Below are 115,343 nucleotides of genomic sequence, written 5' to 3' on the forward strand. Positions count from 1 at the left end.
GCACGGGCATTACGTCAAATACCTCGAAGTGGCGCGCTGTGCGCTGCTTGACCATATCGGTCACAACTACACGCAGATGCTCGAAGCGGGTTATGCGTGGCCTGTGATCGACATGCAGTTGCGTTATGTCCGCGGCGCCACGTTCGGCCAGCGGATCAACGTGCGCGCCAGCCTGGTGGAATGGGAGAACCGCCTGAAGATTAATTATCTGATTAGCGATGCGGTCACGGGTGAGCGTTTGACTAGGGCAGTTACAGTGCAGGTGGCGGTTGAAATTGAGAGCCGGGAGATGCAATTGGCCTCGCCTGGGTGTTTTGTGCGGGCTGTAGAGCGGGTGCTGTCATGAATGGATCAAAAGCCCCTCACCCAAGCCCTCTCCCAAAGGGAGAGGGGATTGACCGCGGCGCACTCAAGAACTCAGCCATTCTGCCCCCTCTCCCTCTGGGAGAGGGCAAAGGCCGCACCCGTATCTCATTGCTGTTCGCCGCCTTGCTGTTCACCCCACTGGCCCACGCCTTCGACCTGCAACAACTGAGCGAACAACTGGCCAAGCCCCAGGTGATCCACGGTGATTTCATCCAGGAAAAACACCTGCGCGCGCTGCCCAAGCCACTCACCAGCACCGGCACATTTGTCCTGGCCAAGGACCACGGCCTGCTCTGGCAACTGAAAACCCCGCTGCAACAGGATTACCGCATCAACGCCCAGGGCATCGCCCGACGCGACGGCACGCAATGGCAGATGCTCCCGGGCAAAAGCGCGGGCGCCGAGCAGAACCGTTTGTTCCTCGCTGTTTTGCAAGGCGACAGCAGCGGCCTGCAACGTGATTTCGACCTGCAATTACAAGGCGAACCCAGCCGCTGGACGCTGACGCTGACACCACGTTCACTGCTGCTCAAGCAAGTGTTCACCCGGATCAATATTGAAGGCGGCGAGCTGGTGCAACGTATCGAACTGCAAGAAGCCCAAGGTGACAGCACGCTGCTAAAAATGCCAAACAGCGTCGGCAATCAACCCTTGAGCGACGCGGAGCAAAACGACTTTGCGCAGTGAGCGCTGGCTGCCACGGGCCTTTCTGGTTCTGTTGCTGGCCGTGATGGCACTGGCTGGCTGGCAGTGGCGCCACGGTGCGCCGCTGTCGGCCAACCTGATGGAGCTGGTGCCGGGCGACACACCGGATGCGCTGGAGCTCAGCGCCGAACAGCGCATGCAAGAGCCCCTGAACCGCGAAATGCTGGTGCTGGTCGCCAGTGCAGACCGTCAGCAGGCGATCGCCAGCGCTCAACAATTGGGCGAGCAATGGCAAGCCAGCGGCCTGTTTGAAAAGGTCCAGTGGGACCTGCAAGCCGACCTCCCGGCCCTGCGTGAGCAACTGCTGCGCGGGCGTCTGGCGATGCTCTCGAACGCCGACCGTACCCAGTTGATCGAACACCCCGAGGCCTTTATCCAGCAGCGGGTGCAGGCGTTGTTCGACCCCTTTACCGGCTTTAGTCTGGTGCCCAGCCAGGATGACTGGCTGGGCCTGACCGGTCGCATTCAAAACAGCCAGCCGCAACGCGGTGCGGTGCAACTGGACATTGGCAGCGGCGCCCTGATTGCCGATGCCGACGGCAAAAGCTGGGTGCTGTTGCGCGCCCGTACGCAAGGCAATGCATTCGATATGAAGCTGCCTCTGCGGGTCGCCGAACTGCTCGAACAGAGCCGTGAGCAGGTCGCTAAAAACGATGTGCAATTACTCGCCGCCAGCGGCCTGCTGTATGCCGCCAGCGGGCAACAACAAGCCAGCCGGGAAATCACCTGGGTCGGCGGTGGTGCAACGGTGGGTATTCTGCTGCTGTTGCTGCTGGCCTTCCGGCGCTGGCGCGTGCTGCTGGCCTTCGTTCCAGTGCTGGTGGGCATGCTGTTTGGCGCCGTGGCCTGTGTCGCGTGGTTTGGCAGCATGCACGTGATGACACTGGTGCTGGGCTCCAGCCTGATCGGCGTGGCGGTGGATTACCCCCTGCATTACCTGTCCAAAAGCTGGAGCCTGAGACCCTGGCGCAGCTGGCCCGCCTTGCGCCTGACCTTGCCCGGTCTGAGCCTGAGCCTGGCCACCAGTTGCATCGGTTATCTGGCGCTGGCTTTCACACCCTTCCCGGCGTTGACACAAATCGCCCTTTTTTCCGCGGCCGGTTTGATCGGCGCTTACTTGAGTGCGGTGTGCCTGCTGCCGGCGCTGCTCAAAGGCGTCGAGTTGCGTCCTGCGCAATGGCCACTGAGCATTGCGCAAAGTCTGCTTGATGCACGCGCAGCACTGCTGAAAAAAGTCCCGACAGCTGCGCTGCTGGCACTGCTGCTAACCTTTTGTGCCGCCGGCTTGTGGCAGCTCACCAGCAAAAACGACATCCGCCAATGGGTCGGCGCCCCGCCACAGTTGATGAACGAAGCCCAGGCCATTGCGCGCATCACCGGCTATCAGCCAACCAGCCAGTTCTTTCTGGTACGCGCCGACAACGAACAGCAATTACTGGAGCGCCAGAGCAGCCTGAGCCAGCGCCTGGAACAGTTGATCGGCAGCGGCAAGTTGCAAGGCTTTCTGGCCCTCAACCAACTGGTCAGCCAGCCCGGCGAGCAACAACGATTGCGCGCCGCCCTCAGCGCGCTGCCTCAACACTGGCAGCCGCTGCTGGCGCTGGGCGTACCCGAAAGCGCCTTGCAAACCGAGCTGGCGCAGTTGCAAGCCTTGCCCGATCAGTCAATCGACGATGCGCTGGCAGGCCCGTTGGCCGAACCATGGCGAGCACTATGGCTGGGCAAAAATACCGACGGCGTCGCCGCGATGGTCAGCCTGCAAGGTTTAAATGATGCCAGCCTGTTGCGTGCGCAAACGCAGGACTTGCCCGGTGTGAAACTGGTGGATCGCCTGGGGGACTTGAACAAAGTGTTTGCGGCCACACAAATCAGCGCTGCTGAATTGAAGCTGTTGTCATGCGCGCTGATCGTCGTGCTATTGATCGCTCCGTTCGGCTTTGGCGGAGCATTGCGCATCGTTGCGCTGCCGCTCCTCGCCGCCCTGTGCAGCCTCGCCAGCCTTGGCTGGCTGGGCCAGCCGCTGACCTTGTTCAGCTTGTTCGGCTTATTGCTGGTCACCGCCATCAGCGTCGACTACGCGATCCTGATGCGCGAGCAAATCGGTGGTGCGGCCGTCAGCTTGCTGGGCACCTTGCTGGCCGCCCTGACCACATGGCTGTCGTTTGGCTTGCTGGCGGTGTCGAGTACACCGGCGGTGAGCAATTTCGGCTTGTCGGTGAGCCTGGGGCTGGCGTTCAGCTTTATCCTCGCCCCCTGGGCGGGCAAGCAGGAGCATAAGCCGTGTTGACGGGTCTGTTCTGGCTGCTGGCGTTAGTCCTGTTTGCGCTGGCCACTCACGTGGGTCGGCGCTTTCGCATGATCCCGATTGTCAGCCAGTTGTTGCTGGCGTCCATCGGTTTGCCGTTGCTGATGCTGTTCTGGATCGAGCCGCACTGGCAGCTCAACGGTGCGCAACTGGTGGCGCCGGTCTGGCTCAAAAGCCTTTACAGCCTGAGCTTCGCCCTGTTGCTGGGGACCATTTTGAGCGACGTGATTGATCTGCGACTGGACCGCCAGAGCCTGAAAATCGCCCTGCCCAGCTTTGCCGTGCCCTTCGTCAGCGGGCTCGCCTGCGCCGTCTGGCTGTTGCCCGAGCAACCCTGGCTGAATTCGCTGGCCGTGGGGCTGGTGTTTGCCATCACTGCCATCCCGGTGCTGTACCTGTACCTGCGCCATATCGACTACCCGCCTGCTGCCTCCCGTCGCCTGGTGCAAAGCGCAATTGTGATCGACCTGACCTGTTGGAGCCTGTTCGGCCTGGCCCAGGGCAGCCTGAACCTGAGCAGTGTATTACTGCCGCTGGCCGGGGCTTTATTGCCGCTGCTGATGCGCGGCCTGCGCATTCGTCAGCCGCTGTGCTACAGCCTGAGTTTTTTCGCACTGTTGGTGGTGGCCGAACATTACCGCCTCAATGCGTTGATATTTGGCGTCGGCTATCTGGTCTGCATGGCATGGCTCAAGGTACCGCTGGTGATGCCGTTAAAGGCCGTGTGGCTTGAGCGCATGCAGACCACGCTGGCGATCCCGCTGATTCTGACGTTCGGCATTGTGCAGATTGATGTACACAGCGCCCTGGGCCAGATAAGCCCGCTGCAACTGGCGGCCCTGTTGCTTCTGCCGATGGCCAGCAAACTGCTGGGCAACTGGCTCGGACTGAGCTGGGCCACGCCCTCGTTTGCAGGCGCCAGCCGATGGCGTGAGAGCCTGCTGCTGAACATTCGCGGGTTGAGTGAGATCGTATTCCTCAACTTGCTGCTGCAACAACAGCTGATCAGTCCCGCGTTGTACTTCGCGTTGATACTGATGAGCCTCATCGCCACGCTGCTGCCGGCGCTGGCGGGTATGAGCACCCCCCCCTTGAAGTCTGCCGTGGTACCCGGCAAGGAGCGCCTGTGTCAGGAATAGAAATGGAACGTCGTCAGGTTGTAGTCATCGGTGCAGGACCGTCCGGCGCCATTGCCTCGGCCCTACTTAAACGCAAGGGCCACGATGTGCTGGTTATCGAGCGCCAGCACTTCCCGCGCTTTTCGATTGGCGAAAGCCTGCTTTCGCACTGCATCGACTTCATCGAAGAAGCGGGCATGCTGGACGCGGTGCAGGCCGCCGGCTTCCAGCTGAAAAACGGTGCTGCCTTCGCCTGGGGCGAGCAATACAGCGCCTTCGATTTTGGTGACACATTCAGTAACGGCAAACCCACCACCTTTCAGGTGCAACGCGCGGACTTCGACAAACTGCTGGCCGATCAAGCCGCGCTGCAAGGTGTCGAAATCCGTTATGGCGAAACCGTGATCAGCACGGATATCGAGCGTGCCAAACCGCTCCTGCACATTGAGCGCGAAGACACCAGCCGCTATCAGGTTGAAGCTGACTTCATTCTCGACGCCAGCGGCTACGGCCGCGTAATGCCGCGCTTGCTCGACCTTGAAGCACCGTCGAACTTTCCGCTGCGTCAGGCGGTGTTTACCCACGTGGAAGACCGCATCGATTACGCAGGTTTTGATCGCAACAAAATCCTTATTACCACCCACCCGACCCAGCGCGACATCTGGTTCTGGAGCATCCCGTTCAGCAATGGCCGCACGTCGGTGGGCGTGGTGGCGGCAGCCGGGCATTTCGAAGGCCGCAGTGAAAACCTCGACACCTGCCTGCGCAGTTTTATCGATGAAACCCCCAGCCTGCAACGGGTGCTGGCCAATGCCGTATGGGACACTCCGGCCCGTACCCTGGGCGGTTACTCGGCCAACGTCAAAACCCTGCACGGCCCTGGTTTTGCACTATTGGGCAACGCTGCCGAGTTCCTCGACCCGGTGTTCTCCTCGGGCGTAACCATCGCCATGCGTTCAGCGAGCATGGCGGCGGGCGTGCTGCACCGTCAGTTGCAAGGCGAGGCGGTGGACTGGCAAAGCGAGTTTGCCGAACCGCTCAAGCGCGGGGTCGACACCTTCCGTTGCTATGTTGAAGGCTGGTACGCCGGCACCTTCCAGGACGTGATCTACCACCCCGGTAGCCAGCCGCATATTCGCCGCATGATCAGCTCGATCCTGGCCGGTTATGCCTGGGACGAAAGCAACCCCTTTGTCAGCGAGTCCAGGCGCCGTTTGCGCATGCTGTCGGATATCTGCGCCACGGAGCCCGCATGAAACCTCTGAGCGATACCTACGTTGAAGAAACCCGCCTGGGGTTCTGGTTCTTGCGCAGCCACACCTGGCAGCACCATGTACTGCGGGTGGCCATCAATGACCTGCGCAGCCTGTTCAGTGATGAACTGCCAACCGCGCCGGTGATCCTCGATGCCGGTTGCGGCCAGGGCAAATCGTTCCAATACCTGGACAAAACCTTCGCACCGAAGCGCCTGATCGGCCTCGATGCTGATCCCCTGAGCCTGCACTTGAGCGCCGAAGAAGCCCGGCGTCAGGGCATCGACATTGAGCTGATCGGCAGCGATTGCGCTGAGCTGAAGGTGGCCGATGACAGCATCGACATCCTGTTCTGTCACCAGACTTTTCATCACCTGGTGCAACAGGACCGGGCACTGGCCGAGTTCTACCGGGTGCTCAAGCCCGGTGGTTACTTGCTGTTTGCCGAGTCCACCGAAGCCTATATCGATACCTGGGTGATCCGCTGGCTGTTCCGTCACCCCATGCATGTGCAAAAAAGCGCAGCGCAATACCTGGAAATGATCCGTGACCAGGGCTTTGAATTTGAGCCACAGAATATCTCCTATCCTTACCTGTGGTGGAGTCGCTCCAAGGACTTCGGCCTGTTGGAGCGGGTTGGCTTGCTAAAGCCAAAACCGGTGGGCCAGCGTGATGAAACCCTGGTCAACGTGGTGGCGCGCAAACCCCAATCCCCTGTGGGAGCGGGTTTACTCGCGACAGGATCGCTGCTGTGAATCAGATGAACCGAGTTGCCTGCATCGCGAGCAAGCCCGCTCCCACACGGATAATGTTTGTGTGGTTAGTGATGTGCATGCTGCTCAGTAGCTGCACCAGCTTGCCGCTGCCCAGGAAAACGCCAACCCTGGCCCTGCCCATGCAATTGCATATCCAGCGCGAACAGGCCGAACAACGGCAAGACTGGTTGCTGGTGATCCAGCAGCAAGGACCTGCCCTACGCTGGTCGCTGATGGACCCCCTGGGTATTCCGCTGGCGCGCCAATTACTGCAAGACGGCACCTGGCAGGCTGACGGTCTGTTGCCGCCCAACCCCGAGGCCCGCGAACTCTTCGCCTCGCTATTGTTTGCACTGACACCGGCAACTGAGCTGGCGGACAATTATCCACAAGCAAAAACTGCGGCTGACTTGCGAGTTATTGAACAGCGCTGGCAAGTGCACTACCAGCAACCCGAGGCATTTCGCATCGATATGAAGGGCGATCTGCATTACACCATCAGCCCGCTGGAGGCCGCCCCATGACTGCTTACCTCAACGCACTGGGCGTGGTCTGCTCTCTGGGCCGAGGCCCCGCCGAAGTGGCGAGCAAACTGTTTGCCGGTGACTGCTCGGGCATGCAGCGGCAAAGCGGCTGGGTGCCTGAACGCTCGCCGACCATCGGCGCGGTAAGCGGCGAACTGGTAGCGATCCCCGCTGGGCTCGAACAGCAAAACAGCCGCAACAACCGACTGTTGCTCGAAGCCGCATTGCAAATACAGGGCGATATTGAGCAAGCAATCGCTACCTTCGGCCGCGATCGTATTGCCATCGTGCTGGGCACCAGTACCTCGGGCATTGATGAAGCCAGTCAGGGCATTGCCCATTACCTGCAGCATCAGCAGTTCCCCGCTGATTACAGCTATCAGCAACAAGAGCTGAGTGCACCGGCCACGTTCCTGGCCGACTGGCTGAACATCAGCGGGCCGGCCTATGTGATCTCCACCGCCTGTACCTCCAGCGCCCGGGCGCTGATGAGCGCCCAGCGGTTGCTGGACATGAACCTGTGCGACGTAGTGCTGTGCGGCGGTGTCGACACGCTATGCAAATTGACGCTCAACGGTTTTTCGGCGCTGGAGGCGGTGGCGGATGAGCGCTGCAACCCGTTTTCGGTCAACCGTCGAGGCATCAATATCGGCGAAGCGGCAGCGCTGTTCTTGATGAGCAGGCACCCCGCCAACGGCCACACCATCGCTCTGCTCGGCGCAGGCGCCAGCAGTGACGCGCACCATATTTCCGCCCCGGAGCCCAGCGGCCGCGGCGCCGTACAAGCCATGCACAAAGCCTTGGGCCGCGCGGGTTTACAGCCCGCTCAGATCGGTTACCTGAACCTGCATGGCACCGCCACCCAGCACAACGATGCGATGGAAAGCCACGCCGTGTCGCAGGTGTTCGCCAACGGTGTGCCGTGTTCGTCGACCAAACCCATGACCGGCCATACCCTGGGTGCGGCTGGCGCGCTGGAAGCTGCCTTCTGCTGGCTGAGCCTGAGCCACGGTGGTGCTTTGGCGCCCCATGTCTGGGACGGCCAAGGCGACCCGGCGCTGCCGGCGCTAAACTGGGTTACCCCCGGCCAGACCCTCGCACCCGCCCCACAGCGCTGCCTGATGAGCAATTCGTTTGCCTTCGGCGGCAATAACGTCAGCCTGATTATCGGAGAGGCCCCATGATTGACTGGCCACTCGCCGAACTGCTGCCCCACGCTGGCGACATGATCCTGATCGATCAGGTCCTGGCGTTTGATGAAGAGCAGATTGAAACCCGCCTGATCGTAAAAGCCGGCGGCCTGTTCAACCGCGAAGACGGTAGCCTGCCCGCCTGGACAGGCATTGAATTGATGGCGCAAAGCGTCGCGGCCTACGCCGGTTGTCGCGCCCGCTTGCAGGGCCGCCCCGTGGCGCTGGGCTTTTTGTTGGGCACACGTAAATTTGAATGTAACGTCGACCATTTCCCGCTCGGCGCCCCGCTGCATATCCACGCCCTGCGCTCACTGGAAGACGACAACGGCATGGGCGTATTCGAGTGTCACCTCACCGGCCCCGGTATCCATGCCAGCGCCCGCCTGAACGTGTTCCGTCCGCCCCAGGCTGACACCTACCTTGCTCAAACACCCCGGGAGACCCGCCATGACTGAATCCATTCTGGTCACAGGTTCCAGCCGTGGCATTGGCCGCGCCATCGCCTTGCGCCTGGCCCAGGCCGGCTTCGATCTGGTCCTGCATTGCCGTAGCGGCCGCAGCGAAGCCGATGCCGTCATGGCCGAAGTACACGCCTTGGGTCGCAGTGCCCGGGTGTTGCAATTCGACGTATCGGATCGCACCCAATGCAAAGCCATCCTGGAAGCCGACGTTGAAACCCACGGCGCCTACTACGGCGTAGTGCTCAATGCCGGCCTGACTCGCGACGGCGCCTTTCCAGCGCTGAGCGAAGACGATTGGGACGTGGTGATGCGCACCAACCTCGACGGCTTTTACAACGTGCTGCACCCGGTGATGATTCCGATGATCCGCCGCCGCGCAGCCGGGCGTATCGTCTGCATTACTTCGGTCTCGGGCCTGATCGGCAACCGCGGGCAGGTCAACTACAGCGCTTCCAAGGCCGGTTTGATCGGCGCCGCCAAGGCTCTGGCCATCGAGCTGGGCAAACGCAAAATCACCGTCAACTGCGTCGCGCCGGGGCTGATCGACACCGCCATGCTTGACGAAAACGTACCGGTAGACGAACTGATGAAAATGATCCCCGCCCAACGCATGGGCACCCCCGAAGAAGTCGCGGGGGCGGTCAACTTTTTGATGTCGGCCGAAGCGGGCTATATCACCCGCCAGGTGCTGGCCGTCAACGGAGGGTTGTGCTGATGAAACGCGTCGTTGTCACCGGCATGGCCGGTATCACCTCGCTGGGCAGTGACTGGGCCAGTATCGAAGCCAACTTTGTGGTCGGGCGCAGCGGTATCCGGCGCATGGAAGAGTGGGACCGGTTCGCTGAACTTAACACCCGACTGGCCGGCCCCATTGATGACTTTGTGGTGCCCGCCCACTGGACCCGCAAGCAACTGCGCAGCATGGGCCGCGTGTCGCGGCTGGCCGTCGGCGCTGCAGAGCAGGCCCTGCAGGACGCCGGCCTGCTCGGCAACCCGATCATTCGCGACGGGCGCATGGGCGTAGCCTGCGGCTCGTCCACCGGCAGCACCGACGAGATCATGGCGTTCGGCAATATGCTGCTCAACTCGGTGGCAGACGGCCTGAATGCCAACAGCTACGTACGGATGATGCCGCACACCACAGCGGCCAATATCAGCATCTTCTTTGGCCTGACCGGGCGCCTGATCCCGACCTCCAGTGCCTGCACCAGCGGCAGCCAGGGGATCGGCTATGCCTACGAGGCCATCAAGTTCGGCCGCCTGCCGCTGATGCTCGCCGGCGGCGCCGAAGAACTGTGCCCCACCGAAGCGATGGTGTTTGACGCACTGTACGCCACCAGTCTGAAAAACGACGCCCCGCACACCAGCCCACGCCCCTACGACAGTGGTCGTGACGGCCTGGTGATCGGCGAAGGCAGCGGCATGCTGGTACTCGAAGAGCTGGAACACGCACTGGCCCGTGGCGCCCATATCCACGCAGAAATCGTCGGCTTTGGCAGCAATGCCGACGGCCAGCACACCACCCGCCCGGAAGTCGGCACCATGCGCCGGGCGATGGAACTGGCACTGGAAGACGCCGGTATTGGCGCGGATGCCATCGGCTATGTAAACGGCCACGGCACCGCCACCGAACAGGGTGATATTGCCGAGACACTGGCCACCAGCGAGCTGTTCGGCAAACACATGCCCATCAGTTCGCAGAAGAGCTTTTTTGGCCATACCCTGGGCGCCTGTGGGGCGCTGGAATCCTGGTTCAGCATCGAAATGATGAACCGCGACCGCTACGTTCCCACGCTTAACCTCGATAAAGTCGACCCGCGCTGCGGCGAACTGGATTACCTGCGTGACGAGTTCCGGGTGATGCACAACGACTACGTGATGAACAACAACTTTGCCTTTGGCGGAGTCAACACATCGTTGATCTTCCGTCGCTGGGCCTGATACCTGTGGAACCCATGCAATGACTTACCTGCTGCGCATTACCTTGATTGCCCTGGCCCTGCTGACCACCGTGTCCTGCACCAGCAAACCCGTGTTCACCCCCGACCGCACATTACATGCCTCGATCAACAGCGACCGTGCGCAAATGCAACAGGCCATCGTCAAGGCCCTGGTCGGGCGCGGCTGGACAGTGCAAAAAATCACCCCGCAACTGGTGCAGGCGCAGATCACCGTGCGCGGGCAATACCACGCTGAAATCGACATTCCGTACAGCGCCGATCACTACCGGATCCAGTACCGCGACAGCAGTGGCCTGGACTACAAGGACGGCAAGATTCACAAGAATTACATTCGCTGGGTGCGCCTGCTGGATCGCGATATCGTGCGCGACCTCAAGGACAATCAGAACGAACGCACGGCCAAACAGCTGTCTGAAGCGGCGCGGGTAAAACCGTTGTAACCATCAGAAACGACAAAGGCGCCTTTCGGCGCCTTATTCACAAACAGACTGGCTTGTCATAGCACTGTGTCTGTCCGGCTCTGTAATGGCTGGTTTCCCAGGATTCTCAGCGTCTCACAAGCCCCTTGCGGGTACGAATGGACTATTACTCGCGCTAAGCGTTTAGGCAACCAGCATGACGCCCGCTTATCGTTTCTGGCCGCTCTTTTACAAGCTCAAAGCGCAGCGGACAGCCGATGTTTACGAATAACCACGATGGCCCTGACCTTGATCATTCCGGCACTTCATAGCCTCTGAAATCACAAATAAGTACGCTGCCTTCTTTCGGTTGATATTGAAGTGACATTGACTGGACCCGTGCTTAAAGAAGCGATTTTGCGCAGCATTACTTTCAAGTTTCCAAGCGTGTTTTATAACTGCGCGTTTCGCAATTCTCGGCCAAACCGCAGCCCCTGCGGGCCATATCTCTTTCATTCGCAGGACATAACCTGCAAAGCCTGAACCGCGATGTAGCGCTGGCGATGGTGCATCTGATCCATCAGGCTAAAACGTCTGTGGATAAGTGACTGGCCCGGTAATACACGCGCCCAAAGCTACAACTATCGGGCGAGAGTGATACTTCCTTCGGTGCTTTGGCGATAAATCGTGTAGGGCAGCACCACCGTGTCAGCAATGGCGGAAGGCACGAAATCCAGAAGCCTGAGTGGTAGCAAGGCAGACGCTGCAATATCTTGTGAAACAGTAGGGGATGGCCCGTGCAGAATACACAGGCCGTATGACACGCCACTGTAAACCCGGGGCACGGAATCACAGTAGGTTTTCCACTCTTTAAGATTACGACGCGTTACTTCATCACCACGCAATACCGTATTGGTCGTTCCACAACCGCTGAGTGCCAAGCATAAGCCAGCGAGCACTGCGTAACCTTTATGGGCCATGATCAAATCTCGATGTCAGGGGTTAATAACCTAACGACAAACGTACACAAAAGGCGATCACCTCCCGGCATCGATTTGTTAAGAGACTTTTCGCCAAGAGGAAATCTTGCGCGCCAACATTGACCGGGCAGCGACGTCCGAGGGTCATATCTCTTTCATTCGCAGGACGCTTCCTAGAGAATCCTTGGGTCTTGCGCCTGTCTCTTTCGATCGCTAGCCTCCGGTACGTCATCCCCCATGGTTGACCGGGCGTGCAAGTCCGATTGAGATTTGAGTATCACCGCCAGAAACTCTGTTTTATGGCGGCTGTACGTGGGAGGTCTTCGGATCTGCCGGGTTTTGCTCCTATCTACCGGTCTTGCACACCCGCGTACAGCTGCCACCCTCTTTGTGTGCAAGCAAATGGTGACAGCTTCCAATTCGTATAGATGGAGACTCACCATGACTACACACGATCACGAACAAACCCTCGAACACACCGATGAACTGCTACGCTGCGCCATCGCCACGGCCTATGCGTCGGCCGATAACCTGCAAGGCCTGAACCGCGATGTGGCGCTGGCGGTGGTGCATCTGATCCATCAGATCAAAGCGTCTGTGGATAAGTTGCTGGCTCGCTGATCAGCCCTGCCCTCACCCCAAACCTCTCCCTCCGGGAGAGGGCTAGGGTGAGGGGTGCACCATCTTGCGCGTCAGCAACTGCGCAAACGCGGTCGCCATCGGTGATGAGTGACCCTTGCGCTGCACCAGCCACACCGCCGTATTGGCATCGGTATCCAGCAACGGCCGATAAACCACACCCTTGATACGCATATGCTGGAACGACGCCGGCAGCACCGACACCCCCAACCCCGCCGACACCAGCCCGATAATGGTCATGGCCTCCCCCGCCTCCTGGGAGATATGCGGGCTGAACCCCGCCACCCGCGCCAGGCTGAGCAATTGCGCGTACAAGCCGCTGCCATAGCTGCGCGGGAAGAATACAAAGGGTTCGTCCGCCAATGCCGCCAGTTGCAAACCATCCTCGCTGCCTTCGGCCAGCGGGTGATCGGCGCGAATCACAGCCACCAGCGGCTCGCGAAACAGTTCCACGACATGCAACGAATCCGGCAACGCCAGCGGCCGCATGATCCCGACTTCGATGGACTCATCCACCAGCCCCTCGGCCACCTCGCGGCTGCTCATTTCCTTGAGGTCCAGATGCACCGCCGGGAACGCCTGGCGAAAGGCAAAAATGGCCTGGGGGATACTGGAGTTGAACGGCGCCGACGAGGTAAAGCCAATTTTCAATTCACCCAGCTCACCCAACTGCGCCCGCCGGGCCACGTCGGCGGCTTTGTCGACCTGGGCCAACACCCGCCGCGCCTCCTCAAGAAACAAGCGTCCGGCTTCGCTCAGGGCAACCCGACGATTGGTTCGCTCGAACAGCCGTGCCCCCAATTCCTGCTCAAGCGCCTGAATTTGCTGGCTTAGCGGTGGCTGGGAAATGCCCAGCACCTGCGCCGCCCGACCAAAGTGAAGCTCTTCGGCCACGGCAATGAAGTAGCGCAAATGGCGCAGTTCCATACAACCCCCATTAAGTCGTAAAACCTATTAAACAGGTCGAATTATATATTGGAAAGAATCGTTAGCCGCCTATATTCTTTTGTCATTGCCGTTCGGCTTTACCCCAATTTGAGGTCCCCGTGAAAACTGCTGCTGCACCCCTGGCCCACGAAATCCCGCCGTCCGCGCTGGATGATGTTGTTACCCAACTGAATGATGTATTTATCGAGAAAGGCACGCCGATGTTTATGCGCACGGTGCTGGCCCTGTTCTCGGGTGGGTTCGCAACCTTTGCCCTGTTGTATTGCGTGCAGCCGATGATGCCGGTGCTATCCCATGAGTACGGGATCAATGCCGCTCAAAGCAGTCTGATTCTGTCCGTGGCCACGGCGATGCTAGCCATTGGCCTGCTGATTACCGGGCCCATTTCCGATGCCTTCGGGCGCAAGCCCGTGATGGTGTTTGCGTTGTTTAGTGCCGCGCTGTTTACCCTCCTCAGTGCCCTGATGCCGACCTGGGAAGGTGTACTGATAACACGGGCGCTGGTAGGGCTGTCACTTAGCGGGCTGGCTGCGGTAGCCATGACCTATCTGAGTGAAGAAATCCACCCGCAGCACATCGGCCTGGCCATGGGCCTGTATATTGGTGGCAACGCCATTGGCGGCATGAGCGGTCGTCTGATCAGCGGTGTATTGATCGACTTTGTCAGTTGGCACACCGCGATGTTGGTGATTGGCGCGCTGGCGCTGGTGGCCGCGGTGGTGTTCGTGAAAATCCTCCCCGAGTCGCGCAACTTCCGCCCGCGCTCGATGAATCCGCGCAGCCTGCTCGACGGTTTCACCATGCATTTTCGCGATGCCGGGCTGCCCTGGCTGTTTCTCGAAGCGTTCCTGCTGATGGGGAGTTTTGTCACCCTGTTCAACTACATCGGCTACCGCCTGCTGGCCGAGCCGTACAATATGAATCAGGCGCTGGTAGGCTTGCTGTCGATCGTCTATCTGTCGGGTATCTACAGCTCGGCACAGATTGGCGCACTGGCCGACAAACTGGGCCGTCGTCGCGTACTGTGGGCGGTGATTGTGCTGATGCTGGCCGGGATCGCGCTGACCCTGCTCACGCCCATTGCGTTTGTGATTATCGGCATGCTGATGTTCACCTTCGGCTTCTTCGGCGCGCATTCGGTGGCCAGCAGCTGGATCGGCCGCCGGGCAAGCAAGGCCAAGGGGCAGGCGTCGTCGCTGTACCTGTTCAGTTACTACGCCGGGTCGAGCGTAGCTGGCACCCTGGGGGGTGTGTTCTGGCATCTGGCGGGCTGGAACGGCATCGGCTTGTTTATCTCCAGCATGCTGGTGGTTGCCCTGCTGGTAGCGCTGCATCTGGCCCGGCTGCCAGTGCTGCCGGGAAACGCAAAGAACACGTAACTCCCTGCACCTGCGGCTACAGGCACTACCTCAATTCGGGTTGTTAATCTGTAGCCGTGCCTGGAGGCTGGTACCACGTTTTTCCAGACTCAGGCTTTCGAAGCCTGCACCCTCCAGTTCAATACGATTGAGCCAGCCCAGCACCGCAACCGCATCCCCGTTCAGGGAGATGCGTACAACACCGCCATCCATTTCAAACTGCTCAACGCTCAACCCGGAGTCTGCGGCACTGTCGCTCAAACGCGAGACCAAGGGCTGTTCAGCACCCCTGGCAATAGATCCGGGGCGTGCCTGCCGGACTTCACCTTCGAGTGCCAGCTGCTTGAGGTACAGCGCCCGGGCCGCATCCAGACGTTGTTGAGCCGGTAACCACAGCCCGTAGACGCTGAACACAATCAGTAAAAATACCGCCAGCACACCGCACAACTGGCGGTCTCGAGGCGGCAGGTGCAACCAGCGCTCACGCACAAACGTCTTCATGATTCATCCCTGAGGGTCAGCATGGCCTGCACCCGACTGCCCTGCTGGCTCGCATTGCCCAGCGTAATCGGCAGTGCGCTTTGCACGCCTCGCTCGCGTAATTGCTCAAGCTGGGCAAAGCTGCCGACCGTGAGGTTCAATACCCAACCGATGCTTGCCCGCCACTCCATATGCTGCACTTCGACACTGCTGGCGCCAATCACCTGCTCGGTCAGTTGAAGCAACCGTGCCATATGCCCTCCTTGTGCACCCGTGGCGCGCTGCTGCATTGCCTTGAGTTGTGCGGACAGGTCCACAATACGGGTTTGCGCCGGGTACAGGGTTTTGAACCGCTCCTCGCTCATGACATAAATCCGCGCCGCTTCCCCCTCCAGAAAACTGCTGCGCAGGTGGGTAAACCCCAAGGCCAGCGCGAACATCAGCAGTGCCATTACCCTGAGTCGCCGCCACGGCCAACCCCGCACCTGACGCCGAAACTCACCTTGGAGCAAGTTGATTGCATCTTCCGGAAGTGCGTCCCAGTCAATTTTTCGCGCCGTCAATGCGGTGGGCAAACCGGATTTAACCAACTCCAGCCCCACCAGGGAGACGGCCAGCCGGAATTCAAGCGTCCCGCCAACCAACCAGCGCCCACACCACCATTGCATACATGCTTGATCGCGAGGCAACAGATCCGCATCCACCTGCGCGCTGACGATAGTCAAGCCGCGTTCATGGAGCTGGCACAGCAACGTTCTAAATCGCTGTTTGTGAGTGATCAGCAAGGGATAACGCTGCTGCGTATCCACCGGCCCGACGGCGAAGTGCAGTTCGTCCAGATCATCGGCCAGTTGATCTTCGACGGCAAAAACCAGGGCCTGTGCGGTGGGCCTACGCTTGCCCGGCCAGGGTTCGGTCAGCACCCAGCTGCACATTTCCATGGGCAGGACCAGTGCGACGCTCCGGCCTTTCAGCCCGGCTGCAGCTTCGCTCAATGAGGTTTCTGTCGGCGACTGAGCATCGTGCCAGACGAATACAGGGGCGTTGTCATAATCAATCTCGACACTGTGGGCAAAACCCTTGGCGGTGAGGTAAAGCCAGCTGTTCATACAAAGGGCTCGCGGTGTCGGGGAGCTAAAAGGCGTCGCTGCAACAAGTGCCATTCGCCGGTATGAGGATCGCGGACCACATCGCTTTCAAGCCGCAAGCGACTTTGCCCAAGGCGCACATCGGTGGTGATCCGAAACCAGCGACTGCTGATGCCCAGACCCGCAGCCTGAACACCCAACCCGATCAGCGCCGGGGTGAACGTGAAATCCTGAACACTGGCATAGCCTTGCAGCGGCCGGGTAGTCACCAGCGCGCGCGCCAGCTCAGGCGTCACGCCTTCCAGCGTCGCAAGGAGAGTGGCAGGCGCAGTGTTTATGTTCAGTACGGCATCCTTGCCCAACAGCACGATCCACGGCTGCATACGCATGTACCACTGGCTGTCGACACCGGGCAGCACACGCAACTGGCTGATATCACTCAAACTCTGGCCCTGCAGTACGCTGGCATCCAGCGGGGTCAATTCAAGCAGGGTTTGCAGGCGCATCCAGCGTTGCTCCATCACATCGCTGGCGGGACCTTTGGCCAATAAGGGGCTGATGTTGAATCGCCCGGCGAGGTCTTCAATTACCACGTCGATTTGTCCATCGTCGATGCGCAACTGTGGCTGGCTGCTGGCCCAGGCCTGGCCAGAAGCAACGGCGACCATGGGGTCGCGGATCAGGGTACGCAAGTGTTCACGGGCCCAGGTCTCGCCCGCAAATGCCAGGGTGCGCAGTTGCAACTGATGGATCTGCTGGGCACTGCTGTTCAGAGCCAGACGATGGCTGCGCAACAGGCCGGCGGTGATCAACAACGCCAGGCTCATCACCAGCAACACGGTGATCAGGGCGATCCCTCGCTGGTTGCGGCGCATCACGTGCCCCCCGGCAATAACAGCACACGGCGTACACCGTCGAAGCGACCCACCGACAGGTTTAACTCCAGGGCGTGCTGCGCAGTTTTGGGGGCAGAAGCACCTGCACTGTGCCAACCCGTCTTGCGATTGAACAACCGCCAGCGCACCTCGCGCACATCGCCAAGCAGTTTTTGTTGTTGCAGTTGCGCGCCCTCCTCCAGCCCGCGGCTAAAGCGCCAGAGCACACCGTCCTTGAGCTGGTAACTGACATCCTGCACCTCACTGCGCGGCAGGCCCAACGGGTTGCGCCAGTTGACGCGGCGCACTTCGAGTTTATCGGGGTACAGCACGACACCCGGGCTTTGGGCTGAACTCTGGGCCTGCAAAACATCGCGTTCGATCATCGCCACCGCCCTCTGCAAGCTGCGCAGGGCCTGCTGTTGTGCCGTGCTGCTGCGCTCGGCACGTACAACTGCGTCAAAGAGTCGCCAGCAGCCAAGGCCCAGCAAGGCGAAAATGGCAATGGCAATCACCAGTTCGAGCAGGGTAAAGCCGGCCTGGGGCTTATTCATGGCTGAACGCCAGCCAGTGGGTCACAGACTGTACCGCATGCTCGCTGCCCGCCGGGCTGACACTCAACTCTACCCGCAGCAGGCCTGTACCGGGCTCGGCCGTGATGCGTCGACTCAGGCGCCAGTCACGCCGGGCATAGGTCACATTGAGGGTTTGTAGCCCCAAGGCCGGAGGAGCAGTTTGCAGCTGCATTTCATTGAGGTGGTTGTCCGCCAGCCATGCGCCCAACAACCTTGCCTCGACCCTCGCACTCTGGCCCAGCACATACTGGCAGGCAGACATGACCGCCGCCGCCAGGATGGCAAAGATGGCGAGCGCAATCATGACCTCCAGCAGGGTGAAACCTTTATCAGCCTTCATGGGATGCCTGCGCCACAACAACCAGCGCGTCGCCAAGGCCGTCGCTGACGATACTTCGCCAGCGCCGGGGCGGACTGTCGACGTGCAGACTGAAAGCGGTGTTTTCATCGCTGCTCAACCACATTAACTGCGGTGCTTCTGCCATAGGTATAAGGGGCTGCGAGCGCCCCTCCACAGTCAGGGCAAGGGCCAGTCCGTAAGGCAACTTCACCCGGGCATCAGCCGGCTTCCAGGCATCACGTTCAAAGCGCATCACCTGATAGGCCCCGGGCTCAAGCCGCAGGCCATATTCCCGGCCATCCAGAACCGCTTTCTCGCGTAAACCGTGCATAACGCCCAACAGGACATCGGCTTCCTGTCGAGCGTTGCGGCTGTTGTTGTCACCCAGGCTGATACGCACCATTGAAGCGAGCACACCCACCAGCACAATGACCACCAGCAACTCGATCAGGGTAAAGCCCGACGCCCGCCTGCGCATGGCTCAGTAGCTCCAGTTGCCGATGTCTGCCGCGCTCCCTTCACCGCCGGGTACGCCGTCTGAACCCAAGGAAAACAGATCGTAATCTGTCGAACGGGTACCCGGGCTCAGGTATTGATAAGGCGTGCCCCACGGATCCAGTGGCAGCCGCTTGAGATACCCCTGCGGGTTCCAGTTTTTTACCATCGGGCTGCCGGCCGGGTGCTTGCTCAAAGCCTCCAGGCCCTGCTGGGTCGAGGGGTAGCTGAAGGTGTCGAGGCGATACATTTCAAGGGCTGTGGCAATGGCCTGAATATCAGTGCGCGCAGCGGTCACCTTGGCCTGATCCGGGCGGTTCATAAACTGAGGCACGACAATGGCACCGAGCACACCAATGATGACTACCACAACCATGATTTCAATCAGGGTGAAGCCCCGTTGCTTGGGTTTTGAAGTACTGTTCATAGGTCAATTTACCAGTTGATTGAGGCCAAGAATCGGCAAGAGAATGGCCATGACGATCAGCAGCACCACGCCACCCATCAGCACCAGCATGATCGGTTCAAACAGGCTCACTACCAGGGCGATACGGGCGGCGAGGTTTTTTTCCTGTTGCTCGGCGGCCCGCGCCAGCATGCTGTCCAGCTCGCCGGCACGTTCGCCACTGGCAATCAGATGCAGCATCATGGGCGGGATATCGCCACTGCGCTCCAGCCCTCGAGCCAGAGTGCCGCCTTCGCGGACTGAGCGGGCAACGTCGAGCATGCGTTGGCGTATGGCCAGGTTGCTGATGACCGTGGCCGAAATTTCCAGGGCATCCACCAGTGGTACGGCACTTTTGCCCAGTATCGCCAGGGTGCTGGCGAACCGTGCTGCTTCCATTGCCCTCAGCACCCCGCCCACCAGCACAAGGTTGAGCAACAGCACATGCCAGCGCAGCTTCAGCCGCGGCTGACGCAGTGCCCAACGGGTCGCGCCGCAGGCAACCAGCAGCACGATAAAAAGCAACGCGCCATGACTGCGCAGACCATTGCTGATGGCGATCATGGCTTGTGTCAAAACAGGTAATGGCTGGCCACTGTTGATGAAGATCTTGACCACGTCGGGTACAACGTAGCCGAGCAGGAAACCGACAATCGAGAACGAAGCAACCAGCAAGATCAGGGGATAGACCAACGCCAGCTGGATTTTCTGGCGCGAGGCCTGACGGGCTTCGGTGTAGTCGGCCAATTGCTCCAGGACGAGCCCCAGGTGCCCGCTGCGCTCGCCTGCAGCGACCGTGGCCCGGAACAGTTCGGGGAAAGCGCGAGGGAACACCGCCAACGTGGTGGCCAAGGCATGACCTTCCAGCACCCGGCTGCGCACAGCCGCCAGTAAATGGCTAACCCGACGCTTTTCACTTTGAGCCGTGACGGCGCTCAAGGCTTCTTCGAGGGGCAGGCCGGCATGGATCAGAGTGGCTAATTGACGGGTGAGCAGCGCCAGATCCGTGCCCCCCAGACGGGTGCCGGACTGCGCATGGCTGTCCTTCTGCCGATTTTTTCTGGCCTCACCCAGATGGCTCAGGCGCAGGCCCCGCTCACGTAAAAGCTGGCGAGCATGGCGGGCACTGTCAGCCTCTTGAAGCCCCCGGCAATTGCGCCCGTTGGCGTCCTGCGCGCGATACTCAAAAGCAGGCATGCTCAGTCCTCCTGAGTGACACGCAGCAGTTCGTCGAGGCTGGTCTGACCGTCAAGCACCCGCCGTTGGCCATCTTGAAACAGCCCGCAGGATAACTTTCGCGCTTCGCGGATCAGTTCCGGCTCGCTGGCGCCCTGATGAATCATCCCGGCCAGGGCCGGGGTGATACTGACCAGTTCGTAGATACCGGTACGACCGCGATAACCTTGCCGGCAGTGTGTGCAGCCCCGAGCCCGGAACAGGGTCGGCCTGGCCTCAGGGTCAAGGCCAAGCCGTGCCCTGGCGACCGGGTCGGCGGCGTACGGGGTTTTGCAGTCCACACACAGCGTGCGCAGCAGCCGCTGGGCCAATATGCCCACCAGCGAAGACGACAACAGATAGGCATCCACCCCCATGTCTACCAACCGGGTGACGGCGCCAATGGCGCTGTTGGTGTGCAGGGTCGACAGCACCAGATGCCCGGTCAACGAAGCTTGTACGGCGATTTCGGCGGTTTCATGGTCACGGATCTCACCGACCATGACCACGTCGGGGTCCTGACGCAGAATCGCCCGCAGACCTCGGGCAAACGTCATGTCAGCCTTGGTGTTGACCGGGGTCTGGCCGATGCCGGGAAGGTGATATTCCACCGGATCTTCGACAGTCAGAATATTACGGCTCTGGTGATTCAAATGGCTAAGCGCAGCATACAGGCTAGTGGTTTTGCCCGAGCCGGTCGGGCCCGTGACCAGAAAGATCCCATGGGGGCGCGCAAGAATGTGTTGAAACCGACTCAGGGTCTCGGCGGGCATGCCCAGGCACTGGAGATCCAGGCGCCCGGCCTGTTTATCCAGCAGACGCATGACTACCCGCTCACCGTGTGCAGAAGGCAGGGTAGAAACTCGCACATCGACTTCATGCCCGGCCAGACGCAAACTGATGCGGCCATCCTGGGGCACGCGTTTCTCGGCGATATCCAGGCGCGCCATCACCTTGATCCGTGATACCAGCAGACTAGCCAGTTCGCGTTTGGGCCTGAGCACTTCACGCAGTTGGCCATCAATGCGCATGCGCACGGACAGGTAGTGCTCAAAGGTTTCGAGGTGTACGTCCGAAGCCTTCTCACGCATGGCTTCTCGCAGCAGGGCATTGATCAGGCGAATGATCGGGGCATCGCCCTCCTGCTCCAGCAGATCTGCGGTTTGCGGTACTTGCTCGGCCAGGCTCATCAGGTCGAGTTCGTCGTCCAGCCCTTGGGCTACTTGCTCGGCCGCGCTTTGGCCAGCGCTATAGGTGCTGGCCAGCCGCTCGCTGAATTGTGCATCGGTGAGTGTGCTGACCTTTAATTCAGCCGTTGCCCAGCGCTGTGCTTCGGCCAACGCGGTCAATGGTGTGTCGGCACGAAGCAACAGGGTGGCAGGCGTGGATGAGGTGTCCAGCAGCACCCCGAAACGCCGGGCAAAGCCGAAAGGCAAACGCTCACCTGGCGATGTCATGGTCGACCTGCTTCAGGTGGGCGACGGTTATCTTGCGTAGGGGTATCGAACATTTGATGTGCATTGTCGGGCAACAACCGCGAGCTTTTGCCCTTGGGACCGCTCTCATCGAGCTTGCGCAAAGCGTTGTAACGGCTTTCGCTGATTTCACGCAGATCATTCTTGCTGCGCACAATGGTCGGACGCAAAAAAACCATCAGGTTGGTTTTGGTACGGGTGTCTTTGTTCCAGCGAAACAGGGCGCCCAGGTACGGAATGTCTTTAAGTAAAGGAACGCCACTGACCTGGGTTCGCACGCTGTCCTTGATCAGCCCGCCAATCACGATGATTTCCCCGTCTTCGGCCAGGATGGTGCTTTTCAAGGCGCGTTTATTGGTGATCAGGTCGGTTGACTCGACACCCTGCAGTGAAGGGGCTATCTCGGAGTTTTCCTGTGCAACTTCCAGACGCATCAAGCTGCCTTCATTGATATGCGGCTTGACCTTTAGGCTGATGCCGATGTCCTGACGCGTCACCGTGGTAAAGGGGTTTTTGGCGTTTTCACCAGAGCCTGTATAGGAGCCAGTTTTGAGCGGCACGTTTTGGCCCACCAGGATCTCGGCTTCCTGATTGTCCAGGGTCAGAAGGCTCGGCGTGGACAACACATTGTTGTTGGTATCGCTGGCCAACGCTGAAACCAGGACGTTGAAACGGTCGTTGCCAACCTGCAGCACGGCACCTTCTGGGAGTTTGATATTACTTTGGGACAACGCACCAATTTGAATTCCGGTGCCCGGGAAGGTAATACCGCCTCTGCCTCTGCCTGCGTTGACACCCCATTGCACGCCGAGGGTTTTCGCAATATCCCCGGAAACTTCAACAATAGCGGCATGGATCAACACTTGTGAGCGCGGCTGATCCAGTTCGCGCACGATATTTTCCAGGGTTCGAACCTGCGCAGGCTCAGCCATGATCACCAGTGCGTTCTGGCTTTCATCTGCCGCTACCATCACTTCGCGGGTTGATGCTTTCTGGGTACTGCTCTCCAGGGCCATGTCCTTTTTCAAACCCGGGCTTACTGATTCCAGTACTGCGGCCAATTGCTTGGCATCGCCATAGCGAAGACGCAGCACCCGTGAGTTTTCCTGCTTGATGCTGCCCGGAGCATCGAGAGAGCGGGCCAGTGCACTCAAGCGCTTGCGCACTGTTTCGTTGCCAATGATTACCACGCGATTGGTCGATGTGTCGGCGATCACTCGACTGTTCGAACCCGCATCCTTTTTGTCCAGCGCTTGCTCCATGATCCTGGCAATGTCGCTGGCCAGACCATGTTTGAGCACAACCACCGAATGGCCGGAACGCGCACCTGAATCCAGCTGGCGAACCATTTCGACAAGGCGCTGCGTATTGGCTGCAGTGTCGGTAATGATCAGCGCGTTGGCCGAAGCAGAAGGCCCGACGTAGCCACTGCTAGACACCAGTGGTCGCAACAGGCCAGCCAGATCGGCCGCGACGCTGCCATTCAGTTCGATGACCCGTGTGACAAAGGCCTCTGCCTCAACCGCTTTCGCATCAGCGCTGCCAGCCCGTGCTTTTGCCTCGGCGGCAGGGATGATCAGTAAACGATCACCTTGGTCAATCACCGAGAAGCCGTGGGCATCGAGCACAGAGTAAAACAAGCGACGTACGCCTTCGCGGTCCAGCTCTTTTTCGGAAATAACCGTGACCCGGCCCTGAACCCTGGGATCAAGAACCACGGTGGCGCCGAGTATCGATGATATTTCCTGCACGACGTCGCGCAGTTCGGCCTCTTTCATCGCCAGTTTCCAGTACTGCTTCTGGGCCCACGCCGGAGATTGCAACAGCAACCCTGCGCACAGCACACAACAGGTAAAAAGAGGGCCGAAAACGAAGGCACCGGGCTTGGTCATGGGCATTTTCTAAAGTTTCCCGGTCGATGGCCGCAGGTAAAAAGTGGTCTCCTGCGAGGTCGTAGCTGGAGCAGTGGATAAGGGCAATACATACTGGTTTGGCGGTTTAAGGGTCAGGTACTCTTCACGCCCATTGCGCCATAGCACCACATGGTCCATCTCGATACGGCGCAGGACACTGCCACCCGGCAAAGGCTCACCTTCCGAGTAGAAACGTGCCGACTGTGCATCGGCCAACAAGGCTTGAGAGGAGCCCTGGCTCGCAACAAAGCTCGCACGCAACTGCAATGGCTCAGCACTCGGTACCCGACGGTCTTGAGTGACAAGCCCGAATAACGTGGCGATCGCTTCAGGCTTGAAAAGCCCGGGAGCCGGAGGATCTGAAACATTCAAGGGTGCGAGTTCCGATTGCATATGGATAGAGTGGCGATACCCTTGTTCTTGCCACACCAAATAACTGCCATAGACCAAGATCAATGCCAGCGACGCCCATACAGATGAAAAGCAGTGTTTGAGTACTTGAATCGAACTGTTCATGACTGTCTCATGACTGAATTGCTCTACCCTGATAAAAAACACCGCTGCGTCAGATGGCAAGTGGATAACTATCAACCTGCACACACATCAACACGCAAATCTCCCTCTAAAAAACAGGCTTAAGCTAAACAGTACCGAACAACTTCACTCCAAAACCCGGCGCCCCCTTACTTAAACAGTCAGGAGCTATCATTGCGACTTGTTTCTAGACCAAGGTAACTTTCCAGCAAGAGCCACACCCGGATCACAATGAGTGGTCTACGGAGCGTATTGCAAGCAGCAGTCCGAATGTGGGGCGACTATCACTAATACACCCTCAAACTGCGAGCGCTTGAAAGTGCAACAATCAAGAACTCACCCTGGTACATTTATTATTAAAAAACCCAAAAACAACCTTGCCCTGAATAACAGAACGTTGTGCGCAGAATGCAAGCCCGATAACACTAAGCAGCCTTTTATAATACCAACCTTATTTATACAAAGGCGAAGGCTGATTTTCACTGGCATGAACAATTATTAATGTAAGGCCAGCCCTCTTGAATCTGTAGGCTTTGTCTCTAACTCCCCTACATTTAGTGTCGACAGTCATACTAATGACTACGCAATAAATGAAAATGCCCCGACATGTCGGGGCATTTTTTAATCTGCTGGAGCTTACTGGTGATATTGACCGGAGAACTCATGCACCGCACTGATAAACGCACCGGCGTGCTCGGGTTTTACTTCCGGGGTAATACCATGGCCCAGGTTGAACACATGGCCCGAGCCGTTGCCGTAGCTGGCCAGGATGCGCTTGACTTCGGTGCGGATGGCCTCCGGGTTGGCGTACAGCACGGTCGGGTCCATGTTGCCTTGCAGGGCAACCTTGTTGCCGACACGACGGCGGGCTTCGCCCAGGTCACAGGTCCAGTCCAGGCCCAGTGCATCGGCACCAGCATCGGCGATGCTTTCCAGCCACAGGCCACCGTTTTTGGTGAACAGAATGACCGGCACCTTGCGACCTTCGTGTTCGCGGATCAGGCCGCTGACGATTTTGCGCATATAGGCCAGGGAGAACTCCTGATAGGCCGCAGCCGACAGGTTACCGCCCCAGGTGTCGAAGATCTGCACCGCCTGCGCGCCCGCCAGGATCTGGCCGTTGAGGTAAGACGTGACCGACTGCGCCAGCTTGTCGAGCAGCAAGTGCATGGCTTGCGGGGTGTCGTAGAGCATGGCCTTGGTTTTACGGAAGTCCTTGGAGGAGCCGCCTTCAACCATATAAGTGGCCAGCGTCCACGGGCTGCCGGAGAAGCCAATCAATGGCACACGGCCATTGAGCTCTTTGCGAATGGTGCTGACGGCGTTCATCACGTAGCCGAGGTCTTTTTGCGGATCCGGGATGGGCAGCGCTTCGATGTCGGCCAGGGTGCTGACAACCTTTTTGAAGCGCGGGCCTTCACCCGTTTCAAAGTACAGGCCTTGGCCCATGGCATCGGGGATGGTCAGGATGTCAGAAAACAGGATGGCCGCATCCAGCTGCGGGAAGCGGTCCAGAGGCTGCATGGTGACTTCACAGGCGAATTCGGCGTTCTTGCACAGGCTCATGAAATCGCCGGCCTTGGCGCGGCTGGCGCGGTACTCCGGCAGGTAGCGACCGGCCTGACGCATCATCCAGACAGGCGTTACGTCTACAGGTTGCTTGAGCAAAGCGCGAAGGAAACGGTCATTCTTGAGAACAGTCATGTCAGCATCCGGAAAAAAAGTGGGGGCATTTTCTCAGAGACGGACGCAAAAGGCACGGCAAGTGCCGTGCCTTTTATCTATCGGGTCGATTTGCCGCGGTGGAACGTGCTATTTGGCAACACCGCGAAACAACTGTGGGAGCCGGCTTGCTCGCGATACAGACAACTCGATTGATCAGCAGACCGAGTTGATCCCATCGCGGGCAAGCCCGTTCCCACAGGGAATCGGGTTACACGCCCAGGTAATCCATGATCCCTTCAGCCGCAGTACGGCCTTCGAAGATCGCGGTCACTACCAGGTCGGAACCACGCACCATGTCACCACCGGCAAAAATCTTCGGATGGCTGGTCTGATGCTTGAACTGCGACTGCTCTGGCGCAATCACGCGGCCCTGGCTGTCGGTCTGGATCTCGAACTGCTCGAACCACGAGGCCGGGCTCGGACGGAAACCAAAGGCGATAATCACGGCGTCTGCCGGAATGATCTCTTCAGAACCCGGGATCGGCTCCGGGCTACGACGGCCACGGGCATCCGGCTCGCCGAGACGGGTCTCGACCACCTTCACGCCTTCCACTTTGCCTTCACCGACAATAGCGATCGGCTGACGGTTGTAGAGGAACTTAACGCCTTCTTCCTTGGCGTTCTTCACCTCTTTGCGCGAGCCCGGCATGTTGGCTTCGTCACGACGATAGGCACAGGTTACTGATTTGGCGCCCTGGCGAATCGAAGTCCGGTTGCAGTCCATGGCCGTATCGCCGCCACCGAGCACCACAATCTTTTTGCCTTTCATGTCGACGAAATCTTCCGGCGACTTTTCAAAGCCCAGGTTGCGGTTGACGTTGGCAATCAGGAAGTCCAGCGCATCGTGCACGCCCGGCAGGTCTTCACCGGCAAAACCACCTTTCATATAGGTGTAAGTGCCCATGCCCATAAACACGGCGTCGTACTCGGCCAGCAACTGCTCCATGCTGATGTCCTTGCCGATTTCGGTATTGAGGCGGAACTCGATACCCATACCGGTAAACACTTCGCGGCGATGGCTCAGTACGGTTTTTTCCAGCTTGAACTCGGGGATGCCGAAGGTCAGCAGACCACCGATTTCCGGGTTCTTGTCGAACACCACCGGGGTCACTCCGCCACGCACCAGCACGTCGGCACAGCCCAGGCCTGCAGGCCCGGCACCGATAATGGCGACACGCTTGCCGGTGGGCACGACCTTGGACATGTCCGGGCGCCAGCCCATGGCGAATGCCGTATCGGTGATGTATTTCTCCACCGAACCAATGGTCACCGCGCCAAAACCGTCGTTGAGGGTGCAGGCGCCCTCGCACAGACGGTCTTGCGGGCACACCCGCCCGCATACTTCGGGCAGGGTGTTGGTCTGGTGCGACAACTCGGCGGCGGCGAGGATATTGCCCTCGGCCACCAGCTTGAGCCAGTTGGGAATGAAGTTATGCACAGGGCATTTCCATTCACAGTACGGGTTGCCGCAGCCCAGGCAGCGGTGGGCCTGTTCGGCCGACTGCTGGGGTTTAAAAGGCTCGTAGATTTCCACGAACTCTTTCTTGCGTTGACGTAACAGTTTCTTCTTCGGATCTTTGCGCCCGACATCGATGAACTGGAAGTCGTTACTCAGACGTTCAGCCATTGTTAAAACCTCATCAAACTCTTCAGGCGCATATCACTGCGGATTGGCACGGATGCTGGAAAGCAACGACTTCAAGCTGGCAGCCTTGGGCTTGACCATCCAGAAACGACGCAGGTAATCATCGAGGTTTTCCGAGAGATTGCGACCCCACTCGCTGTTGGTTTCCTCAACGTATTCGTCCAGCACGTGTTGCAGGTGATTACGGTAGGCCTCCATCGCTTCGCCACTGATCCGCTGGATTTCCACCAGCTCGTGGTTAACCTTGTCGACGAAGGTGTTGTCCTGATCCAGCACGTAGGCGAAACCGCCGGTCATGCCCGAGCCGAAGTTGTAACCGGTTTTACCCAGCACACAGACAAAACCGCCAGTCATGTATTCGCAGCAGTGATCGCCTGTGCCTTCCACCACGGTGTGGGCACCGGAGTTGCGCACCGCGAAACGCTCGCCCGCCGTGCCCGCTGCAAACAGCTTGCCGCCGGTGGCGCCGTACAGGCAGGTATTGCCGACAATCGCGCTGTCCTGAGTTTTGTAGACGCTGCCTGCAGGCGGGACTATCACCAGCTTGCCGCCGGTCATGCCTTTACCTACGTAGTCGTTGGCATCGCCTTGCAGGTACATGTGCAAGCCACCGGCGTTCCACACACCAAAGCTCTGACCGGCAGTGCCTTTGAAGCGGAAGGTGATCGGTGCCTTGGCCATGCCCTGGTTGCCGTGGGTACGGGCGATTTCACCCGAGATACGCGCACCGATGGAGCGATCGCAGTTACAGATGTCGAGGTCGAACTCGGCGCCGCTCATGTCGTTGATCGCCGAACGCGCCATGTCGAGCATCTGCTCGGCCAGCAGGCCCTTGTCGAACGGAGGGTTGCGGTCTACCTGGCAGAATTGCGGCTTGTCGGCCGGGATATGGTCACTGCCCAGCAGTGGCGTGAGATCCAGGTTGTGCTGTTTGGCAGTCTCGCCCTGGAGAATTTCCAGCAGGTCGGTACGCCCGATCAGCTCTTCCAGGGTGCGCACACCCAGCTTGGCCAGCCACTCGCGGGTTTCTTCGGCCACATAGGTGAAGAAGTTGACCACCATATCGACGGTGCCGATGTAATGGTTTTTACGCAGCGATTCGTTTTGCGTCGCAACGCCGGTCGCGCAGTTGTTGAGGTGGCAAATACGCAGGTATTTACAGCCCAGGGCGATCATGGGTGCGGTGCCGAAGCCGAAGCTTTCAGCGCCCAGAATTGCTGCCTTGATCACGTCGAGACCGGTTTTCAGGCCACCATCGGTTTGTACCCGCACTTTACCGCGCAGGTCATTGCCGCGCAGGGTCTGGTGGGTTTCGGCCAAACCGAGCTCCCACGGTGCGCCCGCGTACTTGATGGAGGTCAGCGGTGAAGCGCCGGTGCCGCCGTCATAACCGGAGATGGTAATCAAGTCGGCATAGGCCTTGGCCACGCCAGCGGCGATGGTACCTACGCCCGCTTCAGCTACCAGTTTCACCGACACCAGTGCTTTCGGGTTGACTTGTTTCAAGTCAAAGATCAGCTGCGACAAGTCCTCAATGGAGTAGATGTCGTGGTGCGGCGGTGGCGAAATCAGGGTCACACCCGGTACGGCGTAGCGCAGTTTGGCGATCAGGCCGTTGACCTTGCCGCCCGGCAGTTGCCCGCCCTCGCCCGGCTTGGCGCCTTGAGCAACCTTGATTTGCAGCACTTCAGCGTTGACCAGGTATTCCGGTGTCACACCGAAACGACCAGTGGCCACTTGCTTGATCTTCGAACTCTTGATGGTGCCGTAACGCGCCGGGTCTTCGCCGCCTTCACCGGAGTTGGAGCGTGCGCCCAAGCGGTTCATGGCTTCAGCCAGGGCTTCGTGAGCCTCTGGCGACAAGGCGCCCAGGGAAATACCGGCCGAGTCGAAACGCTTGAGGATCGAGTCCAGCGGTTCGATATCGTCGATCGACAGCGGGGTATCGAGGGTCTTGACCTTGAACAGATCGCGGATCATAGACACTGGACGCTGGTCGACCAGTGCGGTGTATTCCTTGAATTTGCTGTAGTCGCCCTGCTGCACGGCGGCTTGCAGGGTGGCCACCACGTCAGGGTTGTAGGCATGGTATTCACCACCATGCACGTACTTGAGCAGGCCGCCTTGCTGGATGGGCTTGCGCGCACTCCAGGCCTCGGCTGCCAGCAGCTTTTGCTCGGCTTCAAGGTCGACGAAACGTGCGCCCTTGATGCGGCTTGGCACGCCACGGAAGCTCAGTTCGCAAATTTCTTCGGACAGGCCGATGGCTTCGAACAGCTGCGCACCACGGTACGAAGCGATGGTCGATATGCCCATTTTCGAGAGGATCTTGAGCAGACCTTTGGTGATGCCTTTGCGGTAGTTCTTGAACACCTCATAGAGGTCGCCCAGTACTTCACCGGTGCGGATCAGGTCGCCCAGCACTTCGTAGGCCAGGAACGGATAGACCGCCGAGGCACCGAAGCCGATCAGCACCGCAAAGTGATGCGGGTCACGGGCAGTAGCGGTTTCAACCAGAATGTTGCTGTCGCAACGCAGGCCTTTTTCGGTCAGGCGGTGATGCACGGCGCCCACAGCCAAAGAGGCGTGAACCGGCAACTTGCCCGGCGCGATATGACGGTCGCTCAGAACGATCTGGGTGCGACCGGCGCGCGCTGCTTCTTCGGCCTGATCGGCGATATTGCGCACAGCCGCTTCAAGACCGACGCTTTCGTCGTAGTTGAGGTCAATGATCTGACGCTCAAAGCCCGGCAGGTCGAGGTTCATCAGCGAGCGCCATTTTGCAGGCGAGATCACGGGCGAACTGAGAATCACACGGGAAGCGTGCTCAGGGGATTCCTGGAAGATGTTGCGCTCGGCACCGAGGCAGATTTCCAGCGACATGACGATGGCTTCACGCAGCGGGTCGATCGGCGGGTTGGTGACCTGCGCAAACTGCTGGCGGAAGTAATCGTAAGGTGTTCGCACACGCTGGGACAGCACGGCCATTGGCGTGTCGTCCCCCATCGAACCTACGGCTTCGTAGCCTTGCTCGCCCAACGGACGCAGCACCTGGTCGCGCTCTTCGAACGTGACCTGATACATCTTCATGTATTGCTTGAGCTGATCGACGTCGTAAAACGCCGAACCGTGGTCGTTGTCTTCCATGGTCGCTTGAATGCGCAGGGCATTCTTGCGCAGCCATTGCTTGTACGGGTGGCGCGACTTGAGGCGGTTGTCGATCGAGTCAGTGTCCAGCACCTGACCGGTTTCGGTGTCCACGGCCAGGATCTGGCCAGGGCCGACACGGCCTTTGGCGATCACGTCCTCAGGCTTGTAGTCCCATACGCCGATTTCCGAGGCAATGGTGATATAGCCGTTGGTGGTGGTCACCCAGCGCGCAGGGCGCAGGCCGTTACGGTCGAGCAGGCAGACCGCGTAACGACCGTCGGTCATTACCACGCCGGCGGGGCCGTCCCACGGTTCCATGTGCATGGAGTTGTACTCATAGAACGCCCGCAGGTCGGGGTCCATGGTTTCAACGTTCTGCCACGCCGGTGGAATCAGCATGCGTACGCCACGGAACAGGTCGATGCCGCCGGTGACCATCAGCTCCAGCATATTGTCCATGCTGGAGGAGTCCGAACCCACGCGGTTGACCAGCGGGCCGAGTTCGTCGAGGTCACCGATCAGATCGTTGGCAAACTTGGTGCGACGGGCCTGGGCCCAGTTGCGGTTACCGGTGATGGTGTTGATTTCGCCGTTGTGGGCGAGAAAGCGGAATGGCTGAGCCAGCGGCCATTTCGGCAGGGTATTGGTGGAGAAGCGCTGATGGAACACGCAGATCGCGGTTTGCAGGCGCTCATCGCTCAGGTCCGGATAGAAGGCGGTGAGGTCCGCCGGCATCATCAGGCCTTTATAAATGATGGTCTTGTGGGAAAAGCTGCAGATGTAGTGATCGCTGTCTGCCGCGTTGGACACCGAGGAACGGCGACGGGCACTGAACAGTTTGATGGCCATGTCCTGATCGCTCAGGCCGTCCCCACCAATAAACACTTGCTCGATCTGCGGCAGACGCTCCAGCGCCAGACGACCCAGAACGCTGGTATCGATGGGCACTTTGCGCCAGCCCACCAGCTGCAGGCCAGCGGCAAGGATCTCGCGATTCATGTTGTCGCGGGCCGCCTCGGCCTTGATCGGATCCTGGTTGAAAAACACCATGCCGACCGCGTATTGCTTGGGCAAATCGGTACCGAACTGCTCCTTGGCGGTTGCACGCAGGAACAGGTCAGGCTTTTGAATCAGCAGGCCACAACCGTCACCGGTCTTGCCGTCTGCGTTGATCCCACCGCGGTGGGTCATGCAGGTCAGGGCTTCAATGGCGGTTTGCAGAAGGGTATGACTGGGTTCGCCCTGCATATGGGCAATCAGGCCGAAACCACAGTTATCCTTGAATTCATCGGGGTGGTACAGACCTGCTTTCATAGACACTTTCTCACCAGGCTGCCCCAAAAAGGGGCAAATTTCTTTTAATTCAACCACTTGCTTCCCGCGCTGAACGTACGCCAGCTTGGCAGGGGCAAAAGGGTGGTCATTCTACACACCGTCACAAAGACCCACAAATTAAGCGGCGTTATACCGTAAATTCATGTCGCATTTATGAAAGGTTTAAAGCGATTGCTCGTGCTAGTCAAAACATTTTTGATGTTGACTGCTACACGGCGCAGACACCACAAGGCACACGGCTGTTAAGGCCGCATGCACAAGCAGGAGTTTTGATGGACTAGAACGGCGACCTGGGTAAGGTCGCCGGATCATCAGCGAGCTGCAGCCAGCTCTTTTTGGACGCTGGCGACAGTGCGAGGCCAAGGTTTACCAGCCTGCGTCTTCGCTGGCAAGTTCTTGATTGCTGCAGTTGCTGCAGCATGGCTTGGGAAGTTGCCATAGGTGACGACGTACAGCGGCTTGCCATTCAAGGTTTTCTTGAAGTAACGAGCATCACCGCCCAGTTCTTTGGCGACATTTTGCGCAGACGCTTCAGAGCTGGTGCCGACGATCTGCACCACATAGTTATTGGCAGGCTGGCTGGCGTACCAGCTACCGCCTGGTGCGGCCTTGGCCAGGCTAACCGGCTTCTCGGCCGGTTTGACCACTGGTTTGGCTGCCGGGGCCGGGGCAGGCTTGGCCACTGGCGCAGGCTTGGCCGTGGCCACGGTAGGTGCCGGTGCCGGTGCTGGTGCCGGGCGTGGCGTGGCTACGGGCGCAGGGCCCGCTGGCACGCCAACCGGTGGCGCGGTGGTGGTGACGGTCGGTGGCGAAGCAACGCCGCCGTCGACCGCAGGCACACCGCCATCGTCGCCCTCGGAGATCCCACCGGCCGCTTCAGCCAGCGGACCACGCATCACCGGCTGAGACTGCCCCACCAACGGCAACGGCATCGGCTGCGAAGAACCGGCGAAATCCACCGACGGCTTGGCCCCGCCATTGGGTGTGGCCTGCCCCAGCTGTGTCTGTTCGGCATCCGGCGCAACAGGCGCCTTGCCACGGCCCGGAATCAAAACGGCAGCAGCGACAGCCACTACCACTACTGCACCAATGGCCAATACGTGTTTCTTCGGCATCTTGAACCCCATACTTGGACGCTTGACCGCTGAGCGGCTGGCAATCATGGCTTCGATCATTGCATCACGGGCGACCTGGTTGATAATCCCGGGCCAGCCTTCAGAGCTCTCGTGTATATCTGAGATCTGCTGAGCGCTAAAGAGTTCGATCCCGCGCCCGGCACCTTCAAGGCGCTGGGCCAGATATTCGCGGGTTTCTTCGAGGTCATAGGGCTGCAGGTCGACCACATGGAAGCGTTCTTCATCAGCGCTCAGTTCCTCAAGACCGGCAATCATCGACGGCTCACCGAACAAGAACACGTGCGGACGCCCCTCTGGCGTACCCGCAGCCAGCGCCAGCAAGGCTTGCAGCGCAGACTCATCGAGCTGTTCGGCATCATCGACCAGCAGGTAGACCTCTTGCCCCGTAAGCGCCAGTTGCACCACTTGCGCCAGAATGGAGCCCACGTCAGGGCGCGCCACATTCAGGGTTTGCGCCACTTGCTGCAGGATACCGGCGGCATTGCCGGCCCCACGCGCCGAGACCACGACACTTTGCACCGACTGCTTGTTGGTACTCGCCACCAACGCCTGGCGCAGCAAGGTTTTGCCGCTGCCCTCAGGCCCGGTGACCACCAGCAGCAACTGGCTGTAGCGGGCAAGGTGATGCAACTGCCCCAGAACCGGCTTGCGCTGGGCCGGGAAAAACTTGAAGCCCGGAACCCGCGGTGCAAAGGGGTCGTGGGTGAGCTGGAAGTGACCGAGGAACGCCTCGTCGGCATGCAAACTAGTCATCGGGATCTTATTAACCTTTAAGCTGAGCCAGCGCGCGGTAATCCGCACCCAGCGTGGCTTGTAGAACCTCTTGTGGATAATCGTCAGTCACTGTGGCTTCGCCCATGCGGCGCAACAGCACCAGACGCATACGACCGTCGATCACTTTTTTATCAACTGCCATGTGTTGCATAAAGTCGGCCGGGGTCATTTCGACGGGCGGCACCACTGGCAAACCGGCACGCTGAAAGATCCGGATACCTCGATCACGCTCGGCATCGGTGATCCAGCCCAGGCGGGCAGACATTTCCAGTGCCATCACGGTGCCCGCAGCGACGGCCTCGCCATGCAGCCACACGCCGTAGCCCATATGGGTTTCGATGGCATGGCCAAAGGTATGCCCCAGGTTGAGCGTTGCACGCACACCCGCTTCGCGCTCATCGGCGCCGACCACTTCAGCCTTGGCCGCGCACGAACGCTGGATCGCGGCAGTCAGGGCCGCCTGGTCCAGGGATCGCAGCGCATCCATGTTGTCTTCAAGCCAGGTCAGGAACGGCTCATCGCATATCAGGCCATATTTGATGACTTCAGCCAGCCCTGCGGACAATTCGCGGGCAGGCAGGGTGTTGAGGGTCTGGGTGTCGATCAGCACAAGGTTGGGCTGATAGAAGGCACCGATCATGTTCTTGCCCAAGGGGTGGTTGATCCCGGTTTTGCCGCCCACGGACGAATCGACCTGGGACAACAAAGTGGTCGGCACCTGGATAAAATCGACTCCGCGCTGGTAACAAGCAGCAGCAAAACCGGCCATGTCACCGACAACACCGCCACCCAACGCTATCACCGTGGTGCGTCGATCATGACGTGCTGTGAGCAGGCCATCGAAAATCAGCTGCAGGGTTTCCCAATTCTTGAACGACTCGCCATCGGGCAGGATGATCGGCAACACCGAGAACTGCGCGAGGCTACGCGTCAAGCGCTCAAGATAGAGTGGCGCGACCGTTGTATTGGTCACAATCGCCACCTGGCGCCCGGCGATATGCGGAGCCAGCAACTGCGGCTGATCCAACAAACCTTCGCCAATATGAATCGGGTAGCTACGCTCGCCTAGATCAACCTTCACTGTCTGCATGAAACCCCGCGTTGAAGCACGGCGCCAGCGCCCTGCTTCGCAATTATCAAGTGATGGCATGCCGTAAAAAGGCATGCTCGGCGCCGAGAATAGCGCATTTCGTATCGCACTTTAATGGTCTGTGCAGCGACTACCGGGGAGGAAGCTGGGCCAGGCGCTCGAGGATATCGAGCACCACCATGCGCGGCGGCCGCTCATCGGTTTCAACCACCAGGTCAGCAATTTCACGATAAAGCGGGTCGCGCACAGCCAGCAGGTCGCGCAGGATTTTTTCCGGGTTGGCATTGCGCAGCAGTGGCCGGTTGCGATCACGGGAGGTGCGCGCCACCTGCTGCTCGATGGAGGCGTGCAAATACACCACGCGCCCACCATTGCGCAGCGCTTGCCGGTTTTCCGGGCGCATGACCGCGCCACCACCGGTGGCCAGCACAATGCCATTTTCATGGCACAGCTCGACAATCATGGCTGTTTCACGATCGCGAAAGCCCGGCTCGCCTTCTTTATCGAAGATCCACGGGATATTGGCACCCGTGCGCACTTCAATTTCCTTATCGGAATCTTTGAACGGCAGGTGCAGCTCTTTGGCCAGCAAACGTCCGATGGTGCTTTTTCCAGCCCCCATTGGCCCAACAAGAATCAAATTTCGCACAGAATCAATGACTCACAGCAATCGCCTGGTTGTTCATGATACGCGGAGTCAGGAACACCAGCAGTTCGGATTTTTTTTCCAGGACAACGTCTCTACGGAAAAGTCGGCCAACATACGGCAGATCGCCTAAAAATGGCACTTTATCTACCACTTTGCTTTGAGTTTTTGAGAACACTCCCCCAATCACGATGGTTTCACCGTCCTTGACCAGCACCTTGGCCCTGACCTCGTTCTTCTTGATGGGCGGTACATCCTGCAGCCTGCTCATGTAATCGGGCTCATCCTTGGTCACTACGACGGCCATGATGACGCTGTTGTCCGGAGTGATTTGCGGCGTCACCTCCAGTGACAATGAGGCTTCCTTGAACGAAACCGATGTAGCCCCGGTTTTGCTGGCCTGCTGGTAAGGAATTTGGGTGCCTTTAAGAATTTTGGCGGTTTCCTTATCCGCAGTAACCACTTTGGGTTGCGAGATAATTTCCCCATTACCGGTTTTTTCCATGGCCGTCAGTTCCAGGTCCAGCAACACATTGTTGGTGATGAAGGCGATGCCCAAGCCCGAGGTATTTCGCGAAACACCCAAATCAACAAAGGGCGCACTAACGTTGCCCGGGGCAGCCCCGGACGCCGCAGGCTGGGTAATACCACCGGCTTTCCAGAGGCCACCATTGTTTAGCGCTCCCCCCCAACGCACACCCAGGCTTTTTTCGAAGTCCACGCCTGCCTCGACAATCCAGGCTTCGATCATCACCTGACGCACTGGCACGTCCAGTTGAGCCACGATGCGCCGCAGCTCCTCCAGCCGTTCACTCGATTCATAAGCAATGATGGTATTGGTGCGTTCATCCACCGTGATCGTGCCCTGCCCCTCGATGCCGGGCTGCCCGCCGGTCACTGACTGGAACAGCATGACGATATCTGCCGCCCTGGCGTAATTGACTTGCACCAACTCCCGACGCAAAGGCGCAGGCTCAGGGCGCTCGCGGGCTGCGATCTCTTCCAGGGGCGCGATCAACAACACATTACCTTCAAGACGCTTGCCCAACCCCTTGCTCTCAAGCACCAGCTCCAGCGCCTGATCCCAAGGCACATCCTGCAAACTGAGGGTTATGCTGCCCTTTACGGTGTCGCTGACCATCAGGTTGAACCCGGTAAAATCCGCCAGCGATTGCAGTACCGTGCGTACATCAAGATTCTGCACGCTCAGGGACATGGGCTCGCCCACATACTGCGAGCGCTTGACGGATGATGGTGCGGCCTGCCCAGCCGCCAGCATTGACTGCGAATTCAGCGCACTCCATAGCGCCAGTACGCAGACCGGTGAAATCCTTTTCATGGTGTTTATCCGTTAAGACTGTTGATTTAAAGGAATCGTCAGGGACCTTTCCAACCAACCGCCCCGACCATCGGAAATCAGTTCAAATACTTCAATCTGGTGCGCCTGGATCGAAGCAATCTGGCCATTGTTGCGCCCCAGGTAATCCCCCACTTTCAAGCGATGAATAACACCATTGGCCCGCAGCAAGGCATTTGCCTGCGATTCACTGGACAGCATGCCAACCATCTCGAACTGCTCCAGATCAAAGCCTTCCAGAAACTGCCGGGGCCGGTCCGCGTCAAGTTCATCGCCGGCAAGGCTGACCTGCCAACTGCCGTCCCCTCCCCCCCCTATAGCCTGAAAAGGATTGCGCAAACCCATCGACCCATAGGCAAACACAGGCCCGACACTGATCACGGGAAGCGGCTCAATGGCGTTGCTCGCATGCCCCTGCGTAGCCTGTAAATAACTGTGCAGGTCTGCGGTAGTCTGCGGGCTGTCACACCCTGCCAGGCTTGCCAGCAATCCGGCGCCAAACACTCGCAAACAAACACCCATGGGATCAGTCCTTGATCGTGGTTCGGTAGGCCTTTGCCAGCAGCGTCATGCGCAGTTGACCGTCACCGGTACCGTTGCTCGGCGCAAGGCTGAGGTCATGCAAGGTGACAATGCGCGGCAGGCTGGCCATGGCGCTGACGAAGAGGCCAAGTTCGTGATAGCCCCCGACGAGGGTCATCTGCAGTGGCAGTTCGGCATAGAACGTTTGCAGGACTTCAGGGAGCCACTGAATGTGCTCGACCAGCAGACCATTGCTCAGACCCAACCGCGAAATCTCATCCAGCAATTCGGGCACTTGTGCCTGAGCGGGGAGTTGTTTGAGCAACGCACTGAACCCGGCTTCCAGCCTGTGAACTTGCATCACATAAGCATCCATATTGGCAACCTGTGCGACCCTGGATTCAAACTCCGCCTTCAGCGTGGTTTGAGTCTCGTACAACTGTTGCAACCGGGAAGAAGGCAGTTGAAGCAGCAGCGCATGACCCGACACCAGCACCAGGCCCAGCCACACCAGAGCCACGGTTGTTTTGCGGGCTGGCGACCAGGCGCCCATGTTACCCGGGTCCAGTTCGCGCAGGTCGAAATTGCGCAGACTAACGAGCCAGTGCGCAGGTATCACAATGCCCCCCCGGAAGGGGTATGTCGGGCCTCACGCACCGTCATCTGAAACAGGCGCTCCTGCCCGCCTGCCTGGGCAGGGTCTGCCTTGACGTCATTGAGTTGCGGCGTATCCAGCCAGTGCGAAGCATCGAGATTTCGCATCAGCTGGGCGACAAGGTTGTTGGACTGGGCAATCCCCGTGATGACAATGGTGCCCTCGGTCATTTTCACGTCGGTGAAATGCACACCTTCCGGCAAGCTGCGCGCCAATTGCTCCAAAATGATCCCGCTGCTCGACCGGCTGCTCTGCAACATGCCTATGGTTTGCATGCGTTCAAGCAATTGCTCCCGGCGCACTTTCAACTGGTCGATCTGCTCCGCACGCCCATCCAGCTGGAACGTGGTACTGCGGATCAGGTCATTGCGCTCCATCTGCTCCTCTACCAAGGTGTTGATAAAGTGGTCAGCAGCAAACAGGCCGGCCACCGCCAGCAAAGACAGGGCCACCAGCACCATCAAAAAACGTTTGCGCCGCTTTTCACGCAACAACGCGCGCCAGGGCAACAAATTGATTCTCGCCATTAATCAAACCCCCTCAAGGCCAGACCGCAGGCAGTCAACAACACAGGGGCATCGCAAAGCAAGGCTTCAGGGGTGAGTGAGGGATCGAGGTCCATCAGCGCAAACGGGTTGGCGATGCGTGTCGGCGTGCCAAGACGGGATTCAACCCGCTGAGCCAGCAGCGGATCCATGGCAGCCTCACCGGCCAATACGATCAGGCCGATCCGCCCATCAACTCCGGAGTCGGCAAACAGCCCAAGCTCTCGCTCCAGCTCTTCGACAATCGTGGTTTTGAATGCTTGCGCCCCTGCAGTGGCCTGCCCGCAAAGCAGCTCACGGACGTAAATGACCTGACCCTGCTGCACGATGCTCAGCAGGATTGTATGGGGTGCAAAATCGACCACTGCCACGGCCCCGTTCAGTGCCTGGCCTGCAGTCATTGCCTCAACGCCCCGCACCAGGGCATGAGCCTGCACGGCAACCACCCGCGGGACCAATCCCGCACCGGTCAAGACCGAACAATGCCACTCCAGCGCTTCCTGGCGGCACGCCACCATCAGCACGCGGGCCGGCCCGGTATGGTTCGACGGGTGATCCTGGAGCTCAAAATCCAGTGCCATGTCATCCAGTGCATAAGGTATGTACTGCTCAGCCTCAAACCGCACATGAAACTCAAGCTCGACTTCGCTCAAGCCTGCCTCCACCTCCAGGCTTTTGCAGATAACCTGACCATCGGGCATCGCGATAATGGCGTCCCTGGCGATTACCTGGGCCTTTTCCAGCGCCCTGAGAAGCACTGGGACGACACTTTTGGCCTCTGCGCCGGTCTGATCATTCACAAGCCCGGCTGGCAGGGGTTCCATGGCATAGGACTGTAGCTTGAACCGGCCCTGTGAACGGCTCAGCTCGACGAGCTTGATCGACTGCTGGCCGATTTGTACGCCGACACAGCGCTGACGTGTTTGAGGAAATAATCCGGGCACCTTTGTTTTCCCTAATGCAATCCGTAACTTACGGAGGGTAAAAAATGAGATCCGTTCAAAACCTGTTCTGACATGCGGCTCATGACGTTCATGAGCGAAAAATGCTTATAATGCCGGGCGTTTTTTCCGTATCGTCGACCCGGCGCAACTGCGCACTACCCTGACGTGCAAACCCATTTCTTGATCTGGAAATCCAAAAGCCTTGATTCGTCTGCTGAAGTTTTTCGGGTGGTCTTTCGTTGCCGTGTTCTGCGGGCTGTTGCTCGTGTTGAGCGGCGCGTTTCTCTATCTTAGTCCTGGCTTGCCGTCTGTAGAGTCGTTGAGAAGCATCCAGTTGCAGATTCCTTTGCGGGTCTACACCAGCGACGGAAAGTTGATCGCAGAGTTTGGCGAAATGCGCCGCTCACCGATCAAGTTCGCCGACATTCCGCCCAATTTCATCAATGCCCTGCTTTCTGCAGAAGATGACAATTTCGCCAATCATTACGGGGTCGACCCCAGCAGCCTGATGCGTGCCGCTACCCAGTTGGTAAAAAGCGGACACATACAATCAGGTGGCAGCACCATCACCATGCAGGTGGCGAAGAACTATTTCCTCTCCAGCGAGCGAAGCTTTTCGCGCAAGACCAACGAAATCCTGCTGGCTCTCGAAATTGAACGCGAGCTGACCAAGGACGAGATCCTTGAGTTGTACGTGAACAAGATTTACCTGGGCAACCGCGCTTACGGTATCGAATCCGCAGCTCAGGTTTACTACGGCAAATCGATCCGCGACCTGAGCCTGGCGCAGATGGCGATGATCGCCGGCCTGCCCAAAGCCCCTTCACGGTTTAACCCGCTGGCCAACCCGGTGCGCAGCAAAGAGCGCCGCGACTGGATCTTGGGGCGTATGTACAAGCTGGGTAAAATCGATCAGGCCAGCTATCAAGCGGCGATCGCCGAGCCGGTCAACGCCAGCTATCACGTGCCAACGCCGGAAGTGAGCGCCCCCTACATCGCCGAAATGGCCCGTGCCGAAATGGTCGGCCGTTATGGCAGCGAGGCGTACACCGAAGGCTTCCGTGTGACTACCACGGTGCCGAGTGACCTTCAGGAACTGGCCAACACCGCCGTTCATGAAGGCCTGATTGCCTACGACCAGCGTCACGGCTACCGTGGCCCCGAGTCACGCCTGCCGGGCAAGACCCTGGCCGTATGGACTCAGGAACTGGCCAAGCAGCGCCCGATCAGCGGTCTTGAACCGGCCATCGTGACCCAGGTCGACAAGGACGGCATTCAAGTACTGACTCGCACCGGTGAGGCGCACGTCGCCTGGAACACCATGAAATGGGCACGCAAGTTCCTCAACACCAACAGCATGGGGCCGATGCCCAAACAGCCTTCGGATGTCGCCCAGGTCGGTGATCTGATTCGCGTACAACCGCAGACCGACGGCAGCTACAAATTCAGCCAGGTGCCCACCGTGCAAGGCGCACTGGTATCCCTGGATCCGGACAACGGCGCCATTCGCGCGCTGGTGGGCGGTTTCGCCTTTGAGCAAAGCAACTACAACCGGGCGATGCAGGCCAAGCGCCAACCGGGCTCCAGTTTCAAACCATTCATCTACAGCGCCGCACTGGATAATGGCTACACCGCCGCCACCCTGGTCAACGACGCACCCATCGTGTTTGTCGATGAATATCTGGACAAGGTCTGGCGCCCGAAGAACGACACCAACACCTTCCTCGGCCCGATCCGCGTGCGTGAAGCACTGTACAAGTCGCGCAACCTGGTCTCCATCCGCTTGCTGCAAAGCCTGGGTGTTGACCGTACCGTCGACTACATCAGCAAGTTCGGTTTCAACAAACAGGACTTGCCGCGCAACCTGTCGCTGGCCCTGGGTACTGCCACCCTGACGCCAATGGAGATTGCCACCGGCTGGAGTACATTCGCCAACGGCGGCTACAAGATCACGCCGTATCTGATCGACAAAATCGAAAGCCGCAATGGCGAAACCCTGTTCGTGGCCAACCCGCCAAGCGTGCCTAAAGCCGACAGCAAGGATGTGCCGCCTGAAGCCGCAGCGCTGACCGTTGACACCATCAATGCCGCACCGGGCCTGCCCACTGTCGAGACGCAAGCAGTAGCCGAGCGGATTGTCGACGGGCGCACCACATACATCCTCACCAGCATGCTGCAGGACGTGATCAAGCTCGGCACCGGCCGCCGCGCCCTGGCGCTGGGCCGCACCGATCTGGCAGGTAAAACCGGTACGACCAACGAATCCAAGGATGCGTGGTTCTCAGGATACAACGCCGACTATGTGACCACTGTTTGGACCGGTTTCGACCAGCCCGAAAGCCTGGGCCGTCGCGAATACGGCGGCACCGTCGCGCTGCCGATCTGGATGACGTACATGGGGGGCGCGCTCAAAGACAAGCCTGCGCATACGCAGCCAGAACCCGAAGGCATCCTCAGCTTGCGGATTGATCCGTCCAGCGGCCGTATCGCGTCTCCAGGCACCCCTGGCGCCTACTTTGAACTGTTCAAGAGCGAAGACACACCGCCCACCAACAGCGAACTGGGCAACAACGTAGCACCGGGCAGCCCGCTGCCGGCAGATGACGGCGCCCCAATAGACCTGTTCTGATCAACAGGGCTGCACGTTGCAGAGCGCCTGGGCGCTTGCAACGTGCAGCCTGGCAGGCTCAAGCAAGCAGGTGATCCACAGGCACACCCCCTGCAAACAGCTCATCGATCGGCGCCATCGCCAGTTGATCGATACGCGTGCTCTCGCTGTGAGACTCCCAGCGCTCCAGACTTTCAGCCAGCACACCGGGCTGTTGCGCATACTGCCCATACACATCTGCCCGGGTCGGCACCCGAAACCTCAGCAGGTACAAGCGCTTGCGGGTTTTATGGACATTGCTCATTTCGCGCATGAGCAGGTTCATGGCTTCTACCTGCTCTTCAAACGTACCGCCCGCACAGGTCATTACCTCACGGTACTTAACCCGCAGTTGCTGCGCGACGTGTTCAAGCGCCTGATCCACGAACAACACCTCACGCTCGGTCACCAGTGAACACCGGGCCTGCAGCGCTTGCTGGCTGCGGCGCAAAACCGCCCAGCAACTGGGAATATAACTGTCGATCATAAACGGCTGGCCTGCATCGACCCGTGGCTTGAGCCCCCCCTCTGATTCGGGTGCTGCACTGTTTTGCTCAAGTACCGCATGGCTGACGGCATGCTGGGTGATCGTCTTGCTAAGCGGATCCCACAGGACATGCGACCTCATCTCCTGAGCAAACTCCAGCGGCATAAAGTGGCGCAAGGTTCCGTGATGCTGATAAGGCTCTGCGAGCAAACGGCTCAGGCCCGCCACAAACACGCCAAAACCTGCGGGTACGTTCACGAAACTGAGTACCGTGCCTGCACAACAGGCCGACAATGGGCGGTTCATCCAGCTGCCGGGCACCCCGGGGACAGGATCGTTATGGTTAACCATGCGCTGATGCACCAGCCCCTGTGCCGCGCGAACAAAGGTTGCGTCCGCTGCGCGAGGGGCTCCGTACGTGTAGAGCTGCACCTCACAGGCCCTCAGCTGGATCAACATTTGGGCAAGGATCAAACCGATAGCCCCGCCCTGGCTGTGTCCGCAAATCAGTACGGCTTGCCCCCAGTGGAACTTGTCCATGTACCTGTCAACAAGCTCGTAAGCCTGCCTGGCGGCGTCGTAAAAACCGCCATGTACCTGGCCCTCACCCTCTTCAAAGGGTACTTGAGGGGCCTCTGCATCCTGTGACAAATCAGACCAGGTACAGGTGCTATGAACGGCAACCAAGACAACTTTATCGTTATGGCTCACAAAAACTTGTGCACCTGCGCCTTGAGCCCCAAAACGGATATCTCCGCGATAATGCACTGAAGACGGAGTTTCCTGAGCCATTCCGCAAAGCGGGTCATTGGCCGGGTACAGCACGGGGTCGAAAGGCACAATTTCCAAACGCGCCGAATACGGCACATCTTCATATAAAGGGTAATAGGACTTTGCCTGTTCCGGGCTGGCCCGCCAGCCCATCATGCTTGCCTCCCCAAAGGGATCTTGCACACGCGACATGCGGGCCGGCCCAGCAAATGAGCAGTTGCCCAGGGTGGCCATCAACGCCAATTGATAGAGATTGAGCGCACAAAACTGCGGGTCCGTGGACAGCAGCGGGCACAAGGCCCGCAAGGGACGCACCTGCAGCACCGTATGACGCCCCTCTGCAATATGCACACCGAGCGGGCCACGCTCGACCGGGAACAGGCTCCCGGCCTCAGGCGGCAAATGAGAAACATGCTCGACCAGATGCCGCACTTCAATCTGGTAATAGTCACTGTCGGGATCAATGCATGGCGGCTTGCTCTGCGGGCGCGCACCGCTCCTGTCGAAGAAGCGGGTGCGCTCCGCCCTGACCTGAAGCTCGGTGATCTTGAGAGGGTAATGCGTTCGACCCATCAACCGCGAATACAGGCCATTGCTGGCGTCATGCAACTGCCTGAACATAAGCGCAAATGGCCCTTCAACGCCCTTGCGCACCCTGCCAACCCCCGAGGCATCCAGACGACCGCCGTGCCGTCTACCTCGCTGATCAACCAGCTCAAAGGCCAGCCCTGCATAGGCGGTACTCACCCCCTGGTCGTCAATCAGTTGAAAGCGGGTCTGACTGTAACGGCTTTGACGAAGGCGAGTGAACATCCGTGATTCCTATAAAACGTCCTATAAAACAGAGGGCACACTTCAGAATTCTTTAGAATTCAGAACAGGCTCCCCTCGGAACAAAGGAATGAAATTAACGGAGGCTCGAAAAAATTAATGTAAGACAATTCCTATTTTGTAGAAGGGTTAGGCTTATTTTGTAGATCCTTTCGTGCCCGTTTCGCAGAAAACAAAAAAGCCCCGACGCTTTACAGCGCCGGGGCTTTTTTATGACGCTACACAGCCTTAGCCGTTGAAGACGTCATCCACGCTTTTGAGCGGGTAGTTTTTCGGGTATGGCAGGGTTGCAACACCGGTCTCGATGGCAGCCTTGGCCACTGCATCGGAGATCAGAGTGATCAGGCGTGCATCCATTGGTTTCGGGATGATGTATTCACGCCCGAATTCCAGCTTGATACCGCCGTAAGCGTCACACACTTCTTGTGGCACTGGCAGTTTGGCCAGTTCACGCAATGCGTTGGCTGCAGCGATTTTCATTTCTTCGTTGATGCGCTTGGCGCGAACGTCCAGGGCACCACGGAAGATGAAAGGGAAGCCCAGCACGTTGTTGACCTGGTTCGGGTAGTCCGAACGGCCAGTGGCCATGATCACGTCGTTACGGGTGGCGTGAGCCAGCTCCGGGGAGATTTCCGGATCTGGGTTCGAGCACGCGAACACGATCGGGTTAGGCGCCATGCGCAGCAAGTCTTCAGCGCTCAGCAGGTTCGGACCCGACAGGCCAACGAACACGTCTGCGCCGTCCATGGCATCAGCCAGGGTGCGCTTCTCGGTAGCATGGGCGAATGCCGACTTGTACTGGTTCAGGTCGTCACGGCCGGAGTGGATCACACCGGTACGGTCGATCATGTAGATGTTTTCGATGGTTGCGCCCATGCTCACCAGCAATTTCATGCAGGAGATGGCAGCAGCACCGGCGCCCAGGCAAACGATCTTGGCTTGCGCCAGGGTTTTGCCAGCGATTTCCAGGGCGTTGATCATGCCGGCCGCGGTCACGATAGCGGTGCCGTGCTGGTCATCATGGAATACAGGGATATCGCACTGCTCGATCAGAGCACGTTCGATCTCAAAGCACTCAGGTGCCTTGATGTCTTCGAGGTTGATGCCGCCGAAGGTGATGGAGATGCGTTTTACGGTGTCGATGAAAGCCTGTGGGCTCTCGGAATCAACTTCGATGTCGAAAACATCGATACCGGCAAAGCGCTTGAACAACACGCCTTTGCCTTCCATAACAGGTTTGGAGGCCAATGGGCCGAGATTACCCAGGCCCAGGATAGCGGTGCCATCAGAGATCACGGCTACCAGGTTGCCCTTGCCGGTGTACTTGTAGGCCAGTTCAGGGTCGCGGGCGATTTCGCGCACTGGTTCGGCTACACCCGGGCTGTATGCCAGCGCTAGATCGCGGGCAGTAGCGGTAGGTTTGGTAAGCTCGACACTCAGTTTGCCTGGACGTGGCTGGGCATGGTATTCGAGAGCGGCAGTTTTCAAATCAGACATGTGGGCATTCCGCTTTTTTTGCTGTTGGACAGACGAATCGCCGAGCATACGCGTGTCGCAAAGTCCCGACAAGACTGACCAGTCAGCAGTGTCAAGGCCTTTACCTTACGACTTTGGCCCAAGAGCCGCGCCCCACAAGGGCTGGAGTGTCCACAATCTGTATTTAAAATTGTCTACAATTTTTAGCGAGCAATGACTTTAAGCATTCCCGGATGAGTTAAAGGCAACATCCAGCGTGCCTGCCCGGCCTTCACGCCTGCACGCTGCGAACGATCCAGAACCCAACCTCTGGCCTCGACTTGCGCACCTTGCAACCTGGCCAGTTGCTTTTGATCGAAAGTGGGCAATTGCCTGAGCGCAATGTTCAACACCAGGCCGCCTTGCAGGTCGATCCAGAGCCCGCCCTGATTGCGCCGGACCTGACTGACCGTGCCACTCACCAGGGCGAAACCCGAGCGACGGATTTGTTGCGGCGCCAGCACCGGCGACTGCCGCCAAAGGCCCAGACGAGCCTTGCGCGCACTGCGCTCGGCGGCTTGCTGACAGTCAAGCAGCGCCACATTCGGCGCGATAGCCACCTGAAATCCCAGGCCGTCAGCCAGCAATCGGGCTTCAAGGTTGCTGCCATCGGCACCAAATACATGGGCCAGGGTGCGACCATAACGATCCCGGGCCTGTTTACCTGCCAGCAACCCGACACGGCCATCGCTTTGCGCCACCAGCGTTTGCAGGCGCTTGCGCGCCGCCTCGGCAAAGGGCTCGGCGGGCCGGCCTTTTTTGCCCGTCTCCGGGGCATTGAGGCCGATCATGCGCACGCTGCGGCCATCCTTGAGACGCAGGGTGTCGCCATCGGTCACCCGCTCCACCGTGGCGTAGGCCACAGCCCCTGGCGCCGGGCACAACGGCGCGGCCGAAACACTGGCCAGCCAAATCGCAGGCACAAAAAAGGCGCCCGCAAGGGACGCCTTTTTCAATAACCTGGCCAGACCCAAAAGCCTGCCCATGGTCATGCGCCTTACTCGGCGGCTTTTTTCGTAGCGCCGAAAGCACCGAAACGAGTTTTGAAGCGATCAACACGACCGCCAACGTCCAGAGTTTTCTGCTTACCGGTGTAGAACGGGTGGCACTCGTTGCATACGTCGGTGCCCAGTGGCTTGCACAGGTTCGAACGAGTTTCGAACTTGTTGCCGCAGCTGCAAGTTACCAGGATTGTTTCGTACGCTGGATGGATATCGGCTTTCATGGGGTATTCCTCTAGCGTGCCGCCACTCAACACCATTGTTGAATACCGCACGTAAAATTAGGGCGCCGATAATACCAGACCTTTGCATTGACGCAAGCGGCAAAGCATGATCCGCCTGCAAGTTTCACAGTTCATTGACCTGCCTTTTAGTCCCGCGCGGCGTTGTCTGCTAGGCTCCGGGCCATCTTTGCCGTTCATCACTTGAGAGCCCCGCGTGCCCGACGCCATTTTGCGCCTTGCCCTGCCTTCCCCCTTGCGCCGCCTGTTTGATTACCGGGCGCCTGCTGGCGTGCTGCGCAGTCAATTACAGCCCGGCATGCGCCTGCGGGTACCGTTCGGACGACGGGAGATGATTGGCATACTGGTCGAGGTGGTCGACCACAGCGAAGTACCAGCCGAAAAGCTCAAGCCCGCCATCGCCCTGCTCGACGCCACGCCGCCGCTGCCCGCCTCTTTATTCAAGCTGTGCCTGTGGACGTCGCAGTACTACCAGCACAGCCTGGGCGACACCCTGAGCTGGGCGTTGCCAGTATTGCTGCGCCAGGGTGAGCTGGCCGAAACGCGCCAGGAACGATTCTGGCAGATTGCCCCGGGCGCCCGGCTTGACGACCCCCGTGTTGCCCGCGCTCCACGCCAGCGTGAAGCACTGGCCACCCTCGCCCAGCACCCCCACGGCGTGGCGCATCAACTGTTAAGCAAGTTGATGCTGAGCAAGGACAGCCTCGACCTGCTGCTGGCCAAGGAGCTGGTCACTGTCGAGATTCGCCGCCATGCACCCAGTGAGCGCCATGAACATTGGCTGGCTCAGCCCGAGTTGCCGCTCAACGACGAGCAACGCGCTGCCTACGAAGCGATTCGCGCAGGTTTCGACCACTTCCATGCCTTCCTGCTGGCCGGGGTCACTGGCAGCGGCAAGACCGAAGTGTATTTGCAATTGATCCGTGAAACCCTCCAGGCCGGCAAGCAGGCGCTGGTGCTGATCCCGGAAATCAACCTGGGTCCGCAAACCCTGGCCCGCTTCGAACAACGCTTCAATGCCCGTATTGCGCTGGTGCATTCTGCGGTCAATGACCGCGAGCGCCTGGAAAGCTGGCTGGCAGCCCGTGATGGCGAAGCCGACATTATTATTGGCACGCGTTCAGCGCTGTTCACCCCGATGAAAAACCCGGGGCTGATCATTATCGACGAAGAGCACGACGGCTCTTATAAACAGCAGGAAGGTTTGCGCTACCACGCCCGCGACCTGGCACTGGTGCGTGCCCGGCAGGAAAACATCCCCATCGTACTCGGCTCCGCAACGCCATCACTGGAAAGCCTGCACAACGCCTACACCGGCCGTTACGGCTTGCTGCGCCTGAACGAACGTGCTGGCGGGGCCAAACAGCCTCGTTTCCTGCGCCTGGATGTGAAAAGCCGTCCCCTGGACAGCGGCATTTCCGGGCCGATGCAACAGGCCATCGGCCAGACCCTCGCTGCAGGCCAGCAAGTACTGGTGTTTTTGAACCGTCGAGGCTTCGCGCCGACATTGCTGTGCCATGACTGTGGCTGGATGTCTGAATGCCAGCGCTGCGATGCGCGCATGACCGTTCATCAGCGCTCTGGCGAGCTACGCTGCCATCACTGCGGCTACGTCGAGCGCGTTCCGCGCAACTGCCCGCAATGCGGCAAAGTCGACCTGCGGCCTGTAGGTGCCGGGACTGAGCGCGCCGAAGAGCGGCTGGGGATTTTGTTCCCCGACTACCCGGTACTGCGGGTAGATCGAGACAGTACCTCGCGCAAGGACGCGATGAACCAACTGTTTGCCACGATCCAGAAGGGCCAGCCGTGCATACTGATCGGCACACAAATGCTCGCCAAAGGCCATCACTTCCCCCGGGTGACGCTGGTATCGATCCTGGATGCCGATGGCGGCCTGTTCTCCGGCGACTTCCGCGCCAGCGAGCGCATGGCCCAGCTGATCGTTCAGGTCGCGGGCCGGGCCGGCCGGGCTGAAGAGCCGGGCAAGGTGATTATCCAGACCCATCTGGCCGACCACCCGCTGCTGATCCAACTGACCGAGCAGGGTTACTTCGCCTTCGCCGAACAGGCCCTGAGCGAACGCCGGGCGGCAGGACTGCCGCCTTTCGCCCATCTGGCGCTGCTGCGCGCAGAAGCCCACAAACCGGGACAAGCCGAAGGTTTTCTGGATGAAGCCTGCAGCGAGGCTGAGCGCCTGCTGGGTGAGCTGAACCTGGGGGGTATCGAGTTGCTCGGCCCCGTGCCTGCGCCAATGGAGCGCAGGGCCGGACGCTATCGTGCTCAACTACTATTACAGGCCAATGCCCGTGCACCGCTGCATCGTTTACTGAGCCAATGGCTGCTGGTCCTTGAGCAAATGCCCAGCGGTCGTCAGGTGCGCTGGTCGCTGGACGTGGACCCGGTAGACCTTTATTGAGTCACCTCATGACCCCCGTGGAAGCGGGCTTGCTCGCGATGCAGACGACGCGGTACAACTTGAAAACCGCAGCGATGCCATCGCGAGCAAGCTCGCGCCCACCGTTTTGACGTAATAACCGAACACCGCAGATCCATAACCCGCCTGCTAAGGTTGGCAAGGCCGACCTTGCAACGGATAATACCCAGTTTTTCCACCTGCGCACTGAAGCGCTACCGCGCTTGCGGTCGAAAGAGAAGACCATGAAAGACACCATTCGCCAGCTTATTCAACAAGCCCTAGCTCAACTCGTCACAGAAGGTGTGTTGCCTGAAGGCCTGACGCCAGCGATTCAGGTGGAAAACGCCCGTGACAAAACCCACGGCGACTTCGCCAGCAACATCGCCATGATGCTGGCCAAGCCTGCGGGTATGAAACCCCGTGATCTGGCTGAAAAAATCATCGCGGCACTGCCCGCCGATGAGCAGATCAGCAAAACCGAAATCGCCGGCCCTGGCTTCCTGAATTTCTTCCAGAACACCCAGGCCCTGGCTTCGCGCCTCGACGCGGCCCTGGCTGACGAGAAAATCGGTGTACGCAAGGCCACCCCGGCCATGCGTACCGTGATCGACATGTCCGCGCCCAACCTGGCCAAAGAGATGCATGTGGGCCACTTGCGCTCCACCATCATTGGCGATGGCGTGGCCCGTGTACTGGAATTCCTCGGCGACGAGGTGATTCGCCAAAACCACGTAGGCGACTGGGGCACCCAGTTCGGCATGCTGATGGCCTATCTGGAAGAAAACCCGATCACCAGCGACGAGCTGTCCGATCTGGAAAACTTCTACCGCGCCGCGAAAAAACGCTTTGACGAGTCCCCGGAGTTCGCCGACCGTGCCCGTAGCCTGGTGGTCAAGCTGCAAGCCGGTGACCCGGACTGCCTGGCGCTGTGGACCAAGTTCAAAGACATCTCACTGTCGCACTGCCAGAAAATCTACGAGCAGTTGAACGTTAAACTGACCATGGCTGACGTAATGGGCGAAAGCGCCTACAACGACGACCTGATCAACGTGGTCAACGACCTCAAGGCCAAGGGCATGCTGGTCGAGAGCAACGGCGCCCAGTGCGTGTTCCTCGACGAGTTCAAGAATGCCGAAGGCGAGCCGCTGCCCGTCATCATCGTCAAGGCCGACGGCGGCTATCTATACGCCACCACTGACTTGGCAGCCATTCGCTATCGCAGCGGCGTATTGAAAGCCGATCGCGCCCTGTACTTCGTCGATCAGCGCCAGGCCCTGCACTTCCAGCAGGTGTTTGCGGTTGCGCGCAAGGCCGGTTTCATCACCCATCCGATGGAAATGGAACACATGGGCTTCGGCACCATGAACGGCGCCGATGGCCGTCCATTCAAGACCCGTGATGGCGGTACGGTTAAACTCATTGACCTGCTCAACGAAGCCAAAGAACGTGCCTACACGTTGGTTAAAGAGAAAAACCCGGAGTTGCCTGAAGACGAACTGCGTGCCATCGCCAAAGTTGTCGGCATTGGCGCGGTGAAATACGCCGACCTGTCCAAGCACCGCACCAGCGACTACAGCTTCAACTTCGACTTGATGCTGAACTTTGAAGGCAATACCGCACCTTACCTGCTGTACGCCTACACCCGCGTTGCGGGCGTGTTCCGCAAACTTGGCAAGGGCTTTGAAGAAGTGCAGGGCCAGATCGTGCTTGATGCCCCGCAAGAACAGGAACTGGCTGCCAAGCTGGCGCAGTTCGGCGAGGTGCTGAACAACGTGGCCGAAAAAGGCACGCCTCATACCCTCTGTACTTACCTGTACGAAGTGGCCGGCCTGTTCTCCAGCTTTTACGAGAACTGCCCGATCCTGAGCGCCGAAGACGAAGCACAGAAACAGAGCCGCTTGCGTCTGGCGGCACTGGCAGGCCGTACCCTCAAGCAAGGCCTGGAACTGCTGGGTCTGGAAACCCTGGAGCGCATGTAAGTTGGCCGCCAAGAAGAAACCAGTACCCAAGCGTGGTGCCAGCCGGTATCAGGCGCCCGCCAAAAAGCCGATCCCGGGCTGGCTATGGATGGCCATCGGCCTGACCGTGGGCGCCTTTATCGTGTTTCTGATGAAGCTCGAACCCGGCCAGGGTGATGACGTCAAACGGGTCAAGCAGGAGCAGCAGAAAGCCACGAAAGTGGCCGAAGCCAACAAGACCGCGCCGAGCCCGACTCAGCCGGCCAAGCCCAAGTACGACTTCTATACCTTGCTGCCCGAGTCTGAAGTGCTCGTGCCGCCAGAAGCCGTGCCCGAGAAGACCCTGCCTACACCACAAACCGCGCCGCTGGCACCGGTAACACCGGCTGAAGCAGCCAAAATCGACACCGCCCGCGCCCAGGCAGCCTTGAGCGGAATCACTCCGCCTCCAGCGCCACCTGTCGTCAAGGCGGCACCGGTTACCAAGTTCTTCCTGCAAGCGGGCTCGTTCCGCAAACAGGCCGATGCCGAAAAAGTACGCGCGCAAATCATCCTGCTGGGCCAGACCGCTACGGTTGAAGCCGGCACGGTGAAAGACGAAACCTGGTACCGGGTGCTGGTTGGCCCGTTCAGCAATCGCGACCAGTTGACGGTGGCCCAAAAGCAATTGGCGGGCGGCGGTTTCAACAACCTGTTGTTGCAACAGCGCCGCTGACAGCAGCCGCTCCCACGGGATTACGCTACACCCTGTGGGAGCGGGCTTGCTCGCGATGGCATCACCGCGATCAGCCTGACACTTCGGGTCGTCTGCATTTCGAGCAAGCCCGCTCCCACAACATCTTCGCCAAATCCTGCCTCCCCGTTCATCCCCATTCCCTCCCCGCTGTTGAAAAATCCGCGACAACCCCCATATGTATTTCCATCAGGCATTTTCGCCCCGCTGCGTGGAGACTCTCCCTTGACCACCATCGTTTCAGTACGCCGCCACGGCAAAGTCGTCATGGCTGGCGACGGCCAGGTTTCTCTTGGCAATACCGTGATGAAAGGCAACGCGAAAAAAGTCCGTCGCCTCTATCACGGCCAGGTCATCGCCGGTTTCGCCGGTGCCACCGCTGATGCATTCACCCTGTTCGAACGCTTTGAAGGCCAGCTTGAAAAGCACCAGGGCCATCTGGTTCGCGCCGCTGTCGAGTTGGCCAAAGAATGGCGTACCGACCGCTCGCTGAGCCGCCTGGAAGCCATGCTGGCCGTAGCCAACAAGGACGCATCCTTGATCATCACCGGTAACGGTGACGTGGTTGAGCCTGAAGACGGCTTGATCGCAATGGGTTCGGGCGGTGCATTCGCCCAGGCAGCGGCCCGTGCCCTGCTGATGAAGACCGAACTGTCGGCCCGCGAAATCGCTGAAACAGCACTCGGTATTGCTGGCGATATCTGCGTATTCACCAACCACAACATCACTATTGAGGAGCAGGACCTCGCTGAATAAGTCACCTGCCGGGCCGCTTCAACGGCCCGTTTGTGAACCTTGATTCTGCTAGAGGAACGCCAATTATTATGTCCATGACTCCCCGCGAAATTGTCCACGAACTCAATCGCCACATCATCGGCCAGGACGACGCCAAGCGCGCCGTTGCCATCGCGCTGCGTAACCGCTGGCGCCGGATGCAACTGCCGGAAGAACTGCGCGTTGAAGTCACACCAAAAAACATCTTGATGATCGGCCCTACCGGCGTCGGTAAAACCGAGATCGCCCGTCGTCTGGCCAAATTGGCCAACGCACCGTTCATCAAGGTTGAAGCGACCAAGTTCACCGAAGTTGGCTATGTAGGCCGCGACGTCGAGTCGATCATCCGTGATCTCGCTGATGCTGCAATCAAGCTGCTGCGCGAACAGGAAATCGTAAAGGTTCGCCACCGTGCCGAAGACGCCGCCGAAGAGCGCATCCTCGACGCCCTGCTGCCTCCTGCCCGCACATTCGGCGAAGAAGCCGCCGTACCGCAGGATTCCAACACTCGCCAGCTGTTCCGCAAGCGTCTGCGTGAAGGCCAGCTGGACGACAAGGAAATCGAAATCGAAGTCGCCGATGCTGTTGGTGTGGACATCTCCGCGCCGCCTGGCATGGAAGAAATGACCAACCAGTTGCAAAGCCTGTTTGCCAACATGGGCAAAGGCAAGCGCAAGAGCCGCAAGCTGAAAGTCAAAGAAGCCCTGAAAATGGTGCGTGACGAAGAAGCCGGTCGCCTGGTTAATGACGAAGAACTCAAGGCCAAGGCCCTGGAAGCGGTCGAACAGCACGGTATCGTGTTTATCGATGAAATCGACAAAGTGGCCAAGCGCGGTAATGTCGGTGGCGCCGATGTGTCCCGCGAAGGTGTGCAGCGCGACCTGCTGCCGCTGATCGAAGGTTGCACCGTCAATACCAAACTGGGCATGGTCAAGACCGACCACATCCTGTTTATCGCTTCCGGTGCGTTCCACCTGAGCAAGCCAAGCGACCTGGTGCCCGAGCTGCAAGGCCGTCTGCCGATCCGCGTTGAACTCAAGGCGCTGTCGCCACAGGATTTCGAACGCATCCTCAGCGAGCCGCACGCTTCGTTGACCGAGCAATACCGCGAGCTGCTGAAAACCGAAGGCCTGAACATCGAGTTCATGCCTGAAGGCATCAAGCGCCTGGCCGAAATTGCCTGGCAGGTGAACGAGAAAACCGAGAATATCGGTGCCCGCCGCCTGCACACGCTGCTTGAACGTTTGCTCGAAGAGGTGTCCTTCAGCGCCGGTGATATCGCCAGTGCGCAGAATGATGAGCCTATCCGCATCGACGCCGAATACGTCAACAGCCACCTGGGCGAACTGGCCGAGAACGAAGACCTCTCGCGCTACATCTTGTAAGCCCTTTGCACCTGTAGCCGCTCTCAGCGGCTACAGCGCTTGTGCAATGACCTAAGGTTATGACCATGATCCCCAGTGCCATCAACCTGCACAAAGCTTCTAAGACCCTCACCCTCAAATACCCGTCCGGCGAAGAGCACCACCTGCCGGCCGAGTTTCTGCGCGTGCACTCGCCGTCTGCCGAGGTCCAGGGCCATGGCAATCCGATTCTGCAATTTGGCAAGATCAATGTCGGCTTGAGCAAGATCGAACCCGCAGGCCAGTACGCGTTGAAACTGACCTTCGATGACGGTCACGACAGCGGGCTGTTTACCTGGGACTACCTCTACCAGCTTGGCGTGCGCCAGCAAGAGCTGTGGGCGGATTACTTGCAGGAACTGAAAAAAGCCGGCAAGTCCCGCGACCCGTCGGTGTCGGTGGTCAAATTGATGCTCTGAGCCGGCTGCAGCTTTTTTGTAGCCGCTGAGGCGCGCGCAGCCTCGCGCGGCTCGTCAGCGGCTACAAAGTGGAAGTCGTTCCCTTGGCATCAACCGCTGGCGCTTTAGGCGCTACTGGTTTCTTGGCCGCAGGTTTTTTGGCGGCCGGTTTGGCGGCTGCTGGCTTGCTCGCGGCCGCAGGAGCTTTAACAGCAGCGGGCTTGGCTGCAGGTTTGGCCGCAGGCTTGGCAGCCGCTTTGGCAACCGCAGGTTTTGCCGCAGCCTTGGCCGGTGCCGCCTTGCTCGCAACCGGCGCCTTGCTGGCCGCAACTTTGGCAGCCGCCGCAGTCAGCTTCTCGATATGCTTGGTCAGGGTCTCGACCTTGGCATGCAGCGCCTTGACCTCATCACGGCTGGGGACACCCAAGCGGGTAATGGCGCTATTAAGGCGCTTGTCGAAAGCCTCTTCGAACTCGCCCCACTTTTCCAGGGCCAGATCCTTGACATCTTCAACCCGCGAGCGCGCGGACGATGTCGACGATTTAACGCCCTCGGCCACTTTGTGCCCGGCATCCTTGGCCAGTTTTTCGGCCTTTTCGCCATCCTTGACCAGGGTGTCGAAGAGCTTGCTGCCATCGGTATCAATTTTCGAGTACACACCCAAACCTGCGAGCCAGATTTTTCGTGAGTACTCTTCCACCTTGCCTACCCAGGTGTTGCTGTCTTTAGCAGTCGGTTTTTTCGCAGCCATCGTGTTCCCCTCAATGTCATGTCGCGACGCCGGTGAGCAGGATCGTCGAATCATCAAGATGAACAAAGGTGCTCACCTGCATCAGGTTTAGACGTTAAACCGCCTTGTATCAAGGGCGCGGCCGCTATTAGACCGGCAACACGACTACGCCAGCGCCTTATCCAGCGAGCGTTCGATTTCCGACTGGATCATGCCGCTCATCGCCGACATCAACAGGCCCAGTTCCACATCGACCTTGACGTTGTTGTCGCTGATTAGCAGGGTGCCATTCACTCCCGAGCGCTTCAGTTTTACCGTGTCGCCCGCCCAGGTAGGGGTCAGGCCATACTGGCTGGCCAGTTTCTCGACCAAAGGACGGGCTTTCTCACGTGCGGCTTCAAGGCCCAGACTGTGGGTACGTTCAACGCTGATACGCGCCATGGCGTGGCTCCTGATAAATAAAGCCGCCACTATACATTCACCCTCGCCAAGACAAAGCCGGCCACCGGGATTAGAATGGCCAGCATTCTCTTTTGGTGACAGCGATATGACTGATCAGCGCAAAGGCAGCGATGCCGAACCCACCACTCACTTCGGCTTCAAAAACGTACCGGAAAGCCAGAAGGCCGAGAAAGTCGCCGAGGTTTTCCACTCTGTAGCCGGCAAATATGACCTGATGAACGACGTTCTGTCAGGCGGCATGCACCGTCTGTGGAAGCGTTTTACCATCGAGCTGTCCGGCGTACGCCCGGGCAACAAGGTGCTGGACATCGCTGGCGGTACCGGCGATCTGGCCCGCAAGTTCTCCCATCTGGTTGGCCCTACCGGCCAGGTCGTGCTGGCTGATATCAACGCGTCCATGCTCAAAGTCGGCCGTGACCGCCTGCTGGACAAGGGCGTAGCCGGCAATATCGAGTTCGTTCAGGCCGACGCTGAAAAGCTGCCGTTCCCGGACAACTATTTCGATTGCGTGACCATCGCTTTCGGCCTGCGCAACGTGACCCACAAGGAAGACGCCCTGCGCTCCATGCTGCGCGTGCTGAAGCCGGGCGGCCGCCTGTTGGTACTGGAGTTCTCCAAGCCGACCAACGCGCTGATGTCCAAGGTCTACGACACCTACTCGTTCGCTTTCATGCCGATGGTGGGCAAGCTGATCCTCAACGACCCGGAAAGCTATCGCTACCTGGCAGAATCGATCCGCATGCACCCGGACCAGGAAACCCTGAAGTCGATGATGGTCGAGGCCGGTTTTGACCGCGTGACCTATCACAACATGACCTCAGGTATCGTCGCCCTGCATCGCGGCATCAAGCCCTGATGTTGCTGCGCGGCCTTCTCGCCAGCGTCGAACACGGCGTCAACCGCGTATTGCGGCTGGACAGCACGGCCCTGGCGCGTTTGCGCCCCTTGACCGGCAAGTTGATTGCCGTCGATTGCGCCAGCCCCTCGCTGCACCTGTTTATTCTGCCCAGCGAAGAAGGCCTGATGCTGGCGAGCCAATGGGCAGCCGAGCCTGACTGCACCCTGCGCGCGCCTGCCTCCAGCCTGTTGCGCCTTGCTCTGAGCAAGGACAAGAGCGCCATCCTGCACAGCCCTGAAGTCGAACTCGAAGGCGACAGCGCTGTGTTGATGGAATTGGCGGCGGTGCTGCAAGACCTGGAACTGGATTGGGAGTATGAACTTTCGAACTGGATCGGGCCTGTGGCAACGGCATTGATCGGTGGCCATGTACGCAGCCGCGCCAACTGGTATCAACAAGGTTTCGCCAGTATCAACCAGAACCTGGCCGAATACCTGAGCGAAGAAGCCCGCACTTTGGTCGGAGAACGTGAGGCGCAAGCGCGCTTTGACGAGCTGGACCAACTCAAACTCGACCTGGATCGCCTTGAAGCGCGCGTTGAGCGCCTTTGCCGATCCCTCAATTCCAGCGATAACGCATGAAGCTGCTTGCCATACGCCGTTTGTTCCGCATCCAGCGCGTCGTCATTCGCTACCGGCTCGATGACCTGCTGTTCGCCCTGCCCTTGCCGTGGTGGATGTTGTCCCTGCGCTATGCACTGCCGTGGCGCTGGTTCCCGCGCAAAAAACTGGAGCTGAGCCGCGGTGCCGCCCTGCGCCTGGCGTTACAGGATCTGGGGCCGATTTTCATCAAGTTCGGCCAGATCCTTTCGACCCGCCGCGACCTGCTGCCCGCCGATATCGCCGATGAGCTGATGCTGCTGCAAGACCGCGTACCGCCGTTTGACCCGCAGTTGGCAGTCAAGCTGATCGAAGAGCAGCTCGGTGCCCGGATCAGTGAAGTGTTCAGCCGTTTTGATATCGAACCACTGGCCTCGGCCTCGGTGGCCCAGGTTCACTCGGCAAAACTCAAGACCGGCGAAGAAGTGGTGGTCAAGGTTGTACGCCCGGGCCTCAAGCCGATCATCGGCTCCGACCTGGCCTGGCTGTTTATCCTCGCCCGCACTGCCGAGCGTTTGAGCGCAGACGCGCGCCTGCTGCATCCGGTGGATGTGGTCAGTGACTACGAAAAAACCATTTACGACGAACTCGATCTGTTGCGTGAAGCGGCCAATGCCAGCCAGCTCAAGCGCAACTTCGAAGGCTCGCCGCTGATGTATGTGCCGCAAGTCTACTGGGACTGGTGCCGCCCGAAAGTGTTGGTGATGGAGCGCATCTACGGGATCCAGGTCACCGACCTTGCGGCCCTGGCCGATCAGCGCACCGACATGAAAATGCTGGCCGAACGTGGCGTGGAGATTTTCTTCACCCAGGTGTTCCGCGACAGCTTCTTTCATGCCGACATGCACCCCGGCAACATTTTTGTCAGCACCGTGAACCCGTGGGCCCCGCAATACATCGCCATCGACTGCGGCATTGTCGGCAGCCTGACCCCCGAGGACCAGGACTATCTGGCGCGCAACCTGTTCGCCTTTTTCAAGCGCGATTACCGGCGCGTGGCGCAGTTGCACATCGACTCAGGCTGGGTACCGGCGCACACCAAGCTCAACGAGTTTGAAGCGGCGATCCGCACCGTGTGTGAGCCGATCTTCGAAAAGCCGCTGAAGGAAATTTCCTTTGGCCAGGTGCTTATGCGCCTTTTCCAAACGGCGCGACGCTTCAATATGGAAGTCCAGCCACAGTTGGTGCTGCTGCAAAAAACCCTGCTCAATATCGAAGGCCTGGGCCGCCAGCTGTACCCCGACCTGGATTTGTGGAGTACCGCCCAGCCGTTCCTTGAGCGCTGGATGCGTGAGCGCGTCAGCCCCAAGACCCTGCTGCGCAACCTGCACAGCCAGGTCGAGCAGATCCCGCATCTGGCCGGCATGACCCGCGACTTGCTCGAACGCATGTCGCAGCCCCATGCCCATAACAAACAATTGGTCGTGCGCGAACCCCGTGACAGCTGGTTCCTGCGCCTGATCGGTGCCGGGCATCTGGCCGCTGGCGCATTACTGGCCAGTATTGGCCCGCTACACACTGCAGGCTATTGGCCTGCCGGCATAATGCTGGCCGTGGGCTTGTATCTGATCGTGCGCCGATAGCCAGCCCCGGTCGAGGCTGGCAAACTGTTAATTCACCAGGCCTCAGCCACAGGGCTGAGGCAGGTTGTCGGAGTCGAACATGAAAGACTGGCTGGACGAGATCAAATGGGACAACGACGGCCTGGTGCCGGCGATTGCCCAGGACCACAACACCGGGCGCGTACTGATGATGGCCTGGATGAACCGCGAGGCACTGAGCCTGACGGCAACCGAGAACCGTGCCATCTACTGGTCACGTTCCCGTGGCAAGCTGTGGCGCAAAGGCGAAGAGTCCGGCCATGTGCAAAAGCTGCATGAAATGCGCCTGGACTGCGACGCCGACGTGATCATCCTGATGGTCGAACAAATCGGTGATATCGCCTGCCATACCGGCCGTCAGAGCTGCTTCTACCGCGTGTACGAAAACGCCGAGTGGAAGATCGTCGACCCGGTACTTAAAGATCCGCACGCCATTTACCAAGCAGGGCACTCCCATGACTGACACTCTGAGCCGCGTAGCCCAAGTGCTCGAAGCGCGCAAAGGCGCAACCCCGGACAGCTCCTATGTGGCCAGTCTGTACCACAAGGGCCTGAACAAGATTCTGGAAAAGGTCGGCGAAGAGTCGATCGAGACCATCATCGCCGCCAAGGACGCTGCCATCAGCGGTGATTGCAGCGATGTCATCTACGAAACAGCCGATCTGTGGTTCCATAGCATGATCATGCTGGCCCAGCTGGGGCAGCATCCTCAGGCCGTACTGGATGAACTGGAACGTCGTATCGGCACCTCCGGCCATGTGGAAAAAGCCTCGCGGCCGTCCACCTAACCCTTATTTGCAAAGGAACAGATCATGGGCATTTTTGACTGGAAACACTGGATCGTCATTCTGGTAGTCGTAGTCCTTGTCTTCGGCACCAAAAAACTGAAAAACCTGGGCACGGATGTCGGCGAATCGATCAAGGGCTTTCGCAAGGCCATGAACGACGACGAAAAGCCTGCCGAGCCCGTGGTTCCACCTGCGCAGCCAACCGCCGCGCCGCAGCCGCACACCACTTCGACCCTGAACGAGCCGCACACCATCGACGTGCAGGCGCAAAAAGTCGAAGAGCCGACCCGCAAAGACGTGTGAGCCAAAACTAATGTTCGGTATCAGCTTCAGTGAACTGCTGCTCGTCGGCCTGGTGGCCCTGCTGGTGCTCGGCCCCGAGCGCTTGCCGGGTGCTGCACGCACGGCGGGCCTGTGGATCGGGCGCCTGAAACGCAGCTTTAATGCGATCAAACAGGAAGTTGAACGGGAAATCGGCGCGGACGAAATACGTCGGCAGCTGCACAACGAACATATCCTGTCGATGGAAGAGGAAGCCAAGAAAATTCTGGCTCCGCTGCAGGACGCTGTGAAGCCGTTAACGCCCACCGAGCCACCTGTCAGTACCGCTCCCGTCGCACACCCAGAGTCTGCGAGCGCTGCGCCCGTGACCCTGAGCAAAACCGCGTCCGCCCCTGCGCCGCAACCGGCAGCGCCACACGACCCCACCCTGCCACCGCGAGCCCCTTAAGCGCATGAGCGATAAGCCTGAACACGACCAGCCAATGCCGCTGGTTTCGCACCTGACCGAGTTGCGTACCCGCCTGTTGCGCTGCATCGCGGCGATTTTCATCATTTTTGCCGGGCTGTTTGCCTTTACCCAGCAGATCTACACCCTGGTCTCCACGCCGCTGCGTGAATACCTGCCGGTGGGTGCAACGATGATCGCCACCGACGTGGCCTCGCCGTTCCTGACCCCCCTCAAGCTGACCATGATGGTCTCGCTGTTTATCGCCATTCCGGTGATCCTGCATCAGATCTGGGGGTTTATTGCACCGGGCCTGTACAAGCATGAAAAACGCATCGCCGTGCCCCTGCTGGTGTCGAGCATTTTCCTGTTTTACGCCGGCATGGCCTTTGCCTACTTCCTGGTATTCCCGCTGGTGTTCAAGTTCTTCGCCGCTGCCACCCCGGAAGGGGTTGCGATGATGACCGATATCAGCAGCTACCTTGATTTCGTCATGACCCTGTTCTTTGCTTTTGGCGTGGCCTTTGAAATCCCCGTAGCCGTAGTGCTGCTGGTGTGGATCGGCATCGTCGATGTGCAATACCTGCGCAAGATCCGCCCCTACGTGATTATCGGCTGCTTCGTGGTCGGCATGATCCTGACCCCGCCCGACATTTTCTCGCAAACCTTGCTGGCGATCCCGATGTGGATGCTGTTTGAAATCGGCATCCTGTTTGGCAGCCTGGTCAGCAAAAACAAGCGTGGCGATGACGCAGACGAGCAACCGGCCGATAACGACGCCCAACCGCCAGCACCACAAGCGTGAACCTGCTGCTCCTCGAAGAGGCTGATTTCATTGCCGCCGACCGCGTGATCCTGCGTGACCGGCGCCTGACGCATATGCAGGAAGTTCACCGTGCTGCAGTGGGCGACAGCCTGCGCGTGGGGCGCATTGGCGGGCTGATGGGCAGCGCCGAACTGGTGCGTCTGGAGGCCAAAGAGGCTGAGCTGGTTATCCACAGTCTGGACCTGCCGCCACCCGCCAAACTGCCACTGACCCTGCTGCTGGCGCTGCCGCGCCCGAAAATGCTGCGCCGGGTGCTGCAAACCGTAGCCTCGATGGGTGTGCCCAAGATCATTCTGGTCAACAGCTACCGGGTTGAAAAAAGCTTCTGGCAGACACCGTTTCTGGAGCCCGAAGCCATCCGCGAACAGTTGATCCTGGGGCTGGAGCAGTCCCGTGACAGCGTGTTGCCCGAGGTCATCATCGAAAAACGCTTCAAGCCGTTTGTCGAAGACCGCCTGCCGGCGCTGGTGGAAGGCACCCTGGGCCTGGTGGGCCACCCGGGGGATTACCCGGCCTGCCCGCGCGGGCTGGATGAGGCCGTAACCCTGGCCATCGGCCCTGAGGGTGGCTGGATCCCCTACGAGATCGACTTGCTGGCCAAGGCGGGCTTGCAGCCAGTGCAACTGGGCGCACGCATCCTGCGGGTCGAAACCGCCGTCACGGCGCTGCTCGCCCGCCTGTTCTAGACCGCTCTGCAGGGCGCTGCGGGCGCATTCCAGGCCCGCAGCAGCCCCTGACATTTGTGTAGCCTCTTTTCCTCCTTAAGATTTGCTCGCTCGAGCCGATGCAGTAGCACTTCAATATCACTCAAGAAGCCATGGACGGCTGTTATCGATGCCAATCGATCAAAAAAAGGAACTCGTCCATGAACCATTGGTTGACTGCCACACTAGGCAATATCAGTGTCAATCGTAAGCTCGGCCTGGGCTTCGGCCTTGTGTTGCTGCTGACCCTGCTCATCACCATCACCGGCTGGAATGGGCTGACCAGCGTGATTGAGCGGGGCGACAAGCTGGCCAATATTTCCCAGGTCATCGCCCTGATCAAGGATTTGCGCATTGCCCGCGTCACCTACGACAAGAACAACGGTGAAAACGGCCCGGGCGAGGTCAATGACCTGCTCAACAAGATCGGTAACCAGCTGGTCGCCGCCAACAAGCTGATGGTCCAGGCCAATGACCTGAGCATGAGCAAGGACGAAATCAGGGCCGTCGAGCAGTACAAGAGCATCTTCGCCACTATCGATGAGGCGACCCGGGCACGCGAAGTCAGCAGGGCCAAGCTCGGTGCAACATCCGTCGCCGCCCTCAGCCAGATTGCCGGGATCGAAAAGGATGTGCTCCAGAGTGAAAACCTGGCCGAGTTCAACAGCGTCAACCAGGTCAACCGGTCGCTGTTGCAGGCCCGCTTCGAGGTGCGCGGCTACACCCACACCGGCGATATCGATGCCGCGGTGCCTGCCGTGGAAGCCATCGATCAAGCGCTGGCAGAACTGGCCAGCCTCAGTAAGCGACTGCCCGCTACCTATGCCCCTCAATTCGAGCAGGCCATCGCTTCGCTGAAGAACTACCGCGCTGCCTTTATCGACTTTCGCGATTCCCAAGTGAACAGCGACAAGCAATTATCACAACTGCAAGTACTGGGCGATGCACTGGTCGACCTGAGCAACAAACTGTCCCTGTCACAACTTGACCAACGGGATATCGATACCCGACACGCCAAAACCGCGCTGCTGGTCTGCGCATCATTGGCACTGGTGCTGGGTATTATCGCGGCCTGGATCATCACCTGGCAGATCGTTACGCCCTTGCGCGACACGCTCAATATTGTCCGGGCCGTGGCAGCCGGTGACCTCAGCCAGAGCCGCCCGACAACCCGCCGTGACGAACCCGGCCAGCTGCAGCAGGCCATTGAAGTCATGCGCGGGGGCTTGCACGAACTGATCTGCGGGATCGGCGAAGGCGTTAGCCAAATTGCCAGCGCAGCGGAGCAGCTGTCTGCCGTTACCGGGCAAACCAGCGCAGGGGTCAACAGCCAGCGCATCGAAACCGATCAGGTCGCCACTGCCATGAATGAAATGGCCGCCACCGTGCATGAAGTCGCGCGCAATGCCCAGGAAGCGTCCAAAGCCGCGATCACCGCCGACCTGCAAGCTCAGGAGGGTGACACCGTGGTGGCCCAGGCCGTTGAGCAGATTGGCCGCCTGGTGGCGGAAGTGCAGCTATCCACTGATGCAATGGCACATCTGAAGCACGAAAGTGACAAGATCGGTAGCGTACTGGATGTTATCAAGGCTGTTTCGCAACAAACCAACTTGCTGGCCCTCAACGCCGCAATTGAAGCCGCCCGTGCCGGAGAGGCAGGTCGTGGTTTTGCCGTGGTGGCCGACGAGGTACGCAGCCTGGCGCAGCGCACGCAGAAGTCCACGGAAGAGATTGAAGTGCTGATCACGGGCCTGCAAAACGGTACGCAACAAGTATCCAGCAGCATGGACAGCAGCCGGTTGCTGACGGACAGCAGTGTAGAGTTGACCCGGCGGGCGGGTGAGTCTTTGAGCACCATTACCCGTACCGTATCGACCATTCAAGGTATGAATCAGCAGATTGCGGCCGCGGCCGAGCAACAAAGCGCGGTGGCCGAAGAGATCAACCGCAGTGTGGTGAATGTGCGCGACGTGTCAGAGCAAACTGCCACCGCCAGCAAGCAGACCGCCGCCTCCAGCATTGAACTCGCACGGCTAGGCACACAGCTGCAAACCCTGGTGGCCCGTTTCAAGGTCTGACCAGGAGCGGTGCGACTTTCGTCACACTAACGGCAACTGTCCTTCAGTTCCGGGCCACGACGCCGATGACCTGATACCCCTCCAAGGAGTATCACCATGTACCGTCAGCTGGCCCAACTGCTGGGCAATATCAGCGTCAACCGCAAACTCTGCCTGGGCTTCGGCCTGGTGCTGGTGCTGACCCTGCTGATTGCCGGCACGGGCTGGAACGGCCTGGTCTCGGTGATCGACCGGGGCGACAAGCTGGCCAACATTTCGAAAATCATCAGCCTGACCAAAGACCTGCGTATTGCACGCCTCGAATATGAACGCCAGCCCGGGGAAAGCGCACTTGCCGGCGTTACCAACCAACTGAGCGAACTGGACAACGCACTGGCGTTGTCGCGCAAACAGCTGACCTCTCCCGACGACCTGGCCCTGGTTGAGCAGCAGCTCAACGCCGTGGCGGAGTACAAACGTGCCTTCGCCGACCTTATCCAGGGCACCCAGGCCAGTGATCAAGCCGTTGAACGCATGCACCAGCAGGGCAATGTCCTGATCGAGCAAAGCCAGAAGCTCTCGACCCTGCAGGCCACCAAACGCAACAACGAAAGCCGCCAGGCTACCAACCTGCTGATCGGCTGCACACTGCTGGCACTGGTACTGGGCATCATTGCTGCCTGGGTTATTACCCGCCAGATAGTCATACCGCTGCAACGCACCCTCAAAACCGTTGAGCGCATTGCAGCAGGCGACCTGACCCACGACTACCCGACCGACCGCCGCGACGAGCTGGGCCAGCTACAGCAAGCCATACAGCGCATGACTGCCGGCCTGCGGGAGTTGATTGGCGGTATCAGCGACGGCATAACGCAAATCGCCAGTGCCGCCGAAGAACTCTCGGCGGTCACCGAGCAAACCAGCGCCGGGGTCAACAACCAGAAGGTCGAGACCGATCAGGTCGCTACCGCCATGCACGAAATGGCGGCAACCGTGCAGGAAGTGGCGCGTAATGCCGAAGAAGCTTCCGAGGCTGCGCTCGCGGCCGACCAGCAGGCGCGTGAAGGCGACACAGTGGTCGCGCAGGCCCTGGCCCAGATTGAGAAGCTGGCCATCGAAGTCGGCCACTCCACCGACGCCATGGGCCATCTCAAGCGCGAAAGCGACAAGATCGGCAGTGTGCTTGACGTGATCAAGTCCGTGGCCCAGCAAACCAACCTGCTGGCGCTCAACGCGGCGATTGAAGCGGCACGGGCGGGCGAAGCCGGTCGCGGCTTTGCCGTGGTGGCCGATGAGGTACGCAGCCTGGCGCAGCGCACGCAAAAATCCACGGAAGAGATCGAAGAGTTGATTGCCGGGCTGCAAAGCGGCACCCAGCAGGTCTCCAGCAGCATGGACAGCAGCCGCGCCCTGACTGACAACAGCGTTGAGCTGACCCGTCGAGCAGGCGAATCACTGGGCAATATTACCCGCACGGTGTCTACGATTCAGGGCATGAACCAGCAGATTGCCGCAGCCGCCGAACAGCAGAGTGCGGTGGCGGAGGAAATCAACCGCAGTGTATTGAATGTGCGTGATGTGTCTGAGCAAACCGCCGCCGCCAGCGAAGAGACAGCAGCCTCCAGCGTTGAACTGGCGCGCCTGGGTACGCATTTGCAGACACTGGTGGGGCGGTTCAAGGTCTAGAAACCTCTGCCCCTGTGGGAGCGGGCAAGCCCGCTCCCACAAAAGCAGGCAGGCCCTGCTCTTAAAGCACCTGACGCAAAAACGCCTGGGCGCGCAGGTCTTTGGGCGAGGTGAAGAAATCTTCCGGGGCGGAATCTTCCAGTAACTTGCCGTGGTCGAAGAACAGCACGCGGTTCGCCACTTCACGGGCAAAGCCCATTTCGTGGGTCACGCAGACCATGGTCATGCCTTCGCGGGCCAGGGTCTTCATCACGTCCAGCACTTCGCCGACCATCTCCGGGTCGAGCGCCGAAGTCGGCTCGTCAAACAACATCACCTTGGGTTCCATCGCCAGCGCACGGGCAATTGCCACACGCTGTTGCTGGCCACCCGAGAGACGTGACGGGTACTCATTGGCTTTTTGCCCGATCCCGACCTTGTCCAGCAATGCCCGGGCCTTGGCTTCGCGCTCGGTCTTGCCACGCTTGCGCACAACCTTCTGCGCCAGGCACAGGTTTTCCAGCACGGTCATGTGCGGAAACAGGTTGAAATGCTGGAACACCATGCCGACTTCACGCCGGTAGGCGTTCACGTCGGTCTTGGGGTTGGCCAGATCCAGGCCGTCGATGCTGACGGAGCCCGAGTCGAAGTCTTCCAGGCCGTTGAGGCAGCGCAGGAAAGTCGACTTGCCGGAACCCGACGGGCCAATCACCACCAGCACTTCGCCCTGGGCGACGGTGGTGCTGACGTTGTCCACGGCGCGCACGATATGGCCGCGGGTGTCGAAGACTTTTACCAGTTCGCGAACTTCAATCACTTTGCGCGAGCCTCCGCTCAAGCCGGCTGGCGAAATGCGACAGCGGCAGGTTGATCAACAGGTACAGGCCCGCTACGCAGAACAGGATTTCGAACGGCGAAAACGAGGTAGTGATGACTTCCCGACCGCTTTTGAGCAGTTCGGTAATGGCAATCACCGACACCAGCGAAGTGTCCTTGACCAGGCTGATAAATTGCCCGGCCAATGGCGGCAGCACCCGCTTGAACGCCTGCGGCAACACCACATAGCGCATCGACTGGCTGCCGTTGAGGCCCAGCGAGCGGGCCGCTTCGTTTTGCCCGCGAGCAATGGACTGCACGCCCGAGCGGATGATTTCAGCCACATACGCACCGGTGAACAGCGACAGCGCGGCAATACCGGCAAATTCGCGGGACAGGTTGAGTACGGTGCCGATAAAGAAGTAGAAGATAAAAATCTGCACCAGCAACGGCGTGCCACGGACCAGTTCGACGTACAGCGTCGAGAGGTCGCGCAGGGTCGGGTTGTTCGACAGCCGGCACAGGCCCGTAACCAGCCCGATAATCAAGCCCAGTACGCCAGACACCAGCGACAGCCAGACGGTCGTCCACAGGCCCCACAGCAGCGGCCCCGCAGCCCAGTGGCGGTTGACGCCGATCACATCGCCTTCGTCGACTTCGTCACCTTCGGCCAGTTGCAGGCTATTGCCGGCAACGCTCACCCGTTGTTCATTGCCATCATCACCGCGCAGCAGCACTTCGGCAGTGTCGCCCTTGCGTACCAGTTCGATGATGGTCGAGTGCTCAGCAGCCCGCTGGGCTTCTTCGGCCTGATAAGCGAAATACTGGGGGACGCGGTTCCAGCGCCATTCGTAAGACATCAGCGAGGTGGCGTAATACAAAGCCCCCGCCAGGCCGATGAGCACCAGCACGGTCAATACGTGCCAGGGCCACTGGGCTTTTTTTTGTTTGATCACTTTCAGGTTCCACGTCTTGTATCGCTAGGGAGGCCGTCATCGCGGGCAAGCCCGCGATGATTCAATCAGCCTTATTCCATGTCCTTGAGCCAGGCGGTGTCTTTGAACCACTTGTCATGGATGCGATCGTAAGTGCCGTCTTCGTGGATCTGGTGCAGGAAGTTGTTGATGAAGTTGATGCTGTCGTAGTCACCCTTCTTCAGACCGAAGGCCAGTGGCTCGTAGGTGAATGGCTGGTCAAGGAACACCAGTTTGCCGTTACCGAACTTGTTGACGGCTACAACGTTGTAAGGCGCGTCGTATACAAAGGCATCAGCCTTACCGTTAACCACGTCCAGCACACCTTCAGGCTCGTTGTCGTAGCCGTGGTACTGGGCTTTGGACATCAGCTTGCGGGCGATCATTTCGCCGGTGGTGCCGATTTTCGAGGTCAGGCGGTATTGCGGGTCGTTGAGGTCTTTGTAGGACTTGATCTTGTCAGCCAGTTCCTTGCGTACCAGCAGGGTTTGGCCCACAACAATGAAGGGTTCGCTGAAGTTCAGGCGCAAGTTGCGCTCCTGGGTCAGGGTCATGCCGCTGCCGATCATGTCGAACTTGTTGGTCATCAGGGCCGGGATGATGCCGTCGTAACCGGTAGACACCAGCTCCAGCTTGACACCCATGGACTTGGCCATCGCTTTGAGCAGGTCAACTTCGAAGCCAATGATCTGGCCACGCTTGTTGGTCATTTCAAAGGGCATGTAGGTAGGGTCCATGCCCACCTTTAAGGTGCCACGCTTGACCGCATCATCAATTGCGCCTGCATGGGCTGCGCTGATCGCCAGCAGTGCAGTGACACCGCACAGCAGTTTCGAGACAAACTTCTTCATCATCAACTCCCCCTCACCTACTCAATTAAGGTGTTGGCCTGCGGCTGGCTTGAAGCACAAAGCCAATAAAGCCGGGCACTCACCCATTCGAAAACGGATGCTAACTCACTGAGGGTTGTGAGACGAGTTTTGAAACAGAAAAGGCCAATGGCCGGGGGATACAGTCACTGTGGGAGCGGGCTTGCTCGCGATACAAGCGACGCGGTGCAACAGGTATTACGAGGTGATGCAATCGCGAGCAAGCCCGCTCCCACTTAAAGCGGAAACGGGTTGCTCACGAAGGATCAAGCAGCAGGCTGCAACGGCAACAGCGGTGCGTGAGGGTCGGCAGCAACCGACTCACGCCAGGCGTTCAGCCAGCCTTCGTGCCCCTCGCTCCACACCAGCGCATGCAGGCGTGCAAGGGCAACCGGGTCGCTCAACAACTGCATGCGCTCGTTGTTGGTAACGCCCTCTGGACCGACTTTGAGTGCATGACGCACACGCTCGGTACGCAACCACTCAATCGGCTCGGCTTCCCGGTGACGCGAGGTCGCCAAAGCACAGGCCAATGCGTTCTGCTGCGGATCAACCACGGCTCGGACAAAACCGTCATTCAGCGCATGGTAGCGATTTTCATGGGTGTATTCGGCGGTAGCCGACAACTCACGGGGCGGCGCATATTCCTCAGGAATCAGGAACAAGCTTTCGTCACGGGTCTTGAGGCCCAGTTTCACCCGACTGGAGATCACGGAAACCGGGATCGACAACATCAGTGAACCGACAATCGGTACCAGCCACCACAAAAAGCTCGGGTTCAACCACAGCACCAATGCAGCCCATGCAGCACCCAGCAGGGTTTGCGGGCCATGACGGCGTACGGCTTCGCTCCACGGCGTGGAGTCGTCGTCACGCTGTGGCGAGTTCCAGGTCGCCGCCCAGCCCAGAAACGCGGCCAGTACAAAGCGGGTGTGGAAGATCATGCGCACCGGTGCCAGCAGCACCGAGAAGAGCATCTCAAGCAGCATCGACAGCGTTACTTTGAACTTGCCACCGAACTCTTTGGCACCCTTGGCCCAGATCAGAATGATGCTCAGCAGCTTGGGCAGGAACAACAAGACGATGGTGGTGGAAAACAGCGCCACGGCTTTTTCCGGGTGCCACTGTGGCCACAACGGGTACAACTGCCGTGGTTCCAGGAAGTACTGTGGCTCCATCAGCGTGTTGACCGCCAGCAGGGCCGTCGACAACAGCAGGAAGAAGAACCACAACGGTGCCGACAGGTACGACATCACCCCCGTCAGAAACACCGCACGGTGCACCGGGTGCATACCCTTGACCAGAAACAGGCGGAAGTTCATCAGGTTACCGTGGCACCAGCGACGGTCACGCTTGAGTTCATCCAGCAGGTTAGGCGGCAACTCTTCATAGCTGCCCGGCAAGTCGTAGGCAATCCACACACCCCAACCGGCACGGCGCATCAACGCGGCTTCCACGAAGTCGTGGGACAGGATCGCGCCCGCAAAAGCGCCTTTACCCGGCAGCGGCGCCAGAGCGCAGTGCTCGATAAACGGCTTCATGCGGATAATTGCGTTGTGACCCCAGTAGTGGGATTCACCCAACTGCCAGAAGTGCAAGCCGGCGGTAAACAGCGGGCCGTACACACGGGTGGCGAACTGCTGCATGCGCGCATACAGCGTGTCCATGCCCGAGGCTCGTGGCGCGGTCTGGATGATACCGGCGTCCGGCGTAGCTTCCATCAGGCGTACCAGGCTGGTCAGGCACTCACCGCTCATCACGCTGTCTGCGTCGAGCACCACCATGTACTTGTAATCACCGCCCCAGCGACGGCAGAAGTCGTCGAGGTTGCCGCTTTTACGTTTTACACGGCGACGGCGACGGCGGTAGAAGATCCGCCCGAAGCCTTCGGTTTCGCGGCATACATCCAGCCAGGCCTGTTGCTCGGCAACGCAGATATCGGGGTCGTTGCTGTCACTGAGGACGAAGAAGTCGAAGCGGTCCAGGTCGCCGGTGGCGGCCACCGACTCGTAAGTCGCGCGCAAACCCGCGAATACACGGGTGACGTCTTCGTTGCAGATCGGCATCACCAGCGCGGTACGCGCTTGTTCCGGGATCGGTTCATTACCGGCGCTGGCGCCGGAAATACGGTATTTGTCGTGCCCGGTCAGCAGTTCCAGAAAGCCCATCAGGGCGGTCCAGAAACCCGCCGACACCCAACAGAACAGAATCCCGAACAGGATCAGGATGCTGGTTTGCAGGGCATAGGGCAGCACTTGCTGGGCCGTTTGCATCAACGGCTGGTGCAATACTTCTTCAAGGTCAACGAACGACCAGCCCTGGTACGGCATGATGCCTTTCATGTACCAGCCCGCAACGATGGTCTGGCCGAGCATCAACACCAGCAGGATGTAGCGGCGGATCGAACCCACCGTACGCCAGCGGGCCTTGGGCAGGACGCGTTCGTCGATTTCCGGCTTGGGCGGGTTGCTGCGCCCGGTCAGGCGCCGCCAGCCACGCACCAGGATATTGGTGCGCCATGGCTCTGGCACTACCTTGGTACGGCGAATCGGCGGCGTAGCCTTGAGCATGACCCGGCCGCTGGCGTCGAGGGCGAGCATTTCTGCTTCCTCAAGTTCAGCCGCCGAAGTCAGGTTCAGACGCGTGCCCACCGAAGCCTGAGCGGCCTCGGCAGCATCCACGTCGCTCTGCGCCGACAAGCGCGCATGCAACTCGGCGAACGAGGAGCAGTTCGCCAGTTCCGCGCGCTGCTCATCGCTCAGTGGTAAATGCGCCAGGTACTCGCTGAGCGAGGCCGGGTGGGGCTGAGCATTACTCATCGGCTGGCAACTGGTAGCTCCAGGTCTCGGTCAGCACTTTTTCAGTCTTGACCGGCTCCGGAGTGGCTGGGGTCGCTTCAGGCGCCTTGGCGTCCTTGGCTGCGTGGTCTTTCTTGTCCTGTGCCTTGGCCGCAGCTTTCTCGGCTTTGGTCTCAGGTGCCTTATCCGCTTTGGCGGCCGCAGCCGGCTCAACGTCCTGGACCAGCGCTGCACGCATTTCCGTGGCCTTGCTCGGGTCTTTGATTTTCAACCGCAGGGTCAAACGCCAGCCCTTGGTTTCAGGGTTGTAACGCACGTTGTTTTCAACCAGTTCGGCGTTGTCACCCACACTGACCTGGCTGCGCACAGCTGCATTTTCCGGCAGAGCCTTGAGGGACGGGCCTTCGAAGTCCACCAGATACGCCACACTGCCGTCTGGTTGGCGGATCAGGTTGGATTGCTTGACGTCACCGGTCGAACGCAGGGTCTGTTGTGCCCAGGCGCTGTCGGCCGGGTGCAGAGCTGCTTCATCCATGGTCCAGTGCAGGCGATAAGCGAAATCAAACGGCTTGAGCGGCTCCGGCAGGGTGTCCGGGCTCCAGAAAGCAACAATGTTGTCGTTGGTTTCATCAGCAGTCGGAATTTCTACCAGATCAACCGAGCCCTTGCCCCAGTCGCCCTGAGGTTCGATCCACGCACTTGGACGCTTATGGTAGTTGTCATCCAGGTCTTCGTAGTGGCTGAAATCCCGGCCACGTTGCAGCAAGCCGAAACCACGCGGGTTTTCAACGGCGAAGTTGCTTACCGACAAGTGTTTCGGATTGTTCAGCGGACGCCAGATCCACTCGCCGTTACCGGCGTGAATGGCCAGGCCCGACGAATCGTGCAGTTCGCGACGGTAGTTGAGGACCTTGGACGGCTGGTTGGCGCCAAACAGGTACATGCTGGTCAGCGGAGCGATGCCCAGCTTGCCGACCTTGTCACGCAGGAACATTTGCGCTTTGACATCCACTACCGTGTCCACGCCCGGGCGCAGGGTAAAGCGGTAAGCACCGGTAGCCCGTGGCGAGTCCAGCAGGGCGAAGATCACCAGATGCTTGTCGTTAGGCTTGGGTTTTTCGATCCAGAATTCGGTGAAGCGCGGGAACTCTTCGCCCGACGGCAATGCCGTGTCGATCGCCATACCACGGGCCGACAGACCATAGATCTGGCCCTTGCCCACAACGCGGAAGTAACTCGCGCCGAGCATGGTCATGATCTCGTCCTGTTTGTCCGCCTTGTTGATCGGATACAGCACGCGGAAACCCGCCCAACCGAGGTTTTCGGTGGCTTTAGGATCGAACTTGACGTCACCGAAGTCGAAACGGCTCGGGTCGTACTTGATCTCTTCAACCGTGGTGGCGGTCACTTCGTTGATTTTCACCGGCGTGTCGAAATGCATGCCCTGGTGATAGAAGGACAGTTTGAACGGGGTTTTGTCACCCGCCCACTGGGCCTTGTCACGGTTGAACTGGATTTTCTGGTAGTCCGCGAACTTCATGTCGCGGAATTCCTTTGGCAAATTGCTGCGCGGCGCTTGGTACTTCTGCTCGGCGAGGGTTTTAGCCTCAGCCGCCACGTCATCCAGACTGAATGCCCACAGTTGACCCGCACCGAACAAGCAAAAGAGCGCAGAGCCCGTCACCAGTGCGTTACGCAACCGCTTGGCAGACATTTTTGGTGCATTTAATGGACTAACAATCACGAGCAAACCTCGCCGAAAACAGATGATGAAACCAACGGCCAGCGATCTAAATGCCAGGTTGGCGAGCACTGTTCCGACCGTCAAAGGAATAAATGATTCCCCGGACGTGTCGGATTAGTCTCTGTGTAGCGCAGGATTATCTAGTAGCCCGCGTTACAACGCATCTACTGTCAGCAAGTATTTCTCGCTAAAACCCCCTGTTTTCAGACGAAAACACGGTTTTTCAGGGTTTTAGGTTTGTAACAAAAATGTCACAGGGCCATCATTGATCAAATGCACCTGCATATCAGCGCCAAAACGCCCCGATTCGACGCTGGGGTGAAGTCGTTTTGCCGCTTCAAGCAGCTGATTGAACAACGCCTCGGCCAATGCCGGTGGTGCTGCCGTGGAAAAGCTCGGACGCAGGCCGCTCTTGGTGTCTGCCGCCAGGGTAAATTGCGAAACCAGCAGCAAACCGCCGCCGATATCGGCCAGTGACAGGTTCATTTTGCCTTCGGCATCGCTGAATACCCGATAGTTGAGCAGCTTATGCAGCAACTTGGCGGCGCTGGCTTCGGTATCCCCGGGCTCGACGGCAACCAGCACCAGCAAGCCCTGATCGATTGAACCGACAATCTCCCCCGCCACCTCTACCCGCGCGCCACTGACGCGCTGCAACAGCCCCTTCATGCTTCGTCAGGCTGCAAGTTGAGCAGACGACGGGCCATTTGCTCGGTGGCGCGCACCAGGGCGTCGGTAATGCCGGGCTCGGAAGCGACGTGCCCGGCTTCACGGATGATTTGCAGCTCACTGCCCGGCCAGGCCTGGTGCAGCTCCCAGGCGTTATCCAGCGGGCAGATCATGTCGTAGCGGCCATGCACGATCACGGCCGGCAGGTGGGCAATCTTGTGCATGTCCCGCAGCAGCTGATTGGGCTCAAGGAACGCGTTGTTCATAAAGTAGTGGCATTCGATACGGGCAATGGACAATGCCCGGTGCGGGTCGCAGAAGCGCTCGACCACCTGCGGGTTGGGCCGCAGGGTGGCGGCGCGGCCTTCCCAGGTCGACCATGCCTTGGCCACATGCATCTGGGCAATCTGGTCGTTGCCCGTGAGGCGCTTGTGAAAGGCACTCATCAGGTCGTCACGCTCTTCCTCAGGGATCGGCGCGATATAGTCCTGCCAGTAGTCGGGGAAAATCCGGCTGGCCCCTGCCTGATAGAACCATTCGATTTCCTGCGGTCGCGCCAGAAAGATCCCACGCAAAATCAGGCCATGTACTTGCGCTGGATGGCTTTGCGCGTACGCCAGTGACAGGGTCGAGCCCCACGAACCGCCGAACAACACCCACTTGTCGATGCCCAGGTACAGGCGAATCCGCTCCATATCGGCGACAAGATCCCACGTGGTGTTGCTGTCCAGGCTGGCGTGCGGTGTCGAGCGACCACAGCCGCGCTGATCAAAGGTGATGATGCGATACAGGCCCGGATCGAAATAGCAGCGGCTGTTGGCATCGCAACCCGACCCCGGCCCGCCGTGGACAAACACCACCGGCAGGCCGTCTGGCGAACCGCTCTCGTCAACGTAGAGCACATGCGGGCCGTCGACCGCCAGTTCATGCCGGGCGTAGGGTTTGATCTGCGGGAACAAGGTCTGCATTACGCACTCCAGGGAGGGGTCGAAAGAGATTGCCGTCAGGCATCATAAACCCGATTGGAGGTATTGAGCATGCCCTTACTAAAAGGATGGGGTTTGGATCGGTTGCGCGCCTCCAACCCTCTCCCGTAGGGAGAGGGGGGCTGATTGTCGGTGTTCTTGAGGCCGCGCGCACTCTGTCCCCTCTCCCTCCGGGAGAGGGCTAGGGTGAGGGGCTTTTGACTTAACGTTCCCGGCCCCACTCAATAATCCGCGCCAACAATTGCTTGAGTACCACCCGGGTCGGTGCCGCAAGGTCTTCGCGATAGTTGAACGGCTCGAACTCTTCCATATAGGTGCACTGGGCCAGTTCCAGTTGCACAGCATGGATGTTGTCCACCGGACTGCCGTAATGACGGGTGATATGGCCACCCTTGAAGCGTCCGTTCAGTACATGACTGTAGGCTGGATGCTCGGCACAAATGGCTTCAAGATCGCGGGCCAGCGTCGGATCGCAACTGGCACCATTGAAGGTGCCCAGATTGAAGTCCGGCAGACGGCCGTCAAACAGATGAGGGATTTGCGAACGAATGGAATGCGCATCAAACAGCAGCGCATAGCCAAACTCGTCTTTCATGCGATTGAGTTCCTGTTGCAGGGTCTGGTGATAGGGTTTCCAGATCTGCTCCAGGTACGTCGCACGGTCCTCTTTCGTAGGCACCAGCCCTTCACGAAACAATGGCACGCCATCAAACAGCGTGGCCGGGAACAAACCTGTGGTGGCGCCCACATACATCGGCGCATCGTCCTGCGGGCGATTGAGGTCAATCACAAACCGCGAATACTCGGCTGCCAGGGTGCTGGCACCCAGCTCGCTGGCAAAGTCGTAAAGCTGCGGGATATGCCAGTCGGTGTCCGGCAGGCTTTGCGCCTCAGGGATCAGCCCGGCCTTGACTGCCGGAGTCAGTTTCAGACCAGCATGGGGCATGCTGATCAGCAACGGCACGCGGCCTTGTTTGAATGTCAGAACCTTGTCCACAAGCTTTCTCCTAAAGCGTTACGTCAACGCCGCTACGCACGACGCGTTTGTCCAGATCACCGCCCAGCCAATAAGCCAGGTCTGCCGGACGATCAATGTTCCAGGCGACAAAGTCGGCCACCTTGCCGGGCTCAAGCGAGCCGTGGGTCTCGCCCATGCCCAATGCCGTTGCCGCGTGCAGGGTGACCCCGGCCAGGGCTTCTTCGGGGGTCATACGGAACAGGGTGCAGGCCATGTTCAGCATCAGGCGCAACGACAGTCCCGGCGAGGTTCCCGGGTTGAGGTCACTGGCAATGGCGATTTTTACCCCGTGCTTGCGCAGGGCCTCCATCGGCGGCAACTGGGTTTCACGCAAGAAGTAAAACGCACCAGGCAAGAGCACGGCCACGGTACCGGAGGCGGCCATGGCAATGGCGTCTTCTTCGGTCATGAATTCCAGATGATCGGCCGACAGCGCCTGATAGCGCGCCGCCAGGCTGGAGCCATGCAATGAAGACAGCTGCTCGGCGTGCAATTTGACCGGCAGGCCCAATTGCTGCGCTACCTTGAACACCCGCTCGACCTGGGCCGGTGAGAACGCCAGGTATTCGCAGAACGCATCCACAGCGTCCACCAGCCCTTCGGCTGCCAGCGCGGGTAGCATCTCGTTGCAGATATGCTCGATATAGTCATCGGCGCGATCCTTGAACTCCGCCGGCAAGGCATGGGCGGCCAGGCAGGTGCTGCGCACCGTGACCGGCAACGCTTCGCCAAGACGGCGGATCACCCGCAAAATTTTGCGTTCACTCTCCAGGCTCAGGCCATAACCGGACTTGATCTCGACACTGGTCACGCCATCGCGCAGCAAACACCGCAAACGCTGACGGGCACTGTCGAACAACTCGTCCTCGCTGGCCGCGCGGGTCGCACGCACAGTGCTGGCAATACCGCCGCCGGCCGCGGCGATTTCGGCATAGCTCACGCCTTGCAAACGCTGCTCGAACTCACCGCTGCGGTTGCCGCCAAACACCGTGTGCGTATGGCAATCGATAAGCCCCGGCGTTACCCACGCGCCTTCAAGGCCGTGGGTTTGCCCATATTCGCCCGTCGGCAACTGCTGACGCGGGCCAAGCCACTCAATGTAGCCGTCACGGGTGACGAGGGCGGCATCCTCGATGATCGAGTACGTGCCGTTGGCCATTGTTGCGACATTGCAGTGCTGCCAAAGGGTTTTCATCGCGTCACTCCGTCAATGATCAAAAACTCAGGAAAGCTCGGGAGCCACTTCAATTGCCCGACCCGCTGCAGGTTTTACCCACAACAGATAAGCCACAACCAGCATGAGAATCCAGACCACACCTACCATTAGCGCGGCTTGTGTCTCAGGGAAGTAACCCAGTACGCCGAAGATAAACACCATGAACACAATGGCGGCAATCGGCGCATACGGCCAGAACGGCACCGGGAACTTGAGTTCGGCCACTTGTTCACGGGTCATGGAACGACGCATGGCCACCTGGGTGACCAGAATCATCAGCCATACCCATACCGTGGCAAAGGTCGCAATCGAGGCGATTACCAAAAAGATGTTTTCCGGGATCAGGTAGTTAAGCACCACACCCACCAGCAAGGTGGCGCCCATTACCAGCACGGTCATCCACGGCACGCCGTGTCTGGAGATTTTGGCAAAGCCCTTGGGCGCCTGCCCTTGCTGGGCCAGCCCGTACATCATGCGGCCTGCACCGAAGATGTCGCTGTTGATCGCCGACACTGCCGCCGAGATCACCACAATATTGAGGATGGTGGCCGCCGAGCTGATACCCAGACTGTCAAAGATCTGCACAAACGGGCTGCCCTGGCTGCCGATCTGAGTCCACGGGTAAATGGCCATCAGTACAAACAGAGTCAGCACATAGAACAGCAGAATGCGCAGCGGCACCGCGTTGATCGCTTTAGGGATCACACGCTGCGGATCCTTGGCTTCGCCGGCGGTAATACCAATGATTTCAATACCGCCAAAGGCAAACATCACCACGGCAAACGAGGCGATCAAACCGCCCACGCCATTGGGCATGAAACCGCCGAACGACCAAAGATTACTGATGCCGGTCGCCACCGCATCGGAGCTGCCCGAGGTGCCAATACCAAACAGCATGATGCCGAAGCCGGCCAGGATCATCGCCACGATGGCGGCAACCTTGAGCAGCGACAGCCAGAACTCCATTTCACCGAAGACTTTAACGCTGCACAGGTTCAGGCCGCCAATCAGCAGCACGATGCCCAGCACCCAGATCCAGCGCGCCACTTCCGGGAACCAGAAGCCCATGTAAATACCGAACGCGGTGACATCGGCCAGACACACGATGATCATCTCGAAGGCATAGGTCCAGCCGAGAATAAAGCCCGACATGGGCCCCAGATAGGTGCTGGCGTAGTGACCGAAGGAACCGGACACCGGATTGTGCACGGCCATTTCGCCCAGTGCGCGCATGACCATGAAGACCGCCGCGCCACCAATCAGGTAAGCCAGCAGCACAGCAGGTCCAGCCATTTGGATGGCAGCGGCTGAACCATAGAAAAGACCCGTCCCGATCGCTGAACCCAGCGCCATGAAACGGATGTGGCGAGCGGAAAGCCCGCGTTTCAAACCTTGAGTCTGGTTTTGCATTTCGCGTCCTTGATTATTTTTGTCGGCGAAAACAGAGACGCAGAGAGCCCGTAGGCCCTCTGCGTTTTTTTGGATTACAGGCTTGGCAGAACGTGTGCAGGCAGCAGTGCGTTCAGGCAACGGGACGCCAGCAGTTGCATGGCGATTTCGATGTCCGGCGCGAAGAAACGGTCTTTTTCATAATGCGCGACTTTGCTGCGCAGGGTGGTGCGGGCGATTTCCAGCTTGGCGGACGTTTTCAGGCCATCACGCAGATCCAGGCCCTGGCACGCGGCCAGCCATTCGATGGCCAGAACACCGCGAACGTTTTCGGCCATTTCCCACAGACGCTTGCCCGCAGAAGGCGCCATCGATACGTGGTCTTCCTGGTTGGCCGATGTAGGAATGCTGTCCACGCTATGCGGGTGGGACAACGCCTTGTTCTCGCTGGCCAGGGCCGCAGCCGTCACCTGGGCGATCATGAAACCGGAGTTGACGCCGCCATTGGCCACCAGGAACGGCGGCAGTTGCGACATGTGCTTGTCCATCATCAACGAGATGCGACGCTCACTCAGCGAACCGATTTCGGCAATGGCCAGGGCCATGTTGTCGGCTGCCATCGCCACTGGTTCGGCGTGGAAGTTACCGCCAGAGATCACGTCGCCCTGTTCGGCAAATACCAGCGGGTTATCCGACACTGCGTTGGCTTCAATGCCCAGCACTTCGGCGGCCTGACGGAACTGGGTCAGGCAGGCGCCCATGACTTGTGGCTGGCAGCGCAAGGAGTACGGGTCTTGTACCTTGTCGCAGTTTTTGTGCGACTCGGACACTGCGCTGCTGGTGCCCAGCAGATCGCGATAAATCGCCGCCGCGTCGATTTGACCGCGTTGGCCGCGGGCAGCATGAATGCGTGGGTCGAACGGCGAGCGCGAACCCAGAACGGCTTCAACGGTCAGGCCGCCACAGGCCATCGCAGCGGCAAACAGGTCTTCGCCTTCAAACAGACCGCGCAGAGCATAGGCCGTCGATACTTGAGTACCGTTAAGCAGGGCCAGGCCTTCCTTGGCAGCCAGGGTCAGCGGCTCAAGACCGGCTTGTTTCAAGGCAGTGACGGCATCCAGCCACTCGCCTTTGTAACGAGCCTTGCCTTCACCCAGCAGCACCAGGGACATATGCGCCAGGGGTGCCAGATCGCCCGATGCGCCCACCGAACCTTTGAGCGGAATATGCGGGTAAACCTCGGCATTGATCAGGGCGATCAATGCATCGATGACCACGCGACGAATCCCGGAGAAACCACGGCTCAGGCTGTTGACCTTGAGCACCATGATCAGGCGCACCAGGTCATCGCTGATCGGTTCGCCGATACCGGCGGCGTGGGACAGCACCAGCGAACGCTGGAGGTTTTCCAGGTCTTCACTGGCGATTTTGGTCGAAGCCAACAAGCCAAAACCTGTATTGATACCGTAGGTGGTGCGGTTTTCGGCAAGGATCTGCTCAACGCACGCCACGCTGGCATCGATCTGCGCCGAGGCGCTCGCGTCCAGGCTGAGGGTAACCGGCTGCTGATAAATGTCACGCAGTTGGGCAAGGCTCAGTTGGCCGGGGATCAGGTTTAACTCAAGCACGTTAATACTCCTTCACGCGTGTTACCGAAATTATAGAAATTGTTCGTAACCTTGTGGGAGCCGGGCTTGCCCGCGATGGCATCACCTCGTACGGCCTGAAGCACCGAGGCGACTGCATCGCGAGCAAGCCCGCTCCCACAAGATTCGTGCCCGTGGGTCAGCCGTTGATCATCGGCAGGTTCAGGCCCTGCTCGTTGGCGCAATCGATGGCGATGTCGTAACCGGCATCGGCGTGACGCATTACACCGGTGGCCGGGTCGTTGTGCAGGACACGGGCGATGCGCTCAGCCGCTTCGTCGGTACCGTCACACACGATCACCATGCCCGAATGCTGGGAGAAGCCCATGCCGACGCCGCCGCCGTGGTGCAGCGACACCCAGGTCGCGCCGCTGGCAGTGTTGAGCAAGGCATTGAGCAGTGGCCAGTCGGACACAGCATCCGAACCGTCCTGCATGGCTTCGGTTTCGCGGTTCGGGCTGGATACCGAGCCGGAGTCCAGGTGGTCGCGGCCGATCACGATCGGGGCCTTCAGCTCGCCGCTGCGCACCATTTCGTTGAACGCCAGGCCCAGCTTGGCACGCTGGCCCAGGCCGACCCAGCAGATACGTGCCGGCAGCCCCTGGAAGCTGATGCGCTCGCGCGCCATGTCCAGCCAGTTGTGCAGGTGAGCGTCGTCGGCGATCAACTCTTTGACCTTGGCATCGGTCTTGTAGATATCTTCGGCATCCCCCGACAGTGCGACCCAGCGGAACGGCCCTACACCACGGCAGAACAGTGGGCGGATATAAGCAGGGACAAAACCCGGGAAGTCGAAGGCGTTTTCTACGCCAACTTCTTTAGCCATCTGACGGATGTTGTTGCCGTAGTCGAAGGTCGGCACGCCAGCTTTCTGGAATGCCAGCATCGCTTCAACGTGCTCACCCATTGACGCTTTGGCAGCTTTGACCACAGCAGCCGGATCGGTCACGGCGCGGTCGCGGTACTGCTCCCAGGTCCAGCCTTTTGGCAGGTAGCCATTCAGCGGGTCGTGGGCGCTGGTCTGGTCGGTGACCATGTCCGGGCGCACACCACGGCGAACCATTTCTGGCAGCAGTTCAGCAGCGTTGCCGCACAGGGCAATGGAAATCGCTTTGCCTTCAGCGGTGTATTTGGCAATACGCGCCAGTGCGTCATCCAGGTCCGCGGCTTGCTCGTCGACATAACGGGTGGCCAGACGGAAATCGATACGGCTTTGCTGGCATTCGATGTTCAGCGAGCAGGCACCGGCCAGAGTTGCTGCCAGTGGTTGGGCGCCGCCCATGCCGCCCAGGCCTGCGGTCAGTACCCACTTGCCGACCAGGCTGCCGTTGTAGTGCTGGCGACCGGCCTCGACGAAGGTTTCGTAGGTGCCCTGGACGATGCCCTGGCTGCCGATGTAGATCCAGCTGCCGGCGGTCATCTGGCCGTACATGGCCAGGCCCTTGGCGTCGAGTTCGTTGAAGTGCTCCCAGGTGGCCCAGTGCGGTACCAGGTTGGAGTTGGCGATCAGTACCCGTGGCGCGTTGCTGTGGGTTTTGAACACGCCGACCGGCTTGCCCGATTGCACCAGCAGGGTTTCGTCATCGTTGAGGTTGGTCAGGCTTTCGACGATTTTGTCGTAGCACTCCCAGTTGCGCGCTGCCCGGCCAATACCGCCATACACCACCAGTTCAGTCGGGTTCTCGGCCACTTGCGGGTCGAGGTTGTTCATCAGCATCCGCAGGGGTGCTTCGGTCATCCAGCTTTTGGCAGTGAGCTGGGTGCCGCGGGCGGCGCGGATCTCACCATCACGGTGACGGGTGAACTCGGCAGGCGATTTTGGGGTAGTTGAAGTCACGGGTAACTCCTCAGCGTTGGGCAGATGCGTCGGGTGTGAGAAGAGGATCGACGCACACTTATGTACTTGTACATACAAGCATATGCAAGTTAGCGGCCAATCTGAAAATTTTCCTGATGAAAAAGCTGCAAGCCACGGAAATAAAGGTGCGCAACCGCAAGAGAAGTTTCTTGGTGGAGAGGGAGAAATTAGCGAGGGGTGTTACTGAAGTAGATGTGTGCGCTGATTTGGGGCGTTTGGTAACGCATGTGTTCTGTGGGAGCGGGCTTGCTCGCGATCGCATCACTGCGACCCGCCAATAAACCGAGTCACCTGCATCGCGAGCAAGCCCGCCCCCACCTGATCAGGACGGTGTCAGACCGCGCTCAACTCAATCACGCAACACAGCCCGGTTAGCGTGATTTCCAGCAACTCGCGATTGCCGCTTAGTTGCAGGCAGTCGTAGCGGCCCAGGTGTTCATGGCAGGTGTTACCCAGGCCAACATGCACCTGCTCGCCCGCACTGAACACCAATACGGTCTGCGCCGAACTGAACAGGCGTTGCGGGACGGTTGCATCCAGCCATTGCAGACGTGCTGCGTAGCGCTGCGGGGCGTAGATCAGGTTGAAGTCACGGATCGGCCCATCAATCAGGGTGCAGGAGACGGTGCTTTCACCCTTGAACGCAAATGCATCAAAGGGTAACAGTGCCCGCGTGCTCGCCCCGTCAACTTGCAAGTTCATGCCCGCGCCTTGCAGCACGCTGATAATCCGCTGATAACCCTCAAAACGCGAAAAGCCGCCTGATTCGCCAATATCGGCAATCGACAGGCGCCAGCCAAAACCGACAAGGCCTTCACCTGCGTCACGGGTGATTTCTTCAGTGCTGCCGCCGCCGTTTTTCCACGGCATGCGTGGATAATCGACGGCACGTAAAACAACGGGCTGGCTCATTTATTGAAGCGTCCTTCAAGACGATGACGGGAACCGGGGTGGATCAGCCGGGCGGCGGTCACAGGCTGACGGCCCGACCAGGTGCGGCGGCGAATCAGCAGGCACGGCTCGCCTGGCTCGATTTGCAGCAACTTGCACTCTTTGGGGTCAGCCAGAATCGCTTCGACCACATGCTCGCCTTCGGTCAGCGGAGCGACCTGAGACAAATAGGCATACGGTGTTTGCAGGGTGAAATCCTGCTTGAGGTAGTCCGGCGCCACCTGTGCATTCACGAAACGGTCCTCGATTTGCACGGCAATCCCGTTTTCGTAATGCACGATCAGGGAATGAAAGACCTTTTGCCCTTCACGCATATCGAGCACGGCGGCGCGTTCCGAGCCGGCCATTTCTTCACCCAGGCTGATGACCTTGCAGGTGTGAGTGTGCCCGCGGGCAGCAATTTCATCAGCGATGTTGTTGACTTCAAACAGCGCGGACTGTGTCTTGGGCTCGGCCACAAAGGTACCGACACCCTGCATGCGCACCAGCAAGCCGTCGGCGGTCATTTCACGCAGCGCACGGTTGATGGTCATGCGGCTGAAACCCAACTGGGTCACCAGTTCGCTTTCAGATGGCACACGGTAATGCGGCGGCCAGTTTCCACTCTGGATCTGTTGAGTGATCATTTGCTTTACGCGGGCGTAAAGCGGGGCCGGGCTGTCGCCCATGTGGGCGGCCAGCGGGGACACGACAGGCGGAGTCGACACAGGCAATCCTTGTTCATGAGTAAAGGGCGTAGCTTGCCGGAGTTTACCGGGCAGGCAAACGTCTGTATATGTATATACAAATAACAAGCTTTGGGGTACCGAACCGATGTCTGTCTTCTTTGCCGAGCGCGCCCTGCTACCGACTGGCTGGTCTGCCAATGTCCGAATCGAGGTGGGTGCCGATGGTCGCCTGACACAAATTACAGCCAATGCCGACGCGCACGGGGCAGAACGTTTGAGCGGCCCGCTGTTGCCGGGCATGCCGAACCTGCACTCTCACGCGTTCCAGCGGGCCATGGCCGGTTTGGCCGAAGTGGCGGGCAACCCCAATGACAGCTTCTGGACGTGGCGCGACTTGATGTATCGGCTCGTCGGAAAAATCAGCCCTGAACAACTCGGCGTCATTGCCCGTCAGTTGTACATCGAGATGCTCAAGGCCGGTTACACCTCGGTGGCGGAATTCCATTATGTCCATCACGATCTGTCAGGGCAGCCCTATACCAACCCGGCTGAGCTGGCACTGCGAATTAGCGAAGCTGCACGCTCCACCGGCATTGGCCTGACGTTGCTGCCGGTACTTTATAGCCACTCGGGTTTTGGCGGTCAGACACCCAACGACGGTCAGCGGCGCTTTATCAACAGCACCGAGCAATACCTCAAATTGCAGCAACAGCTCAAGCCGCTACTGGCGCAACAGCCAGCGCAGACCCTGGGGCTGTGTTTTCACTCGTTACGCGCCGTTACTCCCGGACAAATAAACGCAGTGCTGGGCGCCAGCGACACAACCTGCCCGGTGCATATCCATATTGCCGAGCAACAAAAGGAAGTCGACGACTGCCTGAGCTGGAGCGGCAAGCGTCCGATCCAGTGGCTATATGACAATGTCGAAGTCGATTCGCGCTGGTGCCTGGTGCATGCCACCCACGCCAACGCAGACGAAGTTCAACTGATGGCGCAGAGCAAGGCCGTCGCCGGATTGTGCCTGACCACCGAAGCCAACCTGGGTGACGGTATTTTCCCGGCGGTGGATTACCTCGCTCAAGGCGGGCGCATGGGCATCGGTTCGGACAGCCATGTGTCACTGAGCGTGGTCGAGGAACTGCGCTGGCTGGAGTACGGCCAACGTTTGCGCGACCAACGCCGCAACCGGATGTATCGCAGTGATCAGCCGATGATCGGGCGTACGCTGTACGACGCCGCCCTGGCGGGTGGTGCACAAGCGATGGGGCAACCAGTCGCTGGCTTGGCCGTTGGTCAACGCGCCGACTGGCTGGTGCTTGACGGCAACGACCCGTACCTGGCCACCGCACAGGACGACGCCATTCTAAACCGCTGGTTGTTTGCCGGCGGCGACCGCCAGATACGCAACGTGATGGTTAACGGCCAATGGGTAGTTCGCGACGGGCATCATGCCGATGAAGAGGCCAGCTGCCGCGACTTCACCCGTGTGCTACGCGAGTTGTTGGGGTAGGTGCATAACACCTTGTGGGAGCGGGCTTGCTCGCGATGGCTACGACGTGGTCTGTCTGTCAAACCACGGCGATCCAATCGCGAGCAAGCCCGCTCCCACAACACCCGCAGGTAGTTGGATTACAGACCGTTCAGATGCTTCGCAGCCCAATCGCGAACCTCGGCATAGGGATAATTTTCCAACGCTGCAAACCCCGGAATGGCCCGCGCTTTCATCTTGGTGAACATCGGCACACTGATGCCGCATAAAAACCGGGTCAGGCGTTCTGCCGGGGGATAACTTCCTGCGTATTCCTGATGCCTGTGGATAAAAGCGCCACACAGTGCTTCAACGTTTTTATCCACAAGCGGCGCCAGCGCGGGGGGCTCCGGTAAACGCGCCACCTGCCCTGCGCATACCGAGCAATGCCCGCACTGCCGAGGTGCCTGGTCATCGCCAAAATACCGGGCCAGTCGGTAGCTCAGACAGGTGTCACTGGCAAACAGCGCCAGCATTGCGTGAATCCGCTTGATCTCGCCGCTCTCGTGGGCACAGAAGTAAGCATGCAGCTCCTGGCTTAATGCCTCGGCATCAAAATCGCTCACCAGCAGGCTGTAAACCTCGGTCATCTGCTTGCTTTCAAGCTCGATCCAACCCTTCTCCTGAAAATAATCCAGCGCCTTGACCACCCGATTGCGATCGGCCTGATGCTGCCCGTACAGGGTGTCGAAATTTACCGTGGCCCAGGTTCTGGCGCGGGTGGAAGTCTGAATGATGGCCGAGACAAATTGCTGACGTTCACCTTCGAATTTGGCCAGTAATACCTCGGGCTCGATCAGGAATTTGAAACGGTACTCGGCAAAGTAGGCATAGCGCGGTGCTATCAAGCCGCGCAACTCCAGCTGCACCAGCAAGGTTTTAAGCGGTAGCTGACGAATATTGCTCTGATCGGACAACGGCAGCAGCATAAATTCCCACTGCCCTTCAGGTATTGCCCCACGCAACTCCTCAAGTACACAGCGAATACCCGCAAGCTCGGGCGTGTCGCCATACACAAAGTTTTCCAGCACGTTAAGGCTGTCGCGGTTGGCCAGCACCAGACAGTCGGAGGGCTGGCCATCACGCCCGGCGCGACCGATTTCCTGGCTATAGTTTTCAATCGATTTGGGCAGGTCGAAATGCACCACATTGCGGATATCGCTTTTATCGATACCCATCCCGAAGGCGATGGTGGCGACGATGCAGTTCAGCTGCCCGCCCATGAACTGGCGCTGAATGCCCTCGCGCTGCTCATGGGGCAAACCGGCGTGATAAGCATTGGCACTGATACCGTGCTGGCTGAGGTGCTCGGCAATCTGCTCGGCGGTCCGTTGCAATGTGACATAGACGATGCTCGGCTGGCCGATGCGCCCGTTCATCCACTGCACCAGGCGCTGGCGCTTTGCCGCGCCGCTGACCGGCTCAACCCACAGGTTGAGGTTGGCGCGATAGAAGCCGGTGGTGATCACATCCGTCTCGGCAATCGCGAACTTGGCCTGCATGTCCGCGATCACATTGGGCGTGGCGGTCGCTGTAAGCAGCAAGGCTTGGGGGATATTGAACTGGCGCTGGTAGTCTGGAAGTTTCAGATAATCAGGGCGAAAGTTATGCCCCCATTCAGAAATACAGTGGGCTTCATCCACCACCAGCAGTGAAATCGGTACTTGCTGCAAAAAGTTACGGAAGCGCTCGTTTTTCAGGCGCTCGACCGAAATCATCAGGATCTTCAATTCGCCCGCCTTGGCCCGGGCCATCACGGCGCTGGCGTCCTCACGACTTTGCGCGGAATCAATACTGGCGGCGGCAATGCCGTGGCGCTGCAAAAAAGCCAGTTGGTCCTGCATAAGAGCCAACAGCGGCGAAACCACCAGCGTCAGGTGGGGCAACAGCAGCGCCGGCAGTTGATAACACAATGACTTGCCCGAGCCCGTGGGGAAAATCGCTGCCGCCGAACGCCCGGCCAAAACAGCACTGACCACCGCCTCTTGCCCGGCACGAAATTGTGGATAACCGAAAACCTGTTCCAGGGTGTTGTACATCACTGTCACTCCATTGACCGCCACACGCGCAAAACTTTAACGCCAAGTTTGCAGACGATCGAGAAAAGGTCGGGGCAAATTGAGAGAGGATGATACAGGTGTGTTTTGAAATTACCCGATATCACTAGTGCAGACGCTTCTTCGCGGCGATATAGACAGCATGGTCATCACGGCGACCGACACCAAGCACCAGAACTATCAGACGGTTATCAATCACTTCATACACCAGCCTCACCCCGCTGGCACGCAGCTTGATTTTGTAACAGTTCGGCATATTCCTGAGCCCGACGGCCGGAACCTTTGGGGACAGCAAACGGCACTTGAGCTTCTTTAGTAGCTGGATCTGGAGCACCTTATCCAGCTTTTCCAGCTCCTTTTTTGCTTCAATTTCGAACTCAAGGGTATAAGTCTTGATTGCATCTGCCTGCGACTCAGTTTTTCTCGGCAGTTGCGATGAGCTCATCAATTTCGACCTTGATTGTAGGATTGCCACGCCGCTCTTTGACCAACCTGGCCAATTCAGCGTCGTCGATCATCTCCAGCAACAGCTCGTAGCGCTCAGGGGAAAGAATATAAAACGCAGGTTCGTTACGATTGAGAATGACCATTGGGTCACCACCGCTTTCACGATAAGTACCCATAGGGTCTTTTTTCAGATCTGTTACTGACGCAGCGACTTTAGCGAGCATGGCGAATGTCATGATATGGCCTCATGCCTATGTATACGGAAAGACTCATCTGCTAAATCTGTAAGCTGCTGAGCCAACACAATCAAGCACTAAAAATAGCACTTTTAACAGCGCCATAAAAGACACTCCAGCAAACGCTCACACTGAAAATCGGGACAATGAATAATGAACCTCGCCCCAGACCTCCCGGATACCCCAACCCTGCGTGAGCTGCTGCAGCTGCTGCACGAAGAAATCGGCTTGCCGGAACACAAGACCATCAGCCTCAAGACCGCGATCAATGCTGATTTGGGCTGCAATGGCGCGGATGCCCAGCATTTGATAGAAGCCCTGGAAGAACGTTTTGGCCTGGAACTGGCGGACTACGATGCCTATCGCTATTTCCAGCCCGCCGGTAATGACCCGCACCTCAAGCGCAAGGCCAAGGGTCGGGAAAGCAAAGTACCGCTGACCATCGGTATGCTCTACGCGGCGATCTGCAGCGGACAGTGGGATACCCAAGGCCTGGAGGCCTAGGCATGTGGGAGCAGGCTTGCTCGCGATGCAGACGCTGCGGTTTTGTCTGATTCACCGCCGCGATGCCATCGCGAGCAAGCCCGCTCCCACAGGATGTATACCCACAGAAAACTTCAGGCACAAAAAAGCCGCCTTTTCAGGCGGCTTTTTTGTGGATCAACACACTGACCGAATACTTACGCCTTCGGGCCGGCTGCCTTGATCGCGTCGCTGACGTCGAACTTCTTGAAGTTCTCTACGAACAGGCCAGCCAATGCTTTGGCAGCTTCGTCGTAGGCAGCTTTGTCAGCCCAGGTGTTGCGTGGGTTGAGCAGAACAGTCTCAACGCCCGGTACGGCTTTAGGCACGTCCAGGTTGATGATGTCCAGGTGCTCGGTTTCAGCGCCGATCAGAGCACCGCTCTGGATCGCAGCAATCACCGCACGGGTGGTCGGGATGTTGAAGCGCTTGCCAACGCCGTAGCCACCACCGGTCCAGCCGGTGTTAACCAGGTACACCTTGGAGCCGAAGCCACGGATGCGCTTGATCAGCAGCTCTGCGTATTCACCGGCCGGACGCGGGAAGAACGGTGCGCCAAAGCAGGTGGAAAAAGTCGACTTGATGCCGCTGCCCGAACCCATTTCAGTCGAGCCCACCAGTGCGGTGTAGCCAGACAGGAAGTGGTAGGCCGCTTGCTCTTCGCTGAGGATCGACACAGGTGGCAGTACGCCAGTCAGGTCGCAGGTCAGGAAGATCACAGCGTTTGGTTCGCCGCCCAGGTTCTTCTCGGAACGCTTGGCAACGTGCTCCAGCGGGTAAGCGGCGCGGCTGTTCTGGGTCAGGCTGACATCGGCATAGTCAGGGTGACCGGCAGCGTCGAGCACAACGTTTTCCAGCACGGCGCCGTGCTTGATGGCTTTCCAGATAACCGGCTCGTTCTTCTCCGACAGGTCGATGCACTTGGCATAGCAACCGCCTTCGATGTTGAACACCACGCCTTCGCCCCAACCGTGTTCGTCGTCACCGATCAGGTAACGGCTTTCATCGGCGGACAGGGTGGTTTTACCGGTACCGGACAGACCGAAGAACAGGGTCACGTCGCCTTCTTCGCCAATGTTTGCAGCACAGTGCATCGGCAGCACGTCAGCAGCAGGCAGCAGGAAGTTCTGTACCGAGAACATGGCTTTTTTCATTTCACCGGCGTAACGCATGCCAGCGATCAGCACTTTTTTCTGGGCGAAGTTGATGATCACGCAACCGTCAGAGTTGGTGCCATCACGCTCAGGCACGCACTCGAAGTTGGCCACGTTAAGCACTTGCCACTCATCACGACCGGCTGGGTTGTATTTAGCCGGGTTGATGAACAGGCAACGACCGAACAGGTTCTGCCAGGCAGTCTGGGTGGTCATTTTCACGGCCAGGTAGTGGTCTTCGGAAGCACCTACATGCACGTGGGAAACGAAATGCTCTTGCGCGTTGTTGAACGCCTCGACGCGGTCCCACAGGGCATCGAACTTGTCGGCCGGGAACTTGCGGTTGATCGGGCCCCAGGCAATGGCAGCCTGAGTGGACGGTTCTTCAACAATGAAGCGGTCAGCCGGCGAACGGCCTGTACGGTGGCCAGTTTCGACAACCAGTGCGCCATTGTCGGCAAGCACGCCTTCACCACGGTTCAGGGCTTCTTTGACCAGATCGTCGATGCTCAGATCGGTGTACACGGCGTTATTAGCTTGCGTCATGAGGTTCCCCGTCGGCCATTGGCCGAGTGCGCCAAACGTTTTGTAGTAGAAAAGTTTGCACTACTACCGCGAAAAAAGTGGGCCGGATTATGCCAGAAAACCCCAAAAAGAGTAGGCCCCACCTGTCAGAACCGCGCAAGAACGGGCTTTGACAGGTGTTTTACCTGAGCTGAAACGTTTTAGTGATGAGTGCCTGAAGGGGATTCAACACCTGCGCCAGCGAACAATTGATCGACATCTGCTGCATCAAACAGGTAACGCTCGTTGCAGAACTGGCAATCGATTTCGATATGACCGCCATGCTCGGTCACCAGATTGAGCGCATCGGCATGACCCAGGCTGGTCAGGGCATTGCCCGAACGCTCACGGGAGCAACTGCACTTGAATTCAATGGCCTGATTATCAAACAGGCGCACGGTTTCTTCGTGATACAAACGGTGCAGGATGGTCTCGTTATCCAGCCCCAGCAGCTCTTCTGATTTGAGCGTATCGCCCAGCATCAGCAGGCGGTCCCAGCTGTCGACGCGCTCGTCTTCATCCTTGACCACATCGGCAGGCAACTGCTGCAGGAACATGCCCCGCGCACGCTGGCCATCAGCAACCAGCCAGAAGCGGGTCGGCACTTGCTCGGACATCACGAAGTAATTGGTGAAGCAGTCAGCCAGGGTTTCGCCGTTCAGGTCCACGATGCCCTGGTAGCGCTTGCCGACCACCGGATCGATGGTAATGGCCAGTACGCCGTTGGGCAGCAGGTCAGCCAGCGTGGCATCGGCAGCAATCTGGTCGGCGTCAAAACGGGCCAGGCCGCGTATTTCCCGGTCGCTGGTGCATTCGATCATCAGCAGCGGCACCGGGCCTTCGGAACGGGCCTGCAGGCTCAGCAAGCCATCGATTTTCTGGTTGCCCACCAGCAACGCAGCCGCAGCCATCAGCTCGCCCAGCAATTGCTGGACCGGCTGTGGATAAGCGTGCTTGGCCAACACGTCAGCGTAGCTGTGCTCCAACGAGGCCAGTTCGCCGCGGGCGTCGCTGGTATCGAACATAAAGCGTTGTGTGGCATCGGTTTTGTGTAAGTCGGACATAAGAATAGAGTTCTGAATTGGTGACAAAATGTGTAAGCGCCATTAAATATCGTGCAGGTCTGATGACCCTATATGGCGCCATACCTGAATGATTACAAGCTATGCAGCCACGGACTCGACGTACGGCTTGCGGGCCCTGGCCAGCTCACTCGCCCCCACTGGCGTCATGAAACTGATGCAGTTGGCGCCGCTGCTTCTTGGTCGGTTTGCCATCAGTCGTGATGCCCATGGCCCCGGATTTGCGCATGGCAGCCGCGTTTTCGCGCTTGGCGATGCTTTGTTCGGTTTCGGCGTACAGCAATTGGGCTTCAGGGGCGCCACGGCGGACCACAGACAGCGCTTTGACTTCGACAGTGCGCTCTTCAAGGCCAACACGAATTTGCAGTTCATCGCCCAGGCGAGGTTCTTTGCTCGGCTTGCAGCGCTCACCCCGGCAATGCACCTTGCCGCTTTCAATCGCGGCCTTGGCCAGTGCCCGGGTCTTGTAAAAACGCGCCGCCCAGAGCCACTTATCCAGGCGAACCTTGTCGTCCTCTTCCTGCTTTTGCGCCACTGGAATTCCTCTTCACTTGAATAGTCAGAACTGTACTACTACTTGCAATGAACAACTGAAGCATTCGTCCCGATAGAATGCCTGCCTGCCGAGTAGCGGACACGCAGATAACTGTCGCCATTTGCTGAATATTCTGCGTGAATGCTCTTTGTACATTGCCAAATCGGCATCGCCGATTGCTTTACCTGCAGGGTTCCTCCTGCGGCCTGAATACGTTAATCGCTGGTTACTTATATTGAAGACTTTTGATCACTTGACCGTTGTCGGTCTGCGCGAGTGGGTGGCGCTTCCCGATTTGGGAGTCGCCGGCCTGCGCGCGAAAATCGACACCGGTGCCAGTACTTCCAGCCTGCACGCTACCGAAATCGAGCCTTTTGTGCGCGACGGTGTCGAGTGGGTACGTTTCAATGCCCACCTGGGCACCCTGGTACAACTGCGTCACCGTCACTGTGAAGCGCCTTTGGTGGCAATTAAAACCATTAAAAGCTCCAATGGCCACACCCAGGTTCGCTATGTGATCCGCACCGGCCTGGCGCTGGGTGATAGGGTCTGGCCGGTCGAGTTCACCCTCGCCTGCCGCAAATCGATGCGTTATCGCTTGTTGCTGGGCTCAAAAGCGTTGATCGACGGCCAATTGGTCGTCAACCCTGCACTAAAATATGTACAAGACAAGCCGGAATTCCCGGTCACTACTACCTCTGCCACAGGTGTTGCATGAAGATCGCTGTGCTGTCGCGTAACCCGCGTCTGTATTCCACTCGTCGTCTGGTTGAAGCCGGTACCGAACGAGGCCATGAGATGGTAGTGATCGATACCCTGCGCGCCTATATGAACATAGCCAGTCATAAGCCGCAGATTCACTATCGCGGCAAGCCGCTGGAAGGCTTTGATGCGGTGATCCCGCGCATTGGCGCGTCAGTCACGTTCTATGGCTGCGCAGTGCTGCGCCAGTTTGAAATGATGGGCGTGTTTCCGCTCAACGAATCGGTGGCAATTGCTCGCTCGCGGGACAAATTACGTTCGTTGCAGCTGTTGTCCCGGCGTGGCCTGGGTTTGCCGGTAACCGGTTTTGCCCACTCGCCGGATGATATTCCCGACCTCATCGAAATGGTCAACGGCGCCCCGCTGGTCATCAAGGTGCTGGAAGGCACCCAGGGCATCGGCGTGGTGCTGTGTGAAACCGCTACCGCCGCCGAATCGGTGATTGAGGCCTTTATGGGCCTCAAGCAAAACATCATGGTGCAGGAATACATCAAGGAGGCCGGGGGTGCCGATATTCGCTGCTTCGTGGTCGGTGACAAGGTGATCGCGGCCATGAAACGCCAGGCCAAACCTGGAGAGTTCCGCTCCAACCTTCACCGGGGCGGCAGCGCCAGCCTGATCAAGATCACCCCCGAAGAGCGCATGACCGCCATTCGTGCGGCCAAGGTCATGGGGCTGAGTGTGGCGGGTGTCGATATCCTGCGCTCCAACCACGGCCCGCTGGTGCTGGAGGTCAACTCATCGCCAGGCCTGGAAGGCATTGAAACCACCACCGGCAAGGATGTGGCCGGGATTATCATCCAGCACCTGGAAAAAAACAGCAGCCCGCATATGACCCGGACCAAGGGCAAAGGCTGACAGCGCATCAACCCTTGGGTGAGCAGACTTGTTGTGGGAGCGGGCAAGCCCGCTCCCACAGGGTCAAAGCTATACCGCCCCTCTTGGCAACATAAGCCCCAGCGGCAAACGTACACGGGCTTCAAGCCCTCCGCCGCTGCGGTTACGCAGCTCGACATTGCCACCATGCATGGAGGCAATCCGCTTGACGATCGCCAGCCCCAGCCCCGTACCTTTACCGCCACGGGCACGGTCACCGCGGATAAACGGGTTGAAGATATCTTCCAGCTCCGCAGGATCAATCCCTGCCCCCCGGTCCATCACGCTCAGCACCACATACGGCGCGCTGACATCACCCGATACGTAAGCCGCAACCTCCACGTCTTCGCCAGCATGGTGCAAGGCATTGCCGATCAGGTTGTTGAGCAAACGCTTCATCGATACCCGACGTAGCGCAAACGGCTGAATCGGCTGCAGACGCAGGCGCACCTGCTCTCCGTTCTGGTTATAGGGCGCCACCACTTCACGGATCAATTCACACAGATCAACCTCTTCAACCGGCTCGTCACGGCCGTCACGGATAAAGGCCAGGAACTGGTCGAGAATCGCGTCCATGTCCTCAATATCACGCACCATGTCGTCGGTCAGGTCGTTGTGGTTGCCCATCAGCTCCAGAGACAGACGCAAGCGGGTCAGCGGGGTGCGCAGGTCATGGGACACGCCTGCAAGCATCAGTTCTCGCTCGCGGCCCGCCTGTTCGACGTCTTCAGCCATCTGATTGAAGGCGCTGTACACCTCCGTCATTTCGCTGGGCGTGTCGCCGACAGGCAAGCGCACGCTGCGCCCCTGCCCCAACTGGCGAGCTGCATACACCAGACGCTTGAGGGGCTGATTGAGCTGGCTGACGAAAATCCACGCCGAAGCAGTGGACAACAAGCCGATGGCTAAAAACCAACCCAGTACATTCCAGATTTTTTGCCCACGCAGAGGATGCGGATATAAAGGCACTTTCAACCAGCCATCCCCCAGGCTCGGGGCACGCACCCACAGCGCAGGGGATGTGTGCATACGCAAGCGCACCTCTGTATCGGGGCCAAGCTCGGCCTGCATCTGACGCTGATAAATCTCGCTGTAAGGCCAGTGCTGTTCACCCTCGGGTACACCTCCGCCCACGACGCGAACCAAATCAACGGCATCGATGATCTTGTTGCGGTTTTCCTCATCGGCGGCCCAATAGGCACGCAGGGTCAGCGCCACGCCGTGGCTGTACTGGCGGTCAACCAGCACGTCCTCGTTCATAAGCAGATAAACCAGCGTCAGGGCCTTGGAAAACAGCACAACAATCAGGACAAGCCAGAGTGTGCGCGAGAAGAAACTTTGGGGGAACCAGACAGGGGTTTTCATAGACAGCCGCTTTTATACTTTGCAGGAGCGAGCCCCGAGGCCCGAAAAAAAGATAAATCGCGAGCCACACGGTACCAGACAGCACCAGTGCGACTCGCTCCTACAAATGATCTGTCATTTGGTTGCGTTGCCATCCGGCACGAACACATAACCCACACCCCAGACGGTCTGGATATAGCGGGGCTTGGACGGGTCCGGCTCGATCATGCGGCGCAAACGGGAAATCTGGACATCGATTGAACGCTCCAGCGCATCCCACTCACGACCACGGGCCAGGTTCATCAGCTTGTCGCGGGTCAACGGCTCGCGGGCATGCATGACCAGGGCTTTAAGTACCGCAAACTCACCCGTGGTGAGCATGTGAACTTCGTCGCCACGTTTGAGTTCGCGGGTTGCCAGGGACAACTCGTAATCACCGAATGTCACGCTTTCGTCTTCGCTGCCCGGCGCACCCGGCACCGGCGGCGCCTGACGACGCAATACCGCACGCACACGGGCCATCAGCTCATCGGGGTTGAAAGGCTTGGCCAGATAATCGTCGGCACCCAGTTCCAGGCCCTTGATACGGCTAAGTTCATCACCTTTGGCTGTCAGCATGATGATCGGCACGCGATTGCCCGCTGCACGCAAACGGCGACAGGCTGACAGGCCGTCTTCGCCGGGCAGCATCAGATCCAGCACCACAAGGTGGTACATTTCGCGGGCCAGCCGACGATCCATGTCCGCTGCATTGGTCACGGAAGTGGCGCGATAACCCTTGCTGGAAAAGAAACGTACCAGCAAGTTGCTCAGCCCAGGATCATCATCAACGATAAGGATTTTTTCGCCTTCAGACGTTTGTGCAGTGCTGCTCATTAGGATGCTCCTGTGATCTCGGCGCGCATTATGGCTCAGCCGCTGCGATACGCATTGTGTGCATTGTTAGCAGATTTTTCTTCCTTAAACATTAGACCAGGTAATGAGACCACCGCGCGCAATCCCCTGAATCCGGGAACGCTGGTTATAATGCGCGGCCTTTTGTGTCGGGCAATCTCGAACTTTCAATGGTTGTGCCAGTATTTATTTTTTCAACATCTGGCGTAATCAGCTGACTTCACGGGTCAACAGGCTGCCCTTTTGGCCCAGGCAGCGGCCCCTTCCGGGCTGCTCAACCAGCCTCGCAAGCCTTCAAGCCCGGGCCTGCGAGCCTGCATCACATTTTGTCAGGTGGTTTTATGGACAGCATCAACAGCCGCATCGCCGAAGAACTCGGCGTGCGCCCGCAGCAGGTCGAAGCGGCCGTCGCTCTTCTGGATGAGGGCTCCACCGTACCCTTCATCTCGCGGTATCGTAAGGAAGTGACCGGCAGCCTGGATGACACCCAGTTGCGTCACCTCGAAGAGCGCCTGCGCTACCTGCGCGAACTCGACGAGCGGCGCGTCAGTATCCTCGCCAGCATCGAAGAACAAGGCAAGTTGACCCCCGAACTGGCCCGCGACATCAAACTCGCCGACACCAAGACCCGCCTTGAAGACTTGTACCTGCCGTACAAGCAAAAGCGCCGCACCAAGGGCCAGATCGCCCTGGAAGCCGGCCTCGGCGAGCTGGCAGACGGCCTGTTCAACGACCCGACACTCACGCCAGATGCCGAAGCTGTCCGTTTTGTCGACACCGAAAAAGGTGTGGCTGACGTCAAGGCAGCCCTTGATGGCGCCAAGTACATCCTCATGGAGCGCTTCGCCGAAGACGCCAGCCTGCTGGACAAGCTGCGCAGCTTCCTCAAACAGGAAGCCATCCTCAGCGCCCGCGTGATTGCCGGCAAGGAAGAGGAAGGCGCCAAGTTCCGCGATTACTTCGAGCACGATGAACCGCTCAAAAGCATGCCATCGCACCGCGCACTGGCGATTTTCCGCGGTCGCAACGAAGGCATTCTGAGCTCGTCGCTCAAAGTCGGTGAAGAATTGCCCGGCACGATGCACCCCGGCGAAATGATGATTGCCCAGCGCTTCGGTCTGGAAAATCAAAACCGCCCGGCTGATAAATGGTTGAGCGAAGTGGTGCGCTGGACCTGGAAGGTCAAGCTCTACACCCACCTCGAAACCGACCTGCTGGGTGAATTGCGCGACGCCGCTGAAACCGAAGCAATCAACGTTTTTGCCCACAACCTGCACGACCTGCTGCTGGCCGCGCCGGCTGGCCCGCGCGCCACCCTGGGCCTGGACCCGGGCCTGCGCACCGGTTGCAAGATTGCCGTGGTCGATGCCACCGGCAAGCTGCTGGAGTACGCCACCGTGTACCCGCACGTGCCGCACAACAAGTGGGACCAGACCATTTCGGTCATGGCCGCCCTGTGTGCCAAGCATTCGGTCGATCTGATTGCCATTGGCAACGGCACTGCCAGCCGTGAAAGCGACAAGCTGGTCATCGATCTGATGAAAAAATACCCGGCCCTGAAAGTCACCAAAGTGATGGTGTCCGAGGCCGGTGCTTCGGTGTACTCGGCATCGGAACTGGCAGCCAAGGAATTCCCGGATCTGGACGTTTCGATCCGTGGCGCCGTATCGATCGCCCGCCGCCTGCAAGACCCGCTGGCCGAACTGGTGAAAATCGACCCTAAATCCATCGGTGTCGGCCAGTACCAGCACGACGTGTCTCAGCTCAAGCTGGCACGCGGCCTTGACGCTGTGGTTGAAGACTGCGTGAACGCCGTGGGCGTGGACGTGAACACGGCTTCGGTAGCACTGCTCGCGCGAATTTCGGGCCTCAATGCCACACTGGCGCAAAATATCGTGGCTCACCGCGACGAAAACGGTGCATTCAAAACCCGTGCAGCGCTGAAAAAAGTCAGCCGTCTGGGCGAAAAAACCTTCGAGCAGGCGGCAGGTTTCTTGCGCGTGATGAATGGCGACAATCCGCTGGACAGCTCGGCGGTTCACCCCGAAGCCTACCCGCTGGTCAAACGCATCGCTACGGACACCGAGCGGGACATCCGCTCGCTGATCGGCGACGCCGGGTTCCTCAAGCGTCTTGATCCGAAGAAATTCACCGACGAGACCTTCGGCCTGCCGACGGTGACCGATATTCTCCAGGAGCTGGAGAAACCAGGCCGCGACCCGCGCCCGGAGTTCAAGACCGCCGAGTTTCAGGAAGGTGTCGAAGACCTCAAAGACCTGCAACTGGGAATGATCCTGGAAGGCGTGGTGACCAACGTGACCAACTTCGGGGCTTTCGTCGATATCGGCGTGCACCAGGACGGTCTGGTGCATATCTCGGCCTTGTCCGAGAAATTCATCAAAGACCCGCGCGAAGCCGTTAAAGCCGGTGATGTGGTCAAGGTCAAGGTCATGGAAGTCGACATCCCGCGCAAACGCGTAGGCCTGTCGATGCGCATGAGCGACACCCCGGGCGAGAAAATCGACGGTGCTCGCGGCGCACGTCCGGGCTCGGCCCCGCGCCAGCAAAGCTCGGCACCGCGCAAGGAGAGCGTTGCCGCCGCACCGACCAATAACGCCATGGCCTCGTTGTTCGCCAACGCCAAACAGTTGAAGAAACGCTGATGGCCCTCCCGGACGGCCTGACCCAGAGCGCCTTCAGCCAGTTGCTCGGCTGCCGCGTGCAATCGCTGGAAGACGGTGTGGCGCATGTAGCGCTGAGCCTGGAGCCGCAATTGCGCAACCGCGCCGGCAAGTTGCACGGTGGTGTGTTGTTCAGCCTGGTGGACATCAGCATGGGCCTGGCCTGTTCCAGCACCCATGGCTTCGATCAGCAGAGCGCGACCATTGAGTGCAAAATCAACTACATTCGCGCGGTGGCTGAAGGCGAAGTGCTATGTATCGCCAAGGTCATCCACCCCGGGCGACGCACGCTGGTCGTCGAAGCGGATGTGTTGCAGGGCGACAAGCTGGTCGCAAAAGCACAAGGCACGTTCGCTGTCCTGTAGCGGCCAACGGCTGATTTGAGTTAATTTCGGCACTGCCAATGCAGTGCCGAAATGCGCTTGGAGCGCCGCGGCGCCGAATCAGGGACGGAACTGAGCGATGCCAACAAAACCAGGCGACCACGCCAGTTTCAACTTCACCCTTGTAGACCGTCCTGACCACCCCCATATTGGGGCGACTGACGCGTGAAGGAATCCAACTTGAGCCAACTTCTCAACCGCCGCCTGGCTCTGCTCAGCGAGCGCGCCAACCTCTCTCTTCTGGAGCAGTGCCTGCACGGCATCGAGCGCGAATGCCTGCGCGTCACGGCCGATGCTCGCCTGGCGCAAACCCCGCACCCGGAAGAACTGGGCTCGGCCCTGACCAACGATCAAATCACCACCGACTATTCCGAGTCGCTGCTGGAGTTCATCACCCCGGCCCTGCCTGATCCGGCGCAGACGCTGGCCAGCCTCGACAAGATCCACCGCTTTGCCTACAGCAAGCTCGGTAACGAGTTCCTGTGGAGCCCTTCGATGCCGTGCCCGTTGCCGGCCGAAGAAGACATCCCGATTGCCTACTACGGCACGTCCAATATCGGACAGCTCAAGTACGTTTACCGCAAGGGCCTGGCCCTGCGCTACGGCAAGACCATGCAGTGCATTGCCGGCATCCACTACAACTTCTCCCTGCCAGAGGCCCTGTGGCCAGTGCTGATGCAGGCAGAGGGTTTTGTCGGCACCGAGCGCGATTATCAGTCCGACGCCTATATCGCCCTGATTCGTAACTTCCGTCGCTACAGCTGGCTGCTGATGTACCTCTTCGGTGCTTCGCCTGCGCTGGATGCGGGCTTTTTGCGCGGTCGTTCGCACCAGTTGGAGCAACTGGACGCCGACACGCTCTACCTGCCCTATGCCACCAGCCTGCGCATGAGCGACCTGGGCTATCAGAGCAACGCCCAGGCAGGCCTGACGCCGTGCTACAACAACCTCGACAGCTACACCGACAGCCTGCGCAAGGCAGTGGCCACACCTTATCCGCCGTATGTAGAAATCGGTACGCACAAGGATGGCGAGTGGGTGCAGTTGAACACCAACATCCTGCAGATCGAAAACGAGTACTACTCCAACATTCGCCCCAAGCGCGTGACCTACACCGGCGAGCGGCCGATCCAGGCCCTGGTGTCCCGTGGCGTGCAGTACGTTGAAGTGCGCCTGCTGGATATCAACCCGTTTCTGCCGGTGGGCATCGATTTGCCTGAAGCGCGTTTTCTGGACGCCTTCCTGCTGTATTGCGCGCTGCAAGACAGCCCGCAGTTCGACAGCGCAGGCTGTGGCAGCTGCTCTTCCAACTTCCTTAGCGTAGTCAAGGAAGGTCGCCGTCCGGGCCTGCAATTGCAGCGTGATGGCGCAGCCGTTGACATGAAGGAATGGGCTACCGAGCTGCTGGAAAAAATCGCGCCGCTGGCCGCCTTGCTCGACCAGAGCCAGGGTGGCGATAACCACAGCAAGGCAGTCGACGAACAGCTGGCGAAGATCAAGGACGTGTCGCTGACGCCGTCTGCCAAAGTGCTGGCCAGCATGGCCGAGCACAAGGAGAGCTTCGCTCAGTTCTCGATGCGCCAGAGCCTGGCCCATGCCGAGTTCTTCCGCAGTGAACCGTTGAGTGCTGAAGATCAGGCTGCGTTTGAAGAGAAAGCGCGCAAGTCACTGCTCGAGCAGGCCGAGACCGAACAAACGGAAGAAGGCGACTTCGACCTGTTTGTGGCTTCGTACCAGGCGAGTATTTTGGCGATCAGTAACTAGGCAGATCAAAAGCCCCTTACCCTAGCCCTCTCCCGGAGGGAGAGGGGACAGACCGGTGGTGTTCGTGCGAGCGCGGGCGGTCAGTTCCTACGCCCACTGAGGCAAGGGACGGCTTACGGGTTTTACAGCAAAGCGTACTGTGCACCGTCACTGAAAAAACAGTGACCGGGCCTGGAAACCCGGGTAACAATATTCGCCTTAATGCCATCAATCCCTGTTTTTATGTGCTATGGCGGCTGTACGCGGGAGGTCTTCGGACCTGCCGGGTTCCTATTGTCCCGGTTTCCAGCCTGCGTACAGCTGCCACCTTCGCCTGGAAACGAAAGTGACAGCTCTTAATTACTTTAGGAGCGCGCTAAATGGCTGATCATCCCCCAATCAAAACTCTCGGCACTGTCACCTTCGACCCCTGCGGCCAGGACAACCACGAGCTGTTCCGCGTCAACCCCGACATACCGCTGCGCCAGGCGCTGGAGCAGGTGTCGGCGTTGCTTTATTGCGCAAAAAAACTGGCGCTGGATGCCGCGCTGGACAAGAACTGCGAGCGCCATGCCTGGGCTTCACATTACTTGTGCGACATGGGCAAGGCGGTAATAGATGATGTGTGTTTGCGGGAGTTTTGACGGGGCTTGTTGAGCACCGCAGTTGCAGTTATCCGTAGCAGCTGACGAGTGGAACGAGGCTGCGTTCGGTTGCGCAGCGACCGTAAAACCAGAGTTCCAAGTTTAACTGGCACACCACGGTGTTTGACTTTACGACGGCTTCGCCGCCGAACGCAGCCTCGTTCCACTCGTCAGCTGCTACGAATCTTCTCCAGCCCAGAGCCTGAACAGCTGGCGCCTTACAGCGCTTTCTCAAAGATCTTCGAGTTACGCTGGTAGTTGTACAGCGACGCCCGCGCCGCCGGCAGGCGCTCTACACCGCTAGGCTCAAACCCGCGCTCACGGAACCAGTGAGCAGTGCGCGTGGTTAACACGAACAAGGTTTTCAGCCCCTGGGCACGGGCGCGGTTTTCAATACGTTCGAGCAACTCATCGCCACGACGGCCATGACGGTACTCCGGGTTCACCGCCAAACACGCCAGCTCCCCCGCATCCGAATCGGCAATCTGGTACAGCGCCGCACAGGCGATGATCATGCCTTCGCGCTCCACCACACTGAACTGTTCGATCTCACGCTCCAGCACTTCACGCGAACGACGCACCAGGATGCCCTGCTCTTCCAGCGGGCTAATCAATTCAAGCAGGCCGCCGACGTCTTCAATCGCCGCCTCCCGCGTAACTTCAAATTGTTCTTGCGCCACCAGCGTACCGCCACCGTTACGGGTGAACAGCTCGGTCAACAGCGCACCGTCTTCGGCATAACTGACAATATGGCTGCGGGCTACGCCGCCACTGCAGGCCTCGGCGGCGGCTTCCAGCAATTCGGCCTGGTAGTCACTGCCCAGACGTTTCATATGCGCCGGCACCTGTTGTGGACGCAACTCACGCACCAACCGCCCTTCGGCATCGAGCAAACCCGATTCAGCACCAAACAGCAGCAGTTTGTCCGCCGCCAGGTCGATGGCGGCACGGGTGGCGACGTCTTCACAGGCCAAATTGAAAATCTCACCGGTGGGCGAGTAACCCAAGGGCGACAGCAACACAATCGAGCGCTCATCGAGCAGGCGGTTGATGCCCTTGCGATCCACCCGGCGCACTTCGCCGGTATGGTGAAAATCCACACCGTCGAGCACGCCGATCGGCCGCGCAGTGACCAGGTTGCCGCTGGCTACGCGCAGACGCGAACCCTGCATCGGCGAAGACGCCATGTCCATCGACAAGCGCGCTTCAATCGCAATGCGCAGTTGCCCCACCGCATCGATCACGCATTCGAGCGTTGATGCATCGGTGACACGCATGCCCTTGTGGTAATACGGCACCAGGCCACGCGCCTCAAGGCGGCTGTCGATCTGCGGGCGCGAACCGTGGACCAGCACCAGGCGCACACCCAGGCTGTGCAACAGCACCAGGTCGTGGACGATATTGCCAAAGTTGGGGTGTGCCACACCGTCGCCAGGGAGCATGACAACAAAGGTGCAATCGCGGTGGGCATTGATGTAGGGAGACGCGTGACGCAGCCAGTTAACGTAATCGTGCATAACCAGAGCCTGTAGAAAATAAATCGCCTAAAAAGGGCTAGAACAGCAAACGCACAACGGGCTGATGGCTATCGTCGAAACATTGTTGGCAACACGCGGCTCTCCTTGTGGATAAATCGTATGGGTATCTTCACTATTTCAGACAATAGTGTTCGATCAATTGAGTCAGTAGACGTACTGTCGGCTGCAAACGTGACATTTCCAGGTATTCCCCTGGTTGATGCGCACAGGCGATGTCACCCGGGCCCAATACCAGCGTTTCGCAACCAAGCTGCTGAAGATAAGGCGCTTCGGTGCCAAACGCTACTGCTTGCGCACGATGCCCGGTGAGGCGCTCAGCCACGCGCACCAACTCGGCATCGGCATCCTGCTCGAAGGGCGGCACTCCGGCGGCAATGGGCGCGAAATCGATCTTCACCTGGTGACGCTCGGCCAGGGGTTGCAGCTTGCTGCGGATAATGGCCCGCAGCGCATTCGGGTCCATGCCCGGCAGCGGGCGCAGGTCAAATTCAAGCGAGCACTGGCCGCAAATCCGGTTGGGGTTGTCGCCGCCATGGATACAGCCAAAGTTAAGGGTCGGTTGCGGCACGCTGAACTGCGGATTGCGGTACTCATTGAGCCACTGCTGACGCAACCCCTTAAGTTCGCTGATCGCGTCGTGCATGGCCTCCAGCGCGCTGTGGCCCAGGCTTGGGTCGGATGAGTGACCGCTCTGCCCGAGGATCTCGATGCGCTCCATCATCACGCCCTTGTGCATGCGGATCGGCTTGAGCCCGGTCGGTTCACCAATCACCGCAGCACGGCCCAGCGGGCGACCAGCTTCGACCAGCGCCCTGGCCCCGGCCATCGAAGTTTCTTCGTCACAGGTGGCCAGAATCAGCAGTGGCTGCTTGAAGGGCTGATCGAGCAAAGGCCGCACTGCTTCGATCACCAGCGCAAATAAGCCCTTCATATCGCAACTGCCAAGGCCAACCCAGCGGTTATCCACCTCTGTCAGCTTGAGCGGATCGGTCTGCCACAGCGCTTCATCGTAGGGCACGGTGTCGCTGTGCCCGGCCAGCACCAGCCCGCCGGGGCCACTGCCAAAACTGGCGAGCAAGTTGAATTTGCCGGGGCTGACCTGCTGGATATCGCAGTTGAAACCCAAATCGCCAAGCCAGCTGGCCAGCAAATCGATCACCCCGCGGTTGGACTGATCCAGTGTCGGCTGGGTGCAACTGACCGACGGTACGGCGATCAAGGCAGCGAACTGCTCTTTCATGGAAGGTAAGGGCATGCGCTGACTTCCTGTAGGCGGGGCGAGGCCCATCATAGAGCTATCTGCGCCGCAGAATAAACCCTCGCGGCCCGCCGGGGCGGCGAGTCCTGTACACTGCACGGCCTTGGCAGCCACACTTTTTCCCGGCTGCGCAACCGTTCCTGGATTTTCCGGCCATGCAAAAAGAAACCGAAATCAAACTGCGCGTCAGCCGCGAAACCCTCGCCGCCTTGCGCGAGCACCCTTTGCTGAAAAAGCGCAACAAAAGTGGCTGGGAAAGCCGTGAGTTGTTGAACCAGTACTTCGATACACCTGAGCGCGACCTGGCCAAGGCCAAGGTTGCCCTGCGCCTGCGCCGTGATGGCGAAGACGTGATCCAGACCCTCAAGACCCGCGGCGAAAGCGTTGCTGGCCTGTCCGTACGCAACGAGTACGACTGGAACCTGCCCAAAGCCAAGCTCGACATCAAGAAGCTCGACGGCGAATGCTGGCCACAAGAGCTGGCCGAGCTGGACAAAAAAACTCTCAAGCCCATTTTCACCACGGATTTCGTACGCGAACGTGCTGAAATTTCCTGGGGCCGTGGCAAAGCCAAAGTGGTCATCGAAGCCGCTCTGGACCTGGGCCATGTGATTGCCGGCAAGCAGAAGGAAGAAATCTGCGAGCTGGAGCTCGAACTGCGCGAAGGCGAGCCGTCTGCCCTGCTGGAACTGGCCGCCGAACTGGCCGAGAAGCTAGCCCTGATGCCGTGTGATATCAGCAAGGCCGAGCGCGGCTATCGCCTGTTCGACGCCAACAGCTACGCCGTCACCCTGCCAGCCCCGGTGCTGACGCCAGAAACACCCCTGGACGATGCCTTCGCCGCCCTGGCCTGGCACTTGCTGGGCAATAGCCAGCGCCTGGCCGAGCAGTATCGCTTCAATGGCCACTGGCGTTTGCTGCAAGACTGGGTTCAGCAATTGATCGACCTGCGTGCACTGGTCAGCAGCCTGGGTCAAGCCGCACCACGTCAGTCCACCAGCGCCTTGCGCGCTGCGCTGGACGCCCTGCTGGAAGACTGGCGCCCGCTGGTGCAGATCGGTCAGGACGACGAAGATGTGCGCAAAGCCGCACCGGAGCAGTTCCTCGAGGAACTGGAAGACCCGCGCTGGGGCCAGTTCTCCCTGAACACTTCGCGCTGGTTGATGGAGCGCAGCTGGACTGTGGACCGTGGCACCACCCGGGGCAACCGCCAGGGCGCTGCGCAGCTGCAAAGCTGGTTGCCACGGTTGTTGTCGGACGAAGCGATTGCCTTGCGTCTGAACCGCTACCAGCAGCAACCCGAAGACCTGGCCGAGCAACTGCCGCGCATCGAGCGTATTCAGGCCTGGCTGCGTCTGGCGCGTAACGTGCTGGAAATCCCGGAACTGGACCGTCTGTACGGCGAGATGAACAAGCTGCAGGAACTGGCCAACCTGCCGATTTCTGAAGACGCCGAGAGCAACGACGAACTGCTCAACGCCCGCAAGCAGCAAGCCATCGCCGTGTACCAGAACCGCGCCTGGAAGACCCTGCTGCGCGCTTAAGCGCCCGGCCTGTGTCCCTCAGCGCCTGCTGAGGGACATTCCTGCCTTACTTCGTGCCCTTGGGCATGTCCGCATCCGGCGTGCGCCAGATCAAGCGTGTGGTGTCATAGCCTTGCTGCTGAGCCTTGCTGAGCAACTCGTCACGGGTTTGCTGATCAACCTGCGGTTTACGCGACAGCAACCACAGGTATTTACGGTCGGGATTGCCTACCAGCGCCGTGCTGTAGTTGTCGCCCAGGTACAACACCCAGTAATCGCCCTTGGTCACACCCGGCAAAAGGGTCGATACCCAATTGTCGAACTCGACCCACAGCTTGTCGGTCTTGCCCTCCACTTGCGGCGTTGCCGTGCCCCTGGCCTCCTCCCACTTGCCCTCTGCGGTGCGGCAACGGTTCAACACCGCCACGTCGCCATCCGGCTTCAAGCTGTAATGGGCTTCGGACTGCGCGCAATTGCGCTGGAAGAACATCGGCAACCGCGCCAATTCATACCAGGTGCCCTGATAGCGCTTGAGGTCGACACTGGAGACGGTGTTGGGCGCCAGCGAATCGCTGCTGGAACTTGCACACCCGCCCAATAACAGCGCAGCCCCGAGACTGACTAAAAGACGTTTCATCATAAACGCTCCTGATCGGTCTTACTTCAAACCCTGGCCCGAGAAAATCAGCACTTTGTCGCCTGCGTACTGCACGCTGATAAAGCTCTTCTGATCGCCCCAGGTGCAGCTCGACATGCCCAGCGCGCCGGAGCAATCGGTCGGGGTGCCCAGCAACTGCTCGACTTCGGCCTTGGTCATGCCGGTCGACAGTTTCGAGTAGTTTTGCTGATTGATTTTGCTGCACGCGGCCAGCAAGACACAGAACGACAACAACGCCAGAGAACGCAACTTCATGGAAAGCTCCTGAGAAAGAAAGTCGGCAGTGCCGCTTGATCCAAGCTTAGAAGAGAAAAGCGCAGGCTGGTTCCCGCAGGACGCAGGGATTTATTTCAGGAGGGATAACAACAGTGGGAACGGGCTTGCTTGCGATACAGGCAACCCGGTATGCCTGACATACCGGGTCGATGCTATCGCGAGCAAGCCCGCTCCCACAGGGGCTTACGCTTTGTGGTAAGCGGTGATGCGTGCGACTTCTTCTTTCGAGCCCAGGTACACGGCTACACGCTGGTGCAGGCCTTCTGGCTGGATGTCGAGAATGCGCTGATGGCCATCAGTCGATGCGCCGCCAGCCTGTTCCACCAGGAACGACATCGGGTTGGCTTCGTACATCAAACGCAATTTGCCCGGCTTGGACGGCTCACGGCTGTCGCGCGGGTACATGAACAGACCACCGCGGGTCAGGATACGGTGCACGTCGGCAACCATGGCGGCAATCCAGCGCATGTTGAAATTCTTTTTCAACGGACCTTCTTCACCTGCCAGCAGTTCGTCAACGTAGCGCTGTACCGGGGCTTCCCAGTGACGCTGGTTGGACATGTTGATGGCAAATTCCTGGGTAGCGTCAGGAATGGTGATGTCTTCGTGGGTCAGTACGAAGCTGCCCATTTCGCGGTCCAGGGTAAAGCCTTTGACGCCGTCGCCCAGGGTCAGAACCAACATGGTCTGCGGGCCGTAGATGGCGTAACCGGCAGCGACTTGCTGAGTGCCTGGCTGCAGGAAGGCCTTTTCATTCAAAGGTTCGTTCTGGGTCAGGTATTCGTTCGGGCAACGCAGTACCGAGAAGATAGTGCCAACTGGTGCGTTGATGTCGATGTTCGACGAGCCGTCCAGCGGGTCGAATACCAGCAGGTACGCGCCTTTCGGGTATTTGCCCGGGATCTGGTAGGCATTGTCCATTTCTTCGGACGCCATGCCGGCCAGGTGACCGCCCCATTCGTTGGCTTCAAGCAGGATCTCGTTGGAGATCACATCGAGCTTCTTCTGCACTTCACCTTGCACGTTTTCGGTGCCCATGCTGCCCAGAACACCACCCAGGGCGCCTTTGGATACGGCGTGGCTGATCTCTTTGCAAGCACGCGCCACCACTTCGATGAGGAAACGCAAATCAGCAGGCGTGTTGTTGCTGCGGGTCTGCTCGATCAAATAGCGACTCAGGGTAACGCGGGACATGTAAGGCTCCGAACAAGGGGGAGGGGGCGAAAAACCCGCGCAGTTTAGCGCGTGTTGCCGTGCAAATCTTCTAATCAGACTCAGAACTGGCCGAACGGGTTCCAAAACAGCCACCAGAGACCCTGTGGGAGCGGGCTTGCTCGCGATGCAGGCCACGCGGTTTTCAGCTCAACCGCGTCGCCTGCATCGCGAGCAAGCCCGCTCCCACAGCGCGTGAAACTTCCTACAACGCTTTCCAGATCTCGGTCGCGTATTCGCGAATGGTCCGGTCCGATGAGAACCAGCCCATGCGTGCCGTGTTCAACACGGATTTGCGCCACCACTCTTCCCTGTCGTGCCACAGGTGCTCCACGCGCATCTGGGCATCCCAGTAGGCATCGAAGTCGGCACACACCAGGAACCGGTCATATTCGATCAGCGAATCCACCAGGCCGGTGTAGCGCGCAGGGTCGTCGTGGGAGAACACCCCGCCACGAATCGCCTGCAACACGTCATTGAGCCTGTGTGAGGCCGCGACATCCGGTGCTGCATGGAACTCGCCATTGCGTTTGCGCGCTTCGACCTGCTGCGAGCTCAGACCAAAGATAAACATATTGTCGGCACCCACCCGCTCGCACATTTCGACGTTGGCGCCATCCATTGTGCCAATGGTCAGCGCGCCGTTAAGGCCGAACTTCATGTTGCTGGTGCCCGACGCTTCGTAGCCTGCCGTGGAGATCTGTTCGGACAAGTCAGCCGCCGGAATGATGCTTTCGGCCAGGCTGACGTTGTAGTTGGGGATAAACACCACCTTGAGCAGACCGCGTACGGTGGGATCGTTGTTGACGGTACGGGCGATGTCATTGGCCAGTTTGATGATGAGTTTGGCCTGTTCATAACTGGCCGCCGACTTGCCGGCAAAAATCTTCACCCGTGGCACCCATTGGTTGCCCGGCTCGGCCCGAATGGCCTGATACAGCGCTACGGTGTGCATCAGGTTGAGCAGTTGGCGCTTGTACTCGTGAATCCGTTTGACCTGCACATCGAACAGGGCTTCAGGGTTGACCACGACCCCCAGGCGCTCATAAATCAGCGCCGCCAGGGTGCATTTGCTTTGCAGGCGCTGTTCGGCGAAGCGTTTGCGAAAATCGGAGCGCTCGGCAAAAGGCTCCAGCCTGATCAGTTTGTGTTCGGTTTCATCAAGCACATCCGGGCCCAGCACATCCACCAGCATGGCGGTCAATGGCGGGTTGGCCTGGAACAGCCAGCGGCGGAAGGTCACGCCGTTGGTTTTGTTGTTGATGCGCTCCGGGTAGAGCTTGTGCAACTCGGCGAACACGGTGCTGCGCATCAATTGCGTATGCAGCCCGGAAACGCCATTGACGCTGTGGGAACCGAGAAATGCCAGGTTGCCCATGCGTACCCGGCGGCCGTGGTCTTCCTCGATCAGCGAAACGGCACGCAACACGTCAAAATCATGAATGCCCTTGGCTCGCAGCGCATCGATATGGTGTGCGTTAATCAGGTAGATGATCTGCATATGGCGCGGCAACAGCCGCTCCATCAAGCCCACAGGCCAGGTTTCCAGCGCTTCCGGAAGCAACGTGTGGTTGGTATAGGACAAGGTGTCGACGGTGACCTGCCACGCCGCATGCCATTCAATGCCGTGCTCATCAACCAGGATACGCATCAGCTCGGCCACGGCGATCGAGGGGTGGGTGTCGTTGAGCTGGATCGACACATGCTCGGCCAGGTTCAGCAGCGTCTCATGGACGTGCAGATGGCGGCGCAGCAGGTCTTGCAACGAGGCCGAGACAAAGAAGAATTCCTGGCGCAGACGCAGCTCCTGGCCAGCCTCGTTGCTGTCAGCCGGGTACAGCACGCGGGAGATGCTCTCGGCCCGTACCACTTCGGCCACCGCCCCCAAATGATCGCCTGCATTGAAGCGGCCCAGGTTCAGATCGTGCAGGGCCCTCGCCCGCCACAGACGCAGGGTGTTGACGCTGGCCCCGCGCCAGCCCACAACAGGCGTGTCATAGGCAATAGCCCGCACCGTCTCGCCCGGCCACCAGATCTGCCGCAGCTGGCCTTGTTCATCCTGTTTGGTTTCAACCGAACCGCCAAAACCCACCGAGTACAGCACTTCAGCACGCTCGAACTCCCACGGGTTGCCGAAATCCAGCCAGTTCTCGGTTTGTTCCTGCTGCCAGCCATCGACAATGCTCTGGCGAAACAGCCCGTGCTCATAGCGGATGCCATAGCCGTGGGCGGCAATGCCCAGGGTCGACATACTTTCCATAAAGCACGCCGCCAGCCGACCCAGGCCACCATTACCAAGGGCCGCGTCCGGCTCCAGGACACGGATGCGCTCCAGATCCACGCCAAGCTCGCCCAGTGCCTCACGCGCCACCTCCAGCAACCCCAGGTTGCTCAGGCTGTCATACAGCAGGCGACCGATCAGAAACTCCAGCGACAGGTAGTACACCCGTTTCTGGTCCTTGCGATAAATCTGCCGGGTGCTGTCCATCCAGTGCTCGACCATATGGTCGCGGGCGGCCAGGGCTATGGCCTCAAACCAGTCATGGTCAAACGCGTGTTCCGGGTCCTTACCCACCGCGTAAGTCAGCTTGGCTACTACAGCGGCACGGAAAGCCGCCACCTGTGCGTCACGAACAAGCGGTTCCTGGGGCATCGATACAACCTCAATCGAGATGGAGCGATTTGAAGAGCGAGTGGTGTCAGCCTAGACGCTTCAACAGAAACAAAGTGCTTTGATTCGGGCTTTTTTCGGCGATTATTTAAAAAAAGCTGACAAAGTGAATGCCGCCCCAAAACGAGGCACATTCGCAGTTGAACGCTTTAAAACATGGCTCTGATCGAAAAACCGGCAAATGGTTGTTCACTCCTTCAGCAACCCCGGTATGATCGCGCGCCCTGATGCACGCTGGAATACAAGTCTGATGAAGTCCAACCTGATCGCCGCCGCGGAAATCGACCGTCTCGATACCTGGGCCAAATACTCCGCGCCCATGTGCGGCTCCTGCATTTCCAGCTGCTGCACCTTGCCGGTCGAGGTCAAAATCAAAGACCTGATCCGCATCGGCATCGTTGACGAGTTCGAGATGGGCGACCCGCCGAAGAACATCGCCAAGCGCCTGCAAAAGGAAGGGATCGTTGAGCGCTTCAACCAGAAGTCCGGGATTTTCACCCTGCAGCGCATGAGCAATAACGACTGCCTGTACCTGGACCGCAAATCGCGCATGTGCACGATTTATGAGATTCGCCCGGATACCTGCCGCAACCATCCGCGGATTGGCCCGCGCCCAGGTTACTGCGCGTATGTGCCCAAGGCCGTTGAGCGCAAGAACAGCAGCGTCAAGCTGATGGATTTTTAACCTGCAGCGCAGAATCGACTGACAGATCGCTTCGCGGGCAAGCCCGCTCCCACAATTACCACAGCCCCCTGTGGGAGCCGGGCTTGCCCGCGATGGCCTGTACGCAAATGACCTGACAGACCGCGCTCGCCGCAGCACGGGCAACGATGAACGAGTCAAATCCCGACCATAAAAAAACGCCCCCGACCGCAAGGTCGGGGGCGTTTTTGTAACCGCTAACTAAGTAACTTAGTTTTTGGCCTTTTTAGCAGCGCGGGTACGCTCGCCTTCGTCCAGGATCTTCTTACGAAGACGGATGGACTTAGGAGTCACTTCGCACAGCTCGTCGTCCTGGATGAATTCCAGAGCCTGTTCCAGAGTGAAGCGAACAGGTGGAACCAGAGCGATGGTTTCGTCTTTACCCGAAGCACGCATGTTGTCGAGCTTCTTGCCCTTGGTAGGGTTAACGCCCATGTCGGTGTCACGGCTGTTCAGACCAACGATCTGACCGTTGTAGATCTCTTGACCGTGCTCAACGAACAGCTTGCCACGCGCCTGCAGGGTTTCCAGGGAGTAGGTCAGCGCCTTGCCAGTTTCAACCGATACCAGAACGCCGTTCTGACGGCCGGACATGTGGCCCGACTTCATCACGTCGTAACGGTCGAAGATCGAGGTCAGGATGCCAGCACCGTTGGTCAGGGTCAGGAACTGGTTACGGAAACCGATCAGACCACGAGCAGGGATGTTGTATTCCAGACGCACACGGCCTTTGCCATCCGGCACCATGTTGGTCAGGTCGCCCTTACGCAGACCCATCTCTTCCATCACCTTGCCCTGAGATTCTTCAGGCAGGTCGATGGTGACGTTTTCGAACGGTTCGTGCTTGACGCCGTCAACCAGGCGGATGATCACTTCTGGACGACCAACGCCCATTTCGAAGCCTTCACGACGCATGGTTTCGATCAGTACGGACAAGTGCAGCTCGCCACGGCCCGATACTTTGAATTTGTCAGCCGAGTCGCCTTCTTCAACGCGCAGAGCAACGTTGTACAGCAGCTCTTTGTCCAGACGTTCCTTGATGTTACGGGAAGTCACGAACTTGCCTTCTTTACCGCAGAAAGGCGAGTCGTTTACCTGGAAGGTCATGGAAACGGTTGGCTCGTCAACGGTCAACGGCTTCATCGCTTCAACGTTCATCGGATCACACAGGGTGTCGGAGATGAACAGCGAATCCATACCGCTGATGCAAACGATGTCGCCTGCCGAAGCTTCTTCAACGTCTACACGGTGCAGACCGTGGTGACCCATCAGCTTCAGGATACGGCCGTTGCGGCGCTTGCCGTCAGCGTCGATGGCAACAACCGGGGTGTTCGGCTTGACGCGACCACGAGCGATACGGCCAACACCGATAATGCCCAGGAAGCTGTTGTAGTCCAGTGCCGAGATTTGCATCTGGAACGGACCGTCACGGTCTACGGCTGGTGCTGGTACGTTGTCGACGATCGACTGGTACAGCGGGGTCATGTCTTCAGCCATGTCGGTGTGGTCAAGACCAGCAATACCGTTCAGGGCAGAGGCGTAAACCACTTTGAAGTCCAGCTGTTCTTCGGTAGCACCCAGGTTGTCGAACAGATCGAAGATCTGGTCCAGAACCCAGTCCGGACGTGCGCCCGGACGGTCAACCTTGTTGATGACCACGATTGGACGCAGGCCGGCTTCGAAAGCCTTCTTGGTCACGAAACGGGTTTGCGGCATAGGGCCGTCTTGAGCGTCAACCAGCAGCAGAACGGAGTCAACCATCGACATTACGCGTTCAACTTCGCCGCCGAAGTCGGCGTGGCCCGGGGTATCCACGATGTTGATGTGGTAGCCGTTCCAGTTGATGGCGGTGTTTTTCGCCAGAATGGTAATACCGCGCTCTTTCTCCTGGTCGTTGGAGTCCATTACGCGTTCGTCGTTAAGCTCGTTGCGCTCCAGGGTGCCGGATTGACGCAAGAGTTTGTCTACCAGGGTGGTTTTACCGTGGTCAACGTGAGCAATGATGGCGATGTTACGTAGATTTTCGATCACTTGTGTATCTCGATCAGAGGATTCGGTGTGCTGACTGAGTCCAGGCAGCGATTAACAGTAGAGTCCGTGCAAGCCGTTACAGCTTGACGGCGGCGTCGGGGGGCCGGTGACGCAGGCCACAGGCATACAGCCCCGGGCTCTTAGCTCGGTCGATAAACGCGCACATTGGCATGTCCCTCACTGAGCAAATGGTGAGCATGCAGGCGACTCATCACGCCTTTGTCGCAATACAACAGGTACTGACGGGTGTCATCCAGTTCCTTGAAGCGGCTGTTCAAAGCATAGAACGGCAACGCTTGTACTTCGATGCCAGCCAGTTCCAGCGGTTGATCTTCCTGAGCATCCGGGTGACGGATGTCGATTACGATCTGGCCCGCCAGCACTTCGCTGACTTCTTCGACTTGCAAGTCCTGGCCCAATTCATCGATTACCCGATCAATCGGCACCAGTTTGGCCCGCTCGAGCGCACGCTCAAGCACGGCCATATCAAACTGTTGTTCTTCATACTCCACGCGGTTGCGCTTGGCGTGGGTCTTGGGGTTGACCGAAATCACCCCGCAATATTCAGGCATATGCTTGGCGAAGTCGGCCGTACCGATTTCTTCTGCCAGATCGATGATGTCCTGCTTGTGGCTGGCGATCAGCGGGCGCAACACCAGCTTGTCTGTAGCCGAATCAATCAGCGACAAGTTGGGCAGCGTCTGGCTCGACACCTGGGAAATCGCTTCACCGGTCACCAGCACTTCGATATCGAGGCGTTCGGCAATACGCGTTGCAGCGCGCAACATCATACGCTTCAAAATGACGCCCATATGACTGTTATCGACTTTGCCGAGAATTTCGCCCAAAACTTCTTCGAACGGAACGCTCACAAACAGCACGCGCTGGGAGCTGCCGTACTTCTTCCATATATAGTGCGCGACTTCCATCACGCCCAGTTCATGGGCACGTCCGCCCAGGTTGAAGAAGCAGAAATGGCTCATGAGGCCGCGACGCATGATCTGGTAGGCCGCCACGGTAGAATCGAAACCACCGGACATCAGCACCAGGGTCTGCTCGAGCGAACCCAACGGGTAGCCACCAATACTGTCGTGCTGGTTGTGAATCACAAACAACCGTTGGTCGCGAATTTCAATTCGAACTTCGATTTCTGGCTTTTTCAGCTCGATTCCGGCCGCACCGCACTCACGACGCAGCTTGCTGCCGACGTATTTCTCGACTTCCATCGAGGTAAACGGGTGCTTGCCGGCGCGCTTGCAACGCACCGAAAAGATCTTGCCCGCCAGCGCATCGCCGAAGTGCAATTTGCACTTTTCAACGATGTCGTCGAAGTCGCCCAACGGGTACTCGTCAACCTGCAGAAAATGCGCGATGCCCGGCATGCAGCTCAGGCGTTCGGTCATTTCTTTCAAGGCTTTAGGGTCACTTACGCGCGTTTGCAGCTCGATGTTGTCCCACACGCCCGTCACCACCACAGCCGGGTCCAGATCGCGGAGCACAGTACGGATGTTTTTGGCCAATTGACGGACGAAACGCATCCGAACCGGACGGCTCTTGATAGTGATTTCGGGGAAGACTTTAACGATTAGTTTCATGAAAACAGCGCGCGAGCAGCCTGCCAAAAAAGGGGGGCGCGGATTATAGCGGAAATTGCTCAAGGTTTAACCAGTTATCGTACAAACGGTTTTCATCGCACCAAAATAGAACATAAACGCCAGATTTCGCTTCATTTGGGTGCGATAAACGCGGCTAATCGGTAGTCTGCCCCGCTTACCTGCTTGAGATTGGCGCATTACGCCCAAGTCGGGGCACTGGCATGCAATTTGCTCCCTTGTGAGGCAGGTTGCCTTGGCAGAGTATTCGCGCCGGCATCAACCACTTATTAAGGGCATTCCACTACCAGCCCTAAGCCACCCCGGAGGACACTATGTCGAAGTCGGTTCAACTCATCAAAGATCATGACGTCAAGTGGATTGATCTGCGCTTCACTGATACCAAAGGTACTCAGCACCACGTGACCATGCCGGCCCGTGATGCGCTGGATGAAAACTTCTTCACCGACGGCAAAATGTTCGACGGCTCCTCCATTGCTGGCTGGAAAGGCATCGAAGCGTCCGACATGATCCTGCTGCCAGACGACAGCACGGCTGTTCTGGACCCGTTCACCGAACAGCCTACGCTGATCCTGGTGTGCGACATCATCGAACCGTCGACCATGCAAGGCTATGACCGCGACCCACGCGCCATCGCTACCCGTGCCGAG

The 115,343-nt window shown here is 59.0% G+C and carries 103 protein-coding genes and 1 pseudogene (2 of these 104 only partly in view); 44 read left to right on the plus strand and 60 right to left on the minus strand.

Annotated elements, in window-relative coordinates; genetic code table 11:
* The 12 genes in view from ACP7BE_RS19685 to ACP7BE_RS19740 are tightly spaced (at most 43 nt apart) and all read left to right on the plus strand, a layout consistent with a single transcriptional unit that may run on beyond the window.
* A protein-coding gene (locus ACP7BE_RS19685; RefSeq protein WP_095000878.1) for an acyl-CoA thioesterase crosses the window boundary here: on the plus strand, positions 1–346 show its 3' portion. It extends 80 nt beyond the left edge of the window; the window shows 346 of its 426 coding nt (coding positions 81–426); its start codon lies beyond the left edge, outside the window; the stop codon is at positions 344–346.
* On the plus strand, positions 343–1,053 hold the full coding sequence (locus ACP7BE_RS19690) for an outer membrane lipoprotein carrier protein LolA (RefSeq protein WP_426106962.1): 711 nt from the start codon (positions 343–345) through the stop codon (positions 1,051–1,053). The genes ACP7BE_RS19685 and ACP7BE_RS19690 overlap by 4 nt, the downstream gene beginning before the upstream one ends.
* Before the next feature lie 43 nt (positions 1,054–1,096).
* Complete coding sequence (locus ACP7BE_RS19695; protein WP_373557365.1) at positions 1,097–3,358, plus strand: MMPL family transporter; 2,262 nt, start codon at positions 1,097–1,099, stop codon at positions 3,356–3,358.
* Complete coding sequence (locus tag ACP7BE_RS19700) at positions 3,352–4,515, plus strand: sodium:proton antiporter (RefSeq protein ID WP_150629078.1); 1,164 nt, start codon at positions 3,352–3,354, stop codon at positions 4,513–4,515. Before ACP7BE_RS19695 ends, ACP7BE_RS19700 begins: the two co-directional genes overlap by 7 nt.
* On the plus strand, positions 4,503–5,750 hold the full coding sequence (locus ACP7BE_RS19705) for an NAD(P)/FAD-dependent oxidoreductase (protein ID WP_426106964.1): 1,248 nt from the start codon (positions 4,503–4,505) through the stop codon (positions 5,748–5,750). The genes ACP7BE_RS19700 and ACP7BE_RS19705 overlap by 13 nt, the downstream gene beginning before the upstream one ends.
* Complete coding sequence (locus ACP7BE_RS19710; protein ID WP_095000874.1) at positions 5,747–6,502, plus strand: class I SAM-dependent methyltransferase; 756 nt, start codon at positions 5,747–5,749, stop codon at positions 6,500–6,502. Before ACP7BE_RS19705 ends, ACP7BE_RS19710 begins: the two co-directional genes overlap by 4 nt.
* Positions 6,503–6,507: 5 nt before the next feature.
* Positions 6,508–7,026: a hypothetical protein gene (locus ACP7BE_RS19715; RefSeq protein WP_426107113.1), complete on the plus strand. Its 519-nt coding sequence runs from the start codon at positions 6,508–6,510 to the stop codon at positions 7,024–7,026.
* Positions 7,023–8,210, plus strand: coding sequence for a beta-ketoacyl-[acyl-carrier-protein] synthase family protein (locus ACP7BE_RS19720; RefSeq protein ID WP_426106966.1), 1,188 nt, complete (start codon positions 7,023–7,025; stop codon positions 8,208–8,210). The genes ACP7BE_RS19715 and ACP7BE_RS19720 overlap by 4 nt, the downstream gene beginning before the upstream one ends.
* On the plus strand, positions 8,207–8,674 hold the full coding sequence (locus tag ACP7BE_RS19725; protein WP_426106968.1) for a 3-hydroxylacyl-ACP dehydratase: 468 nt from the start codon (positions 8,207–8,209) through the stop codon (positions 8,672–8,674). Before ACP7BE_RS19720 ends, ACP7BE_RS19725 begins: the two co-directional genes overlap by 4 nt.
* Complete coding sequence (fabG, locus tag ACP7BE_RS19730) at positions 8,667–9,395, plus strand: 3-oxoacyl-ACP reductase FabG (protein WP_426106970.1); 729 nt, start codon at positions 8,667–8,669, stop codon at positions 9,393–9,395. Before ACP7BE_RS19725 ends, fabG begins: the two co-directional genes overlap by 8 nt.
* Complete coding sequence (locus ACP7BE_RS19735; RefSeq protein WP_426106972.1) at positions 9,395–10,621, plus strand: beta-ketoacyl-ACP synthase; 1,227 nt, start codon at positions 9,395–9,397, stop codon at positions 10,619–10,621. Before fabG ends, ACP7BE_RS19735 begins: the two co-directional genes overlap by 1 nt.
* A gap of 19 nt (positions 10,622–10,640) precedes the next feature.
* Positions 10,641–11,081 carry a hypothetical protein gene (locus ACP7BE_RS19740; protein ID WP_095000868.1) on the plus strand — a complete coding sequence of 147 codons (441 nt, stop codon included), beginning with the start codon at positions 10,641–10,643 and terminating at the stop codon, positions 11,079–11,081.
* Positions 11,082–11,680: 599 nt separating this feature from the next.
* On the opposite strand, the gene ACP7BE_RS19745 is transcribed toward ACP7BE_RS19740, so the two are convergent.
* Positions 11,681–12,019, minus strand: a complete 339-nt coding sequence (locus ACP7BE_RS19745) for a YceK/YidQ family lipoprotein (protein WP_095000867.1) — start codon at positions 12,017–12,019, stop codon at positions 11,681–11,683.
* A 441-nt stretch (positions 12,020–12,460) separates the two neighbouring features.
* Between ACP7BE_RS19745 and ACP7BE_RS19750 the strand changes: the two genes are divergently transcribed.
* Positions 12,461–12,640, plus strand: a complete 180-nt coding sequence (locus ACP7BE_RS19750) for a DUF6124 family protein (protein WP_095017718.1) — start codon at positions 12,461–12,463, stop codon at positions 12,638–12,640.
* Between the two features lie 42 nt (positions 12,641–12,682).
* Here ACP7BE_RS19750 and ACP7BE_RS19755 read toward each other — a convergent pair whose 3' ends face one another.
* Positions 12,683–13,585: a LysR family transcriptional regulator gene (locus tag ACP7BE_RS19755; RefSeq protein WP_095000866.1), complete on the minus strand. Its 903-nt coding sequence runs from the start codon at positions 13,583–13,585 to the stop codon at positions 12,683–12,685.
* 140 nt (positions 13,586–13,725) lie between these two features.
* Here ACP7BE_RS19755 and ACP7BE_RS19760 point away from each other — a divergent pair, with 140 nt between their 5' ends.
* Positions 13,726–14,985 (plus strand): MFS transporter, encoded by a 1,260-nt coding sequence (locus ACP7BE_RS19760; protein ID WP_153328394.1) that lies wholly within the window; start codon positions 13,726–13,728, stop codon positions 14,983–14,985.
* A 30-nt stretch (positions 14,986–15,015) separates the two neighbouring features.
* On the opposite strand, the gene gspM is transcribed toward ACP7BE_RS19760, so the two are convergent.
* The 22 genes from gspM to pilM all read right to left on the minus strand — a co-directional run bounded on the left by gspM (position 15,016) and on the right by pilM (position 39,923).
* On the minus strand, positions 15,016–15,465 hold the full coding sequence (gene gspM / locus ACP7BE_RS19765) for a type II secretion system protein GspM (RefSeq protein WP_095020166.1): 450 nt from the start codon (positions 15,463–15,465) through the stop codon (positions 15,016–15,018).
* Entirely contained in the window at positions 15,462–16,553 is a 1,092-nt protein-coding gene (gspL, locus tag ACP7BE_RS19770; protein WP_426106975.1) for a type II secretion system protein GspL, read from the minus strand. Before gspL ends, gspM begins: the two co-directional genes overlap by 4 nt.
* Positions 16,550–17,407, minus strand: a complete 858-nt coding sequence (locus ACP7BE_RS19775; protein ID WP_095000863.1) for a general secretion pathway protein GspK — start codon at positions 17,405–17,407, stop codon at positions 16,550–16,552. The genes gspL and ACP7BE_RS19775 overlap by 4 nt, the downstream gene beginning before the upstream one ends.
* A complete protein-coding gene (locus ACP7BE_RS19780; protein ID WP_095000862.1) occupies positions 17,407–17,961 on the minus strand; it encodes a type II secretion system protein GspJ in 555 nt (184 codons plus the stop codon). Before ACP7BE_RS19780 ends, ACP7BE_RS19775 begins: the two co-directional genes overlap by 1 nt.
* Positions 17,954–18,322 (minus strand): type II secretion system minor pseudopilin GspI, encoded by a 369-nt coding sequence (gene gspI, locus ACP7BE_RS19785; RefSeq protein ID WP_095000861.1) that lies wholly within the window; start codon positions 18,320–18,322, stop codon positions 17,954–17,956. Before gspI ends, ACP7BE_RS19780 begins: the two co-directional genes overlap by 8 nt.
* Positions 18,312–18,800, minus strand: a complete 489-nt coding sequence (gene gspH / locus ACP7BE_RS19790; RefSeq protein WP_095000860.1) for a type II secretion system minor pseudopilin GspH — start codon at positions 18,798–18,800, stop codon at positions 18,312–18,314. The genes gspI and gspH overlap by 11 nt, the downstream gene beginning before the upstream one ends.
* A 3-nt stretch (positions 18,801–18,803) precedes the next feature.
* A complete protein-coding gene (gene gspG / locus ACP7BE_RS19795) occupies positions 18,804–19,244 on the minus strand; it encodes a type II secretion system major pseudopilin GspG (RefSeq protein WP_426106979.1) in 441 nt (146 codons plus the stop codon).
* A gap of 3 nt (positions 19,245–19,247) precedes the next feature.
* Positions 19,248–20,459, minus strand: a complete 1,212-nt coding sequence (gene gspF, locus ACP7BE_RS19800; protein WP_095025222.1) for a type II secretion system inner membrane protein GspF — start codon at positions 20,457–20,459, stop codon at positions 19,248–19,250.
* 2 nt (positions 20,460–20,461) lie between these two features.
* On the minus strand, positions 20,462–21,934 hold the full coding sequence (gene gspE, locus ACP7BE_RS19805) for a type II secretion system ATPase GspE (RefSeq protein ID WP_095023791.1): 1,473 nt from the start codon (positions 21,932–21,934) through the stop codon (positions 20,462–20,464).
* A complete protein-coding gene (gspD, locus tag ACP7BE_RS19810) occupies positions 21,931–23,844 on the minus strand; it encodes a type II secretion system secretin GspD (RefSeq protein WP_426106982.1) in 1,914 nt (637 codons plus the stop codon). Before gspD ends, gspE begins: the two co-directional genes overlap by 4 nt.
* 9 nt (positions 23,845–23,853) lie before the next feature.
* Positions 23,854–24,381 carry a type II secretion system protein N gene (locus ACP7BE_RS19815; protein ID WP_095000855.1) on the minus strand — a complete coding sequence of 176 codons (528 nt, stop codon included), beginning with the start codon at positions 24,379–24,381 and terminating at the stop codon, positions 23,854–23,856.
* Between the two features lie 654 nt (positions 24,382–25,035).
* A complete protein-coding gene (hemE, locus tag ACP7BE_RS19820) occupies positions 25,036–26,103 on the minus strand; it encodes a uroporphyrinogen decarboxylase (protein ID WP_095000854.1) in 1,068 nt (355 codons plus the stop codon).
* 229 nt (positions 26,104–26,332) lie between these two features.
* The gene (locus ACP7BE_RS19825) at positions 26,333–27,751 is read right to left on the minus strand and encodes an FAD-dependent oxidoreductase (protein ID WP_095000853.1); all 1,419 of its coding nucleotides are present in this window, start codon (positions 27,749–27,751) and stop codon (positions 26,333–26,335) included.
* Between the two features lie 33 nt (positions 27,752–27,784).
* Entirely contained in the window at positions 27,785–32,233 is a 4,449-nt protein-coding gene (gene gltB / locus ACP7BE_RS19830) for a glutamate synthase large subunit (protein ID WP_095001092.1), read from the minus strand.
* Between the two features lie 332 nt (positions 32,234–32,565).
* Complete coding sequence (locus ACP7BE_RS19835) at positions 32,566–34,143, minus strand: AAA family ATPase (RefSeq protein WP_095000852.1); 1,578 nt, start codon at positions 34,141–34,143, stop codon at positions 32,566–32,568.
* Positions 34,144–34,153: 10 nt separating this feature from the next.
* Positions 34,154–35,254, minus strand: coding sequence for a 3-dehydroquinate synthase (gene aroB, locus ACP7BE_RS19840; protein WP_095000851.1), 1,101 nt, complete (start codon positions 35,252–35,254; stop codon positions 34,154–34,156).
* 130 nt (positions 35,255–35,384) lie between these two features.
* Positions 35,385–35,903, minus strand: coding sequence for a shikimate kinase AroK (gene aroK / locus ACP7BE_RS19845; protein ID WP_029611693.1), 519 nt, complete (start codon positions 35,901–35,903; stop codon positions 35,385–35,387).
* 4 nt (positions 35,904–35,907) lie between these two features.
* Positions 35,908–37,239, minus strand: coding sequence for a type IV pilus secretin PilQ (locus ACP7BE_RS19850; RefSeq protein ID WP_095000850.1), 1,332 nt, complete (start codon positions 37,237–37,239; stop codon positions 35,908–35,910).
* A gap of 12 nt (positions 37,240–37,251) precedes the next feature.
* On the minus strand, positions 37,252–37,779 hold the full coding sequence (locus ACP7BE_RS19855) for a pilus assembly protein PilP (protein WP_095000849.1): 528 nt from the start codon (positions 37,777–37,779) through the stop codon (positions 37,252–37,254).
* A 4-nt stretch (positions 37,780–37,783) separates the two neighbouring features.
* A complete protein-coding gene (locus tag ACP7BE_RS19860; RefSeq protein WP_426106988.1) occupies positions 37,784–38,398 on the minus strand; it encodes a type 4a pilus biogenesis protein PilO in 615 nt (204 codons plus the stop codon).
* Positions 38,395–38,961: a PilN domain-containing protein gene (locus ACP7BE_RS19865; protein ID WP_426106990.1), complete on the minus strand. Its 567-nt coding sequence runs from the start codon at positions 38,959–38,961 to the stop codon at positions 38,395–38,397. Before ACP7BE_RS19865 ends, ACP7BE_RS19860 begins: the two co-directional genes overlap by 4 nt.
* Complete coding sequence (pilM, locus tag ACP7BE_RS19870) at positions 38,961–39,923, minus strand: type IV pilus biogenesis protein PilM (protein WP_095000847.1); 963 nt, start codon at positions 39,921–39,923, stop codon at positions 38,961–38,963. Before pilM ends, ACP7BE_RS19865 begins: the two co-directional genes overlap by 1 nt.
* A 205-nt stretch (positions 39,924–40,128) precedes the next feature.
* On the opposite strand from pilM, the gene ACP7BE_RS19875 reads away from it, so the two are divergent.
* A complete protein-coding gene (locus tag ACP7BE_RS19875; protein WP_370688614.1) occupies positions 40,129–42,552 on the plus strand; it encodes a penicillin-binding protein 1A in 2,424 nt (807 codons plus the stop codon).
* 58 nt (positions 42,553–42,610) lie between these two features.
* Here the strand turns inward: ACP7BE_RS19875 and ACP7BE_RS19880 are convergent, their stop codons facing one another.
* From ACP7BE_RS19880 to rpmE, 4 genes are all read right to left on the minus strand, one after another.
* Positions 42,611–44,641 (minus strand): lipase family protein, encoded by a 2,031-nt coding sequence (locus ACP7BE_RS19880; protein ID WP_256666476.1) that lies wholly within the window; start codon positions 44,639–44,641, stop codon positions 42,611–42,613.
* Positions 44,642–44,887: 246 nt separating this feature from the next.
* Complete coding sequence (locus ACP7BE_RS19885; RefSeq protein ID WP_095000845.1) at positions 44,888–46,156, minus strand: malic enzyme-like NAD(P)-binding protein; 1,269 nt, start codon at positions 46,154–46,156, stop codon at positions 44,888–44,890.
* A 182-nt stretch (positions 46,157–46,338) separates the two neighbouring features.
* Positions 46,339–47,166: a thermonuclease family protein gene (locus ACP7BE_RS19890; RefSeq protein WP_095017728.1), complete on the minus strand. Its 828-nt coding sequence runs from the start codon at positions 47,164–47,166 to the stop codon at positions 46,339–46,341.
* A gap of 5 nt (positions 47,167–47,171) precedes the next feature.
* Positions 47,172–47,399: a 50S ribosomal protein L31 gene (rpmE, locus tag ACP7BE_RS19895; RefSeq protein WP_016783180.1), complete on the minus strand. Its 228-nt coding sequence runs from the start codon at positions 47,397–47,399 to the stop codon at positions 47,172–47,174.
* 214 nt (positions 47,400–47,613) lie between these two features.
* On the opposite strand from rpmE, the gene ACP7BE_RS19900 reads away from it, so the two are divergent.
* The 6 genes from ACP7BE_RS19900 to ACP7BE_RS19925 all read left to right on the plus strand — a co-directional run bounded on the left by ACP7BE_RS19900 (position 47,614) and on the right by ACP7BE_RS19925 (position 55,120).
* On the plus strand, positions 47,614–49,833 hold the full coding sequence (locus tag ACP7BE_RS19900) for a primosomal protein N' (RefSeq protein ID WP_095000843.1): 2,220 nt from the start codon (positions 47,614–47,616) through the stop codon (positions 49,831–49,833).
* A gap of 242 nt (positions 49,834–50,075) precedes the next feature.
* A complete protein-coding gene (argS, locus tag ACP7BE_RS19905; RefSeq protein ID WP_095000841.1) occupies positions 50,076–51,812 on the plus strand; it encodes an arginine--tRNA ligase in 1,737 nt (578 codons plus the stop codon).
* A gap of 1 nt (position 51,813) precedes the next feature.
* Positions 51,814–52,506: an SPOR domain-containing protein gene (locus ACP7BE_RS19910; protein ID WP_095000840.1), complete on the plus strand. Its 693-nt coding sequence runs from the start codon at positions 51,814–51,816 to the stop codon at positions 52,504–52,506.
* A 243-nt stretch (positions 52,507–52,749) separates the two neighbouring features.
* The gene (hslV, locus tag ACP7BE_RS19915; RefSeq protein ID WP_016783176.1) at positions 52,750–53,280 is read left to right on the plus strand and encodes an ATP-dependent protease subunit HslV; all 531 of its coding nucleotides are present in this window, start codon (positions 52,750–52,752) and stop codon (positions 53,278–53,280) included.
* A gap of 68 nt (positions 53,281–53,348) precedes the next feature.
* Entirely contained in the window at positions 53,349–54,683 is a 1,335-nt protein-coding gene (gene hslU / locus ACP7BE_RS19920; RefSeq protein WP_095023786.1) for an ATP-dependent protease ATPase subunit HslU, read from the plus strand.
* A 65-nt stretch (positions 54,684–54,748) separates the two neighbouring features.
* A complete protein-coding gene (locus ACP7BE_RS19925; protein ID WP_169916155.1) occupies positions 54,749–55,120 on the plus strand; it encodes a gamma-butyrobetaine hydroxylase-like domain-containing protein in 372 nt (123 codons plus the stop codon).
* Positions 55,121–55,181: 61 nt separating this feature from the next.
* Here ACP7BE_RS19925 and ACP7BE_RS19930 read toward each other — a convergent pair whose 3' ends face one another.
* Together ACP7BE_RS19930 and ACP7BE_RS19935 are read right to left on the minus strand one after the other, a co-directional pair.
* Positions 55,182–55,850 (minus strand): phasin family protein, encoded by a 669-nt coding sequence (locus tag ACP7BE_RS19930; RefSeq protein ID WP_095000838.1) that lies wholly within the window; start codon positions 55,848–55,850, stop codon positions 55,182–55,184.
* A gap of 144 nt (positions 55,851–55,994) precedes the next feature.
* Complete coding sequence (locus ACP7BE_RS19935; protein WP_095000837.1) at positions 55,995–56,270, minus strand: polyhydroxyalkanoic acid system family protein; 276 nt, start codon at positions 56,268–56,270, stop codon at positions 55,995–55,997.
* A gap of 106 nt (positions 56,271–56,376) precedes the next feature.
* On the opposite strand from ACP7BE_RS19935, the gene ubiE reads away from it, so the two are divergent.
* The 12 genes and pseudogenes from ubiE (at position 56,377) to ACP7BE_RS19995 (ending at position 66,177) form a co-directional block, all read left to right on the plus strand.
* Positions 56,377–57,147 carry a bifunctional demethylmenaquinone methyltransferase/2-methoxy-6-polyprenyl-1,4-benzoquinol methylase UbiE gene (ubiE, locus tag ACP7BE_RS19940; protein ID WP_095000836.1) on the plus strand — a complete coding sequence of 257 codons (771 nt, stop codon included), beginning with the start codon at positions 56,377–56,379 and terminating at the stop codon, positions 57,145–57,147.
* A complete protein-coding gene (locus ACP7BE_RS19945; protein ID WP_426106998.1) occupies positions 57,147–57,770 on the plus strand; it encodes a ubiquinone biosynthesis accessory factor UbiJ in 624 nt (207 codons plus the stop codon). The genes ubiE and ACP7BE_RS19945 overlap by 1 nt, the downstream gene beginning before the upstream one ends.
* Entirely contained in the window at positions 57,767–59,371 is a 1,605-nt protein-coding gene (gene ubiB / locus ACP7BE_RS19950; protein ID WP_095000834.1) for a ubiquinone biosynthesis regulatory protein kinase UbiB, read from the plus strand. The genes ACP7BE_RS19945 and ubiB overlap by 4 nt, the downstream gene beginning before the upstream one ends.
* Before the next feature lie 79 nt (positions 59,372–59,450).
* Positions 59,451–59,852, plus strand: coding sequence for a phosphoribosyl-AMP cyclohydrolase (gene hisI, locus ACP7BE_RS19955; protein ID WP_426107000.1), 402 nt, complete (start codon positions 59,451–59,453; stop codon positions 59,850–59,852).
* Positions 59,845–60,177 (plus strand): phosphoribosyl-ATP diphosphatase, encoded by a 333-nt coding sequence (locus ACP7BE_RS19960; protein ID WP_095000832.1) that lies wholly within the window; start codon positions 59,845–59,847, stop codon positions 60,175–60,177. Before hisI ends, ACP7BE_RS19960 begins: the two co-directional genes overlap by 8 nt.
* Before the next feature lie 24 nt (positions 60,178–60,201).
* Positions 60,202–60,480 carry a twin-arginine translocase TatA/TatE family subunit gene (locus ACP7BE_RS19965; protein WP_019825245.1) on the plus strand — a complete coding sequence of 93 codons (279 nt, stop codon included), beginning with the start codon at positions 60,202–60,204 and terminating at the stop codon, positions 60,478–60,480.
* 10 nt (positions 60,481–60,490) lie between these two features.
* Positions 60,491–60,907 (plus strand): Sec-independent protein translocase protein TatB, encoded by a 417-nt coding sequence (gene tatB / locus ACP7BE_RS19970; protein WP_095000831.1) that lies wholly within the window; start codon positions 60,491–60,493, stop codon positions 60,905–60,907.
* Positions 60,908–60,911: 4 nt separating this feature from the next.
* Positions 60,912–61,709 carry a twin-arginine translocase subunit TatC gene (gene tatC, locus ACP7BE_RS19975; protein ID WP_095000830.1) on the plus strand — a complete coding sequence of 266 codons (798 nt, stop codon included), beginning with the start codon at positions 60,912–60,914 and terminating at the stop codon, positions 61,707–61,709.
* Complete coding sequence (locus tag ACP7BE_RS19980) at positions 61,706–62,416, plus strand: 16S rRNA (uracil(1498)-N(3))-methyltransferase (protein ID WP_095000829.1); 711 nt, start codon at positions 61,706–61,708, stop codon at positions 62,414–62,416. The genes tatC and ACP7BE_RS19980 overlap by 4 nt, the downstream gene beginning before the upstream one ends.
* A 179-nt stretch (positions 62,417–62,595) precedes the next feature.
* A pseudogene (locus ACP7BE_RS19985) lies at positions 62,596–63,657 on the plus strand (methyl-accepting chemotaxis protein); the annotation flags it as partial.
* Positions 63,658–63,798: 141 nt separating this feature from the next.
* Positions 63,799–64,512, plus strand: coding sequence for a methyl-accepting chemotaxis protein (locus ACP7BE_RS19990; protein WP_371926149.1), 714 nt, complete (start codon positions 63,799–63,801; stop codon positions 64,510–64,512).
* A 96-nt stretch (positions 64,513–64,608) separates the two neighbouring features.
* Positions 64,609–66,177, plus strand: coding sequence for a methyl-accepting chemotaxis protein (locus ACP7BE_RS19995; RefSeq protein ID WP_426107004.1), 1,569 nt, complete (start codon positions 64,609–64,611; stop codon positions 66,175–66,177).
* 61 nt (positions 66,178–66,238) lie between these two features.
* On the opposite strand, the gene ACP7BE_RS20000 is transcribed toward ACP7BE_RS19995, so the two are convergent.
* The 14 genes from ACP7BE_RS20000 to hutC all read right to left on the minus strand — a co-directional run bounded on the left by ACP7BE_RS20000 (position 66,239) and on the right by hutC (position 83,758).
* Positions 66,239–66,973: an amino acid ABC transporter ATP-binding protein gene (locus tag ACP7BE_RS20000; RefSeq protein WP_095000826.1), complete on the minus strand. Its 735-nt coding sequence runs from the start codon at positions 66,971–66,973 to the stop codon at positions 66,239–66,241.
* Positions 66,966–67,925 (minus strand): amino acid ABC transporter permease, encoded by a 960-nt coding sequence (locus ACP7BE_RS20005; RefSeq protein WP_370688616.1) that lies wholly within the window; start codon positions 67,923–67,925, stop codon positions 66,966–66,968. The genes ACP7BE_RS20000 and ACP7BE_RS20005 overlap by 8 nt, the downstream gene beginning before the upstream one ends.
* A 74-nt stretch (positions 67,926–67,999) precedes the next feature.
* On the minus strand, positions 68,000–68,797 hold the full coding sequence (locus ACP7BE_RS20010; protein WP_016783160.1) for a transporter substrate-binding domain-containing protein: 798 nt from the start codon (positions 68,795–68,797) through the stop codon (positions 68,000–68,002).
* Positions 68,798–69,081: 284 nt separating this feature from the next.
* Positions 69,082–71,634, minus strand: a complete 2,553-nt coding sequence (gene mdoH / locus ACP7BE_RS20015; RefSeq protein ID WP_095000824.1) for a glucans biosynthesis glucosyltransferase MdoH — start codon at positions 71,632–71,634, stop codon at positions 69,082–69,084.
* Positions 71,627–73,357 carry a glucan biosynthesis protein G gene (locus ACP7BE_RS20020; RefSeq protein ID WP_095001089.1) on the minus strand — a complete coding sequence of 577 codons (1,731 nt, stop codon included), beginning with the start codon at positions 73,355–73,357 and terminating at the stop codon, positions 71,627–71,629. Before ACP7BE_RS20020 ends, mdoH begins: the two co-directional genes overlap by 8 nt.
* Positions 73,358–73,588: 231 nt before the next feature.
* Positions 73,589–74,026, minus strand: a complete 438-nt coding sequence (gene dtd / locus ACP7BE_RS20025; RefSeq protein WP_095000823.1) for a D-aminoacyl-tRNA deacylase — start codon at positions 74,024–74,026, stop codon at positions 73,589–73,591.
* Positions 74,023–74,994 (minus strand): prolyl aminopeptidase, encoded by a 972-nt coding sequence (gene pip, locus ACP7BE_RS20030; RefSeq protein WP_095000822.1) that lies wholly within the window; start codon positions 74,992–74,994, stop codon positions 74,023–74,025. The genes dtd and pip overlap by 4 nt, the downstream gene beginning before the upstream one ends.
* Before the next feature lie 220 nt (positions 74,995–75,214).
* Positions 75,215–76,009, minus strand: coding sequence for an N-formylglutamate deformylase (hutG, locus tag ACP7BE_RS20035; RefSeq protein ID WP_095026351.1), 795 nt, complete (start codon positions 76,007–76,009; stop codon positions 75,215–75,217).
* 10 nt (positions 76,010–76,019) lie between these two features.
* A complete protein-coding gene (gene hutI, locus ACP7BE_RS20040; RefSeq protein ID WP_426107008.1) occupies positions 76,020–77,225 on the minus strand; it encodes an imidazolonepropionase in 1,206 nt (401 codons plus the stop codon).
* 27 nt (positions 77,226–77,252) lie between these two features.
* The gene (locus tag ACP7BE_RS20045) at positions 77,253–78,656 is read right to left on the minus strand and encodes an amino acid permease (protein ID WP_095017738.1); all 1,404 of its coding nucleotides are present in this window, start codon (positions 78,654–78,656) and stop codon (positions 77,253–77,255) included.
* A 74-nt stretch (positions 78,657–78,730) separates the two neighbouring features.
* Positions 78,731–80,263 carry a histidine ammonia-lyase gene (gene hutH / locus ACP7BE_RS20050; protein ID WP_095000818.1) on the minus strand — a complete coding sequence of 511 codons (1,533 nt, stop codon included), beginning with the start codon at positions 80,261–80,263 and terminating at the stop codon, positions 78,731–78,733.
* A gap of 157 nt (positions 80,264–80,420) precedes the next feature.
* Positions 80,421–82,118 (minus strand): urocanate hydratase, encoded by a 1,698-nt coding sequence (gene hutU / locus ACP7BE_RS20055; protein ID WP_095000817.1) that lies wholly within the window; start codon positions 82,116–82,118, stop codon positions 80,421–80,423.
* A gap of 354 nt (positions 82,119–82,472) precedes the next feature.
* Entirely contained in the window at positions 82,473–83,051 is a 579-nt protein-coding gene (locus tag ACP7BE_RS20060) for a HutD/Ves family protein (RefSeq protein ID WP_095000816.1), read from the minus strand.
* On the minus strand, positions 83,048–83,758 hold the full coding sequence (gene hutC / locus ACP7BE_RS20065; protein WP_153326946.1) for a histidine utilization repressor: 711 nt from the start codon (positions 83,756–83,758) through the stop codon (positions 83,048–83,050). The genes ACP7BE_RS20060 and hutC overlap by 4 nt, the downstream gene beginning before the upstream one ends.
* 145 nt (positions 83,759–83,903) lie before the next feature.
* Between hutC and ACP7BE_RS20070 the strand changes: the two genes are divergently transcribed.
* The gene (locus ACP7BE_RS20070) at positions 83,904–85,268 is read left to right on the plus strand and encodes a formimidoylglutamate deiminase (protein ID WP_426107012.1); all 1,365 of its coding nucleotides are present in this window, start codon (positions 83,904–83,906) and stop codon (positions 85,266–85,268) included.
* 119 nt (positions 85,269–85,387) lie between these two features.
* On the opposite strand, the gene ACP7BE_RS20075 is transcribed toward ACP7BE_RS20070, so the two are convergent.
* From ACP7BE_RS20075 to ACP7BE_RS20085, 3 genes are all read right to left on the minus strand, one after another.
* Positions 85,388–87,325 carry a RecQ family ATP-dependent DNA helicase gene (locus ACP7BE_RS20075; RefSeq protein WP_240882223.1) on the minus strand — a complete coding sequence of 646 codons (1,938 nt, stop codon included), beginning with the start codon at positions 87,323–87,325 and terminating at the stop codon, positions 85,388–85,390.
* Positions 87,326–87,449: 124 nt separating this feature from the next.
* Complete coding sequence (locus tag ACP7BE_RS20080; protein WP_095031394.1) at positions 87,450–87,788, minus strand: type II toxin-antitoxin system RelE family toxin; 339 nt, start codon at positions 87,786–87,788, stop codon at positions 87,450–87,452.
* Positions 87,757–88,026 carry a type II toxin-antitoxin system Phd/YefM family antitoxin gene (locus ACP7BE_RS20085; RefSeq protein WP_169916159.1) on the minus strand — a complete coding sequence of 90 codons (270 nt, stop codon included), beginning with the start codon at positions 88,024–88,026 and terminating at the stop codon, positions 87,757–87,759. The genes ACP7BE_RS20080 and ACP7BE_RS20085 overlap by 32 nt, the downstream gene beginning before the upstream one ends.
* A 153-nt stretch (positions 88,027–88,179) precedes the next feature.
* On the opposite strand from ACP7BE_RS20085, the gene ACP7BE_RS20090 reads away from it, so the two are divergent.
* Positions 88,180–88,530, plus strand: a complete 351-nt coding sequence (locus ACP7BE_RS20090; protein ID WP_095017744.1) for a DUF1493 family protein — start codon at positions 88,180–88,182, stop codon at positions 88,528–88,530.
* Between the two features lie 176 nt (positions 88,531–88,706).
* On the opposite strand, the gene ACP7BE_RS20095 is transcribed toward ACP7BE_RS20090, so the two are convergent.
* The 3 genes from ACP7BE_RS20095 to ACP7BE_RS20105 form a co-directional block, all read right to left on the minus strand.
* A complete protein-coding gene (locus ACP7BE_RS20095; protein WP_095000810.1) occupies positions 88,707–90,248 on the minus strand; it encodes a phosphoenolpyruvate carboxykinase in 1,542 nt (513 codons plus the stop codon).
* A 179-nt stretch (positions 90,249–90,427) separates the two neighbouring features.
* A complete protein-coding gene (gene hslO, locus ACP7BE_RS20100; protein ID WP_095000809.1) occupies positions 90,428–91,330 on the minus strand; it encodes an Hsp33 family molecular chaperone HslO in 903 nt (300 codons plus the stop codon).
* 145 nt (positions 91,331–91,475) lie between these two features.
* Entirely contained in the window at positions 91,476–91,883 is a 408-nt protein-coding gene (locus ACP7BE_RS20105) for an RNA-binding S4 domain-containing protein (RefSeq protein ID WP_095000808.1), read from the minus strand.
* 268 nt (positions 91,884–92,151) lie between these two features.
* Here ACP7BE_RS20105 and ACP7BE_RS20110 point away from each other — a divergent pair, with 268 nt between their 5' ends.
* Entirely contained in the window at positions 92,152–92,601 is a 450-nt protein-coding gene (locus ACP7BE_RS20110; protein WP_169916200.1) for an ATP-dependent zinc protease family protein, read from the plus strand.
* Positions 92,598–93,503 (plus strand): 30S ribosomal protein S6--L-glutamate ligase, encoded by a 906-nt coding sequence (gene rimK / locus ACP7BE_RS20115; protein ID WP_016783140.1) that lies wholly within the window; start codon positions 92,598–92,600, stop codon positions 93,501–93,503. The genes ACP7BE_RS20110 and rimK overlap by 4 nt, the downstream gene beginning before the upstream one ends.
* A 69-nt stretch (positions 93,504–93,572) precedes the next feature.
* On the opposite strand, the gene ACP7BE_RS20120 is transcribed toward rimK, so the two are convergent.
* Together ACP7BE_RS20120 and ompR are read right to left on the minus strand one after the other, a co-directional pair.
* Positions 93,573–94,886 (minus strand): ATP-binding protein, encoded by a 1,314-nt coding sequence (locus ACP7BE_RS20120; RefSeq protein ID WP_016783139.1) that lies wholly within the window; start codon positions 94,884–94,886, stop codon positions 93,573–93,575.
* Between the two features lie 114 nt (positions 94,887–95,000).
* Complete coding sequence (gene ompR, locus ACP7BE_RS20125) at positions 95,001–95,741, minus strand: two-component system response regulator OmpR (protein ID WP_095000806.1); 741 nt, start codon at positions 95,739–95,741, stop codon at positions 95,001–95,003.
* Positions 95,742–96,100: 359 nt separating this feature from the next.
* Between ompR and ACP7BE_RS20130 the strand changes: the two genes are divergently transcribed.
* The 4 genes from ACP7BE_RS20130 to ACP7BE_RS20145 all read left to right on the plus strand — a co-directional run bounded on the left by ACP7BE_RS20130 (position 96,101) and on the right by ACP7BE_RS20145 (position 101,210).
* Positions 96,101–98,422, plus strand: coding sequence for a Tex family protein (locus tag ACP7BE_RS20130; RefSeq protein ID WP_338660439.1), 2,322 nt, complete (start codon positions 96,101–96,103; stop codon positions 98,420–98,422).
* Positions 98,422–98,805 carry a PaaI family thioesterase gene (locus tag ACP7BE_RS20135; RefSeq protein WP_095000804.1) on the plus strand — a complete coding sequence of 128 codons (384 nt, stop codon included), beginning with the start codon at positions 98,422–98,424 and terminating at the stop codon, positions 98,803–98,805. The genes ACP7BE_RS20130 and ACP7BE_RS20135 overlap by 1 nt, the downstream gene beginning before the upstream one ends.
* Positions 98,806–99,003: 198 nt before the next feature.
* Positions 99,004–100,587, plus strand: a complete 1,584-nt coding sequence (gene gshA, locus ACP7BE_RS20140) for a glutamate--cysteine ligase (RefSeq protein ID WP_095000803.1) — start codon at positions 99,004–99,006, stop codon at positions 100,585–100,587.
* Between the two features lie 359 nt (positions 100,588–100,946).
* Positions 100,947–101,210, plus strand: a complete 264-nt coding sequence (locus tag ACP7BE_RS20145; RefSeq protein WP_095020143.1) for a DUF3077 domain-containing protein — start codon at positions 100,947–100,949, stop codon at positions 101,208–101,210.
* A 218-nt stretch (positions 101,211–101,428) separates the two neighbouring features.
* Here the strand turns inward: ACP7BE_RS20145 and argA are convergent, their stop codons facing one another.
* Positions 101,429–102,727: an amino-acid N-acetyltransferase gene (argA, locus tag ACP7BE_RS20150; protein ID WP_095017751.1), complete on the minus strand. Its 1,299-nt coding sequence runs from the start codon at positions 102,725–102,727 to the stop codon at positions 101,429–101,431.
* Positions 102,728–102,860: 133 nt separating this feature from the next.
* Positions 102,861–104,003 carry an acetylornithine deacetylase gene (gene argE / locus ACP7BE_RS20155; protein WP_426107019.1) on the minus strand — a complete coding sequence of 381 codons (1,143 nt, stop codon included), beginning with the start codon at positions 104,001–104,003 and terminating at the stop codon, positions 102,861–102,863.
* A 158-nt stretch (positions 104,004–104,161) separates the two neighbouring features.
* Between argE and ACP7BE_RS20160 the strand changes: the two genes are divergently transcribed.
* Positions 104,162–105,550, plus strand: a complete 1,389-nt coding sequence (locus tag ACP7BE_RS20160) for an inorganic triphosphatase (RefSeq protein WP_095000799.1) — start codon at positions 104,162–104,164, stop codon at positions 105,548–105,550.
* Positions 105,551–105,596: 46 nt separating this feature from the next.
* Here ACP7BE_RS20160 and ACP7BE_RS20165 read toward each other — a convergent pair whose 3' ends face one another.
* The 4 genes from ACP7BE_RS20165 to ACP7BE_RS20180 all read right to left on the minus strand — a co-directional run bounded on the left by ACP7BE_RS20165 (position 105,597) and on the right by ACP7BE_RS20180 (position 110,328).
* Positions 105,597–106,166 (minus strand): lipocalin family protein, encoded by a 570-nt coding sequence (locus ACP7BE_RS20165; protein ID WP_095000798.1) that lies wholly within the window; start codon positions 106,164–106,166, stop codon positions 105,597–105,599.
* 21 nt (positions 106,167–106,187) lie between these two features.
* Positions 106,188–106,442 carry an outer membrane protein assembly factor BamE domain-containing protein gene (gene bamE, locus ACP7BE_RS20170; protein WP_016783130.1) on the minus strand — a complete coding sequence of 85 codons (255 nt, stop codon included), beginning with the start codon at positions 106,440–106,442 and terminating at the stop codon, positions 106,188–106,190.
* Positions 106,443–106,646: 204 nt separating this feature from the next.
* Positions 106,647–107,657, minus strand: a complete 1,011-nt coding sequence (locus tag ACP7BE_RS20175; RefSeq protein WP_016783129.1) for a class 1 fructose-bisphosphatase — start codon at positions 107,655–107,657, stop codon at positions 106,647–106,649.
* 223 nt (positions 107,658–107,880) lie between these two features.
* The gene (locus ACP7BE_RS20180) at positions 107,881–110,328 is read right to left on the minus strand and encodes a glycogen/starch/alpha-glucan phosphorylase (protein WP_095000797.1); all 2,448 of its coding nucleotides are present in this window, start codon (positions 110,326–110,328) and stop codon (positions 107,881–107,883) included.
* Positions 110,329–110,593: 265 nt separating this feature from the next.
* Between ACP7BE_RS20180 and ACP7BE_RS20185 the strand changes: the two genes are divergently transcribed.
* Positions 110,594–111,031: a YkgJ family cysteine cluster protein gene (locus ACP7BE_RS20185; protein WP_095001087.1), complete on the plus strand. Its 438-nt coding sequence runs from the start codon at positions 110,594–110,596 to the stop codon at positions 111,029–111,031.
* Between the two features lie 228 nt (positions 111,032–111,259).
* Here ACP7BE_RS20185 and typA read toward each other — a convergent pair whose 3' ends face one another.
* Positions 111,260–113,080 carry a translational GTPase TypA gene (typA, locus tag ACP7BE_RS20190; RefSeq protein ID WP_016783126.1) on the minus strand — a complete coding sequence of 607 codons (1,821 nt, stop codon included), beginning with the start codon at positions 113,078–113,080 and terminating at the stop codon, positions 111,260–111,262.
* Between the two features lie 140 nt (positions 113,081–113,220).
* Positions 113,221–114,675, minus strand: coding sequence for a tRNA uracil 4-sulfurtransferase ThiI (thiI, locus tag ACP7BE_RS20195; RefSeq protein WP_095000796.1), 1,455 nt, complete (start codon positions 114,673–114,675; stop codon positions 113,221–113,223).
* A 332-nt stretch (positions 114,676–115,007) separates the two neighbouring features.
* Between thiI and glnA the strand changes: the two genes are divergently transcribed.
* A protein-coding gene (gene glnA, locus ACP7BE_RS20200) for a glutamate--ammonia ligase (protein ID WP_095000795.1) crosses the window boundary here: on the plus strand, positions 115,008–115,343 show its 5' end (the start). Its footprint extends 1,071 nt past the window's final position; the window shows 336 of its 1,407 coding nt (coding positions 1–336); its start codon is at positions 115,008–115,010; its stop codon lies beyond the right edge, outside the window.

It is taken from the genome of Pseudomonas sp. TWR1-1-3 (assembly GCF_049896805.1).
Classification (GTDB): Bacteria; Pseudomonadota; Gammaproteobacteria; order Pseudomonadales; family Pseudomonadaceae; genus Aquipseudomonas; species Aquipseudomonas bubulae.

Excerpts from the sequence above, each read along its gene's own strand:
- ACP7BE_RS20045 (WP_095017738.1), bottom strand. The coding sequence starts at position 78,656 with ATGCAAAACCAGACTCAAGGTTTGAAACGCGGGCTTTCCGCTCGCCAC.
- hutI (WP_426107008.1), bottom strand. The coding sequence starts at position 77,225 with ATGAAAACCCTTTGGCAGCACTGCAATGTCGCAACAATGGCCAACGGC.
- ACP7BE_RS20160 (WP_095000799.1), top strand. The coding sequence starts at position 104,162 with ATGCAAAAAGAAACCGAAATCAAACTGCGCGTCAGCCGCGAAACCCTC.
- ompR (WP_095000806.1), bottom strand. The coding sequence starts at position 95,741 with ATGAGCAGCACTGCACAAACGTCTGAAGGCGAAAAAATCCTTATCGTT.
- ACP7BE_RS19925 (WP_169916155.1), top strand. The coding sequence starts at position 54,749 with ATGATCCCCAGTGCCATCAACCTGCACAAAGCTTCTAAGACCCTCACC.
- ACP7BE_RS20130 (WP_338660439.1), top strand. The coding sequence starts at position 96,101 with ATGGACAGCATCAACAGCCGCATCGCCGAAGAACTCGGCGTGCGCCCG.
- gspD (WP_426106982.1), bottom strand. The coding sequence starts at position 23,844 with ATGACCAAGCCCGGTGCCTTCGTTTTCGGCCCTCTTTTTACCTGTTGT.
- ACP7BE_RS19855 (WP_095000849.1), bottom strand. The coding sequence starts at position 37,779 with ATGGGTGTTTGTTTGCGAGTGTTTGGCGCCGGATTGCTGGCAAGCCTG.
- ACP7BE_RS20095 (WP_095000810.1), bottom strand. The coding sequence starts at position 90,248 with ATGACGCAAGCTAATAACGCCGTGTACACCGATCTGAGCATCGACGAT.
- mdoH (WP_095000824.1), bottom strand. The coding sequence starts at position 71,634 with ATGAGTAATGCTCAGCCCCACCCGGCCTCGCTCAGCGAGTACCTGGCG.
- gltB (WP_095001092.1), bottom strand. The coding sequence starts at position 32,233 with ATGAAAGCAGGTCTGTACCACCCCGATGAATTCAAGGATAACTGTGGT.
- ACP7BE_RS19815 (WP_095000855.1), bottom strand. The coding sequence starts at position 24,381 with ATGAACAGTTCGATTCAAGTACTCAAACACTGCTTTTCATCTGTATGG.
- ACP7BE_RS19835 (WP_095000852.1), bottom strand. The coding sequence starts at position 34,143 with ATGACTAGTTTGCATGCCGACGAGGCGTTCCTCGGTCACTTCCAGCTC.
- fabG (WP_426106970.1), top strand. The coding sequence starts at position 8,667 with ATGACTGAATCCATTCTGGTCACAGGTTCCAGCCGTGGCATTGGCCGC.
- ACP7BE_RS20060 (WP_095000816.1), bottom strand. The coding sequence starts at position 83,051 with ATGAGCCAGCCCGTTGTTTTACGTGCCGTCGATTATCCACGCATGCCG.
- ACP7BE_RS19890 (WP_095017728.1), bottom strand. The coding sequence starts at position 47,166 with ATGACCATGGGCAGGCTTTTGGGTCTGGCCAGGTTATTGAAAAAGGCG.
- gspG (WP_426106979.1), bottom strand. The coding sequence starts at position 19,244 with ATGAACAGTACTTCAAAACCCAAGCAACGGGGCTTCACCCTGATTGAA.
- gspF (WP_095025222.1), bottom strand. The coding sequence starts at position 20,459 with ATGCCTGCTTTTGAGTATCGCGCGCAGGACGCCAACGGGCGCAATTGC.
- ACP7BE_RS20180 (WP_095000797.1), bottom strand. The coding sequence starts at position 110,328 with ATGCCCCAGGAACCGCTTGTTCGTGACGCACAGGTGGCGGCTTTCCGT.
- ACP7BE_RS19740 (WP_095000868.1), top strand. The coding sequence starts at position 10,641 with ATGACTTACCTGCTGCGCATTACCTTGATTGCCCTGGCCCTGCTGACC.
- ACP7BE_RS19865 (WP_426106990.1), bottom strand. The coding sequence starts at position 38,961 with ATGGCGAGAATCAATTTGTTGCCCTGGCGCGCGTTGTTGCGTGAAAAG.
- ACP7BE_RS19745 (WP_095000867.1), bottom strand. The coding sequence starts at position 12,019 with ATGGCCCATAAAGGTTACGCAGTGCTCGCTGGCTTATGCTTGGCACTC.
- hutC (WP_153326946.1), bottom strand. The coding sequence starts at position 83,758 with ATGGGCGACAGCCCGGCCCCGCTTTACGCCCGCGTAAAGCAAATGATC.
- ACP7BE_RS19710 (WP_095000874.1), top strand. The coding sequence starts at position 5,747 with ATGAAACCTCTGAGCGATACCTACGTTGAAGAAACCCGCCTGGGGTTC.
- ACP7BE_RS20120 (WP_016783139.1), bottom strand. The coding sequence starts at position 94,886 with ATGAAAACCCCTGTCTGGTTCCCCCAAAGTTTCTTCTCGCGCACACTC.
- gspI (WP_095000861.1), bottom strand. The coding sequence starts at position 18,322 with ATGAAGGCTGATAAAGGTTTCACCCTGCTGGAGGTCATGATTGCGCTC.
- bamE (WP_016783130.1), bottom strand. The coding sequence starts at position 106,442 with ATGAAGTTGCGTTCTCTGGCGTTGTTGTCGTTCTGTGTCTTGCTGGCC.
- ACP7BE_RS19880 (WP_256666476.1), bottom strand. The coding sequence starts at position 44,641 with ATGTTCACTCGCCTTCGTCAAAGCCGTTACAGTCAGACCCGCTTTCAA.
- ACP7BE_RS19715 (WP_426107113.1), top strand. The coding sequence starts at position 6,508 with ATGAACCGAGTTGCCTGCATCGCGAGCAAGCCCGCTCCCACACGGATA.
- ACP7BE_RS19755 (WP_095000866.1), bottom strand. The coding sequence starts at position 13,585 with ATGGAACTGCGCCATTTGCGCTACTTCATTGCCGTGGCCGAAGAGCTT.
- ACP7BE_RS20165 (WP_095000798.1), bottom strand. The coding sequence starts at position 106,166 with ATGAAACGTCTTTTAGTCAGTCTCGGGGCTGCGCTGTTATTGGGCGGG.
- ACP7BE_RS20175 (WP_016783129.1), bottom strand. The coding sequence starts at position 107,657 with ATGTCCCGCGTTACCCTGAGTCGCTATTTGATCGAGCAGACCCGCAGC.
- hslU (WP_095023786.1), top strand. The coding sequence starts at position 53,349 with ATGTCCATGACTCCCCGCGAAATTGTCCACGAACTCAATCGCCACATC.
- ACP7BE_RS20090 (WP_095017744.1), top strand. The coding sequence starts at position 88,180 with ATGAACCTCGCCCCAGACCTCCCGGATACCCCAACCCTGCGTGAGCTG.
- hslO (WP_095000809.1), bottom strand. The coding sequence starts at position 91,330 with ATGTCCGACTTACACAAAACCGATGCCACACAACGCTTTATGTTCGAT.
- ubiB (WP_095000834.1), top strand. The coding sequence starts at position 57,767 with ATGAAGCTGCTTGCCATACGCCGTTTGTTCCGCATCCAGCGCGTCGTC.
- ACP7BE_RS19775 (WP_095000863.1), bottom strand. The coding sequence starts at position 17,407 with ATGCGCCGCAACCAGCGAGGGATCGCCCTGATCACCGTGTTGCTGGTG.
- ACP7BE_RS20010 (WP_016783160.1), bottom strand. The coding sequence starts at position 68,797 with ATGAAGAAGTTTGTCTCGAAACTGCTGTGCGGTGTCACTGCACTGCTG.
- ACP7BE_RS19935 (WP_095000837.1), bottom strand. The coding sequence starts at position 56,270 with ATGGCGCGTATCAGCGTTGAACGTACCCACAGTCTGGGCCTTGAAGCC.
- tatC (WP_095000830.1), top strand. The coding sequence starts at position 60,912 with ATGAGCGATAAGCCTGAACACGACCAGCCAATGCCGCTGGTTTCGCAC.
- gspH (WP_095000860.1), bottom strand. The coding sequence starts at position 18,800 with ATGCGCAGGCGGGCGTCGGGCTTTACCCTGATCGAGTTGCTGGTGGTC.
- ACP7BE_RS19885 (WP_095000845.1), bottom strand. The coding sequence starts at position 46,156 with ATGTCTGATTTGAAAACTGCCGCTCTCGAATACCATGCCCAGCCACGT.
- ACP7BE_RS19750 (WP_095017718.1), top strand. The coding sequence starts at position 12,461 with ATGACTACACACGATCACGAACAAACCCTCGAACACACCGATGAACTG.
- gspE (WP_095023791.1), bottom strand. The coding sequence starts at position 21,934 with ATGACATCGCCAGGTGAGCGTTTGCCTTTCGGCTTTGCCCGGCGTTTC.
- ACP7BE_RS19960 (WP_095000832.1), top strand. The coding sequence starts at position 59,845 with ATGACTGACACTCTGAGCCGCGTAGCCCAAGTGCTCGAAGCGCGCAAA.
- gspL (WP_426106975.1), bottom strand. The coding sequence starts at position 16,553 with ATGAACAGCTGGCTTTACCTCACCGCCAAGGGTTTTGCCCACAGTGTC.
- argS (WP_095000841.1), top strand. The coding sequence starts at position 50,076 with ATGAAAGACACCATTCGCCAGCTTATTCAACAAGCCCTAGCTCAACTC.
- ACP7BE_RS20070 (WP_426107012.1), top strand. The coding sequence starts at position 83,904 with ATGTCTGTCTTCTTTGCCGAGCGCGCCCTGCTACCGACTGGCTGGTCT.
- tatB (WP_095000831.1), top strand. The coding sequence starts at position 60,491 with ATGTTCGGTATCAGCTTCAGTGAACTGCTGCTCGTCGGCCTGGTGGCC.
- argA (WP_095017751.1), bottom strand. The coding sequence starts at position 102,727 with ATGCACGATTACGTTAACTGGCTGCGTCACGCGTCTCCCTACATCAAT.
- ACP7BE_RS20135 (WP_095000804.1), top strand. The coding sequence starts at position 98,422 with ATGGCCCTCCCGGACGGCCTGACCCAGAGCGCCTTCAGCCAGTTGCTC.
- aroB (WP_095000851.1), bottom strand. The coding sequence starts at position 35,254 with ATGCAGACAGTGAAGGTTGATCTAGGCGAGCGTAGCTACCCGATTCAT.
- argE (WP_426107019.1), bottom strand. The coding sequence starts at position 104,003 with ATGCCCTTACCTTCCATGAAAGAGCAGTTCGCTGCCTTGATCGCCGTA.
- ACP7BE_RS19990 (WP_371926149.1), top strand. The coding sequence starts at position 63,799 with ATGAATGAAATGGCCGCCACCGTGCATGAAGTCGCGCGCAATGCCCAG.
- hisI (WP_426107000.1), top strand. The coding sequence starts at position 59,451 with ATGAAAGACTGGCTGGACGAGATCAAATGGGACAACGACGGCCTGGTG.
- ACP7BE_RS19735 (WP_426106972.1), top strand. The coding sequence starts at position 9,395 with ATGAAACGCGTCGTTGTCACCGGCATGGCCGGTATCACCTCGCTGGGC.
- ACP7BE_RS19825 (WP_095000853.1), bottom strand. The coding sequence starts at position 27,751 with ATGGCTGAACGTCTGAGTAACGACTTCCAGTTCATCGATGTCGGGCGC.
- ACP7BE_RS20145 (WP_095020143.1), top strand. The coding sequence starts at position 100,947 with ATGGCTGATCATCCCCCAATCAAAACTCTCGGCACTGTCACCTTCGAC.
- ACP7BE_RS19965 (WP_019825245.1), top strand. The coding sequence starts at position 60,202 with ATGGGCATTTTTGACTGGAAACACTGGATCGTCATTCTGGTAGTCGTA.
- thiI (WP_095000796.1), bottom strand. The coding sequence starts at position 114,675 with ATGAAACTAATCGTTAAAGTCTTCCCCGAAATCACTATCAAGAGCCGT.
- ACP7BE_RS19690 (WP_426106962.1), top strand. The coding sequence starts at position 343 with ATGAATGGATCAAAAGCCCCTCACCCAAGCCCTCTCCCAAAGGGAGAG.
- ACP7BE_RS19720 (WP_426106966.1), top strand. The coding sequence starts at position 7,023 with ATGACTGCTTACCTCAACGCACTGGGCGTGGTCTGCTCTCTGGGCCGA.
- hemE (WP_095000854.1), bottom strand. The coding sequence starts at position 26,103 with ATGACTGTTCTCAAGAATGACCGTTTCCTTCGCGCTTTGCTCAAGCAA.
- ACP7BE_RS19725 (WP_426106968.1), top strand. The coding sequence starts at position 8,207 with ATGATTGACTGGCCACTCGCCGAACTGCTGCCCCACGCTGGCGACATG.
- dtd (WP_095000823.1), bottom strand. The coding sequence starts at position 74,026 with ATGAAGGGGCTGTTGCAGCGCGTCAGTGGCGCGCGGGTAGAGGTGGCG.
- ACP7BE_RS19995 (WP_426107004.1), top strand. The coding sequence starts at position 64,609 with ATGTACCGTCAGCTGGCCCAACTGCTGGGCAATATCAGCGTCAACCGC.
- ACP7BE_RS20085 (WP_169916159.1), bottom strand. The coding sequence starts at position 88,026 with ATGACATTCGCCATGCTCGCTAAAGTCGCTGCGTCAGTAACAGATCTG.
- ubiE (WP_095000836.1), top strand. The coding sequence starts at position 56,377 with ATGACTGATCAGCGCAAAGGCAGCGATGCCGAACCCACCACTCACTTC.
- gspM (WP_095020166.1), bottom strand. The coding sequence starts at position 15,465 with ATGAAGACGTTTGTGCGTGAGCGCTGGTTGCACCTGCCGCCTCGAGAC.
- ACP7BE_RS20080 (WP_095031394.1), bottom strand. The coding sequence starts at position 87,788 with ATGAGCTCATCGCAACTGCCGAGAAAAACTGAGTCGCAGGCAGATGCA.
- rimK (WP_016783140.1), top strand. The coding sequence starts at position 92,598 with ATGAAGATCGCTGTGCTGTCGCGTAACCCGCGTCTGTATTCCACTCGT.
- ACP7BE_RS19695 (WP_373557365.1), top strand. The coding sequence starts at position 1,097 with ATGGCACTGGCTGGCTGGCAGTGGCGCCACGGTGCGCCGCTGTCGGCC.
- ACP7BE_RS20075 (WP_240882223.1), bottom strand. The coding sequence starts at position 87,325 with ATGTACAACACCCTGGAACAGGTTTTCGGTTATCCACAATTTCGTGCC.
- ACP7BE_RS19945 (WP_426106998.1), top strand. The coding sequence starts at position 57,147 with ATGTTGCTGCGCGGCCTTCTCGCCAGCGTCGAACACGGCGTCAACCGC.
- ACP7BE_RS19930 (WP_095000838.1), bottom strand. The coding sequence starts at position 55,850 with ATGGCTGCGAAAAAACCGACTGCTAAAGACAGCAACACCTGGGTAGGC.
- ACP7BE_RS19780 (WP_095000862.1), bottom strand. The coding sequence starts at position 17,961 with ATGAATAAGCCCCAGGCCGGCTTTACCCTGCTCGAACTGGTGATTGCC.
- pip (WP_095000822.1), bottom strand. The coding sequence starts at position 74,994 with ATGCAGACCTTGTTCCCGCAGATCAAACCCTACGCCCGGCATGAACTG.
- rpmE (WP_016783180.1), bottom strand. The coding sequence starts at position 47,399 with ATGAAAGCCGATATCCATCCAGCGTACGAAACAATCCTGGTAACTTGC.
- ACP7BE_RS19850 (WP_095000850.1), bottom strand. The coding sequence starts at position 37,239 with ATGAAAAGGATTTCACCGGTCTGCGTACTGGCGCTATGGAGTGCGCTG.